The organism is [Clostridium] citroniae WAL-17108, from assembly GCF_000233455.1.
Taxonomy (GTDB): Bacteria; Bacillota; Clostridia; order Lachnospirales; family Lachnospiraceae; genus Enterocloster; species Enterocloster citroniae.
This window is the reverse complement of record NZ_JH376420.1, coordinates 1177549-1292891: the sequence shown is the minus strand read 5'-3', so window position 1 is coordinate 1292891 and position 115343 is coordinate 1177549. Positions and strand designations below refer to the sequence as shown.

Below are 115343 nucleotides of genomic sequence, written 5' to 3'. Positions count from 1 at the left end.
TGGCAAGGGCAATAAGCCATATCAGCTTTGATGTGGAAAAAGGGAATATATCGGGATTATGGGGGCTCCCGGAAGTGGAAAAACGACACTTTTAAATTGCATTTCCACCATCGACCGCGCTACGGCCGGACAGATTTGCATCAATGGAATCGAAGGGACAAAGATGCGGGAAAAAAGCCTGGCCCAATTCCGAGGGGAAATGTTTTTATCAATGCAGAAAATCGGTATGCATAGATTAAAACCGGATTGGCGAGGCGTTGCTTACTGGAAGCGGTATACAAACCCTATACGCCCTCGATGTACCCGCACTCGCCATCATGGGGACAGTCCGATTCCGCTGCGATACAGCCGGCTTCCTCGCTGCACATATTTCGCATTCCCCTGTTCGTACCGTAGCCTCCTTCTTTGCTCTGTTTCTGAAAGTTCATGTATCGCCGCCGTTCCTCCAGAATGATGTGGAGTGCAACGGGGCCAATGTCCCGTACCTGTATCAGCCCGGCCTCATCCATCGCACAGAGCTGTGCCATGTGCTCCACACCCGCGCGGCGCAGGGCATTGCCGATATGCTGATACTTGCTTCGCAGTTCGGGTCTGACCTGTTCCCGTCTCGCCCGGAAATAATCTTTTGTCTCCATATTCGCCTCCTTTGATCCGATAGATGGTTCCTTCTTTCATGGTACCAATACTGTGCTCTAATTGGGCTGTCTGATGGTTTTTTCTAATTGAGCGCTCTTTGGTTAAAGCAGTGGATATCCTCATCAAGAACCATTCCGGAATTATGCCGGCCGCGGCGGGACCGATGTCCAGCGCTTGTATCTGCCCGACCTCGTCCATGGTGCAGACCTGCGCCATGTTTTTTACACCTGAACCGTCCAGGTTATTGTCGGCTCGCGCTCTCGTTCTTGATTTTGTTAGTAGAGAAAACCGGCTTCAATGGATACCTGTTATACCTGATTTGATATCCGTCATAGCAGGAGATGTGTTGATTAAATTTATTCAGGATACGCTCTGCAATGGAATCCGTCTCTGTACCGCTTGCATCACATACCATAAGCAGGAACTGACAGCTGCTGTACCGGGTAAAGACGTCTCCTGAACGCAGGGAGGACTGAATTACTTCATGCAGGTCTTCCATCAACTGGCTGCTCTCCTGAAGAACGGGGAAATTGCCTTGTTTATCAGTCAAGGTAAAAAGCATGCTGTAGATATTGGACTGGATTCTTTTTAAACGACGCTCCATAAAACGGTAGATATTTACAAAACTCTCGTAGTCCTGGCAGAAGGCTCCTTGTATCTGTCCGGGCTCGGACAGCTCACGGCTGATCTGTTCCATATCAACCTTCAAGCTTTTACCATGGTCCGGGTACAGTGTCCTGTCGTATGCAGTCCGTTTTTCTTTTTTTCTGTTCCCCTTTTCGTTTAAAAGCAAGTGGTCTGCCCTGTTGAACAGGCGGCTGTAATTGTCACCTGGCTGGTAGCTGCTCCCGCAGACAGTGAGAGACAGCTTGCTAATTACAAACTGGGATCGGGGCAGATTGAAAAATCGCTGTTCTATCTGCTGGCAACGCGATTCAATAAAGGCTTCGTCCTGGCTTATGGGCATAAAGATAACAAATTCATCCCCGCCAACCCGCGCCAGAATATCTTTAGGAAATACCATTTTACTCAGAATACCGGCAACTCCCTGAAGGACTCTGTCACCTGCTATATGACCGTAACGGTCATTGATTTCTTTGAAATTGTCAATATCAATAGCAAACAGTACTCCGAGCTGTCTATTCTTCAGAACTTCATTGACTTTTTTTTCTATGGCCATCCGGTTATATAGTCCAGTCAGCCAATCTGTTTCAACCATCTCATTTAAGCGTTTGTTTTCTTCTTTGAGTGATAGTAGAGTATCGTTCATAGCTCCTCCTCTTTTCGCAGTTATGTCCGCCGGCTTCATCCATCGCACAGAACTGCGCCATGCTCTCAACACCTCCCCGATGCAAGGCATTGCCAATGTGCTGATACCCGCCGCAGTTCGGGTCTGTCCTGTTTCCTCTGCGCCCGTAAACAGTCTGTTGTCTCCATGTCCACCTCCTCCCATCCAGTGGATGGTTCCCGCTTTTATGAAATGAATCTTTCTATTGCAATTATATCGCGACCACCGCAGAGCCTCCAGTACGAAAAATGGCCGCATTGAAATCAAAATTCGTACTTGACAACTTGACCATTTTGTGTATGCGTGATATACTTTTCAAAATATAGGAGGGCATATGGGCAAATTACGCATAGGGCTTTGTGAGGACAACGCCTACGACATGGAACAGCTTGTTTTCATTCTGCAAGAGAGCGGCATTCCTGTCTCACTGGATTGTTTTGAGACTGGAGAAGATCTGCTGGAACAATTTCAGCCGGGAGCCTATGATTTGATTTTCATGGATATTTATATGGGCGGGATGCTGGGTGTGGAAACGGTGAAGAAAATCCGGGAACAAGATGATGAGGTGGAGGTGGCCTTTACCACCACCAGCACCGATCACACGCTGGAAAGCTACCGCCTGAATGTGCTGAAGTACATAGAAAAACCAGTGGATAAAGATGCGGTTGTGGACCTTCTGAAGCTGGTGCAGGCTAAGAAACAATCCGTTCCCCATGCCACGCTCCTAATCAATGGGGAGTGGGTCTGTGTGCCGTATCACCAGATTCTGTATCTGGAACAGAAGGGCCATATCGTTCAGGTGTTTTTACAGGGCGGGAACGTGCTGCGGACCCATGCTAAACTGGATCAAGTCCAGCTTCAATTTTCGGAGCGGTCGTTTTTCCGATGCCACAAGAGCTATCTGGTCAATCTGGCCTATGTAAAAAGCATAGATATTGATTACTCTGTTTTTAAAATGAAAGAGGGCGCGAATGTCTATATTCGCAGGGAAGGTATGAAAAAAGCGCGGGAAGCATGGGAAAACTGGCTTTTCCATAGGGCAAGGGGGGATTTTCAATCATGAGAGAAAAGAAAATAAGCAAAATCTATAGCATCCCCTACCTGTTTCCGGCCCTTTTCATGGTTCTGCTCCTTGCCGGTTCCCTGGCATTTTGGCAGACGGACAGGCCGCTCCAGCCGGTGCTTACGCTTTCTGACTGGACGCTTGGGTTAGGAGGGAAAGAAGAACCCATCACTCTGCCGGGAAGCCTGAAGGACCTCCCGCCCCGCACCGCGCTTACGCTGACCGCGGAAATCCTCCCGGAAGCTGGGGATTATCTTTATGTCAAATCGGTTTATACGCCTGTGCGCGTCTGCATCAACGATACCCTGATCTATGAATACGGGGAAGATGGGAGTTTTCCCGCCATATTTGCGGACCCTCCCACCAATGTGGAGCTGCTGCCCATCCCACGGACCGGTTCCCCCGCCGTTCTGCGCCTTGAATTGCAGTCACCGGCCAGCAGGAATACCGTGGCGCTCCACCCGGTGCTGATGGGTACGCCAAACGCAATTCTGCAGCAGCTCTTTTCCCATATGGGTTTTTCCCTGTCTTTCTCGATAATCCTTCTGGCATTGGGAGTGATTCTGCTTTTAATTGCCTTTGTGATTATCCGTCTGAACCGGGCCGGATTCTCCTTTTTCTGGCTGGGCCTTTTTTCCATCCTGGTAGGGACATGGGTCTTGGGGGAATGTAACCTGACCTCCATTTTCATCCATAATCCTCCTCTGCTGTACCTGATGGCCTTTATGGGACTATTTTCCTTTACCATTCCCTTTATGAAATTTGTAATGCTGGTGCTGGATTTTGAAAAGAAAGGGCCGCTCCAGACACTGTGCCGTATCCTGGTGGCCTGTAACTTAGCCGCCCTGCTGCTGCAGCTGACCGGGGCGGTTCCTCTTGCTAAGAGCATGTACCTGTTCCATGTATTACAGCCGTTGACGCTATGCGCTTTAGGCATCCGTATTTTTGTGAAGGCGGTAAGAGGCCGCGATGCGTTAGCGCGGCGCTTTGCCATGCCGATTCTGATTCTAGCTCTGTTTTCCGTGCTGGAAGTACTGAATTATTACGCGCTGCGTATGACAGACCAGATGTCGCTGTTCTTTCAAATCGGCGTACTTATTTTCATCATCATGGCAAGCCTGATCTGCGGTGATTTTGTAAAAAACGCATTCGAGACGCAGACGGAAAAGCGCAGGCTGCAATATGAGAACACCCTGATGGGCCATCAGATTGAAGTGCAGAAGGAGCGTTATGCCGCAATTACAGAGATGGACGCGCAGATCCGCGCCCAGCGCCACGACCTGCGCCACCAGCTTACCGTGCTCCACCGCTTTGCGGAGAACGGGGACATGCAAAAGCTGACGGACTATCTGGCTGCTCAGTTACGCTGTGTTCCCGTGCCGCTGGTCCGCTACTGTGAAAATGAAGCGGTCAATGCCGTGGCAACCTATTATGTATCCTTTGCCGGGAAAATGGGGATTACCGATTGTAAACTCTCCCTGAATATCCCCAATCAGACAGGGGATGTCACAGAGAGTGAACTATGTGTGATTATCGGAAACCTACTGGAAAATGCTTTGGAAGCCTGCCGGGGCGCGGCGGAGGGAAAGCCTTATATCCATATGAAAAGCCGGTTGCAGGACGGTATTCTGACCATTGTGATGGACAATTATTTCCAGTCTGTCACCCCGCTTCCCGATGGCGGGTTCCGTTCCTTAAAGCAAGGCGGCGGAACCGGCCTGCTTTCCATCCGCGCGGTGGCACAGAAGTATGGCGGCGGCGCGCGGTTTGAGACAAAGGGAGAGCAGTTTTGTTCTTCTGTTTACCTGCGGCTGGATGAACTGTGTAGGAAGCCCGGGGCAGAGTGAAAAGGGACTTTTCCTGCCACACCAGTGGTCGGTGCAGCGTTCAATTCGTTCCGGCTCAATCAGTCTCAGAAATACTTCCGGGCTTCCAGAGCGCGGCCTTGCGTTCAGGATGTAATCCTGGAATGCTTCTTCTGCTTCCTTCATCAATGGAGTATAGCTTGCATGCCCTGTTTTCCTTTGAACAAATCATATTTCAACCTTCTACCAGTCAATGTCTGTCAGCTTTGCCCGAATCATATCCCCGGGGCGCAGGCTTTTTGCTGCCGCAAGGAGAATGATTGCACGAGAGACCGGTATAAAATGGAAATCCCATCTGATATGTCCTGGAAAAGGAATGTTTATCATGGTATAATTTATTACAGTTAACCAATTGTATGCTATTTTGAGAAATTAAAGATAGTCTATCACTGTTTTATTAATAAGCTATAATGGGTGGGAGGTTTTATCATGGATTGGAGAACTTTGTTTAATGAGAATATATTATGTGGCGCAGAGGATTATATTCACAGTAATTCTGTCCATGATTTGCATACAGATGATAATCATATTGTAGCAATGGTGGCCGGGCCCGACAACTTTAAGGTGGAAATTGAATTGGATGGAGATGCCTCCCCTAAAATGCAATGCACTTGCCCTGATGCAAAAGCCGGAGCCAATTGTAAACATATGGCGGCTGTTTTACTGACTTGGGATCAGGATATGATTAAAAAGGCTAAGATGAGCCTAGAGCTTTCCTGTGAAATAGATGATGTACTTACTTATGCAGTTGTACATAATGGAGCGCATATCGTAAGGGATATCTGTGTAAAAAATGGTTCGGAAGCAGATATTGATCATCTTATGATTAAGATAGATTCCAACAATGAACTGGTTGAATTGTTCGAGATTGGAATCGAAAAGATTAAACCAGGAGAAGAACTGCATTTCAGAAACCTTAAAGTAAGTATTAATACCGAATATCTTGCATCACTTACTGAGAGAAGTGCATGCAAACTAAAGGTAAGGGTTTGTCTTGGAGAAGAAGAACTGGCTTCAGAAACAAAAGAGATGATAGCGCTTGCTTTTGACCAGTGGCCTGGACTGCAATATACACCGGAACTGCTGGCTGCATTTGCAATGCCAAACCACCCGGTTGTCAGCAGTATGCTGCAGCTTGCAGCAAAATATCTGGATAAGTGGACAAAGGATCCCTCTCTTGCAGGGTACCAGTTTAATGATCCAAACAGAGTGAAAACCATGGCAGCTGCCGCTTATGCTGCAATCCAGCAGAAGAATATTACATATGCTGAACCGCCTTCAAGCTTTGAAGCATTTGGGCAGCGTATTCGTTTGGCTGATGCGGTATTGGATCAGCATATGGGAACATGTATGGACATGACGCTTTTGTATGTGGCATGTCTGGAGGCTATGGGATTGAATCCGGTTATGGTTATGATGAAAGGCCACATCTTTGCTGGTGTATGGCTCATAGAGGAATCTTTTTCAGATATGATCATGGATGATCCATCCCAGCTTGAGAAGAGAATGTCTAAGGGCATTCATGAAATGATCGTGGTGGAATGCACCGCCATGTGTTCAGGAAGAACAAAAAGTTTCGATGAGGCAATTGCTCTGGCTGAAGGTAACGTCTCTGCGTATAGCAGATTTGCATTTGTTATAGATGTATGCCGGGCTAGAAGTATGGGTATCAGGCCGCTTCCGGTTCGTATAAAAACAGATGCCGGATTTGAGGTAAGGCATGAGGACCGCAAGGATCAGGATGTTACAAATGCACCAGCTGCTATAGGAGATACTTTCAACCTTTCCCGTTCTCCAGACAAGGAAAAGGTTACAAAGCAAGCTCAGTGGGAACGCAAGCTTCTTGATATGAGTATGAGAAATATGCTTATTAATATGAGAATGACGAAGGCGGTCGTACCCCTTCTTTCCGCGGATATCAATACTCTGGAGGATGCGTTATCTGAGGGGGAAGAATTTCTGGTGCTGCCAAGACCGGCAGACATGTCTGTTTCGGGAGAGGAGGGAGTGCCGGTTGAGGCATTGGGAGAACTGGGACCATTTGCGGATTTTATAGCATTGGAAGGCAAACATAGGAGGCTCCATTCTTTATATACAGAAAAAGAACTTTTCAGCTGCCTGACTAAAATGTATCGTTCCGCAAAGACATCAATGGAGGAGAATGGCGCCAGTACGCTGTATCTGGCACTTGGACTTCTCAGATGGTTTGAGGGAAAAAGAGACGCTGTGCCAAGATATGCCCCTATTATCCTGGTACCGATTGATATTAACCGAAAGTCGGCAAGTAAAGGTTATGCATTGTGCATGAGGGACGAGGATGCGCAGATTAATATTACTTTGCTGGAGTTTTTGAAACAGAGTTTTGATATACAGATCCAGGGGTTAAATCCGGCTCCCATGGATGAACACGGACTGAATCTGCCGAAGATATTTGCAATAATACGACACGCAGTGATGAATCTTCCTATGTGGAATGTGGTGGAAGCAGGCTTTATTGGTAATTTTTCATTTTCCCAGTTTGTAATGTGGAATGATATTCATAGTAGGACGGAATTCCTTAATCACAATAAAATAGTCCGCAGCTTAATGATGGGAGCTGTGGACTGGGATTGTACAATTCCTTCCAGTGTTAACACGGATGAGGCGTATTTGCCGGTAACGGTTGACTCTTCACAGTTGAAGGCCATCAATATGGCAGCTGGCGGTGTCAGTTTTGTGCTGCATGGGCCGCCGGGAACGGGGAAGTCACAGACCATCACTGCAATGGTGGCAAATGCTTTGACAAAGGGAAAGACAGTGCTTTTTGTTGCAGAGAAAATGGCAGCATTGGAGGTTGTACAAAAGCGTCTTGCAGGACTTGGAATACAGGATTTTTGTCTGGAGTTACATTCAAATAAGGCAACTAAAAAAGCTGTTCTTGATCAGTTAAGACGAGGTCTTGAAATTGGCGTCTGGGGAATGCAGACAGATTACGATAAAAAGATTCAGGATATCCGTAAGATGAGGGCAAGTCTGGATGCCTATGCAAAAGCACTCCATAAGCAGAGGGCATTCGGTAAAAGCCTTCGCCAGCTTATGGATATATATGAGATGATACCAGAATTTGGTAAGGATATACGTTTTGATCATACATATGCGGGTTCACTGACTGAAAATGACTTGGATCATCATATTCACAGCCTAGAGAGACTGGTCGCGGCAGGAAAAGCCATTACTCATCCTCATAATCATCCGTTGTCATCAATCCGCCAAAATGAATACAGTCAGAAACTGAAATTTGATTTGGAAGATATTGTACGTGCCTATAAGTCCGCGCTTGAAACATTGAAGGCAGATGTAAACCTGTTTGCAAAACAGATGGAACTTAATTTGCCGGTATCGGAGGCTGAGTGGAGGGGGATTTGCAGTGATGCCCGCGGTGTGATTGCAGCGGAGGAGATTCCTTCATTTATAAGAAATGCAGATTCTATAGACAGGGAATTTGCGGATCCTAAGGTGTATCTGGAACGGAGTAGTGCGTTTGCTTCTCAAAAGGAGAACTTCTTAAGCCAGTGGAACGAGAATTTCCTAAAAATGGATATGAATATATTCCGTGATAAGTATGATCAGGCAAATAAAAAGTTCTTTGGCAAGGGGAAGGCACTTGCTGCGCTTACTGCGGAGATGCAGGCATATGCCTCGTTCCCGGTGCTGGCAGATAAGATTCCCGTATATTTGACAGATATTTCATTCTATCAGCAGGAAGCGGAAGCGGTTGAAGGCTTAAAGTCGCAATTGTCTTGTGAATGGAAAGAAATATTACAAGAGTATACAACAAATGCAGAATTGGAAGCCTATCAGGCTTTTGTAAAATGTCAGGTTCAGACATTGACCCAGTTTGCCGAACAGATCAGGAGACTGGAGGCGTCAGGAGAATTAAAGAGTTGTATCGATATTGCTAAGGCGGTGATTGCTGATCTTGATACGGTGAAAGAAAAGCAGACAGCGACAACAGAATTACTGAAGCTTGAATTCAGCGGAAATGATAAAGATTGGATGGAGAGCCGTTTGGATCTTTGCACAGGTATTCTTGAAAATGCATCATCCATCAAAGATTGGATTGTTTATAGACAGATTGTAATGGAATGCAGAGAACATGGGCTGGCGCCTGTTTGCGAGGCATATGAAGCGGGTATGCCCCATGAGCAGATCCTGGATGTCTATTTAAGATCTATTTACAGGACCATCATACTATCAGTTGTGGAAAACGAACCGGTGCTGAATGGATTTACCGGTACTGAATTTAATGAACGGATTATACAGTTTAAAAAGTTGGATCAGGAGTTTATGGATCTGACAAAGGAAGAGATGTTCTATAAACTCACACATCAGCTCCCTACCTCACAGGATTCTGTTCAGGTGAGCAAGGAATTAAATATATTACGAAGGGCCATCAGCAGCAATGGCAGGGGCGTGTCCATTCGGTCTTTGTTTGAACAGATACCCACGGTGCTCACAAGATTATGTCCATGTATGCTGATGAGCCGAGCCCCATTTCAGTGGCGCAGTATCTGTCCGCAGAGAATGACCTGTTTGATATTGTTATATTTGATGAGGCCTCACAGTTACCTACCTGTAAAGCAGTTGGAGTGCTTGCCAGAGGCAAGGATGCAGTGATTGTCGGAGATCCCAATCAGATGCCGCCTACCAGTTTCTTTGCAGGAAATACTGTGGATGAAGATAACCTGGATATTGAAGATTTGGATAGTATTCTGGATGACTGTCTGGCTCTTGGTATGCCGCAGGCTCATCTGCATTGGCATTATCGAAGCAGACATGAAAGCTTGATTGCGTTCAGCAACCAGGAATTTTATGAGAGTTCCATGCTGACATTTCCATCAGTAAACGACAGGGTAAAACGAGTCAGACTGGTAAAAGCGGAGGGATTCTTTGACCGGGGAAAGGGGCGTGTCAATGAAGGTGAAGCAAGAACTATTGTGGAGGAAATTAAGCGAAGATATAAAGATCCCGAATTGACAAATCAGACAATAGGTGTTGTAACATTTAATATTAGTCAGCAGACATTGATTGAAGACCTGTTACAGGAAGAATATCAGAAAAATCCTGAATTTGATACTTGGGCAAATGTTGGCGAAGAAACAATGTTTGTTAAGAACCTTGAAAACGTTCAGGGTGATGAGAGAGATGTAATCTTATTTTCAGTTGCTTTTGGCCCGGATGCCAATGGAAAACTGTCATTAAACTTTGGTCCGCTGAATAAAGGCGGGGGATGGAAACGGCTAAATGTAGCTGTATCCCGTGCCAGAACTGAAATGGTTGTATTTACGACCATGACAGCGGATATGATCGACCTGAAACGTACGAAAGCTAAAGGTGTTGAGTCCCTCAGGAATTTCTTGGAGTTTGCCGAAAAGGGACGGCTGCAGGGGGAATACATTGAGACCAGAGTACAGAAGGACCAGGGAATCATGGAACATATTTGCCGGCAGATATCAGATGCCGGATTTAAGTATCAGAAGGCGGTGGGCCACTCTAAGTTTAAGGTAGATATTGCAGTGATTAATCCTTACAAGGAAGAAGAGTACCTGCTTGGGATTATGCTGGACGGTGACTCCTACAAACAGTCTGTGAATACAAAGGATCGGGAGGTTGCTCAAATAAGTGTCTTGCAGGGACTTGGCTGGAAGCTGCATCGTATCTGGACCATGGACTGGTGGGATAACCGGGAAAAAGAGATTGGCAAGCTGCTTCAGATTTTGGATCAGCAAAGGGCGGAAGCATATGAACAATATCAAGAATATCAAGAGTCTCATTTGGGCAAGGCGGATGAAAACATTAATGTAGAGATTAAAGAGACAGCAGAGCTATGTGACGTAAGAAATATAGCAGAGCAGGAAGTTTCTGACGAACAGCAGATGAATTCTGAAAACAGCATTGCTGAGTTCAAAGATGCAGAGGAGAATGAGACTGCAGGAGATAAGGCTGGAGAAGATAAGACTTTGGAAACTGAAGTAACAGAATCGGTAGAGATAGAAGCGGATCTTGTGGCAGAGCAAGCATCTGCCATACATATGGAAAATCGATTAAATCCAGAATATTCAGTTTTGATTGAACCGGGAATGAGGATTGCGGCAAAGCAGGAAGAACAGCCCGGAATACCTGCAGGCAATTCATCGGAAATTATCGCATATCAAGTAGAAGAATATATTTCGGCAGAGCTGGAGATCACCCCTATGTCCACGGCAGAGTTTGTCCTGAAGGACACGCTGGCTTCTATCACTGCAAAGCTTCAGCAGATCATTGACGCGGAGGCGCCCATAAACTATGACCGGCTGGTTAAAAAAATGCTCCGTTCCTTTGATATCGGACGCTCCAGTGCTCAGACGCTTGAAGCAGCCGAAAAGGCTCTTAAGAAAACTGTATCCAGAACGAATAAGCAGGCGGGTGTGAAGTTTATCTGGAAAAAGGATCAGGATCCTGATGTTTACAGAATGTATCGCCTGGAACAAAATTCTGATGATAAGAGATATCCGGATGAAATATGCCAACAGGAAATTAAAAACGCGGTTTGTGTCACTTTGGGAAATAAGGGTGCTTTGAATAAGGATATGCTTATTAAGGAGACTATTCGGACAATGGGATATGGGCGAAGCGGCGCCGCACTGGTCGCAGCTGTTGAAAAGGGATTGAAATATGGACGGAAGTCAGGAGAAATCATCCAGAATGCGGAGAAGTTGTGGGAACTTAATGCAGGTAAGGAATAGCCCATACGGGCGGCTCATAAAAATATGGGTATTGAAACGCTGTGGCAAAATATGTCCGGTGGTGAATCCCTCCGCATTGACATAATCCCAGCAACCATCTATAATTATTTTAGAATCCAGGAAAGGGTGAGTACAATGTTATTTGGAAAATTTTGTATTGAGTTTGGCTCCGAACAAGTATATACCACAAAACATTGTGCGGAGCCTGATAAGAAAAGGGAATCTATGAAACCATAGATTCTGTTTTATGATCTTTAGGGTCGCAGACAGTGTTTTGTCTGCGGCCTTTTGTTGTCTTTTTTTATATTGACACCACAGCAGAAGGCGCACGTTACCGTGCCGGCCTTCTGTTTTTTTGAGAAAGGAAATGAACCCAATGATTGATAAAGAGAATTTAACCACGGGAAGTGTACCTAAAAAACTGATCGCCTTTGCGCTTCCTTTGTTGTTGGCAAACCTGCTCCAATCGTTTTACAGTATTGTAGATATGCTGGTGGTGGGCAGGATTGTTGGAAAAACAGGGCTTGCGGCCATCAGCAATGCCTCTATGGTAAGTTTTATCATCAATTCCATCTGTATTGGTGTTACAATGGGAGGGACGGTTTTGATCGCCCAGTTCAAAGGCGCCGATGACGTGAAAGGGCAGAGCGAAACAGTGGGCACATTATTTTCCCTTACCCTGACCGCGTCAGGTGTTGTCACCGCCGCTGCGCTGCTAGGGTATAAGACGCTGTTCGGCCTGTTAAGCATCCCATCGGATGCAATGGGGGATGCCTGTGAATATATGGAGGTCATCTGCCGGGGAACGGTTTTTGTGTTTGGATATAATGGGGTATGCTCCATTATGAAAGGATTTGGGGATTCTAAAAGTCCCCTGTATTTTGTTGGGATTGCCGCCATTGTGAATATTGTGTTAGATCTGCTGTTAGTTGGCCCATTTGGAATGGGGGCCAAAGGAGCGGCATATGCAACGATCTTTTCCCAGGGTATTTCATTTGCAGCAGCGATGATCCATCTGAAACGCAGAAGCTTTATTTTTGATTTTAAGCCGGAACATTTTGTAGTTAAAAAGGATAAGCTGGCCATGATCCTAAAGGTGGGGCTGCCTACGGCTGTTCAGATGGTGGTAGTGAACATATCCTACCTTTTAATCACCGGGATTCTCAATCAGTTTGGGGTAGCGGTTGCCGCGGCCTCCGGTGTGGGCTTAAAGATCAATACGTTTGCAGGTATGCCCTGCTGGGCCGTGGGGCAGGCAGTCACAGCAATGGCAGGGCAGAACATGGGGGCGAATAACAGGGAACGGGTGAGGGAAACAACAAACACGGGACTTTGCCTTAACCTTGCAATCACCGCTGTGGCGGTATTGTTTGTCCAGATTTTTGCAGGACCGATCATCAGGCTTTTTGACCCGGTGAGCCCGGAGGTCACACGGGATGGTATCTTGTACCTTAGAATATGCTGTGGGCTTAACAGCCTGATCTATGGGGCTATGTATACCTTTGATTCCTTTGCCATTGGGGTCGGCTCCGCCAATGTCGCTATGGTAAACGCTCTTTTGGACGCGGTGGTGGTGCGGCTGCCTGTGAGCTGGCTGCTGGCATTTCCATTGTCCTTTGGATTTCCCGGTGTATATCTGGGACAGGCTCTTTCTCCCATTCTTCCGGCGGTTGCCGGGGGGCTGTATTTTAAGAGCAGAATATGGGAACGTGGGAATTTGATCAGGAGAAAAGGGACGGAAGAGGAGGAGAATACGTAGATGGATCGGAAAAAGCTGATTGACCAAAGCATCGATTACATTATGCCCCCACCATGTTTAAGCAGTCCATACCCACCCATGGCATGCCTATTCCTTGTAACCCGGAGCGGGCGGCACGGTTTAAAAGAGCAGAGGAATATGCGGCCCAAATTGAGTCGTCCATGGAAATGCTGCGCAGCGCAAACACGCTGACAGTGGACAGCCTGCGGGCATCATGTGCGGATGAAGTCGTTTTTTTACAATACAAAACAGGAGATTAATGATATAATAATATAATACGCAGCATGTTCATTCCGGTCAAAGGACACGCTGTATGGGAAAATAATAATTGAGGAGAAAATTGTATGAAGAAATGCATCTTATTTGTGATTTTAGAGCCATATGCCGACTGGGAGGCTGCTTATCTGTCCTCCGCCCTCCAAATGTTAGGGCAGGGTATGTATGAGGTTAAGACCGTGTCTTTGACAAAAGAGCCGGTATGCTCCATTGGAGGTTTTTGTGTATTGCCTGATTATGATATCAATTCGATTCCTGCCGATTATGAGGCGCTGATTTTGGTTGGAGGAATGGCGTGGAGGAATGAAGAAGCCCGCAGGATTCAGCCTCTTGTGGAGAAATGCCTGGAGAAAGGAAAAGTTTTGGGCGGTATATGCGATGCATCAGGGTTCCTTGGTACAGCGGGAGTTTTGAACAATGTGAATCATACAAGCAATGACCTTAATGATCTGAAACAGTGGGCAGGCAAGGCCTACACCGGGGAACAGAAATACGTTATGAGACAAGCGGTCAGGGATGGAAACATTGTCACGGCCAATGGAACGGCTCCTCTGGAGTTTGCAAAAGAAGTGCTGTTCGCCCTGAAAGCAGCCCCGGAAAAGGTTATTACAGAGTGGTATAATTTCCATAAACTAGGATGGTATAATGTGTCAATGCCGGAGGATGCAACCAGCTGGAATGAGTGACGAGCATGATTGCTCATGAGGAAAAATGTACGTTGACAATCAGCAGTTTCTTCGGGAGTATACTTAGGCTGATGGGAGGAATTTATGAAACGGTGGATACAAGTTGCATTTTTTAAAGCACTTTTTATTTCTGTTGTTTTTAACCTGATCTGTCTGATTTATGGGTCAGTGACCAGGAATCCATATAAGATATCATTATCACTGGAAGTGATCTTTTTCTTAGTGATATTCGTTGCCAATTTGTTGGAATATCTGTGGAGGAACCGAAAAAAATAATCCGGTTTTATTGCGTGTAAATATTGAGAACTGCTGACCCTGGAAAAAAGTCAGCGGTTCTTTTTGATAAAATGAGTGAATTGGGGAGAAGCCTATGAATTGGGAACCCTGGACAGGGTGTTATAAAGTAAGTGACGGATGTACGAATTGTTATTTCTATGGGCCCCATGGGAAACGCTATGGTCAAAATACCATACAAATGACTGATCAATTTGATTGGCCCATCAGGAAAAAAGCTAAGGGCGAATATAACATAAAGGGAAATAAAATCCTTGCCACCTGTTTTGCCACTGACTTTTTCCTGCCTGAAGCGGATGAATGGCGCAAAGAAGCATGGTCCATGATCAGGGAACGGACAGATATAGAATTTCTGATCCTGACAAAGCGGATCGACCGCTTCCTTGTATCCCTTCCATCTGATTGGGGCCGGGGATATGACAATGTGAATATTGGGTGTACGGTAGAGAACCAAAAAATAGCTGATTACAGACTTCCGCTGTTCTTATCCTATCCCATCAAGCGGAGGTTTATCGCATGTGCCCCGCTGTTGGAGGCAATAGACCTGTCTCCGTATCTTTATGGCGTGGAACATGTTACAGTTGGGGGTGAGACAGGGCGGGAGGCCCGGGAATGTGATTATGACTGGGTGCTTAATATCAGAGAGCAATGTGTGAAAGCCAATGTTACATTCTGGTTTAAAAATACAGGTTCATTTTTTAAACAAAAGGGCATTGTTGAAAAGGTGAATCCATACAAGCAAAACAGTTTGGCAAGAGAGCTTGGTATCGATATCTCAGATGGGAAACGGTTGTTTTAGATGAAGCTGGAGGTGTGCATATGAAGATCCTGGTGCTAAACGGCAGTCCCAAAGGGGAGCGCAGCAATATCATGGAGCTGACAAAAGCCTTTTGTGAAGGAATCGGGCAAAGGGTGGAGATACAGACGGAAATCGTGCCTGTTTACCAGAAAAAGATACAGGACTGTCTGGGATGTTTCCGATGCTGGAGTGTCACCCCGGGAACCTGCTGCCTCCAGGATGATGTGGCAGGGATCATTGAACAAATCCTTGAAGCTGATTTGATTATATGGAGTTTTCCTCTGTACTATTTCGGCCTGCCCTCCCGGCTTAAGGCTCTCATGGACCGGCAGCTGCCCATGAGTTTGCCATTTATGTCAAAAGGTAAGGAGAGCGGCGGACATCCCGGACGGTACGATCTATCCGGCAAACGTTATGCCGCTATCTCTACCTGCGGATTTTATACGCCCCAGGGTAATTATGATGGGGTAAATACCCAATTTGACCGGATATACGGCAAGGATGGCTATATATCCGTCTATTGTGGGGAAGGGGAGCTGTTCCGTGTTCCTGCCCTGAGAAAACGCGTTGATGAATACTTAAGCTGGGTACGCCGGGCGGGAAGGGAGTTTGCCGTGAGTTTCATTTCGCCGGCTTCTGATTCTGCCCCATCTGCGGCTGGTCCTATCTCGTCTGCCACATGGGAGCTGCTGACCCAGCCATTGGTGCCCCGTGATGCGTTTGAAGAGATGGCTGACGCTGACTGGGGGGTCCGCGGGGAGAGTACAGATTGGGCGGAGAGTACAGATTGGGCGGAGCGTGGGGAGCAGAATGGTGTGCAGCCGGATCCCTCCCTGAATTTCACCCGTCAGATGGCGGCGTTCTATAACAAAGGGGATTGGGGAGGCAGGGACCGTGCAGGCTGCCGCTGTCAGCTTATTATTCCATCAACAATTTTCGGGGCAGACAGGAGTGGGAAAATCCCCTGTTTCTGCGCACCAACCGCATCCTTACCGCATGCTGGGGAGCTCTGTACCTGGTGACCCCACTGTGGACGTATTTTCTGCTGCTGACACCCTTTGCCCCATGGACAGGGGCGGTCAACTCGGCGCTTCCGGTTCTGCTGGGGATTTTTACCGCATGGTTTCAGAGGTGGTATCCGGCTTATTATGCGGGCAGAGGGATGAATAATGCATGATGCGGTATTCCGGTTGAATCAGAAAATAATATGTTGCCGGAGGAATCGGCATGATTGTGAGCCGATGAACAAATTGCAGTAGTAGGAGGAAATAAATGGAAATCAAGGTGCCGGAGAAAGTACCGCAGTTTGTACAAAAACGTAGAAGTGTCTGTTGGGAAGCGACAAAGAAAGAGCACGTGACTGCAAAGAAAGTTTATGTTCCTGCTGGGGATGGGCGGATAAGATGCCTGGTTTACCGCCCCGAAAGGAATGAGGATAATCTGCCTGTATTTTTTGATATTCACGGAGGCGGCTTTAATCATGACGTTCCAGAAGCCGACAACATTTTCTGCCGGAAAATTATCGCTGCATTGGATGTATGCGTGATCAGTCCCGATTATCGGCTGGCACCGGAGTTTCCATATCCGCAGGGACAATTGGACGTGTATGATGTGATAAAATATGTATATGCCAATCCAGGGGAATTCGGAATCGACAGTAAGCGAATGGCGATCGGAGGCCATAGTGCGGGAGGAAACTTTGCGGCAGCTATCTGTCTGAGGGAAGCGAAGGAAAAAGAAATTAATTTTTGCTGTCAGATCCTGGATTATCCGGTTTTGGACATGTATACTCCAGCCGCTGATAAGTTTTACGTTAAGGGGGCAGTACCGCCTGATATTTCTGAATTGTTTAATCTATGCTACCGGCTTCCGGAACAAGCTAAAGAGATATATTGCTCGCCTATTTTTGCAGAGGATGATCTTCTTAGAGAACTGCCCCCGGCCTTGGTAATAACGGCTGAGTTGGATTCACTGCGGGACGAGGCGGAGCAATATGCCCTGAGAATGGCAAAAAACGGGGTGGAGGTGACAATGATGCGCTTCCAGAGTGTTGCCCATGGCTTTACGGTGAATGGGCGGGATGACACTGAGGCGGACAGGGCGCATCGGATGATGATCGGGATGCTGAGGCGATATCTTTTCTAGACTGGAGCATGAACCTATTGATATGGCAGAACGGTTTTCATATTTGACACCGGTAAAATTGGAAAACCCATTCAGACCCGCCCATCATCTGTGTGGTAGGCGCTGTATCTCCAATTCCCTCCCCCTCACTACGATCCGAGGCACAAAAAACAGCATCATAAAGATCCAGCAGACCCCTTCCGCATAGGGGATGGCCATATTGGCAAGAGGAGCGGCAAAGAGATAGGAAAGCATAATGCGGATGCAAAGGGCTGCAATGCCGGCCATGCTTGAATACACTACATCACCCATACCCTCCACCGCACCCCTGAATGCGGTTGCCATACCATAAAAAATGTAAAAAACAGCAATGCTCCTAAAAAAGGAATGGCCGATTCCAATGGCCTCTGTGTCCAGACCGAATATGGAGACCAGGCGTCCGCCAAACAGGATCATGACAGCGGACAAAAACAGGGAAATGACCGCCATCATAGCCATGCCTGTGCCCAGATACCCTTTGATTGAACCTTGTCTGCCTGCGCCTTTGCTTTGGGCCACCATGGTTGAGATGGCGGATCCCAGATTGACAATGGGCAGCAGCATGATTGAGTCAATGCGGTAGGCACAAGTGACTGCAGCTACCGTATGGGTGCCAAAGCCATTCATAAAGTTTTGTAAGATGATGTTCCCAAGGGATGTTACGCTGGATTGTATGGCGGGCGGGAAACCAAATTTACAGCCCTGCTTAATAATATCCCAATGGAGCATTTTTTCCTGAATAGAAAACCTTAACACAGGATGTTTCCTGATGCTGTAAAGGATTATGAAACAGGTCATTGCAATTTGGGAGATCACGGTTGCAATGGCAGCGCCGGCCACACCTTTGTGCAAAACCACCACAAACAGGATATCAAGGAAAACATTCATGGCGGAGGAGATGAAGACAGCGTAAAAGGGAGCTTTGCTGTCACCCATTGCCCTTAGCACGGAGGAGTATGTATTGTACACAGCCAGGAAAGGAATCCCCATGAGAATGATCCGCAGATAGTCCATTGAAAAATGAAACATATCCGCAGGAGTATTGGCCAGAGTCAATACAGGGCCGGCCAGGGCGGATCCAAACACTGCCAGTAGTACAAAGATACCTCCCAACAGGATGGCAAAGGATGATAATATTCTGCGGATTTCTTTGCTCTGATCCTTTCCATACATTTGTGCGGCAAGAATGGACAGTCCCAGTGTAAATCCTGTGATCGACAGGATAAAAAATTCTGTTATGGCGGCAGTTGCCCCAATGGACGCCAAAGGGGTCTCGCCCTCAACGCGGCCCACGATAAAGGCATCGGCCCAGCTGTAAAGTTGCTGAAGGATACCGCTGAATATAAGCGGCAGGCCGAACCTGACGAGTACAAATGCGGTATGTGTTTGGTTTTTCCCAGTTCCCATATCTTCCTCCAAACTATAAAGAGTACTTTCGGAGTCTCCCCGGCACCCATTTTTTGGCTGAGCACCAGGAGACTCCGAGAGTACATTAAAAAATACCGTATGCGAAATAGCCTCGCATACGGTAGGTGCTCACCCGTTCATGTATATCAACCAAGTTGAATTTTGTAACAGTTTATCATGTGGGATGACGGCTGTCAAGATGGGACCGGATTCACAGGGAAAATGGATTACCAATGGATTACATTACAATTTTTTGGAAAATAATATTGACACTGCAAAAAAAATCTATAAACTTAATTATAAGTCTATAGAGATCGGCTTAAAGTATTTGACTCCCGGTCCTTACATATGGGACAAAACATAATTGTGAATAGATTAGGAAATGTTGCGGGCAATAGAAGCTGGGAGTATATTCTCCGGGCTTTTTTTGCTATTTAGGGTTAATCACATATGGGGAAAGACGATGAAGAGAGAATATCTAAAGCAGAATGTTTACGAAGCATTATTAGACAGGTTACATTTTATCTTTGAGGAATTTGAAAACATCTATGTTTCTTTTTCAGGCGGAAAGGACAGCGGCCTGCTTTTAAATCTGGTCCTGGATTACAGAAATAAATATGCTCCGGACAGGCGGATCGGCGTGTTCCATCAGGATTTTGAGGCTCAGTACACAGTGACGACCGAATATATTGAACGGACGCTTGAGCGCATTAAAAATGAGGCAGAACTGTATTGGGTCTGTTTACCCATGGCCACCAGGACTGCTTTGAGCAGCTATGAAATGTACTGGTATCCCTGGGATGACACCAAACAGGAACTTTGGGTCAGGGACATGCCCGACAAGGAGTATGTGATCAATCTGTCCAATAATCCGATCACTACCTACCGCTATCGTATGCACCAGGAGGATCTGGCAAAGCAGTTTGGGCGGTGGTACCGGAAAAAACATGGAGATAAAAAGACAATCAGTTTGCTTGGGATCCGTGCGGATGAATCCCTTCAGCGCTACAGCGGCTTTTTGAACAGAAAATACGGATATAAGGGAGAATGCTGGATCAGCAAACAATTTAAGGACGTGTGGTGTGCCTCCCCCTTATATGATTGGAGTGTCAGGGATGTATGGCATGCCAATTATCTGTTCTCTTATGATTACAACGGCCTTTATGACCTCTACCATAAGGCAGGGCTTACCGTGTCCCAGATGCGGGTGGCTTCCCCGTTTAACGATTATTCAAAGGATGCCATTAATCTGTACCGGGTGATCGATCCGGAAATCTGGTGCAGGCTGGTGGGACGGGTCCAGGGAGCTAATTTTTCCGCCATTTACGGGAGGACAAAGGCCATGGGATACCGCAGCATCACTTTGCCGCCGGGCCACACCTGGAAATCATACACACAGTTCCTGCTGGACACACTTCCCAAGCGGCTTCGCAATAATTACATACGGAAGTTTAACACATCCATACGTTTCTGGCATGAAACAGGAGGCGGCCTGGATGAAGATGTCATACAGGAGCTGGAGCAGAACGGATACAGGATCAGGCGCAACGGTGTTTCTAATTATACCCTGAATAAAAAGTCCCGCATTGTTTTTCTGGGACCCATTCCTGACAACACGGATAATATCAGATCAACCAAGGACATACCAAGCTGGAAACGGATGTGTTACTGCATCCTTAAAAATGATCACACATGCCGGTTTATGGGATTTGGCATGACGCGCCAGCAGCAGGACCGCCTAAAGCTGATCAAGAAAAAATACGAAAGCATAGAGGATTTCAATTATGAGTTATCAAAGCCCTGTATATAACGTAATTGCCGTTCCAATTGAAAAAGTAAAGCCTAATACCTACAACCCCAATAAGGTAGCTCCTCCTGAGAGGCGTCTTCTGTATGAGAGCATCAAGGAAGACGGTTACACCATGCCGGTGGTCTGCTATTATGCCAAGGCTCAGGACCTCTATCTGATCGTGGATGGATTTCACCGCTACCAGGTCATGCTTGACCATCCGGACATATACGAAAGGGAGCAGGGGCTTTTGCCCGTCTCTGTGATTGATAAACCCATTGACAAACGGATGGCCAGCACGATCCGCCATAACAGGGCAAGGGGCACCCACAATGTGGATCTGATGAGCAATATAGTGAAGGAGCTGCATGAATTGGGGCGTTCAGATGCATGGATCTCCAAACATCTGGGAATGGACAGGGATGAGATCCTGCGCCTCAAACAGATCACAGGGCTGGCCACCCTGTTTCGGGATGTCAAATTTGGCCAGGCCTGGCGTCCGGTGGAGGACGATCAGGATTGGGATGATGGGCGGTAGGTTCTGTGGTTTGTGTATATTGTACGATTCGTAACGGATAAATAACAAGAAATATAATAATATGGCTAAAATTTCCTATATAAGTCCAGGCTCTGGTCTGTTAAAATTCTGGTATAACAACTGACAGAAGAGGAGGATGTATTATGAGGAAGTTTTGTAAACGCACATCGGCTCTGGCATTAGCGGCCTTGCTGGCAGCATCGGCGTCAGGCTGTTCATCCGGTACAGGGAGCCAGACCACGGCAACGCCGGATACAACTGCCCAGACAGAGATTTCCAATGAGGAATCAAAAACAGAGGAAAGCAAAGATACGGGAGAACCGGTTACGATCCGCCTGGTACACTATATGGGGGAGCAGGCCAAGAGAGACGCGCTGGACGCCATGCTGGCGGCCTTTAGTGAGGCTCATCCGGAAATCAAGGTGGATGTGGAGGTGGTTGCATCCTCCTCCTATATTGCCACTTATAAGAATTATATTGCTGCCGGGGAGGCTCCGGATATCATGTTTGGAAAGCCTCAGACCATGCAGGAATTTGTGGACGGCGGATATTTCATGGACCTTAAGGATGAGGCGTGCATGGCCAATGTACTGCCCATGCTGGTGGATGAGTGCACGGTAAACGGCGGTGTGTACGGTTTCCCCATTGATGCTCAGGTAAAAGCAACGTTCTATAACAAGAAAATGTTCCAGGAGGCCGGAGTGGAGGTCCCCGCTACCAAGGGCGAGCTTTTTAAGGTGTGCGATACATTCATGGATCAGGGAGTTTATCCCTTTGTCCATCCCTATAATTTCATACACGGCGTATTCCATGAGCTGGATTCCTTCTTCACCAGCATGGCGGCGGCTACAGGTAATGAAAATGTGTGGATGGATTCACAGAATGGCGTTAAGGATCTATCCGGCAATCCTGCCGTGGTAGAAGCAATGGAAATGTTCTCAAAGTTTGCATCCTATAAGGACGCAGGAGATACGGCTGTTGACCAGACCCAGGGCATCCAGAACTTTGCAGCAGGCCAAAGACCCATGTACATGAACGGCGGATGGCTGATGGGGGATGTGATTGCTGCAAGCCCGGATGGAGAATTCGGAATGTTCCCCACACCATGGTCCGATAATCCGGAGGAGAACAAACTCTGGATCGGAATTGATGATGTGTTTGTTGTTTCCCAGCAGACGGAACACAGGGATGAAGTTATGACACTGCTCAACTTCTTTGCCAATGAGGAAAGCTCTAAAACATGGATGAGCACTGCCAAGCTTATGACCAGCAATATAACGGTTCCCACCGATGATGCTGATGCGTTTATCAAAGAAATAAAGTCATATATTGACAATGACATGATCGTATCCAAGAGTCTGGTGCCTGATTATACATCCGAGTATTCCACTGCGTTCCGCACCAAACTCCAGGAATTTGTCACGCTGGATGACAGCCAGAGAGATGTCACAAAATTGCTGAAAGATATTGATGATGAGATAGCATCGATCCGGCAGTAGTTTCTCAAATACATATGATCTGGTTAAAGGTCAGGGAGGTCCGGTTTCCGGTCCTCCCTGATGTGCAGTCAGCCGGTACAGTGCGCTGTCAAAACCAGAGCGTGCAGACAAGAAAATGGAGGGAAAGATGAACCATAAGATGAAAAAAAGGCTTCAGGAATTTACATTCATATTACCGGCCCTGATCATGTTTACGATCTTTGTGGCCTATCCTTTTTTACAGGGTTTTCCCATATCCTTTACCAAATGGGACGGTATGAGTCCCGGAAAGACATTTGTGGGAATAAGTAATTATTTGAGGATTTTCAAAGATGTAAATGTTATTAATGCCACAAAGAATACCCTGGTATTCACGGCAGTGACCATGATATTTTCAAACCTTCTGGGCCTGCTGTTTGCCCTGATGATCTCCAAGGTATCAAAGCTGAACAATGTGCTCAGGACCTGTATCTTTGTACCCTATTGCCTCAGCCTTGTGTTGTCATCCTATATATGGAGATATGTGTACAGTGATGTGTTTTATGATATATTCGGCATACCAAGTCCTCTGGGAAGCACTACCTGGGTCATGCTGGGGTTGGCAGTGATATCCGTATGGAGGGATGCTGGTTACTGTATGGTAGTGTACATTGCAGCCATACAGGGAGTATCCATTGATTATTATGAAGCGGCTGAACTGGAAGGGGCTACGGTGTGGCAAAAATTTAAGGACATAACATTTCCCATGATCGCACCAGCTGTCACCACCAATTTCACACTGCTTCTGGCATGGGGCATGAAAGTGTTTGATTATCCCATGGCAGCTACTGCAGGCGGTCCCGGACGAGCTTCGGAGACAGTGGCCATGCTGATCTACAATAACCTGTTCACCTATTTCCGGGCCGGTTACGGCCAGGCGATCGCGGTGGTATTTACCATTGCCATATTTGCTATAAGCACCATTGTTTCCAGAAGTCTGAGAGCCAGGGAGGTGGAAGTATAATGAAGCATATGGTAAAAAACAGACTATTCCTGATTCTTAAGCTTGTGGTCACCCTGTTTGTTATCAGTCCTTTCTATATTGCCGTCATTTATTCAGTCAAGTCAAAGCCTGAAATGGTCAGTAACCGGCTGGCATTTCCAAAGGTGATCCACTGGGATAACTTTACAAGGGCCATCGAGACTTCCAATTTTGGTCTGGCCATGAAAAACAGCTTATTCACCACGGTTGCGGCCGTGTTGGTGATCACACTGATCTGTACCATGTCAGCCTACATCATAGCAAGAAAAAATAACCGGTTTTATAATGCTGTTTATTATATATTTGTGGGTGCCATGATCATTCCCTTTCAGTCGATCATGACGCCGTTGTACATTGATATGACAAAATGGAGGCTGTTAAATACGCTTTATGGATTTATTATGGCCAAAATCGGTTTTCAAATCGCTTTTACAGTACTGCTTGTCTCCGGGTTTGTGAAAGGTATCCCAAGGGAACTGGAGGAGGCTGCAGCCATTGACGGCGCCGGTATTTATTCCATATTTTTCCGCATTGTATTTCCACTGATGAAGCCGATTATTCTCACGTCCGTGGTGCTTAACACCCTGAATGTTTGGAATGATTTCCAGATGTCCCTTACTCTTCTTCAGAAAAAAACAGTGCGCAACGTGCCTTTGACCCAATACTTCTTTTTTGGGGAGAACAGCATCGAGTTGGGGCTGGCATTTGCTCTGTTTATCCTGTCCATGATACCTATATTAATACTTTATCTGACCCTTCAGAAATATATCATAGGTGGTATCACATCCGGAGCTGTAAAGGGCTGAGTATGGCCGGTCTGCCCCCCGCACGCATTGACAGAAACAGGGACGGTTGCTATATTTGGAAAATAATAGCGGAGGTGGGGAATGGAACAACAGGGGAACAGGATTCATTTCAGAAAAACATTATACTGTAAAATGATTGTGGTCACCCTTCTTTTGGGAGTCACGTTTTTTCTTGCACTATTGTGGATCTATAAAGCCAGCTGCAGCCGGTTTGAGGAGGAGCTGACATACCATTCCGACACGCTCACAGAACAAATTTGCCAGAATGTGGATATTACCCTGAAGGAACTGGTGGAGAAGACCGTGCCCTTAACAGCCACCAATGAGCGGTTTGGTCCATTGCTCAGCGCGGTGAGGGATGAGGATGTGGGAAAGGAGATCCCATTTCAGCGTCTCAGGATCCGGAATCATCTGGAAGAAATGTTGAGCATGAATGATGATATCAACTGGATGGCGGTCATTGACAGAAGAAATGAGATCTATCTGGCATACCGCGATTCCAGGCCCCGGAATACGGTGCCTGGAAGCATTGAACTTCTTTCCCTGTACCTGGATAATAAGGAAAACCTTTCAAACAGACCCGGCAATGTGGTCTGGCTGACAAGCAGCAATGAGGATGGGATTGTGCTGATGCGTTCCGTTTTTGACACTAATACCATGCAGTTTTGCGGATCTATTGCGGCAGAGGTGAAAAACACATCGCTGAAAGCCATCTTTGAACACATTGACAGCAGCAAGGTGGGAAATTTTACTCTGTATGACAGGAACGGGATGCCCATATATTCTACGGATATCCAAGTAACTGGGGGCAGTCAGGACAGAGGAGAGCGTGAAAGCGGCCGGGGAAGGGCCAGGGATTACCTTCATGCGGAATACCCTATTAACAGGGGAAAGCTGAAGATCGCCCATGTTATTGATATGACGGAGAAAAACCGAAGGTTCTCGGACCTTTTATATCTTATATCCGGAATCGGTTTCCTTGTATTTTTAGTGATCCTGGTTTCTCTTTGGCTCATGTTCGGAAATATGGCTAAGAACCTGAAGATACTTCTGGATAACATTCACCGTGTATCCGAGGGAGACTTCGACCTGGAACCCACCCTGTTCCGGAAAGGGGATGAGATGGATGTTCTTGCATTTAACATACAGGAAATGTCGGGCAGGATCAAGGCCCTGATGGACCAGGTGGTGAGGGATAAGGAGATACAGCAGCAGAACCAATACCAGCTACTGGAATTTCGGTATCATGAACTTCAGTCCCAGGTGAATCCCCATTTTCTTTTTAATATCCTTCAGTCCATTAATGGGATTGCACAGATCAACGGAGATAAGCAGGTCAGCCGGCTGATTTGTATGCTGTCCAAATTTTTCAGAGGGAATCTGGAGCGCAGGAATGTGTCCTGCCAACTCAGGGAAGAACTGGAATATTCTAAGAATTATCTGGAGCTTTATAAGGACATATATCCGGACAGGCTGAATATCAAATGGGATGTGGACCAGCGTTTCCTCCATGTCAGGATACCGACCTATATCCTGCAGCCGATCGTGGAAAATTCCCTGGTACACGGTATGGAGCCTATGATCGGAACCTGTACCATATGGATCAGGGTCAAGGAGGAAGATGGGTGTCTGGTCATACGTATCTGGGATGACGGGGAGGGCATAGAGCCGGAGAAGCTGATGCGGGTAATGGCCGGAAGGGATGAGTCAAGACATATCGGTATACGGAATGTGCAGGACAGGATCCAAATGCTTTACGGGAACGAATATGGACTTTCCATCCGGTCGGAGTATCATGAATATACAGAGGTCAAGCTTACACTGCCGCTGGGGTGATTGCGTGAAAAGGAGGGATGAAAATGTATTCGGTGGTAATTATTGATGACAACAAGATTGCAGTGGAAGCAATTTCCAAATCCACGGATTGGGAAAAATTCGGCTGCCGTGTTGCCGGAACTGCATATGACGGAGTTGCAGGTCTAAAACTGATCCACAATTCGGCTCCTGATATTGTGATCATTGATATTCAGATGCCGGGTTTTAACGGGCTGGATGTGATCAAGAAAATCCAGGGTACCAGGAAAGATATCCGGTTCATCATCATTTCAGGCTACAGCCAGTTTGAATACGCACAGCAGGCGATCCGATACGGTGTAAGTGATTATCTGTTAAAGCCTATATTGACAGAGGAAATGGAGCAGGCATTAAAGCATGTGACGGACACGCTGCACAAAAAGGAGGCGGGGACGGCTCCTGGCCATATGGACAGTCTGGAGAGGAGAATCTATGGAATCCGCTCCGGCAAGGACGGCTATTCATCCATGGTATCCCAGGCGATCAGCTACGTGGACCGGAATATCAACCGCAACATTTCCCTTCGGGATGTGTGCGATGAGCTTTTGGTTTCCATGTCTTATTTTAGCAAATGCTTTAAAAAGGAAACAGGGGCAGGCTTCTCTTCCTATGTCACCATGGTGAAAATGGAGAACGCCAGGATCCTGCTTAAAAATCCTAAAAACAGGGTCAACGAAGTGGCGCATATGCTGGGATACAGCGACTACGCGTATTTTTTCCAGGTTTTTAAAAAGCAGTTTGGCTATGCGCCCAGCGATATAAAACTCAATGTCAAAAAGGAGGACAAGAAAAATGATCCAAATGCCGGAAAATAAGAGAAATGTGCCGTCTGTACTCACATGCATGGACGGTACCGTTGTAAGAGACAGCAGGCGTTGGTTTGAAACACGCAGGCCGGAGATACTGGAACTGTTCAGGGATCAGGAATATGGGCGTTTGCCCGACATGAAGGATGTGGAAATAAAAATCCGGGCGGCGGATTCGAGGCAGGGGCCGAACGTGATGGAGGGCCGTGCTGTGCGCAGGACGGTGGAAGTGGAGGCTATCCGGGGAGAAAATCATTTCAGTTTTAATTTTGTGGTATTTATCCCTGTGGGGATGAGACAACCGGTGCCTGCCTTTATCACCATCTGCAACCGCGGAATCAGGGACAGCGATCCTGCCAGACATTTTCTCAGTCCTTTTTATCCGGCAGAGACTATCATCTCTAGGGGATATGCCTGCGCATCCTTCCGCACACAGGAAGTAGCTCCGGATTATGATGAGGGATTCAGTACCTGTTTTCACAAATTGTTTCCCGAGTACAGAGAGAACCGTCCATTAGACGCATGGGGAGCCATAACCGTGTGGGCCTGGGCGGCCAGCAGGATCATGGATTATTTTGAAACTGATCCTCTGATCGATGAAAAGAGAGTGGCTGTGGTGGGACATTCCCGTGGGGGAAAGACGGCTCTGTGGTGTACGGCACAGGATGAGCGCTTTGCCATGGCTGTGAGCAGCTGTGCGGGCAACAGCGGGGATGCCATAGCCCGGGGGTCCAAAGGGGAGCGGATCAAGGATATTGCCAACCGGTTTCCCTACTGGTTTTGCGCTAATTACCAGAAGTATAAGGACAGGGAGGAGGAACTTCCCTTTGACCAGCACATGCTGCTGGCCCTCATTGCCCCCAGACTGGTTTATACCACATCCAGGACATTTGACAGCTGGGCAGACCCCGAAGGGCAGTTTGAATCCTGTGTCCAGGCAGATCCGGTTTACCGGCTGTTAGGTGTGCCCGGGATTGCTGAGAGGGAAATGCCCCTCCCGGAACACCCGCTGCATGAGGGGAGGATCGGGCATCACCATAAGACAGGGAACCATGATATGGACGAATATGACTGGAACTGCTTTATGGATTTTGCGGACAGGCATATGAGGTGAGAAAACAAGCCTGAGCCGGTTCCCATCACGGTGTCTCTCCCGCGCCCGCCGCCTTCTACCTGGAGGAGATACCCGAAGAATACATGGTAAATCGGTTCTTTCCATGGTATTTAGAATAGTATAAAGCCTTATCCGCATATTTGATCACGGTCTGAAGTTCCGTGCTGTCCTCCGGATAGACAGCGCAGCCTATGCTGCATCCCACCTGGATTTCGTGAGTTTCGCAGGGAAACGGCCGGTTGACGGCCTCAATGATATGGCGGGCAATAGGTTCTATAACCGAAACAGCAGCGCCAACCGGGACAATGAGTGCAAGCAAAAATTCATCTCCGCCAATTCGGGAAAGGATTTCGTTGCTGCGGGCCGCTGTGGTAAGCCGGCTGGAAATCTCGATCAATAGCTTGTCCCCAATGTCATGGCCATACCGGTCATTTACGATTTTGAATCCGTCCAGATCCAGATAGAGGATTGCAAGGGAGTGAGATAGGGGATCAAGGGTCTTACTGCACTGATTGATAGAGTTTTCAAATCCCAGCCTGTTTTTTAGGCCTGTGAGAGGATCGGTGGTGGCGATGGTTTTCATTTCGCTCAATGCCGCGTCAGTTATGTTCAGATCGCTGAACAGGTTGGAGAGGGCTGATTCAAGGTTTTCAAGTTCGCAGATACCGTTGGAATCAGGCATGGGTACCTTGCGGCCGGATTTGAGAAGGGTAGCCACTTCAGATAGCCGGTTCAGGGGCTCTGTAAGCTTTTTTGAAATGATGGAACTGAGCATCATGAATAAAAGCAAAAGAACTCCTCCGCTTGCGATCAGCAGCAACACCAGCTGCACAATATTATTGTATGCAATCTCCACCGGCTGGCGGACAACAACGGTCCACCCAAGGCCGTCATAGTCGTCATAACCGGTTGAGGCGGTAAAACCAGTTAAATATGTTTGATCGTCAGGCCAGGTGATGGAGGCCCATTGGCGGTTGTTGTCCTGATCCGTTTTGGCCATTGTCTGAACCAGGGATGCGCCGATGAGTTTCTTTGGCCCAAGCAAAACATCATGATCCTTACTGAGCACCAGAACCTCCATCTTTTGGCTGTCACGGAATGATTCAGTGGTCATGGAAACACGTTCCTGCGCCCAGTCCCAATTCAGGTGGGCAGCCAAAACACCCTTAAAATCCCCGTTCTGGTCGAAAAGGGGGGAACTGATATCAACAAAACGGAGCGGCTCATTGGCTGGATTGGGCAGCAGGTCCGAAAGCAGCAGGGCTTCATGAACATCCCCGATAAAATCCCCCTTGGCCCCTTGGATAAATACAGGCCGTTCAGAAATATCCGAATCCAGCAGGATGTTGCCGCTGGACGCTTTGACTATGCCGTCCGCATCCGTAACCCCCACCCAGGAAAAGGATGGAAATGAATCATGAAGCTGGTTGATCAACGTGGAGGTAATCTGGTAACTGTCATCGGTGACAAGTACGTCTGCTGCCTTCAGCAGATCCAGCTGGTGATAGTGGTTCCACATAAACTGATCCAGCTGCATGGAAATCTGCCTGGCCGTGTCGGCCAGGTTTTCGCCGGTTTCAGCCTGCAGTTTATAGCTGGAGCACAGGCCGATGATCACCGAAAGGGTTGTAATGATGCATATTGTGAATATCGTAAAATACTTGTTTATCTTTGTCTGCAGTTTCTCTGATTTCATAAGGTCCCAATCCCCGTTACAGTGTATAGTATAATGACTATGAGCAAATGTATAGTCTTAGCAATAGTCTACCACTATGATGGAAGGTTGTCATTAACAATACTCGTTTCATATCGCAGATTCTTGCAAAACTATTTGTGTTTTGCTATACTAATATGTAAAAGAATTGTTAAGATTGGAGAAGTGTATGAAAGAGAAGAATGAGGAGTTCATTCCCAGCTATGTAAAAATCCAGAATTTTATTTTGGAAAATATACAGCAGGGAATCTATTCTCCGGGGGATAAGATACCATCTGAAAATGAAATAGCCCAAATGTTCTCCGTCAGCCGGATCACTGCTAATATGGCAATTAAGGAATTGTCGATTATGGGGGTGGTGACCAGGCAAAAAGGAAAGGGGAGTTTTGTCAGCGATTCTTCCGACTATTCCACGTCCTCCAAGATGCTGGCCCCCAATCTTTTTCTAAAGCCTTTGGTTCCCAAGAAGCATTGCCTGGAGCGGACCATGGTGATCGAAGCATATCCGGAGCTGTTAGAAAAGTTTCATCTAAAGGAGCATGCGCTGGTGTACGAGATCATCCGTTCCGTTCAGCATCGGGGTCAGCTGATGGCATTGGATTTCAGTTATCTTCCCATTGACCTGACGGGATATCTTCCCATACAGTCGGATGAGATCACCAAGACCTGTCTTCATGACTACCTGCAAAAACACAGTGAATGCAATCCAAAGTATCTAAGTATGTATATTAATACTCCCCTGTATTCTTTTATGCACTATGATAAACTGTCATTTACAGATCAGGAAAATCTGATCTGCTGGACCACAGATATCCTGAATAAAGAGAAAAAGACAATTGCAACCACCTTCACGATTTCACCGGAGAATAAAGGAGAGACGCCTTTTATGACATTTTCCATTGGGTGATAAAGAGGATCCGGGAGCACGGCAATTGAAGCAGCATCTCACAGAGAACGTTTATATGACCTGTGAGGTGCTTTTTTGTTGTTAAAAAGTTGTTAATACATATATACAACTTGAGGTGGGTATAACATGGATTGATATTGAGGGTGTGTCAACCTCTTTTTATGGATAAAAATGTTCTTAAATTTATATATTATGACTATAATGAATAAAAAAACGTAAAATTTAGTGCAATATTTACAAAAAATCCATAAAATATTTGTCGATATTGAAGACCAAACTTATATAGACAAGTTGACTATTTGATGATATCATATTGCCAAAAGATGTATATACATTAAGTCAATAATATAAAAAGGAGGACATAGATGACAAGAGAGGATAGAATAAGGGCGGCCCTTGCAGGCGGAGAGGTTGACCGGCTTCCCTGCAGTGTGTGGATGCACCTTTCCGAGGTGGATCAGGATCCCAGATCCCTGGCGGAGGAGATGGTTTCCCAAAATGAGAAATATGATTTTGATTTTATCAAAATGATGCCCTTTGGCGCCTACTCCACCCAGGACTGGGGAGCTAAGATTAAAATTTACTGTGACCGCTATAAGGAACCGGTGATCATTGAACCGGGTATCAGGGAGCTGGGCGACTACGGTATGATCCGGCCTTTGGCAGCCACTCATGGAACCTGGGGCAAGACCCTGCAGGTCACCCGGCATCTTTCCAAGATCGTACCAAAGCACACGCCGTATCTGCAGACTATTTTCAGCCCGGCCACAACGCTTAAAAAGCTTACCAGCAACCGTCTGATACAGGATATGGTGGAACATCCCGAAGAAGTACATAAGGCGCTGCGGGCCATTACGGATACGACCATCAGCTTTGTGCAGGCCAATATTGAGGCAGGGGTAAGCGGCTTCTTTTTTGCTATTCAGACCGCGACCTATGATTTTATGACAGATGTGCTGTACGCGGAATTCTGTAAGCCCTATGATCTGGAAGTGATCAACAGCTATAAAGATAAGACATGGTTTAACGTGGTTCATATCCATGGATCCAATATCATGTACGATACGGTGAGCAAATACCCCTGCAACTGCATCAACTGGCATGACAGGGATACCCGGCCGGATATGAAGACAGCAAGGGAAACTGTTAAAAAGACCTTCCTGGGAGGAATACAGGAGGTTCCGAATATTATTAACGGTGTGTTGGATTACGACAGTTTCTTAAGGCGGAGCACACCGCAGCAGGTGATCGGCCATGTAAAGCAGGCAATCGCCATGGTGGATGGAAAAGGTCTGATCATTGGACCGGGATGCGTGTGTGATCCCAGGACGCCTGAGGAAAATCTCCACGCAGTAAGGAAAGCTGCTGAATTTTAACAGAACTGACAATCATCATACATAGGGTAATGGAGGTAAGGTATGGATTTAAAAAAAGGACAGGAAATTGAGGCCAAGGCGGAAGCCAAGGAATTTCCCAGTGGTTTGGTAATTATATGCGGATTAATTTTATTAGCGGCGCTGTTGACGTACATCATACCGGGGGGAGAGTATGTCAGGACTACCGTTGACGGAAGAGAGATGGTAGATCCCAATTCCTTCTCATATGTGGCAAGCCATCCGGCATCCCTGCTGGAAATTTTTACATCAGTGCCAAAAGGATTTCAGGCAACCAGCTGGATCTGCTTCCTGATCCTGATCGTAGGCGGAGCATTCAGCGTGATCAGTGATACAGGCGCTATCCAGGCAGCCCTGAATTCACTGTTAAAGAAAAGCAAGGGAAAAGACATTTTCTTTATTCCTGTTATTGTCCTGCTGTTTTCTATTGTCCCCACTTTGATGGGCACATTGGAGGCATATCTGGCATTTGTTCCTCTGGGAGTTATGCTGGCACGTTCCATGGGATTGGACGCATTGGTGGGAATTGCCATAACCGTGTGCGCGGGAGGCGCCGGCCTGGCAAGCGGAATCACGAACCCCTTCAACATCGGCGTGGCCCAGGGGCTGGTGGGGCTTCCTGTGTTCTCCGGTATCTGGTTAAGGATCCTGGCCTTTATCGGCTTTAATGTATCTGTTTCATTCTGGACCATGAAATATGCCATCATGCTGAAGAAGGATAAGAAGAACAGCTGGATCTATGATGTGGAGCAGCGTGCGGAGGGTTCCGACATGGTTGTGGAAATGCCGGAGTTCGATGCAAAAAGAAAACTGGTGCTTTTATCTGTTCTGGTAGGAATGGGCTACATCATCTATCTGGCTCTCACCGGCGGTGACTTTAAGAACGGCATTCCGGCCGTATTCCTGATGATGCTGGTAGTGGTTGGGATCGTTATGAAGTATTCTCCCAACGAGGTATTCCGCCGCTTTGGAAAGGGCGCTCAGGGAGTTGTGGGCGGTGTCCTGGTAGTGGGATTTGCAAAGGCGATCGCTTTGATCCTGGACAATTCCGGAACAGTGGATACCATTATCCATGCAGCGGTACAGATGTTAAACAATGCATCCGGCGTTCTCACGGCAGAGATCATGTACCTCATTGGCCATATCGGCAATTTCTTCATCATCTCCGATGCAGGACTTGCAACCGTATTGGTTCCCATCCTGTCCCCCATTGGAGACATGGCGGGAATCACACAGCAGACCGTATGTGCGGCTGCGATCCTGGGCGGAGCGCTGGGAAACATGATCATGCCTACTTCACCTCTGACCTCAGGCGCCATTGCCATGGCGGAGATTGATTACCGTGTATATTTAAGGTTTGTAATACGCATTTTCCTTACGAATTCCGTGTGGGCGGCCATCCTTGTGGCAATTGCAGCCATTGTTCAGATCGGGCCGTTTTAATAAAGTGCGCTTTCGGAGAATCCGCGGGTACACTAAAGTGCATTGGAGGAAAAAATGGAAAGAAATTCTGCATTATATAATCAATATATTGAGATCATAAAAAGAGAACTTGTGCCGGCAATGGGATGCACGGAGCCGATCGCTATTTCCTTTGCCGCGGCTGTGGCCGGAAAGCATCTGGGAAATCTGCCGGACCGCGTGACGGTGGAGGCCAGCGGCAACCTGATCAAGAATGTAAAAAGTGTGATCGTGCCCAATACAGACGGCTTAAAGGGGATAGAAGCAGCGGCGGCAGCGGGTCTGATCGCCGGAAATGCGGACCTGTTCCTGGAGGTGATCAGCCAGGTGACAAGCCGGCAAAAGGCGGAGATCCGCGAGTATCTGGACAGAAAGGTCATCAGCGTGGAGATCGCCAAATCAGATATTGTCTTTGATCTGATCCTCACAGCCTGGGCCGGGGATGACAAGGTGGTGGTCCGCATTGTAAATGAGCACACCAATATTGTTTACCTGGAAAAGAATGGGGAAGTCTTACTGGAAAAACCGTTCAGCTGCGGAGGTTCTGAGTCAGACGAGGAGAATGTGCTGACAGTGGACGGAATCCTGGATTTTGCCAAAACATGTGATCTGGAGGACGTGAGGGAGATCATCCGGCGTCAGATCAGCTATAACATGAAGATTGCAGAGGAAGGCCTTGACAATAACTGGGGAGCAAATGTGGGCAAGGTTATTTTAAAAACCAATGACCCCAAGGATGTCAGGATCCGCGCAAAGGCCAAAGCTGCGGCAGGTTCCGATGCACGCATGAGCGGATGTGAACTTCCGGTGGTTATTAATTCAGGAAGCGGAAACCAGGGGATCACGGCATCCGTGCCTGTGATCGAATATGCCGGGGAGCTTCACAGCACCCAGGAGGAGCTGTACCGTGCCCTGGTGCTCTCCAACCTTCTGGGACTCCACCAGAAAGCAGGGATCGGACGTCTGTCCGCTTACTGTGGGGCGGTAAGTGCCGGCTGCGCCGCGGGCGCCGGGATCGCGTATCTTATGCATGAGGATGATAGGGTCATCAAGCATGCCATTGTAAACTGCCTGGCCATTACCTCCGGGATCATATGCGATGGAGCAAAACCATCCTGCGCGGCAAAGATCGCGTCCTCCATTGACGCGGCGTTTCTGGCCCTGGAAATGGCCAGGGACGGCCAGGAGTTTAAGGGCGGGGACGGAATCGTAAAGAAAGGCATTGAGAATACGATCGTAAGTGTCTCAAAGCTGGGCAAGGATGGAATGAGGGAGACCGACAAGGAGATATTGCGGATCATGGTTGGGGATTGATCCCATAAATAAATTATATATGTTGCTGTTTGATTGGGCATGATCGCGTTTAATGAAGTAGTAGTAAGAAAACGATAGATGACCGTAGTTTAAAGCTGATCTATACTAAAGGCCTTAATTAATGGGGCTGTGAAAAAATGAAGTTGATTTAATTCCATTTTTCCACAGCCCTTCTATTTTTATCAACATGCAGGAGAACAGCTATAAAGAGCGCATACTTACCCTTACCCCAACAAAAGTATGCTTTTTCTTCTTTAAGCTACCATATATATTACAAATCATAATATTGGGTACAACATATTTAATGATAGGTTTAATTAATGATTTCACATATAGTTTCTGCGCAGACAAAATAGCTGGTTTTTTAGGGAAGTATTCTAAACGATGGATTGGACGAATTGGCGGTGTGGCGATGATTTGTACAGCATTGACAATATTGGTAAAGAGTATTGGTGTATAGCATCCGGCGATATGGAAATGGTTCCGTTTATAATTATTATGGTGTGGTTAAAGAAAATCTGGGATATTACAGCTCTGTTGGCGGCGTTAATATCGGGATTTAAGAAGACCTTGAATTTACATACTGCTTGAATGATTTTTACAACCGTATTCTACGATATATGATTAATTCATGAATGATGATGGTACAGGCCCGCTCCACACGGCGTTATTTTGCCTGGTAGCGGGCCGCCTTTGTTATTGTTATCTTCTATAATGTATGGTGTCTGTGGGCGGAAGATATAACTTAGAATGTAGCCATTACAAAAATTGTACATGCCTAACTCAGTACAAATTGATAAATATATGTTATTATATTACTATAAGTAATAGATATATAACAAGCTTTTGTCACTGTTTTGTCACTGGAAGAAAGGAATAATTTAGAATATAATCATAGTTACAATTAAAAATATGGTGGTTCTTTTCAGACGTTGAATTTGCTATATAAAGGGAGATTATATGAATAGAGAATTTATGAGAAGAAAAATACTGATAGCTGGTGTTTGTGCAACTTACCTAATAGCAGGATGTTCGCAAAATAAAGTGAATAACGATTCAGATACAGCACAGCCTCCCATAATTTCGGATATGGACACACCATCAACCTTATCCGAAGAAAACAATTTAGCAGACATTGAAACCACGCTAACCTCTTCTCCTCAAGATTCAGTGGAACCAGGACATGCAGAAGAGAGTATTACCGAAGGCCAATCCTCCAATAATGGGCTTACAGAATTAATATTGCTCCCCGAACACCCTGTCTTAAGCAAAGTACCGTTCTTTGCTGTGAGCTTAGGTGATGTATTATCTGGAGATTCGTATACGGAATCATACTCGGCAAAATCAGAACATGGATATCTGCATTTTTTCGAGGACACAGGAATTACTTATATTACGGGGGAGCCAAGCGGCACCATGGATAACAGTGTAAAAAGAATTCGTGGTGTTATTATCACCGATGAAACATACAAATTTTCTTGTGGCTTAAAAGTTGGAATGACTGTTTCAGAACTAATGGATATGCCGGTTCTATTTAATGATAGTTCATTAGTAACTATGATGAATTATTCTTATCTTCCTTTAGTAAAGGATAAGATGGATTATGATAATATTTATATAACGTCCATCGTTATGGAAAGAGGAAAAGATTATACCTATCAGGGGCTTGTCTACTCATATATAAAGTGCCAACTTCTGGCATTTGTTAAAGATAACAGAGTGATTGCTGTTTCTGTTGATGATGCAGTAGGCAACCTACATGATTTTTCAATCACAGAACTTTTTGTCCCTGAACACCCTCTTTTTAATGACAAGTTCTTCCAATTTGTTTCAATGAAAGAACTTAAAGAGGAGTTTCCTGATTTTCAATATAGGGGGACGCACGAAGGGACAAATGCCACAACTACTTACTATTATACGCCTGGAATGGAGTATGCAACACTTGGGGGGATGGATGGGGGTGTGACTGCAATTTTAATTACGGATGGAACATACTCCCTGGGGTGCGGTTTGCAGGTGGGGAGTGATGAATCTGAAATACTGAAATTCTGTTATCCTGACGTTGAAGAGTGGTTTCCCGGTGGTGATTCCATGTCGGTCGTAGATATCTGGAATGTCGAGGAGGTAAACAGTATTTTCCATAGTATAGACTATGATAAAATATATGCCATATCCATGTTAAACTTTAATCCCTTTGAATTTAGAAAGCAATATAGAGATTTGGGCTATGAAAAACAGGCAGAATTATTTAGCGGTGGTCAAAGTTCGATGTTGATTTATGTGAAAGGTGGGAGAATAGTGGCGCTTGGTACCAGCTTTTAATTTAAAAAAATATTTTTGATTTTGTTTCTATTTTTGGATTATTGCCTTATTTCATATGATGTTGGCAATGGCATTGAAGTAAACGGAAGAACTTTTACTATATCCGGGATTTACGAAGAGTTTGGAGCCCCGTGGATTGGTTCAAACTCCTTTCGCCTTTTTTCAGAAGTAGACGGAATGTTCTGATTATGATGTCAGGAGGATTAGTATTAGTTGTACAGATTTTCGCTTTGCTTCCATGCTATATTTTTCTGAAGAGAAGCAGTATTATTCAATTGCTGAAGTAGTTAATAATATTTGGAGATATAGTGTAAACAAAATCCCTGACCCTACAGACGATAATGAACAGCCGTAGCTGCAGCAGAAACGCAGTTAGGGCTGTTTTTTCAAAAATCCTGTCGATATTCTTTCTTCTTAACTCCCGATTTCTTTCCTGGAAAACCCCCAGTATTTCTATAATGTTTTATTCGGCTTAATACACGGTACAGTTTTTCTATGTTTCAGTTTATCAGCATATATCAATTGGTTTCGCTTCTGCTGCAATTTCATTGATATTAGTAAAATCATGCTCTCTTATGTCTCAGGAGCTGAAGGAGGATAGACCTCTCAGAAATTGTTTTTGTATAAGTTATTCTTATTAAAAGGATTAGTAACCTGAATTGCTCCATTATGAAAAATAAAGTATAAAAGATATAGGAGGGATTCAAATTATGAAGACATTAATCGCATACTTTTCAAGAAAAGGAAATAACTACGTAAACGGCACGATTAGAAGCCTGTCTGTAGGCAACACAAAAGCTGCAGCAGAAATGATTGCAAAACTCACCTGTGGGGACCAGTTTGAGATTGAACCGGCTATACCGTATTCGGAAGATTATGATGAGTGCACCAGACAGGCGCTGAAAGATTTGAAAAGCGGCGCCCGTCCAAAACTCAGACGGAAGCTGGATAGTATTGCAGAGTATGATGTGATTTATCTGGGATATCCGAACTACTGGGGAACTATGCCGGTACATGTATTTCTCTTCTTGGAATCCTATGATTTTTCAGGAAAGATAATTATGCCGTTCTGTACACATGAGGGAAGCGGAATGGCGAACAGCGAAATTGATATCAGGAGAATCTGCCCGGGCGCGAAGGTTGAAAAAGGACTTGCAATCCACGGTGCTGATGTACAACGGGCAGGGAAAGCAATAGAGAAGTGGGTTTGGATGTTTCAAAATGGAGGACGATAAGGCATGAGTATCACAGAAAATGCTAAAAAATACCATGAGAAAATGTTTCCGGGATATCACTCCAGTTTTTTTGAGACGGATCCGGAGTTTATAGAACGGTTTGATAACTTTGCGTTCGATGAAGTGGTAAACAGTGATGACTTAGATGACCACACCAGAATGATAGCAATTTTAGCAGTGCTGATTGGCTGTCAGGGAATAGATGAGTACCGCGCCATGCTGCCGGCTGCCCTGAATTTTGGCGTAACCCCGGTGGAAGCAAAGGAAATGGTCTATCAGGCAGTTGCCTACTTAGGAATCGGCAGGGTATTTCCATTTCTCCATGTGGTGAATGAGACACTGACGGAGCATGGAGTGAATCTGCCGTTAGAGGGGCAGTCCACGACCACCACAGAAAACCGGCTGCATGGCGGCATTCGGGCACAGGTGGATATTTTCGGAGAGGAAATGAGGGATTTCTGGAAGTCCGGGCCGGAGGAGAGCCGGCATATAAATCTGTGGCTGACAGATAACTGCTTCGGTGATTACTATACCAGGACAGGTCTGGATTACCGCCAGCGGGAAATGATTACGTTTTGCTTTCTGGCGGCCCAGGGAGGCTGTGAACCACAGCTCACCAGCCATGCGTCCGCCAATATGAGAATTGGCAACGATAGGTCATTCCTTATTAAGATTATTTCCCAATGTATTCCGTTTATTGGGTATACGCGCAGCTTAAATGCGCTGCGGTGCGTCAACGAAGCGGAAATGGCAGGGTAATAAAAGCAGAATTGTAAAAGCAGAGATGGACCTCCGATGCTTCTTGACCCGCTTTTCCGGTCAAGAAGATGAGCCGTCCTGAACAGTTACAACTGCACACAATGAAAGTGAGGAGAAGAAATGGACAAATGTACATGGCTGATCACAGGCGTGAGCAGTGGATTTGGATACGAGATGACAAGGCTTTTGCTGGAAAACGGAGAAACCGTTGTAGGAACTGTGAGAAACAGGGAAAAGGTTAAAGAACTGACGGAGAAATACCCGGTTACCTTTGACTGCCGGCTCCTTGATGTGACGGATGTGGACGGAATCCATGAAATCGTAGACGCAGCCTTTACAGAGCACGGAAAGATTGATGTCGTTGTGAACAATGCGGGTTACGGCTTATTCGGGGCGGCAGAGGAGCTGACCGATGAACAGGTAAACCAGATAATCGCCACGAATCTGACCGGCTCGATTATGGTAATCCGTTCAGCCCTTCCCTATCTGAGGAAACAGCAGGGGGGCAGGATTATCCAGATTTCCTCCTACGGCGGACAGGTGGCGTATGCGTCCAATTCCATGTATCATGCCACAAAATTTGGAATTGAAGGCTTTTGTGAGTCCGTGGCCCAGGAGGTTGCGGAGTTTGGCGTAGGCGTGACAATTGTGGAGCCGGGCGGGGCGAGAACGGAGTTCCGTTATGGGAGCGCAAGGGTTGCAAACCTGATGCCCGAATATGAGCATTGCCATGGATTTTTGAATATGCTGGACCCGGAAAACGGACTGGCGCCCGGAGACCCGGTGGAAATGTCCAGACGCATCATTGAGAGTGCGGATTTGACGCTTGCGCCTATGAGAATGGTGCTTGGCTCACAGGCATTGAAAGCCACTATTGAACGTTTGGAGGAACGCGTTGCAGATTATAAAACACAGACGGAGCTGGCGGCTTCTACTGATATTGTAACTGTTCAGGACGGTCCATCTTCTTGACCGGAAAAGCCGGTCAAGAAGCATCGGATGTCCATCCGATGGGAAAATAGGTGCAAAAACGGTCTTATAAGCAAGCTTAACGCCCGCTTTTGCACCTATTTTCCCGCCGTCCTGAACTGTTACCTGATATTCAGGAATAGGAGGAATCCATGTTCAGAAAAAAAACAGCGGGTGTCTTTGCGGCGGCAATGGTACTTGTACTGGCGGTCAGCGGCTGTTCCCAACAGGCGGCAGCGGAAACCGCAGCATTGGAATTTGAAGGCACACAGGAAGAATTGAATGAGGAAGAAGCATTGCCGGCAGGGGAAAGGAATTCAGCTATCACGCCGGAGCCCCAGCCTACGGAAATAACAATTACTGCCGGGGAACAGGTCATTACGGCTTTGCTGGAGGACAGCAACACGACCCGGGATTTTCTTGCCACCCTGCCCCGAACCCTGACAATGAATCAATACGGAGGCCGTGAATATTATGGCAGGATCGAGTCAATGAGCGAAGAAGGGGAGGCAATTCCTGATTTTGAAAATGGGGATGTAACTTACTATCCCGCAGGACCCTCTTTGGCCGTATTCTTTGCAGGTGAGGAACAATCCAGTCAGGGCGGGCTGATACGAATGGGAAAAATCACTTCGGATTTATCTGTTTTGGCGGATCTAGGTGATACCGTTGAAATGCAGATTGCAATAAGCGGGTTATAGGAGGTGAAAATATACAGAATTTTAAACGGTAAAAACAAATCTGGCATAAGGAGAGAGATTTCATGAAAAAAACATTACTGTTAGCAATGATTTTCGCGGCGCAGCTATCTGTTACTGCGTGCAGCGGAGGAACCGGAACGGAAACCGCAGAGGCAGCTGCGGAAATAGAAGCAGGAACAGCCGCTTTAACAGCGGATTCAGAAACAGAAAATCCGGATATGTCAACTGGAGCAGCGGAGCCGGGAGTACAGAGGCAGGAGGAACCTGTTTTGGCAGAGATAGCTCCGAATCAGCAGCCGGCTGTTACTGTAAGTCAGGGAGCAGAGCAGACAGGAGAAGCGTCACACAGTTCCGTTCTGGTCGCTTATTTCTCCCGGGCAGAGAATATTGGCGGCACACCTTCCGTGGATGCGGTTTCCTCCGCAAGCATTAACATCCGTGACGGAGAAGTGGTCGGGAATATGCGCGCTATGGCAGAGGTAATTCAGGATCTGACCGGAGGAGATATATTTTCCATTCAGACTGAGCGCAGCTATTCCCAGAATTACCGTGAGTCCACCAATGAAGCAAGGGCGGAATTAAATTCTGATGCAAGACCGGCGCTGGATGCCCATGTGGAAGATATGAGCTTGTACGATGTGGTTTATGTGGGCTACCCTAAACTGGAGTATGGTTTTAATTGTGTATCGTGTGTATTAAGTGGCATTTTTAAGAGTGATAGAACTGTATACACAGACATCTGTGCTTTATGTGTATGTTGTTTACATAGATAATATAATGACAAGGAAGGAGGATAACGGATGAAAAAAAGAGTAATAGCAATGGTGCTGACAGGGATGATGGCAGTTGGTCTTTTGGCAGGATGCAGTACAGCTTCCTCAGATAGTTCGTCAGAAACAGATTCTCAGACGGAGCAGGAACAAGTCACCAAAAGTTCATCTACAGAGATGGAAAGCACAGAGTCAGAGGGCGATCTGGAAACCACAAGCAGCGAGAGCGAAACAGAAGCAGAAGCAGAAGGAAAGGCATTGGTGGTCTACTAATCGGCAACCAGAAATACGAAAGAGGCCGCCGGCATGATTGCGAATGCAACGGGTGGAGAGTTATTCGAGTTGGTACCGCTTGATCCATATACCAGTGAAGATTTAAATTATTCAGATGACAACAGCCGTGTATCCATGGAGTATAAAAATGAAGATCAACGGAATGTAGAACTGGTTTCAACCACGGTTGATGATTGGGATTCTATTTCCAAAGTCTATATTGGCTATCCAATATGGTGGGGGCAAGCCGCATGGCCGGTGAACAGCTTCATTACTTCCAATGATTTTACCGGAAAAACGGTTATTCCGTTCTGCACTTCTGCCTCCTCCAGCCTGGGAAGAAGCGGGGTGCTGCTGGCAGAGATGGCTGAAACAGGAGACTGGCTGGAGGGGATGCGCTTTAACTCCACGGTTTCTGAGGAGGAAATACAGGCATGGGTAGATGGTTTAGGTTCGTGAGATCTGGAACTTAAAGTTTTTGAAAGTACAGATAGATTTTCTCAGTGTCAGATGGTGTTTGAGTTGCCAGAAATAAGGACCAGAGGAATGAAAGGCTGATAGATGAGAGTGGTTAGTTTCTTCGTGATTTGCGAAAGACGAGCCTCTCTTTTTTGATATATTGAATATTTCGATTTTAAATACTTAAGATAATGAGAGTGTATTAAATATATATTCGGGCAAATTCCTGCATAGGGATAACAATAAGATACCGCATTTAAAAGATATAAAAACTTTCCACACACAGTCTCGTCACTCAATAAATCATCTTTATTTTTTCATGATTACCTCGACTTATTATTTATTTGTCGTATAATGAGAGTATAAAAATTATAAGGAGTAATGTTGTGGGTAGAGGTAATGACGCAATACCAACATGGAGTGGGTTCAATTATCAAGGGAAAATGATGTTATTGTATGTCCTAGAGTTAATAAATCAAATAGACAAAGATAAAGGCAAAGGTATAGATTCCTACTCCGTTGAACTAGAAAAAACAGAGGATTTTTGTATTATTTGTGATGCGGAATATAAATCATTTCATCAGGTTAAGGCTTATTTGTCTAAAAATAAATGGAATAGTTATAGTGAAGCGATGGACAAATTATTGAAACATAGGTCTGAATTCAGTAATCCGACAGCAAAATGCTATCTTACAGTTGCAAAGGAAATAAAAGATTGGAATGATGCATCTAATACATACAGTGCAAGTATTGAATTATATAAAAGATCATCAAAAGTGGTGAGTGTATGTGATGTCAAGAATGAAATAAATACAGAAATCTTATTATATTTGAGAAGTAGAGGATACTCTGACAAGGTGGCAGAAGTTGTATATGCGGAGTTATGTTTGTTTTTAGACGATAGTATCGCAAAAATGCATAAACAGGTTTTAAAAAAAAGAAAATATGTAATAGATTTTTCGGATATTATAGGAATTATGGAGTCTGCCGTCGATAAAGAAGATGTGCGAAAAGAGTATTATTTGAAAGAAAAAATTTACGAATATGTTATGCAAAATATTGAAAAGGCCTTGAATAATTTATGCCAAGATGAATGTGCAACTTCTTTAGAAAATTGTGATAGAATATGTGCTGCCAAATGTGGGTATGAAAAAATAGCTGGAATTGTTGATTATGGTCAGTTTTGCAAATTACTTAATCCGAGTAAAGTAGATGGGTGGGAGAACGAATTGACCTTGGTAGAAAATCTTTCAGTCGATAAAATTCAAAGTGAAATTTACGAATTGTTGTATCAAAGTAATACCCCAGAAAAAGTTACAGGGGATAATTGTGGGTTATATTTACAATCGAAGTATTCACAAGCACCAAACAGACAGGTCATACCTACGTTTTTAGATCTTACACGTGGTGCTAGGAAAGAACAAGCGCTACAAAGTATTTTTCAAAATATTGTTAATAATACAGATATTATTGATATATTGGCAGGAAATAGTATTACGATTATTCCGGGAAGTTATTCGGGAACTTTATCCCAAGCACAAATTACATCCGGCTGGAAAAATAGTTCTCCAGATAAAGTGGGTGGATATTATAGAGATATAGAATTAATTTCGGTTCAGGAATTGAAAGAAAAATTTGAACAAAATGGAGGTAATCATGATTAGTACTATATTGGATATAATCCGTTTATTAAATGGAGGAAATGTTATTCCAATGCAAAAAGATAAAGATACAAAGATTGACTTATATAATGATAAAGTGCAACTATTTGTGGATGTATCAGGAGAAGAAAGTAAGTATTACTATTTTTCAGAACTTGAAATAGATGATGAGAATCGGGATAATTTGGCAGAGATTGAAGATGCGGCACTGAATAGCGATGCATATGCAGTTATAGAAAAGCCGAAACCAAGCGATTCTTATATGATATTGTTCTGGAAGGTGGAGCATATAGAGGAAACATTGTATCCATATATCATAAAAATTGAAGAAAATGAATTTTTTTATAAAAAATATGTGTTCTATTATACGGAAAAAGAACAGCAGTGTTTCGAAAAATGGTGCGAGTCATTGAAAATCAATGGGAAACCAATGCTTGATACAGTATTAGAAGAGGTACAGTTCTTGAATGATGAATCGGAGCAGGTACAATTTTTAACTCGTTTATTAAGCAAAGTTCCATTTTTTAATCCAATCTTTCCAAAGGCAGTTATGAATGATTTTGGTGAAATGGTAAGACAAAAAATAGATGGAATACGGAAACAAAAAAAGAATGTTGAAATGATAAATGATATGTTTATAAAATCAATAGAAGAAGAATCTTTTGATGTAGAAGTATTGTCTGATATAATATATCAAAAAATATTGGAGGAGTAATTGGATGGGATATACATTTAAGAATCTATGTATTAGAAATTTTAAGTATATTACAAGTAATAAACCCTTAAAATTCGATTTTATGAGTAGTAATATTGTAATTTTAGATGGTCAAAATGGATATGGTAAAACTACATTATTTGATGCTATTGAAGTTTTGGTGACCGGGAAAATAAAGCATTTTAACCCTAGTTTACAAAATAGGAAGACAGAAACCTTAGGAACTCTGGCAAATGATATAAATAAGGATATAGTTATATCAGCAATTTTATCATCTGATGTTTCAGATGAAATATACGTAGAAAGAAAACTTTTATGTAAAAATGAGTTTCAGAGTATTATCACACTTAACAACCAAGAAATTAGCCAGGAAGAATTATACGATAAACTTCATTTGAGTTCAAATATGTTTGATATAGGTACATATATTTCTCAAAGTGAGTCTTTGGATTTTTTACAGAACAAGTATAAAAATAGAAAAGATTCTGTATCCTCTCTTTTAGATGACACAGAGATAACAGATAAAATCCAGGTGCTGAAATCTGTTCAGGAAAGTATTATGGGAAGAGTAGAAAAAGAAATTGGGGATAAAGAAAAACAAATAGATGAAATAGGTAAAAAAGTAAATGAGATAAAACGTCAGGCAGAGCATATTGTCTTGAATGCGGAACTGCCAGGAGAAAATATACGATTATTTGACGAAGCTGAATACAAATTTGATGTTATAAAATTGGAACAAGGAATTGCATATGAAACGGTTGTTCAGCAGCTTAAACAAATTGAAGGATTTATAGAAAACTATGATGAATACATTCGATATAAAAATAATGCTATTATAAGGGAATTGAAAGAATCACCGAAACAATTATATATGGCATTGTTTTATCAACAGGAGATTGAATTACTTAAAAAAAAAGAAAGTCTCATAAAAGCGTTAAATAAGAGTAAAGAATTATTGATGGATTATACCAACAATGTTTGGTCAGTAGATGAAACATTGTTCAATAAAATTAAAATAAAGCCAGAAATTGTAACACAAATAAAAACATCATTATTGAACCAGAAAAAAGAACAAAGTCAATTGGATGATGCAGATAAAGTTCTGGCACAGATGACAAAAGCAAGAAGGGGACTAATTAAGGAATTTTATAATGCTGCGGAGTCCGGAAAGTTTAATAAAAGCAAATGTCCATTGTGTGGAACAGAGTTTGCGGATATAGATGCAGCTATTACAGAAACGGAACAATTTATAAAAAATATTCATACAGATGGCATAAAAATAATAGAAGATCTTGAAACACAAATAACAAACTTATTTCAAAAAGAAATTATCCCTGTATTGAAAGCATTTCTTGAGGAAAATAGAGTACTAATAAAAATGGATGATACTTTATCAGGATGTAAAAATCTATCAGTGGAGAAATTACAACAGTTGTTGAATAAAGTAAAAATACCAGAGTTTAAATCTCAGGAGATTAAAAAGTTTGATATTGAAGAATTTTCTCAACAATATGAAAACTTGTTGAAAGAACTTCAAGAAAAGGAAGTACCAAATAAAATTATTTTTCAAGAAAAGCAAATTGAATTGTATAAATCGATTCATAATACCTATTATCATAATGAAAAACCTTATCACACGGTGAAAGAGTTGCAAAGCAAAGAACAATATGTTGCAAAGTTATTTAATGATAATCTTTCTATACGGCTTTCTACCGAAGAAACACGACTAAAAAAACTAAAAGATAATTATGAGGAATACAAAAAGAAAACAGATTCCATGACAGATGCAGTAAAAACATTGATTAGTAAATATGAAGATGCGAATAAAGAATATCAAACACAGCTTCTAAATGCAATTAAAATTCCATTAATGGTATATAGCGGAAGAATTATACAAAATTATCCATTGGGTTTGGGAATTAGAGCAATCATTAAAACTAATCAGTTAGTATTTGAGGCGGTTTCTAAGAGTGGAAGTGATGTTTATAATATTTTGAGCACAGGACAATTGAATGGTCTTTCAATTGCATTTTTGCTTTCAATAAAAAATGTGTATGGTGATACAAAAGGGCTCGATATTTTACTGATAGATGATCCACTTCAGACAATTGATGACATTAGTGCGATTTCACTTGCGGATTTGTTGACACAGCAGGGAATAGGGCAAATTGTATTGTCTACGCATGAAGAGGCGAAAGCAGCATTGCTTCGGTATAAATTTAAACGTGCAGGAATGAGGGTTTTAGAGCAGAATATGCGAGAACTCTATATGAAAACAGTGACAGAAGATTGATGGTGATTTGGCGGTTCTTCATACCATAGTATTAAAATTTGTAATATTTCTGTTGAGGACATTTTAGACAGAAACAAGATATACTTTACGTTAGGTCAATTTGGAGGAAAGTGAATGGCAGAAAATCAAAACACAGAATGGAAAGAATCCTGGCGTGATGAGTATTTGAAATGGATCTGCGGTTTTGCAAATGCTCAGGGCGGCAAGATATATATTGGAACCGATGACAACGGTAACGTCATTGGTGTGCCAGACAGCAAAAAGCTGTTGGAAGATATTCCAAATAAAGTGCGAGATATCCTTGGCATTATCGTAGATGTCAATCTGCTGACCCAGGATGGAAAAGATTACATCGAAATATATGTGAATCCAAGTAGCTATCCGGTTAATTATAAGGGAGAATATCATTATCGCAGCGGCAGTACAAAGCAACTACTCAAGGGAGCCGCCTTGACGGAATTTTTACTGTCTAAAACGGGATATAAATGGGACGCAGTTCCGGTGGATGGTGTTACAGTTGAAGATCTGGATAAAGAGAGCTTTGATATTTTCCGGCGGGAAGCTCTGCGCAGCGGTCGTATGATGGAAAATGATTTGAACATGAGCAACGAACAGCTTCTGGACAGCCTCGGCCTTCTTGAGCAGGGGAAGCTAAAACGAGCAGCGATTCTTTTATTTCATCGTAATCCGGAAAAATGGGTAACGGGTGCATATATTAAAATTGGATATTTTGGTAAAGGATCTGATCTGCGCTATCAGGATGAGATTCACGGCTCCTTGTTTATACAGGCGGACAGGGTCATAGAATTGATTTATCTGAAATATATGAAAGCCATCATATCTTATGACAATGTCACCAGAATTGAGACCTATCCTCTTCCGAAAGCGGCAGTTAGGGAAGCGGTATATAATGCAATTATCCATTCTAATTATGCGGCCTTAGTTCCAATACAGATTAGGATACATGAGGATGCGGTATACATCAGTAACGATTGTGTTTTTCCGGTAGGATGGACAGTAGAAACTTTGATGGAAAGACATCGTTCACAGCCCTATAACCCCAATATAGCTAATGGGTTTTTCCGGGCAGGATATGTGGAAACGTGGGGACGAGGAATCGAAAAAATCTGCGAGACGTGTAAAAAACATGGTGTTCCAATGCCGGAATATACACTTCATTTAGAAGATATTATGGTAAAATTTACACCTTACATGGGCGTTAAAGTGCCAAAAGGACAAAATGGCACTTTGGATGGCACTTTAAATGGCACTTTGGAAGAAAAAATAATATTTGTGATAAATAAAAATCCGTATATAACGCAGCTACAGATTGCCCGCACACTTGATTGCTCCGAACGTAAAATAAAACGTCTTATGAAAACGATGCAGGAAGATGGAATGATTGAGCGTCTTGGTGGACGTAGATCAGGACAATGGGTTGTTAAATAGCATTTTACTCAGAGAAAAAGATATGAAGAGAAAACTTCCGCTGAATCAGGAAATCTATCTGCCGGAATATTACAGTGATACTGTCGCCAGAACCTTTGAAAAAGAGTCCGAACAGGAAATCCTATACTGGGATTTTAGCAAAGCTCTTGACGAAAAGGTCAAGATGCAGATAGAAATACTTCTGAATGAGATTGTAAAATCAATAAAAAACAAAGCAGAGAGACGAAACGGGTACTTGCTTCCGCTCAAGTGCCTGTTTTGTTATACTGAAAAAAGCGGAATGAGAGATATTATGAAAATGGAGTTGGATCAAGAGCAGGAATACTTTTGTATGCTTAAAGAGGAATATGGCAATCCTTGTTTGAGTCCAAAAAAAATTATCTTTTTCTGCCGTAAGGTATTATTTCTGAAAGCGGAGGAAATATATTGGGATGCTAATGTCTGGTTTACGGAAAGACTGAATATTTCGTCAGAGAGATATAGCCGAAGCAATGCCATTGAAAGTTTTTCTTTTTTAGATATTCATTTCAACGATAATCGTCAGAGCCTGCAAAGATACCTGAAATATCTTTTGACGGTCACTTCTTTAAATTTAGGAACCATTCGTATTCACCATACTTATATCAAGGAGTTCTTGAGGTTTTTGGAAGAGCGTGAAAAGAACATAACAGGTATTGAGCATAATTCGGTAGAAGAATATTTAAAAAGATTATCTATGCAGCATATCTCTGCCGAAAGTTATAATAACAAGCTGAGGGTTATTTCGTCATTTTTGCACTATCTGCAGGTAACAGATTGTATCGACGAGTTTTCTAATCCGATTCCCCTGTATTATAAGAAGAGCTATCCGGCCGTAAATGAAATTGATAATCTGGATCGAAAACTGGATTTGTTAACAAGCCATCTCGGAGAATTTCCAGACAATCTTCGTATTATGAGTCTTATTCTTCTTACGACAGGTATCAAGAAGGGACAGCTATTTCTTTTGAAAAATGCGGATTTTTACTACGAAAATGAGAATAGCTGGCTGAAGGTACCGGATACCACCAGAAGCATACCGATTCCAGATGTTTTGCACTGGCTTGTCCTGAAATATTCGGATAGAAATCACATATCTGTGGAAAACCAGCTTTTCCTGAATAACGGGAAAAAGTTTACGGCAGAAAGATTTCAAAATGCAATTATGAAACAATGCAGAAGGTCTGGTATATTGACAGATGAGTATGTGTTTAAAGGGAATGGCTATCAAAAAGAAGTATGCAAAGCATTGTATAGAAACGGTACTTCTATTCAGGTAATCCGTGATTATATGGGTTATCAAACGGATGAAATGGTAAAGAAACATATCGGATTGCTGGATGAAGAACTGGTGAAAAAGTCGATGGAGTATTATGCAAAGATGGAAAGCAGCCTGGGAGGAAATTTGTTAATGGCAAAATACGATAAGATGAATGAGAAAAATCGCCAGGAAAGCAGAAGAAAAATAGAACGTGCTGTTGAAGAGATTCGCAGAGCTTCTACAGAAGGTAAAAATCTATCGGTATCTGAACTTTCACAAAATACAGGACTGTCCAAGGGTTTCTTTTACAAAAATGAAGAAGTAAAGTCTGTGTTGGACGAAGAAAGAGAAAAGACAGATCAAGGAAAATTGGCGCAGATTAAACGGGAAGTCCGCGAGAAAAGTATGGAGAAACAGGTGGAAATCTACCAGAATGAGATAAAAAAGTTATTGGAAGAAAATGAACGCCTGAAAAAAGAGAATATAATGCTGACAAGAAAAGTGGAAAAGCTGTCAATGAAGTAGATGATTAGATGTTCAGAAAGCGGAGACTAAATAGAAATAGCAAAAAGTGTGTATGCTGTTCAAATGCTGATAAATAAAGGGTTACACTACATAATACAAGTTTTATTATCCTAAACTGGTGGGGGACAACACCAATGGCAGTTTCCAGCTTTTTGGAGGAATACGACTTTTCCGGTAAAACCGTAATCCCGTTCTGCTCCCATGAGGGAAGCGGTCTGGGAAGCGGAGTGTCCGTGATCCGTGAGCTGTGCCCGGACGCAACCATCTTAGATGGCTATGAGGTTCGGGGCAGCAGAGCAGCCGATGAGGATACTGCGGCAGGCATAAAAGAGTGGATGCAGAAAATCGGGCAGACGGCAGAGGATTAAAGCGCAGGCAGCAGAATTGAAAAGAGAAAACCAAAGGCAGGTACGACATGAAGAACCGGACGAAACTGAAACGTATCACAGATATTCTGATGACCTTTATCCTGTTTGGTCTTATGGCGTTCCAATACACAGGGGAGCTGGCCCATGAATGCCTGGGAGCTGCCATGCTGTTCCTTTTTCTTACTCACAACTTTCTAAACCGCGGGTGGTACCGTTCCCTTGGAAAAGGGAAATACAATGCCTTCCGTATTCTGCAGGCGGCGGTAAACCTGCTTCTGCTGGCAGATATGCTAGGCATGATGATGTCCATGGGGAGAAAGCTGTCGGGAAGGGAACTGCCCCGGATAGTTGTCTCCGCCCTGCGGGCCGCTGCGTTTCTGATTGCATGTAACGGCGTAGTGTCCTTCTGGCAGCAGGGATTTTATGTATATCTGTTTCTGACCAACGAATTTTTAATCTGGGACAGCTGGCGGACTGCTTTCCAATTTCTGATTCAGGAGGCGTCCATTATGGGAACCTGCATATTCCTTACCTATTATGGAGGGAAGATGCTGCAGAAAAAGCAGAGAGTTACCAAGGTACAAAAACTATAAATCATCACAAAGGAAAAGGAGGAATTTTATGAAGAAAAAAGGATACTGGCAGCAGCCATGGGTGCTGCGCTGGCAGCTTCACTTGCGGGCTGTGCAGGCGGTTCATCTGCTGCAGCGACACCGCAGACGCAGGCAACAGCAGATACAGCGGCAACGGAAGAAACATCAGAAGAAGCGGCAGAACAGACAGGGGAAACAGCGGTATCGGCAGACACGGGAACACTTACGGTAAACGGCGGAGCGGAGATTCCCATATCCTCCCTCGAATACCGGACGGACTCCCAGGATGCGCCGGTGGTCTACTTTATCTCCGACATAACTCCGGAGGCCCTGGTGGGAATTTATGAAGCCCTGGGATGGGAGCCGACCGGGAACGTAGCGGTAAAGATGTCAACCGGTGAGCCGCCTGCCAGCAACTATCTGCGTCCGGAGTTGGTTGGAAATCTGGTTCAGTCCGTGGATGGGACCATTGTGGAGTGCAATACAGCCTACGGCGGCTCCCGGGCAGAAACCGCCATGCACTACCAGGTGGCGGAAGACCATGGGTTCACGGCAATCGCCGATGTGCAGATACAGGATGAAAACGGCTCCATGTCCATTCCGGTTGAAGGAGGAACCCGCCTGAGTGAAAACCTTGTGGGCGCCGCATTTGGAGATTACGATTCCTATTTGGTCCTGTCCCACTTCAAAGGCCATGGCATGGCAGGCTTTGGCGGGGCTATCAAGAATATATCCATCGGTCTGGGGTCCAGTGAAGGGAAAAACTGGATTCATACCGGCGGCACAAGCAGAACCAGCTTTATGGGGGGCGAGCAGGACGCATTTCTGGAGGCAATGGGGGATGCGGGGAAATCCGTGTCCGATTATCTGGGAAATGGTGAGCGTATTACCTATATCAACGTGATGAACCGGATATCCATTGATTGTGACTGCAGCGGCAACCCTGCGGAGCCGGATATCCATGATATAGGAATCCTGGCCTCCAATGACCCGGTGGCGCTGGATCAGGCATGTATCGATCTGGTATCCCATGCAGAGGGAAATGAAAGCCTGATGAACCGGATTTCTGACCGGAACGGCATCCACACACTGGAAAATGCGGAGGCAATCGGCCTGGGCAGCCGGTCATACCAGTTGGTAAATATGGATAATTAATTACTGTGGTCCGCTGCCGGGCGCATGAAGGTTTACTTCGTAATTGCTACCAGCCTGCATTTCTGGTAAACTGTCAATAGCACAGTATAATCCGGGAGGTGGTATATCCATGCTGTTAAGACAGATGAAATATTTTATTGCAGTTGTTGAATGTAACAGCTTCACGGAAGCGGCGGAGCAGATGTTTATCTCCCAGTCCGCCATTTCACAGCAGATACAGGCGTTGGAAAAAGAGCTGGGTGTGACGCTGATACGGAGGGAGAACCGGAAATTTTCCCTGACCCCGGCAGGAGAATATTTCTACCGGCACAGTAAGGGGCTGCTGGATGAGGCAGAGCATCTGCGCCATGAGACAATCCGGCTGGGGCAGGATCATGAGCTGAAACTGCGTATCGGATACCTGCGCTGTTACAGCGGGCAGGAGCTCCATCAGGCGGTTGCGGAGTTTTCGGAGACTTACCCGGAGGTGTCTATTGACATTGTAAACGGAACCCATGAGGAACTGTATGATCTGCTGCGGTTCGGAGGTGTTGACCTGGCTCTCAGCGACCAGAGGCGTGCATTTTCTGACGAGTATGTAAATTTCCAGGTGTTACAGTGCGACTGCTATGTGGAGGTGTCCAGCCGCAGCAAAATCAGCTCCCGGCCATACATAGAGCTGGGGGAACTCAGAAAGATACCCTGCATCCTGATTTCATCAAAGGAGCAGCAGAATACCGAGCAGGAATATTACCGGAGTACCCTTGGCTATGGCGGGAACTTCCTGTTTGCGGAGAATCTGGAGGAGGGACGTCTGATGGTGATAGGAAACCGGGGATTTCTGCCAATAGAAAGCGTGGGGACGCTGCCGCCGGGCGCCGGTATTATCCGTCTGCCGCTGCTGAAAGCCGGAACACCGGTAAAGCGGAATTTCTGCGTATTCTGGCGTAAGGAAAACTCCAATTATTATATTGAGGAATTTGCTGATATCCTCCGCAGGCTGATTCATTTGACAGTATCATGACCGAGAGGGTATGCCCCGAAGGACCGCATCTGTTTAGACAGGTGCGGTTTTGTGCGTCCATCAGTCATCATAAGTATTACTTATCATGTTCATTACCAATTAAAATTGCTGTTTTTTCCTGATTCGATAAAATAGAAGTAACAGTTCAGGACGGCGGGAAAATGGGTGCAGAAGCGGGCGTTAAGCTTGCTTATAAGACCGTTTTTGCACCCATTTTCCCATCGGATGGACATCCGATGCTTCTTGACCCGCTTTTCCGGTCAAGAAGATGAGCCGTCCTGAACAGTTACAAATAGAAGTATAAGAAAAGCATGGCTGGAACAGAGCATAAAAACCTGTAAGCGCAGATAGGAGAAATTAAGTATGAAAAAGCGGACACTTGGAAAATCTGGTCTTCTGGTATCGGAAGTGGGGCTGGGGTGCATGGGACTCAGCCAGAGCTATCCTCCCTTTCCTGATAAACAGGAGGCAGTCACCTTTTTAAGGCGGGCGGTGGAGTTGGGAGAAACCTTTTTTGACACCTCGGAACTGTACGGCATATACCGGAATGAGGAACTGGTGGGGGAGGCCCTGGAGCCTGTCCGGGAGCAGGTGGTGATTGCAACGAAGTTCGGCTGGAATATCCGGGACGGGAAGGTATTGGGCCTGGACAGCCGCCCGGAAACCATAAAGCGGTCCGTGGACGGTTCCCTGAAACGTCTGAAGACGGAATACATTGACCTTTATTATCAGCATCGTGTAGACCCGTCAGTTCCCATAGAGGAGGTTGCGGGAACCATGAGGGAACTGGTAAGCCAGGGTAAAGTCCGGCACTGGGGGCTTTCAGAGGCCGGCGTGAATACAATCCGCAGAGCCCACAGGGAATGTCCGGTTGCCGCCCTGCAAAGTGAATATTCCATGTGGTACCGAAGGCCGGAGACAGACGTGATGCCGGTGCTGGAGGAACTGGGGATTGGCTTTGTTCCATTTAGCCCGCTGGGGAAAGGGTTCCTGACAGGCACAATCGATGAGACGATATTATTTTCGGAACAGGACGTCAGGCGATCCATTCCACGGTTTCAGGACCGGCAGAACCTAAAGACAAACCTAAAGCTTGCCCGGGTAATCAGACGTTTTGCAGAAAGCAGGGAGCTGTCTTTGGCCCAGGTTGCCCTGGCATGGCTGTTATCCCGCAAGTCTTGGATTGTGCCGATACCCGGAACGAAGTCAGAGGCGAGACTGATGGAAAACATGAGCGCGGCTTATGTGGAATTAAACATGGAAGATTTGGAGGAGCTGGATGCAATCCTTGGTGCATATCCGGTAATGGGGGAACGGTATTCCACGGAAATGCTGGAGCTTGTTGACAACTAAAGAGGGCACAGTGGGATTTCCAGCCTTCCAGCCGACCGTGAGGCAGGGCATCAATCAAATGCCATCTTCTTGTCAAATGATACAATGCAAAAAAAGCAGATACAAAAATCGGGAGGATACGCAGACATATGATTTCTATTTTTAAGCGGGAATTTATTTATCTATGGTACTATTTCACATTACAGCTGCAACAGATTTTGTTTTACTGGATACTTGGAATGGTGCTGGGTTCCATCATTTCCGTATTTGCAAAAGACAGGATTCACCGTCTGTTTGCTTCCATGAAGGATAAGCCTATGGGCATTCTGGGAGTAATCCCGGCAAGCGCCCTGGGAATCCTTTCCCCCTTATGTATGTATGGAACCATACCGCTGGCCTCGTCATTTTCAGAAAACGGCATGGAGGACGACTGGCTGGCGGCATTTATGATGAGTTCTATTCTCCTGAATCCGCAGCTGATGCTTTACAGTACCGCTCTGGGACCAGCCGCTTTTTGGATTCGTCTGCTATCCAGTTTTGCCTGCGGAGCATTGGCCGGGGTTCTGGTACGGTTATGTTTCCGAAAAAAGGGCTTCTTTAATTTTCACAGGTTTGCCGCTCCGGTCAATCGCGACACAGACTCCAACCTGTTCCTGCGTTTCTTAAAGAATCTGTACCGAAACGTGAGGGCAACGGGAGGCTATTTCCTGCTGGGGATTGCTTTATCGGCCATCTTTCAGCGTTATGTTCCTGCGGAAGGATTTGCGCTGCTGTTTGGGAGAAATGAGGGCTTTGGACTGCTGATGGCCGCAACCATTGGCGTACCATTATATGTCTGCGGAGGCGGCACCATTCCCCTGCTTCTTCAGTGGATGGCCTCCGGCATGAGCCTTGGTGCCGCGTCCTCTTTTATGATAACGGGACCAGCCACGAAAATCACAAACCTGGGTGCGCTGAAAATAGTCCTGGGAGCAAGACATTTTTTTATGTACGTTCTATATGTGATGGGATTTTCGCTATTTACCGGCTGGGTAGTCAATCTATTGGTTTGATATGTTACTGGGCTGAACGAACCATGTAATCCAGAAACAGCTAAGGTAAAGACAATAGGGTAAAGAGAATTGCAGGCTTCCGGTACGTCATATCGGAAGTCTGTTTTAATATTACTCAAACATTACTCAATAATTTTGAAAACAAATAGGGTGTATGCTTGCAGAAAAATGAAAGGATCATAAATACATATGAAAAGGCTGAATTTGGTTCTGCGTGTGAAATTCCATTCTCTGCGGTGATAAAGAAAGAGCTGACGGAAGTGCCGCTGGTAAAACAAATATTTGAATGTATGGAATCCATACCCATTGACCGGAACGATACCCGGCAGTCGCTGGGGGGGGGGTGATATCGAAAGTGGCTGAACGCGTCAAAAAGAAAGAAAACTGTCTGATATTCCCGGAAGGAACCAGAAGCAGGCAGGGGAACCGGCTTCTGGATTTTAAGAGCGGATGCTTTAAAGCAGCGGTAAAAGCAAAGTGTCCCATTGTACCGGTGGCACTTTTAGATTCCTACAAACCGTTTGATGAAAGCAGTATAAAACCAGCCACTGTGCAGGTGCATATTCTGGACCCCATTCCGTACGAGGAATATTGTGGTTGGAAAACACCGGAAATTGCTGCCGTTGTAAAGAAAAGAATTGAAAAAACAATCATGGAGGCAGAACCTGTGGATAAACTTTTGGAGTAAAACGGCGGTATTGGTATTGCTTGTGTCAGGAGGAATTGCGTTAGCCTGTAAGAAAGCAAACCGCGTCAGGTATATTAGAGTGGTCGCAGACCAAAGAAAAACAGCAATTAATGATTCTCAAACAATACCCGAATCAAATTGAAATAAAGAAATGTTATTATTTCAACATGATCAGCAGAATGGAAGGGAACCGGGAGAATGACACTGCAGACCAGGAAAATAAAATGTAAGTACGAGAGGAGATTATTTATGAAGTTATTTGAAAGTATTGATTGGCTGTTAATAGGAACCAGATATATGTCGTGGGCGATTGCACTGCTTGGGATTGTAGGTTCCGTGATTTTGTTTTTTGCAAATATTCCGTTAGGAATAGGATCGGCAATGGTATTCGCCGCCTCGTTCTTTTTGGCAATTTCCGTGACTCTTTTGCTGCTCCCAAAGCAGCTTGCAAAAGGTGTACTGGAGGGAAATAAACGCTATCTTACAGGCGCGATTACGTTTGTAATTGCTCTGGTAATTATGTTTGTCGTTTGGAATGTCAGTGGTGGTTTCCCAAATTTGAATTTGATTTTTATGTAAATAGTAACGTTAGTAAACACAGATGGGATAAGCCGTTCTGGATGGATGGTTTTATAAAACGATCAGCCATAACGGCTTTTCTTACAGATTCATAAAAAAGTGAGGAATCAATATGAAAAAAATAATAGCGGGTATTTTATCAGGCGGCTTACTGATGTGTCTCTTGACAGGCTGCAGTCCTGTAAAAGTACAGGTCGGCGGTAACAATGATACGGCGGGAGGCAATGACACAAAGATAGAAACAGAAGCGGCCCCAATGGTGTATCATACCGTAACGCTTCCCAGTCAGTATTTTATTACCTATGAGGTTTCCGGTGAAGATGGGATCGTGAGAACCATCTCAAAGGCAGTTGATGCTGACGGCAACATCTATTACGAGGCGGATCAGGAATATTTATTTTTGCTTGAGGGAAAGAATTACATACTTTATCAGCCGGAAAACGGAACATTTACAAGGCAGGGGTCCGATAAATACCAGCCGGACTATGTAAAAAAGCTGACAAAGGATTTTGGGGATTATGTGGAAAAGGCCAGACTGACTTTCAATCAAACGCCAACCGGCCAGGTAACGGTTGTGGGGCGCGACTGCGATATTTACGCCATTTCCATTAAATTTGCCAACTATGAACAAAGATATCAGTACGCAATTGACAAGGAGACTTATGCGTGTCTGGAAGTAAAGAGTGAAAAGAATATATCCGGTTTTGAAAAGGAGGGCGATAATGGCTTTACCTGTGTCAGATTTGATACAGGACAGATAGATCTGCCAAAGGAATTTTTAGAGAGCAGAAGTTGATACAAACTGAGAAACAGAGGTGATTTTTTGGGAAATATAATTTCTTATCTGCGCTGGAGAGGGGATTTACTATGGTCGGAAGCACCTTTTAATGAGGTAGACAACCTAATCCTGGCCTGTCTGTCCTATTTCGACTTTGATGGTATTGTGTCGGAGACAGAAAAAAATCCGGTTTCCCTGATGTGCGCTGCGGAGAATTTCTTTTCTGAGCACCGGGAAAGCAAGTCCCCGGCTGATCCGGATTTATTAAAAAAAGCCGCGGCTTCTAAAAGATATGGAGACATTATGCTTTGGGGATACCGGGACGTCATGGATCGGGAACAGGAAATGACACAGTTTGCGGCCCTGCATTTTGTATTGGAGGACGGGATTGATTACATCTCCTTTCGTGGTACAGATAATACCATCGTTGGCTGGAGGGAATCCTTTCGGCTGGGTTTTGAGGTTGTACCGGCACAGAAAAGAGCTGCCGGGTATCTGGAGGAAACAATATGCAAAGACGGCACGGTACGTTATCGAATCGGTGGACATTCCAAGGGAGGAAATTTAGCCGTTTATGGGGCGATGATGTGCAGCGAAGAGGCAAAGGAACAAATTGATGCAATCTATATGAATGACAGTCCGGGGCTTTGCCCCGCTATGATAGATGAGGAAAAATACCAGGATATTCAAGGCAGGATAATAAAAATAGTGCCGGAGTTTAGTATTATAGGAATGCTGTTTGGGTGTAACAGTCCTGTAAATGGGACGGAGCAGACAGTGGCGATGAATTCTGGTCTTATTGTAAAGAGCAGCGCGGATGGAATTTTACAGCATGATGCCTTTTCCTGGCAGATAGAAGGGAACCATTTTGTGACAGCGCGGCAGCTGGCGGAGAAAGCCTGGATTTACGATGGGATTTTTGACCGCTGGATTGAAAGCGCGGATTTTGAGGAACGGGAACTTTTTGTACGAAATTTTTTGATGCTCTGGAAGCAGGAGGAGCAAGAACAACATCAGAACTTGCAAAAAGTGATGCCGGTGGATTTGAAGCCATATTATTTGCAATGGTAAGTTCTGAAAAAAGCTCCAAAAAAGTGGTTGGAAAGCTGTTTTATTCTTTTTGGGAAGAACGGAAGGCGATTAATTATCCCAAATTGGTAACTGTTCAGGACGGCTCATCTTCTTGACCGGAAAAGCGGGTCAAGAAGCATCGGATGTCCATCCGATGGGAAAATGGGTGCAAAAACGGTCTTATAAGCAAGCTTAACGCCCGCTTTTGCACCCATTTTCCCGCCGTCCTGAACTGTTACCCAAATTGTTTAAAGAAAAGAAAATGATCCGCGGTATGGCTGCATTCCTGATTGGTGCAGTCTTTACCATTCTTCCGGGTATTGCCTTAAATATATTAGGATCAGCTTTTTTTATGGATTTTTATTTTTTCATTGCTAAAGATTCAGACGTTAATAAAAAAGAGTGGGACACAGAGGATCGGTTGAAAATTGCTTTCTATGCGCTGGTAGCGGTATTGGAAATGCTCTGTATCCTGTTTAACAATATAGTCGTGTTGTCAACAAATTTTATATCAGCTTTTTTCTTCGGCTGGCGAGCCTGGATTCAGGCAAAGTTTGCTGCCAGCAGGAAAGGGTTGGGAGATAAATGGTGGATACTGCCCGCCATAGAATCGGTGTTTGCATGGGTTCTTGTGCTGGTGGTTTTGGGAAAATCAGGCCAGGGTATGGAGATCTATATTCTGGCGGCCGGCACTTATCTGACGGTTGGCGGGATGTTTACAATCGGACAAAGCATGGTCGAGGCGGCAAAAAACGACAATTAATAATAATCAAACAGAATCTTATTAAAACGCAAATAATGAGTTGATATCATTCACTTATTGAAACGGAAAGGAGGATATGACATATGTTAGGAAAAGTAGTCGTTGTAGCGGTAGTTGTTGTCGTAGTAGGAGTCATTTCGGCAATCGTTAAAAAAAGAAAATAAAGGAGATTACAGATGTATGGCAGAAAGCAGGCATAAGAAATTTTTCCTATGCCTGTCTGGGGACAGATTCATGCGTATTCTGAAAAGAAACGCATTAAGAAATAGAAAATCGGAGGACAAAAGATAGTGATTAAGGAAAGTATGGAGACATTGACCATAAAAACAGCATTGGGATATATGAACAGAGATCCGGAAAAAAATCTTCCCAAGCTTCTTAACTGGTTCGACTTATTTGACCGGAAAGGCACTCTGAAAGATGAGAGAAACGCTGTCCGGAGTGTGATAAATGATAAGGAAAATAACTGGTATCAGCTTATTATGAGTCTTTGCAAGGATATAGATCCCGGTGTGCGGGACCGGCTGTTTGAAAATTTTATCATCAACGGCTGCCTTCTTGGATATCAGCGACAGGAGGCAAACAAAGAAAAGTACCAGTGTAACATTCCCTGGGCGATTCTTTTAGACCCTACAAGTGCCTGTAATTTACATTGTACCGGCTGCTGGGCGGCAGAGTACGGAAATCAGATGAACCTGACGTATGAGGAGATGGACAATATCGTAAAGCAGGGGGTAGAACTGGGAACCTATGTTTATCTGTTTACAGGCGGGGAACCCCTGGTCAGAAAGCGTGATTTGATACAGCTGTGCGAGGATCACCCCGACTGCGTCTTTTCCGCCTATACCAATGGAACGCTGATTGATGAGGCCTTTGCGGAAGAAATGCTGCGGGTGAAAAATTTCATACCGGCCATCAGTATTGAAGGATTTGAAGATGCGACAGACTCCAGGCGAGGAGAAGGAACCTACAAAAAGATTATACGGGCCATGAATATCTTAAAGGAGAAAAAACTGCCATTCGGTATTTCCTGTTGCTATACCTCGGCCAATGCGGAGGTAATTGGAAGCGAGGAATATTTTGATAAGATGATTGAGATGGGAGCAAAGTTCGCCTGGTTCTTTACCTATATGCCGGTCGGGAAAGGGGCGGTGCCGGAACTGATGGCGACGGCGGAGCAGAGGGAAATGATGTATCACAAGATCCGCGCGTACCGAAGTACAAAACCGATCTTTACCATTGATTTCTGGAATGACGGTGAATATGTGGGCGGGTGCGTTGCAGGAGGCCGGAGCTATTTACATATCAATGCCAACGGGGATATTGAACCGTGTGCATTTGTACACTATTCGGATTCTAATATCCGGGAAAAGACGCTATTAGAGGCATACTGTTCCCCGCTGTTTATGGGCTACCATGATAACCAGCCGTGGAACGAGAACATGCTGCGCCCATGTCCGGTTCTGGACAATCCGGGGCGTTTGACTGAGATAGTGGAACGAAGCGGAGCTAAGAGTACAGATTATCAGAACCTGGAGAGTGCAAAAGAATTTTCAGATAAGTGTGTGGAAACTGCAAGAAAATGGGCGCCGGTGGCCGACCGCTTATGGAACGAGTCGGGAAAAGCCTGCCGTGCCTGTGGAAAGTGTGGCGCAGGGGATTATGATGCCGAACGTTAAGATAGGAAACCTGGTATTAGACAAACCGATTATCCAGGGTGGAATGGGTATTGGCGTCAGCCGCGGCAGACTGGCAGGAGCAGTAGCAAAGGAAGGGGGGATGGGAGTCATATCAACCGCCCAGATCGGATATGACTCCCCTTTATTTCGATCAAAACCGGAGGTGGCAAACTTACAGGAGCTTCCGTTTGAAATAAAGAAAGCCAAATATGCGGCAGATGGAAAGGGAGCAGTCGCGGTAAATATTATGTCCGTGACGCAGCTATATGGTATGTATGTAAAGACAGCCATAGACGCAGGGGCGGATGCCATCATATCCGGGGCGGGACTTCCGGTCGATCTTCCAAAGTTTGCATTGGGAACGGATGTTAAGATTGCGCCGGTGCTGTCATCAGAAAAAGCTGCTTCCCTGATTCTTAAAATGTGGAGCAAAAGGTATTCCTGTACGGCGGATTTCCTGGTGATGGAAAGCCCCTATTCGGGGGGACATCAGGGATATAGCAGGGAACAGCTTGAAAATCTGCAGCAGACTGCGGAGGCGTTTGACAGAGAGGTGCAAAAAACGGCTTTGTTAAAATCTGTGTATGAAGAAGTGTATCAGAGAAAAATTCCGTTATTCATTGGAGGCGGTATCTTTAACGCGCAGGATAAGGAGCATTTTTTAGGACTGGGAGCGGACGGTGTGCAGGTGGGGACGCGTTTTGTAGCCACAGAGGAATGCGATGCCAGCAATGCTTATAAACAGGCATTTGTACGGGCATCGGCAGAAGACGTGGTTATTATCGACAGTCCTGTCGGAATGCCGGGAAGGGCCATAAGGAATGCCTTTGTAGAAAAGATGATGAAGGGCCGTGAGGAGATTGATTTTTGCTATAACTGCCTGAAATCGTGTAATCCAACGACAGCAAAATATTGTATTTCTCAGGCCTTAATCAATGCAGTAAACGGTGATATTGAGCATGGATTATTATTCTGCAGTGCAAAGGTGGAACAGATTAAAGGGATACAGACCGTCAGACAGGTGTTGGAAGAATTGGGAGTATAGGAGGAGAGCCATTTATGCAAGAGGAGGAGTATCCGGAGTTGCTCTATCAGATCAGCAGCCACAAAGGCGGATTTGTCCTTTATTTTCTGCTTCGGCTATTGATTTCTGTTGTTCTGGCAATTCAGGTAAAAAACGGAGACTGGCAAAATGTGTTTCTTTGCTTTGCAACCATACTGCTTTTTATGGTGCCAAGCTTCATTGAATCAAAGTGGCATATCCGACTTCCGGATGCAGTACAGAACACCATACTGCTTTTTATTTTCTGTGCGGAAATCCTGGGAGAGATTGAGGCTTTCTATATATGGTTTCCCTGGTGGGATACCATGCTGCATACACTCAATGGGTTTATCGTGGCGGCCATTGGATTTTCGCTGGTTCAGCTTTTGAATGAAAATGAAACATTCTTATTTAAACTTTCACCGATTTTTGTAGTGATTGTGGCGTTTTGTTTCTCCATGACCGTAGGTATCATGTGGGAGTTTTTTGAGTGCGGCTGTGATCTTATGTTTGGCCTGGATATGCAGAAGGATACGGTAATACAGGGATTTGCCTCTGTTATGCTGGACCCGGCCGGAGGCAATCACCCGACAGCAATACATGAGATTACCAGCGTGATTGTGAATGGACAGGATTTAGGGCTCGGCGGTTATTTAGATATCGGACTTTTAGATACGATGAAGGATTTATTTGTGAATTTTATCGGTGCGCTTGTGTTTTCAGTGATGGGATACCACTATATGAAATCAGAGCAGAAAGGGAAATTTGTAGATCAATTTCTAGTGAAAAAGGAGAAGCAGAATGCGCGGGATATTAATTGTAATTCTTGTGGTTGCGGCAGCGGTGGCAGCACAGATCCAACGGAATAGGATTGTGGAGAAATGGAGGGATAAATAAATCCCAAACAAAAACAAGGTGTTATATTATCATAGAAACTTGTTGATGGTTAAAAGAAAGAGAGAGGAACTCATGAAAAAAATATTGAAAGCAACGGCGTGTGTCTCTATGATTGGTCTGATTATTTATTGTATAAAAGTGTGCTGGGACAGACATCAGGAAGATGAGTTAAAAGTGCTATAAGGGTGGTGGCGGCTCTGGAAATAAAAAGGAAAGAAATGTTTCTGGAATTATTGAAACGGATGGAGGAAAATCCAAACCTCCGGGAGATGAAAAAATATCCGCAGCATGGAAGGAACAACTGTTTTTGGCACAGCCATAATGTTGCGGTGTACAGTTTTTTTCTTGCAGAACGGTGGCAATGGAATATTGATTTGAAGATCCTGGTTATGGGGGCTATGCTGCATGACTATTATTTATATGATATAAAGAAAATGGGACTGGGGGATTATCAGCATGGCATCATACATCCGAAAATTGCCGTTAAAAACGCCAGGGAGCATTTCAGATTGGATAGAAAAACAGAAAATATTATAAAAAGCCATATGTGGCCTTTGCCATTTTCGGAGCTCCCGAAATCAAAGGAGGCCATTCTGGTGAATCTTGCAGATAAGTTTTGTACTTATCAGGAAATGAAGAGAGGGATGCGGTTGATCGAACCCGTATTGGGAAAGCATTTTTAATAATTCTCAAACAATTGGTGTGGTATACTATGAACACTTGGCGAGGTATTAACGAGCCTAGTGAGAATGCATGCCTGGACACTTAGCGAGGTCTTCCACGAGCTTAGTGACCATGGTATACTCTATGTGGAAGCGATACCGTGCTCATATGACGGAAGGAGAGACATTATGGTCCATATCTTAATTGTGGAGGATGATTCGGAATTAAATCAGTTCGTGTGTTCGTATTTGAATAACAGCGGTTTTTCGGCAAAGGGATGCTTAAATGCCAGGGATGCGTATGATGAGATGTATAATAATCTTTATGATTTGATTATTTCAGATATTATGATGCCGGAGATTGACGGGTTTGAGTTTGCCAAATCCATCCGGAAGGTCAATAAGACAATCCCCATTCTGTTCATGTCGGCAAAGGATGACTTACCTTCCAAGCAGAAGGGATTCCAGTTTGGGATTGATGATTACATGGTAAAACCCATTGAGGTTGAGGAGCTGCTGCTGCGTGTGCGGGCTCTCTTACGCCGGGCCAACATTGAAATGGAACGGAAACTGACCATTGGCAACCTGGTACTGGACGCAGACGCGGTGACGGCCGTTGTGGACGAGACAGAGATTGCGATGACTACGAGAGAGTTTAACATTCTCTATAAACTGCTTTCCTATCCTAACAAAACGTTTTCCAGGGGGCAGCTGATGGACGAATTCTGGGGGATGGACAGCGACATCGGATTGCGGGCGGTTGACGTCTATATCACGGGTATCCGGAAAAAGTTTTCCGGCTGCGATGGATTTGTTCTTAAAACGGTTCGCGGACTGGGGTATAAGGCGGTGCTGCTATGAATGAGAAGCGTGAGAAACTGAGATATAAAAGAAGTCTGTTTTCTATCAGGTCTTATATCTTTTATTTTATCTTGATTGCGTTTGCCATTACATGCTGCCTGATGCTTTTTTTGAGCCACCTGGAAGTGGATTACGGCAGTGTAGAAAAAAGCGGTAAACTGACCGCAATGAATGTCCTGTTGATCAGCCTGATTATCACGGTCCTGGACGGTATTTACCATAAGATAACGGTGGAGTATCCTATGAAACGGATTCTGGACGCTTCACAGACGTTGATCGAGGGGGACTTTTCCGTGAGAATCCCTCTTCCCCACGGGTATGACAGCGAAAATCAGCTGGATGTGCTGATTGAGAATTTCAACAGGATTGCGGAGGAGTTATCCAGTGTGGAAACACTGCGGACGGATTTTATCTCTAATGTTTCCCATGAGCTGAAGACGCCGCTGTCAATCATTCAGAACTATGCCTCTCTATTACAGACGGAAGCTCTTTCTGAGGAACAAAAGAAAGAATACGCGAGCGCGATTGTCGATGCCTGCCGCAGACTAACCGGACTTATCACGAATATTTTAAAGTTAAATAAGCTGGAGAACCAGCAGATATTTCCGGTTGCAGAGGAATTTGATTTGGACACCCAGCTGTCGGATTGTATCCTGAATCTGGATGAAGCGCTGGAACGGAAAAATCTGGAGGTGGAAGTGGATTTAGAGGAACGGGTAAGGGTAAAATCGGACGCCGAGCTGTTAAGCCTGGTCTGGAATAATCTCCTTTCCAATGCCATAAAATTCACACCGCCCGGCGGACAGATTACGGTCTGTTTAAAGACAGAGGGCGAAGCGGCGGTTATCCGGATCTCGGACACTGGTTGTGGAATCGGAAATGATGTGGGAAAACATATCTTTGAAAAATTTTATCAGGGAGACAGTTCCCATGCCACACAGGGAAATGGCCTGGGGCTTGCGCTTGTAAAACGGGTGGTGGATATTGTCGGAGGCGATATTGCCGTAGAGAGCGAATTAGAAAAGGGAAGTACCTTTACGGTGCGGCTTAAAAAAGTTCAGGAGGTTTGATCATTATGGAAGAAAAAGATAAGAAATTTACCTATACCTATTCTGCGGGAGAGCAGGAGGAAATTAAAAATATCCGTCAGAAATATCTTCCGCCTGAAGAAAATAAGATGGAGCAGCTGCGGAAACTGGATGAGAGCGCCACAAAAAAGGGGACGGTGGTTTCCTTGATTGTAGGAATTATCAGCGCACTTGTTTTTGGAATCGGTATGTGCTGCACCATGGTATGGGCGGATCGTTTGTTCATTCCAGGCATCGTAATCGGAGTATTAGGGCTTGCGGGAATTGGCATAACCTATCCCCTGTATGTGAACATTACAAAGAAAGAGCGGGAAAAATTAGCACCCAAGGTGATGGAACTTACCAATGAGCTGATGAAGTGACATACGCTTGTAAGACGGTGAGAATTGAGGGGGCGCAAACATGAAAGGAATGGATTTATCACAGGGTAACATCAGAAAACTGGTGGTGCGGACCGCAGTTCCCATGGTAGTCGCACAGCTTGTCAGTATGCTTTATAATATTGTTGACCGGATTTTCGTGGGAAGAATCCCGGAGATCGGGGCGGTGGCTCTGGGAGGAGTCGGAATCTATCTTCCCATCAATATTATATTTATGGCAGTAAGCCTGTTGTTTGGAGGGGGCGGAGCTCCCCAGGCGGCCATTGCCCTCGGTGCGGGGGACAGAAAAAAGGCGGAGCGGTATCTTGGCTGCTGTTTTCTTCCCCTGCTGGTCTCCGGGGTGTTGTTTAGCCTTTGCCTGTTTTTCTTTGGGGAACAGATCCTGCCTTTATTTGGCGCTACCGGAACGAATCTTCCCTATGCGCTTCCTTATGTGCGCATTATCTGTCTTGGAATTCCGTGTTCCATGCTGATAACCGGCATGAATATTTTTATCAATACCCAGGGGAAAACGATGGTCGGCATGATTTCCGTCATCATAGGCGCGGTAATCAATATTGTGCTGGACGCTGTTTTTATACTCGGCCTTAATATGGGAGTGGCGGGTGCTGCCTGGGCAACGGTGATCGGACAGGTGGTATCGGCAGTCTGGGTGATTGGGTATCTGTCCTCTTCCCATTCACTGATCCGGATCAGAAAATCCAATCTTATTCCGGATAGAAAGACGCTTGGAAGTATTGTGACGCTGGGTATTTCCAACTTTATCACAACGGGGGCGGAAAGTATCGTCAATATTCTACTGAATTTCTCCCTCAAAAAATATGGTGCAGCAGCGCTGGCCGGATATGCGGTGGACGGCGCGACCCTTGCCATTTCCGTGGGAACGATTGTCACGGCGACTTCATCCTTTATCCGGCAGCCAATCAACGGGTTCTGCCAGGGCCTGCAGCCGGTTATCAGCTATAATTACGGGGCGGGAAAGAAAGAGCGGGTCCATCAGGCGGTTGTGTGCTCTATCGTTATTACGACCGCTTATGCCGCGGTTTTGTGGCTGTTTATGATGGTGGCGCCGGGAACCTTTTCCCAGATGTTTACCGGGAGCAAAGATGTCATTGAGGTTTCTAAGAATCTGATCCGGGTCTATGTCTTAGGCATGATATTTGCCGGAGTGCAGTCTACACTGATCCAGTCTTTTATTGCCAGGGGAATGAAAAAACAGTCTCTTATTGTATCGGCATTCACTAAATGTCTGTATGTGCCGTTCCTTTTAATCCTTCCAGCAGTGGTAAAACCGGTTTACAGTGTTCTGGCAATCTATGGAGCCCAGGCAATTACGGATGTACTTGGTGTGTTGTTTATCGCGATGCTTTACAGGCGGGGACAAAAGGCGGAAGCGGCTGTGTAAAAGTAACGGTGCGATGAAAACAGTGCAGCCGCAAATATCTGTAGGGGGGGGGCGGAATTTGAAATCAAATTTGGCAAAAAACGGTAAGAAAAAGTTTAAACCGCCGAAACTTGCGGTAGGATTCCGATTGCTGCTGTACTGCGTTACGGTGCTTTGTAGTATCGTTTCGCTTATGGAGACAATGGAGAGCCGCCTGGGAGATGCAGTGGATATAGCGGTCTATGTGGCGGCCGCCTGTGGGTTATTATTTTCCAGCTATTATCTGTGTTATGATCTGACGGTTGGAATAAAAAAGACGGTCAGGGATTTGAGAGCAAGGTATGCTCTGGCGGATCGGATTCATCAGGATTATCAGTACCGTACCGTTCTGTTTACATCTTTTTCTTTTCTGGTTAATATTTTTTATGCGGTGAGCAATGGCATCTATGGCTGGTTCCGGCAGTCGGCATGGCTTGGAACCCTCGCCGCTTATTATCTGGTTTTGAGCGTGATGCGGTTTGGTCTGGTGCGGTACGGTTGGAAGGTATCTGACCGACAGATTGACAGAACCTTAAAATTGCGGGAGATTAGAATATACCGGAATATTGGAATGTTATTGCTCATGAATTCGGTTGTGTTAGACGGAGCAGTGGTTCTGCTGGTGCATAACGAGGGCGGAAAAAGCTATCCGGGAACCCTGGTCCTGGCAGTTGGGGCTTACACCTTTTATAAAATCATCATGTCGGTCATTCATATGGTAAAGGCCAAACGATTAAAATCGCCGCTTCTGGTGGCTGTCCGTAATATCGGCTATGTGGACGCGCTGGTGTCCATGTTATCCTTACAGACAGCGATGCTGGTGTCTTTTGGCGAGGGAGAGCTGGAGCCTAAGATGATGAACGGAATTTCAGGTACGGCGGTCTGCGCTATCGTATCCTTTGTTGGAATTTATATGATAGTTTCTGCAGGCAGGCAGACAAAGAGGCTGCAGCTGGAAGTTGAATGAGGAGCTTTGGTAGATTCAAGGCTCTTTTTTTATTAACTTTTTTCAAACAGTTCAGGACGGCGGGAAAATGGGTGCAAAAGTGGGCGTTAAGCTTGCTTATAAGACCGTTTTTGCATCCATTTTCCCATCGGATGGACATCCGATGCTTCTTGACCTGCTTTTCCGGTCAAGAAGATGGGCCGTCCTGAACAGTTAATTTTTTTCAAACAAAAACCAGACAAATCCCTAATACTGGTATGCTAAACTTTCCTTATCAGGTTTCAAAGGAGGTTTTGTATGGTGAAGCAGCAGGCGGATACTCAGACCAAAACAATTCGGGTTTTATTGACAAAATATTCTGATTGTATTTCTTCGTTTCTATATTATGTTGGAGGCAGAGGCTATACTCATGCTTCCATATCCTTAGAGGAGGAAGATGACAACTGTTATTATAGCTTCAATTACAAGGGATTTTGTGTGGAGACGATTGAAAAGCACAGACGGCGGGGCGTTTCAAAAAGTATGTGCTATGAGCTTACGGTTTCCCTGGCGGCCTATGAACGGATTCAGAAGCGGCTGCAGTTTTTTAAAGAGCATACCGAAAGCCTGGAATATACACGGCTGGGACTGTTCTTCTGCCTTCTGCATATTCCTTTATGTTGGAAAAACCATTACTTTTGTTCCCAGTTTGTGGCTGATTTGTTGAAGAGTTCGGATGAAATCGCGCTCAAAAAACCGGCTGCCCTGTATCTGCCCAATCATTTCCGGTTGGAACTGGAGAAAAGTCCGTATCTGGCTCAGGTCAGATATCACGTTGTGTAGGGGATTCTGCAATATATAAACGGCAGTTTGTACTTAGAAGGAGTTTACATGGAGAAAAAGAAACAGTTTCTTATCAATGCGGCAGGTGGCGGTGTACTGGACGGTACACACCACGGCGGTCTGTGATACAGGTAATACTTGGATTCCGAGGGGGGTGCACGGGCCTTGGGTGCCTATCTACGGAGCCATCTGCGTCCTGATCTGTTTCTTGATACATTGTATCGGAAAGCGGTCGATTTTCTTTTTCTTTATCAGTTCTGACGTATGCGGCGCGCTGTCAGTATATTTTTTAATATTTTTCAAACATAATTCAAGTAAAACACAAACAAACCAAAGGTACAATATAAACATCAAATAAAGCATTTTTATATCGCATTAGGAAAGAAGGAGAAAACGTATGGCAAAGAGTAAATTGGTAAAAGCAAATCAAAAGATTGCAGAGGAGGTTGTCGGCGGCTACAAGAAAATTGAAGAAACAGTTGTCGGCGGTTATAAGAAGATTGAGTCCGGGTTCGTGGACCAGTTTTTGACCAAAGAGGGAGAATCCGTGGAAGATGCCAAAAAGCGGCTGGCAGCGGAGCAGACAGAAAGGAAATCCCAGAGGTAAGAGGAGCATACGGAAAAAGGCTCTGAAATTCGGATTTGAAGTATTTTTTACAGGAGTAACTCTTAATCAGATACATAATTGGAGGGAAAGAAGGATGAAAAAAGTGATTTTGTTGCATTGATTCTCGGAACCATTGGCGCAGTGTTTTTTGCACTGGGAATGTGTATGTGCCTGCTCCCTGAATGGGGAATGGCTAGTAAGGGTGTGATATCCGGAGTAATTGGACTCGTTGTTCTGCTCATTACCGTTGGCGTATGGCGTAAAAATGTATGCGGTTGATTTCAGAAAGCCCATCTGTATCGTAACGGAGTCAAAGGAATTCCACCAGGCGATCAGGGATATTGGAGAGACACTGCAGGAATGAGACAGGGGAAAGGAGAGAAAGGACTATGAGATATAAACATATAAAAAATGCGGGGATCGATCTGTCGGCACTGGCAGTGGGAACCTGGGCGATCGGAGGGCAAAAGTGGGGGGGATGTGAATAAGAAGGATTCCATCAAAGCCATACGGGCTATGATCGATGAAGGTGTGAATCTGGTGGATACGGCCCCTGTTTACGGCAACGGACACTCCGAGGAGGTGGTGGGAAAAGCCCTGGAGGACGGCTACCGTGACAAGGTGTTTCTTGCAACAAAATTCAGCATCAGCAATGATGAGAACGGGGCGATCATCAACAACGGCTCCTATGAAAATGCCATCAGGGAGTGTGATGATTCCTTAAGGCGTCTCAAGACAGATCATATAGATATCTATATAGAAGCGGCCCCAAAGGTGGTCTGGATCGATTTTCTCCAGCCCCCGTACAGCATGGTGGAGGAGAGCCAGAAGAATCTGCTCATGTGGTGTGAGGAACAGGGGATCGGCACCATGACCTATGGTTCCCTGGGAGCCGGGATTCTTACAGGAGCTGTCCGTGAGCTGCCTGACTGGGAGGAAAATGACTTTAGATATACATTTTACGACTATTTCAGGGATCCAAAGTTTTCCAGGATCATGGAACTCTTAACGGTTCTGGACCAGATTGCCCTGGCCCGGCAGAAACCGCTGGCGCAGATCGCCATTAACTGGAGCACCCAAAAGAGCTATGTGTCCACGGCAATCTGCGGAGTCAGGGACCCGCAGCAGGCATGGGAGAACTGCTCTACCTTTGATTGGGAGCTCACTGCGGATGAGATGGGGATCATTGACGAGGCGGTTAAAAGACTGATATCCTGTGATCAGAAGATTGTATAAAAGCTTGAATCATGCGGTGTTCCGGGCTTTAGCGTAAGAGAAAGCCCGGAAGATCGTTTTGTGTGCTGTGCATGAATATGGATCTGAAAATCTTCAAAGTTAAACATGCTGTTTCCCTTCTTTAATTTTCCTCGATCATAAAATCCTTTGGAAATTACCCGACAACCAGCCTGCTTCTGTCTCTGAACTAAGATTTGTTTAAAATACTGTGCCCGCCTATATGATCCCAATGAACACGGGTGAAACAAAACACATAGCATAAAAAGGGACACGTGTTTTATTTATGTAAAAAATAGAATCAAAATAAAACGTAAAAATGCTGATATACATAAAGTTATATATGAAATATATACAAAAATAATTGTGTAATAGTTATAATTGACAGCAGATAAAACAGGATGTATGATAAAAATACAAATGAGACACATGTCCCACAAAGGTTCAATGAAAAAGAGGAGGATATAATGAGCGAGGTAAAGAAGGCAGTGGAGAAAAAAAGCGATTATACAGAGATCAAGGAGGCATTTTCAAAATTTATCAAGGCATGGGAAACCAACAATGTGGATGGAATGGATGATGTGGTTGCGGTTGATACATATGCTAATTTCAGTATGTTTGGTGAGTCCTGCAGCCGGGATCTTCTGAAAAATAATCTGAAGGTTAGGACGAGAAAGACAACCTACTCCAGATTTTTGATCAACAACTACGTTTGCCTCATTGAGGGGAACAGGGCGCAGCAGTCAGCGGGTATGGCCGCCTTGATGTCCGACAGCTCCGGTGCTGAGTATGCACACTATTGTTTTAACGGCTTGTTTGCCAACAGCTGGATCAAGACGGAGAAGGGCTGGCAGATGCAGAGCATCCGCTTTGATCTTCTCACAGATGACGCAAACATTCTTACAAGGGATGAGAGCGGATCCTTTATCACGGTAAAGGGGACGGGGGATCTGTCCTTTGTGGAAAACTGGGCTCCGATCATTGATAAGAACGGATTTTATTTTGGGACAAGATTAAATGCGATCTGTGCAGAGTACGATGCCCCGTGGAATGTGATCCGGAACAGGGATAACGTGGGTACGGATGAAGAACAGATCGAGGAGCTTTTCTTTAAGTATTGCTTTGCCATTGACACGGACAGCTTTGGTTTCTTTCAGGATGTATGGACTGATGATGTTGTCGCTTATCTTCCGCCTCTTGGCATTCATGATAAACGGGGGATCACAAATGTACTAAAGATCAACAAATCCGGTTCCAGGCGCTGCCTGCATATGGGGAGAGTAAAATCCATTGATGTCCATGGGGATACAGCTGACATTGTCATGTATCATATGGATAATACCATGATCAATCCTCCCTATACTATTTCAAAGGAAACAGAAAAACTGGACATTGTGGGATCACGCTGGCGCATTCAGGCCCGCAGGGAAAACGGAGCATGGAGATTCAATAAATTCTTCTATGAATACGGTCCGTTCATAGAGGGGGAATTCAAGTAAATAATATGAAAAAAGTGGTTATGATCACGGGCGGCACCAGAGGGATCGGGCTGGCGTCTGCAAAGAGATTCCTTCAGGAACAGGCAATAGTAATTGCGGCAAGCCTGGATTCACGGGAGATTGTCCAGCGGGCCATGTCGGAATTAAAGACAATAGGAGAGGCGGAGTACCATTATCTGGATGTGGCAGATGAAAAGAGTTGCATCCATCTGGTAAATAATGTTATAAATAGATATAAAAGAGTGGATGTTCTTGTCAACGCAGCCGGTGTGAGGGGGAAACCAAGCCTTCCGCTGGATACGGATTTCAGAGATTTTAAGAGGACCATGGAGATCAATTTAATGGGAACAGTCCGTATGGCCACTATTGTGGCCGGCCATATGAAGGAACAGGGATCAGGAACGATCATCAATATCAGCTCCATTAGCGGAACCATGGTCACGGCGGATGATTACGGATACCACTGCTCAAAAAGCGCGGTGGATATGGCGACCAAGGTATTGGCTAGAGCGGTATCGCCCTTTGGCGTCAGGTGTATCGCCATTGCGCCGGGAGGCGTTAAGGCAGGGATGAATTCCCCGGAATGGGAGAGGAAAGGATGCAGACTGCATATGAAACAGCGCCTGCTCCGGGACCAAGAGGCGGCGGATGCCATTTACCTTATGACTACTGAGGAGGCGTCTGCGGTGAATGGATCGGTTTTGATGATGGATGACGGATACACTGCTTTTAAAGGAATCTACTAAATTTGGAATGAAGAGTGATGATATGAAAAATGGAAGCGTAACAGATAAATTTAAAGAGACAGATGAAAAAATACTGACCATTGCCAGAAGGCTGTTTGGACAAAGCGGGATCGTGAATATTGAGATGAATGATATCTGCAAGGAACTGGGGTGCAGCCGGAGTACTTTATATCGGCATTTTTCTTCAAAGGAAGCAATTTTATTCAGTCTGACAAGCGAGTCTGTTATGAGGATCATGGAAGCAGCGATCATTCCCCCGAGAATGACCTTCAGGAATGGATATGAGGCGCTTGTGTGGCAGCTGAAGGCACAGGTGGCATTTATGATGAATAATGTGGATGAAATCATTTTCATGCGTGATTTCGATTACTTTTTCCCACGATTCATTCCGGTTACAAAAGAGGCTGTACAATTTGAAAAGGAAATCATGTCCACCAGGGGAAGGGAAGAGATGTTAAACAGCATCCGGATTGGGATCGAAGATGGAAGCATCCGCCCGTTAAAGGATTCGGAACTGACACTATATACATTGATCAACGCATGTATTGCCATGGCTCAGCGGATCCTTCCCAGAGAAAGCGTTTACAGGAATGAACTGGGCTATGGACGGGAAATGCTGGACCTGCAGACGGAACTTCTGCTGGCAGCATTAAAGCCGGAGCGGGAATAGACTTAAGAGATGAAAACATTCTTAAGCAAGGGATTTTTTTTGCCTTAAACGGGACATGTGTATCATAAAAGCAGTAAAATTGGGACATATATAGATAAAGAAAGGTGAAACATATGGATCATATAAAACCTGTAAAAACAGCCGTGATCGGCTGTGGAATGATCAGCAATATTTATATCCGGAATCTGAAGAACCTGTTCCACATCATTGACCTGACTGCTGTTTGTGATGTCAGATCAGAAAGCGCAGCGGAAAAGGCAGAGATTTACGCTGTTCCCAAGGTGATGACCATGGAGGAACTGGCGGCTTCCGATGAAATTGAACTGGTTGTAAACCTGACGGGACCCAGTGCACATTACAGTGTGATCAAAGAGATGTTAAAAGCGGGCAAGCATGTTTTTACGGAAAAGACCATTGCGGTTACTTTGGATGAAGGAAGAGAACTTGTGGATCTGGCTGATAAAAAGGGGCTTTATCTGGGAGCTGCGCCGGATACGGTTTTAGGGGCAGGACTTCAAACAGCGAGAAAGGCCATAGATGCAGGTCTTATTGGAACGGTGACCTCCTGTTTGGCAAGCATTAACAGAAACCAGCCTCTGCTTTCAGAGACATTCCGGTTTATTCAGAATGGGCCAGGAGGAGCATTTCCCATGGATGTGGGCGTATATTATGTGGCGGCCCTGCTGAGCCTGCTGGGCCCGGTTGAGAGTGTTGCCGGATTTTCAGCTCCGGCACCCCTGCATGAAAAGGAGCTTCTTTTTATGGATAACAGGGAGAGCTGGCAATTGGAAGGCAGCAATCTTATGACAGGAGCACTGAAGTTCAGAAATGGGGTTCTGGGGATGCTGCATCTGAATGGATTGAGCATTAATAAGGAAATGCCTATGATCCGCATTTACGGGACAGAGGGAATCTTGCAGCTGGGAGATCCCAATACGTTTTCCGGGGAGGTAAAGCTGATCCGGGAGATAGGGGAACCGTGTGAACTGCCGTTTACACATGGATATGATGGAAGCCCGGTTTTGGATGATCCCACTGACTTTGAGCGCACATATGGACATCGCGGCGTAGGAGCGGCGGAAATGGCCTGGGCCATACGTATGGGAAGGGGGAACAGGTGCAGTAAGGAATTTGCACTTCACACCCTGGAAATACTTTTGGGGATGGATCAGTCATCCAGGGACGGCAAGGTTTATGGGATGACCACGGAATTTGTATTTGAACCGTTAAAGGCCGGTTATTACTCCAAAACCTTTGGCGGTGGGATGCGGGCAGATGCAGAGCGTTCCCTGGTGGAATAAGAAGATATGCAAAGACATTTCCTGGTGGAATAAGAAGATATGTAAGGACGTTTCCTGGCTGATCAGGAGGACATTAAAGGAGGATAAAGATGGCAAAGGTAAGAACAAAACAGGTGAGGCAGATTGGAATTCTTGTAAGGGATCTGGAAAAAAGCGCAGCTGCATTTGAACGGTTTTTGGGAGTGAAAGCGGATTATATAGGCGTCACGGAATCTTATGAAGTTACAAGGCAGGAACTTTGGGGAAAACCCTGTTACGGGCGCTGCTATCAGGCACTGTTTAACTTGGATAATATCCAGATCGAACTGGTATCACCCTATGGAGAAGGGGATTCGGTTTGGAAAGAATGTTTGGAGAGGGACGGTGAGGGGCTTCACCACCTTGCCTTTAAGACAAATGATATCAAAGAGGCGATAAAAGACATGGAAGGGAGAAGCAATGCAGGATTGATACAATATGGCACCTGGCCTGATTCACCAAAAGACGGACAGTATGCGTATATGGATGTCCGCTCTGAGATTAAGACCATTGTAGAACTGCTGGAAGCAGATGAAGGCGAGGATTGGGACAAGATCAGAGAAGCAGAGTAAGGTAAGGGGCAGATGGAGAAGGCGGAATGAAAGAAGACAGATGTGTATTGATCACAGGCGGTACAAGCGGAATCGGGCTGGAAACCGCGAAAATATTCCTGAAACATGGAAATAAAGTTGTTGTCGCCAGTATTGATGAGGAAGAGACCGTGGGGCGCGCCATGGATGAACTGAAACCGCTGGGAGAAGTTACTTATTTTAGATTGGATGTAGCGGATGAGAAAAGCTGTAAGGATGTGGTTGACCAGACGGTAGGGACCTATGGGGCAGTGGATGTTCTTTGCAATATTGCCGGCATTGTAGGAGAATTGAAAACACCGTTGGAGGCGGACCTGCAAAAGGTCAATCATGTCATTCAGGTGGATCTGATGGGAACAATCTATATGTCGGTCTATGCGGGAAGATATATGAAGGAAAGGGGGAAGGGAGTGATTTTAAACACCAGTTCCATCTGTGGTTTTCTGGCATCCAATGTCAGTGTGGGATATCATGGGGCAAAGGCAGGCGTGAATCTTATTACAAAAGTCTTTGCAAAAGAACTGGCACCCGATGGGATCCGATGCGTGGCAGTGGCACCGGCAACGGTCAGGACAAGGCTTATGGACCCTTCTATAGAGGAAGAGGCAAGTACCCTTCATATGAAGCACAGAGTGGAGGAGCCGGACGAAATCGCAGGGGTATTCCATTTGCTTTCACTTGACGAAGCGTCTGCGATCAACGGGACCACAGTTATGGCAGAGGACGGTTTTTGTTCATTCAAAGGAGTATGGTGATCCATGAAAGATAATAATCCAGAAATATTAGTAAAAGTTGAAGGTATCAGTAAAACCTTCGGTTCCACAAAGGCCCTGGTAAATGTTGATCTTGAAGTGAAAAGAGGGGAAGTTCGGGGCCTTATAGGGGAAAACGGATCCGGTAAATCCACCTTGGTTTCTATGATAACCGGAGTTAATAAGCCGGACTCCGGTCAGATGTGGTACAAGGATGAAATACATAAACCGTCATCGCTGTTGGATTCCAGAAATAAGGGGATCAGCATCCTGGTGCAGGAATCCGGTACCATAAACGGATTGACTGTTGCTGAAAATATGTTTTTGGGAAAAGAGGCTTCCTTTGGCAAGGCGGGCATGGTCAACGTGAAAGCCATGACTGCCCAGGCCCAGAGAACTCTTGGGGATATGGGGATCACGGATATCAAAGCAGGAGATCTGGTGGAGGCATATTCCTTTGAGGAACGGAAACTGATCGAAGTGGCTACTGCTTTAGGCACGAATCCCGATCTTCTGATCGTGGATGAGACCACCACCGCGCTGTCCCAGAAGGGAAGGGATCAGATTTATGAGATCATACGCAACAGCAGCAAAGAGGGAAGAGGGGTTATCTTTATCTCCCATGATCTGGACGAACTGGTGCTTTTGTGTGACAGTGTGACGATTCTGCGGGACGGACAGTATGTGGATACACTGAGGGGAGAAGACATCCATGTTGACAAGATGAGAACACTGATGATAGGGCGGGACCTGACGGATCATTATTACCGTGAGGCCCGGGAGGAAAGCCATGGAGACCGGGTGGTCCTGGAGGCAAAACATATATCCTACGGCGAAAAATTCAGGGACATCAGCTTTCAGCTTTACGAAGGTGAGATCCTTGGCATCTGCGGGCTGACGGACTGCGGAATGCATGATCTGGCCAAAGGTCTGTTTGGAGGTATGAAACTGGACCGGGGGGAAGTGGTACTTCCTGATAAAAGGGTTGTCGTTGACAATACTGCTAAAGCCATTGAGAACGGTATCGGTTATATGCCCAAAGACAGGGACAGGGAGTCCATGTTCCTGGGGGCCAGTATTGAAGATAATATTGTCCTTCCATCCCTGGACAATCTGAAGGTACATGGACTGATCAGAAAAAAGAAGGCAAGGCGGCTGGCAGAGGAAATGGCGCAAAAGCTTTCCGTGAAAATGAGCGGAGTGACACAGCTGACCAAAGAACTCTCAGGAGGAAACAAGCAGAAGGTGGTGGTTGCAAAGTGGATCGCCAATAATTCCAACATCTTTATCATGGACTGCCCTACCCGGGGAATTGATATTGGGGTCAAGGCTGCAATTTATGATCTGATGACAGAATTAAAAGACAGCGGAAAATCCATGATCATGATCTCCGAGGAGATGCCGGAGGTCTTGGGAATGGCTGACCGGGTCCTGATCATGAAAGACGGGCGGGTATCCGGTGAGTACAGCCGCTCGGAGGGGCTTACAGAGAATAAGATTATCAAGGTGATGATATGAATAAAAAAAGAGAGATAAAGAAATTTGATATAAGATCAGCAGTCCCTTTTATGGGGTTCATCATTATATTTTTGCTGTTCAGCCTGACCACGGGAGGAAGGTTCCTGACACTTTCCAACATTGAGACATTGGTCATACAGGCTGCACTTGTGATCGTGGCAAGTGTTGGGGCTGCCTTTGTAATGGCCCATGGCAACCTTGACTTTTCTCTGGGAGGCGCAACAGCTATCAGCTGCATGGCAGCAGCTTTGGCAGGAAGGATTTCGCCGTTTTTAGTTCTTCCGGTTGGGATGGTCACGGGCGTTGCTTTAAGTCTTGTCAGCGCATTTGTACATACACAGATGCATGTGCCGGCTTTTGTGGTGGGGATGTGCGTTATGATTCTCGGCAAGGGTCTGACCCAGACACTTTCGGCAGTCATTATCATGAATGCCCCGGCATCTTTTTTTAAATTGAATACGGCATGGTTCTATGCGCTGGTGGTCATGCTTGTGTTTACTGCCGGGTATATTCTGATGGAACACACAAAAATCGGGCAATACAACAAGGCCATTGGTTCCAATGGAGAGGCCGCATTGCTCAGCGGTGTACCGGTGGAAAGATACAAGACATATGCATTTGTTATGAGCGGGCTGTGCATTGGAGTATGTGCGTTCCTTACCTTGATCCGTTCCGGCGGTGTATCTTCTACCTGCGGGCAGAACCTGGAGACCAATACCCTGATCGCAGTGGTGCTTGGAGGAATCCCCTTGTCAGGGGGCACCAGACTGAGACTTTACAGTGTTTTACTTGGGGCATTTTCCTTCTATATGCTGAGTAACGGACTGTCCATCTGGGGAGTAAATCCGGATCTGGTAAATATTGTAAAGGGAGCGGTGTTTATTCTGTTTGTATATTTTACTTATGACAGAAACAGCAGTGCGATCGCTATCTGATGGCAGATAAAGGGATTGTGAAAAAAACGTAAAGCCATCTGACAATCAAATTAAAAGGAGAACAGGGATGAAGAAAGCATTATTGATCATACTTGCACTTTCCATGGCGGCAGTTCTTATGCTTGGAGGGTGTTCCGGCGCAGCCGGCACAACCGGGCAGCCGGTGGATGCAGATACGCAAAAGGCAGAAGATACAGAGGACATGAACAATGGGGGAGATAAGACCATAGGCGTTGTATTTTACAGCAAGACAGATGCCTTGGGTTCCGTGGTTTATGCGTTGGTAAATGAAGCTGCCAAAACATGGGGATTAAATGTGAAATGGGAGATTGGCGGCCTTGACAATGATACACAGCTCAACTCGGTGCAGAATCTGATTTCGGGAGGCGTGGATGGGATCGTGATCATTCCGCTGGCTGATACTGTTACGCAAAAGACTTCTGAGATGTGTGAAAAGGCGGGCGTGTACTTTTCGCTCTGCTTTAGGGATATTATTGATGAGAGTATCCGCCGGCAGGTCACATCAAATCCCTATTTTGTGGGAATGACATTTGAAGCTGACTATGATGCGGCAAAGGAAATGGTAAAGATTGCAGCAGATGCAGGGTGCACAAATGCAGGGGTCGGGTACAACTCTCCCACGGTTCCCTATGAGAAACAGGTCACTGCGGGCTTTAATGACGGTATGGAAGCATATGGCATAAATAAACTGGCTGAATACACGATCTCCGATACAGGTGATGCCAATGTGACGATTTCCAATATTGAGAATTTTCTGGATGCCTATCCAAACATGGATATGATCCTTTCAGGTTCCGGTTCACAGGGAATGGCGGAGGCTACCGTACAGCTTCTTACAAGTACAAATGTTAAACTGGTGACAAGAGACTTTTTTACAGGGATGGAAGAAGCCTTTAACAATGGCACGCTGGCTGTGGCCTGCGGAGGCATGGCTCCGGACGCGCTCTACAGTCTGGCAATGTGTTACAATGCAGTTGCAGGAACACCGCTGTCCGATTCCTATATTTCTTGCAGGCAGAAATACATTTTCCTCACAAGCGCAGAGGAGTGTAAGACATTTGAGACGTATTTCGGCTCAGACTTATCCCGTGTAGGCGACATTTATACGGCTGATTATCTGAATACCTTAGTGAGATCCAATAACCAAAGTTTAGATGCCCAGTCCCTTCAGGAAATGATGGATGCTTATTCCATGGAGTGGATTCAGAAACAGGCGGCTTATGCGCAGTAAGCGCTCCAATGATCAGCAACCGGAGCAGCAGGCGAACCGCTGCTTCGGATATAAAAAGGAGTTTGGTATGAATAAGGTTGCAAAAAATATAATTGCAGCACTAAAAACTATGTCCCTGCCGGTGATTTTGATGGTTGTGATGAAACTGGTATTCCCGGAGAATATAGGCATGCGCACGCTGCAGAATATGATCTACCAGTCCGTGCCTGCGGCAATCCTGGCATGGGGAGTCAGTTTTAATATGAAAATAGGAAATTGGGATTTTTCAGTGGGTGCGGCTGCGATGATCTCGGCGATCGTAGGAGGAAACATTGCATCCATGCTGGGGCTGGGTCCGGTGGGGATGCTTGTGCTCTGTACAGGGGTGGGCCTTCTCTGCGGGTGCATCACAGGGACATTGTATTACCTGCTTAAAATCCCTACTCTGATCATCTCCCTTGGCATGGTTTATCTCATGGAAAGTCTTTCGGCAATTATTTTTAACGGAGCTGGTGTGTTTATTACGGGGGAGTATGTTGCACTGACAGAGGCTCTTCCTATGCTTGGCTTTGGGGCAGCGGCGCTTGCTTTTTCCATATTTTTATTCTATGCAAGACCGTTTGGTTACCATGTCCGTGCAGTGGGCAACGGTGCTGCGATCGCAGCCCAGGAAGGGATCGACATATATAAGGTGAAATTCAGGGTTCTTGTGATTGCAAGCACATTTGCCGGGCTCTATGCATTTGCGACACTTGCAAGAACCGGGGTGTGGAAGGCATCATCCTCTCCCATGAGTACAATGGGCACTTGCTTTGATGCAATGATGTGTGTATTTATCGGCCAGGCCCTTGGAGCGGCCACCAATCAGTTTATTGGCATCTATTTCGGAAGTGTAACCCTTCAGATGGTGAAGCTGCTGATCATTCTCCTGGGCATCAAGAGTACCTTTACGCAGGTCATCATTTCCATGATCGTACTGGTGTTTATGTGCATATCCACACGGGCGGATCATAACAATAAGCTTCAGCTGCAAAAGGGCAGGGTAACAGCCTGACAGGAGGCAATGGTAAAACTTAATGCTTAGGAGATTGATATGAAAATTTGGAAAATTGGTGTTGTGGGCTGCGGGAATATTGCGGAAACCGTCTATATTCCCCAGATGGAAAAAATTAAAAATGCCAGGATCGTTGCAGTGTGTGACAGCAATGGAATGCGTGCAAAGCAGATTGCAGAAAAATTCGGAATTGAGGAATATTATGACGATATTGACGAATTTCTGGCAAGATCAGAGGCAGAGATCTGCATGAGTATTTCATCGATCATCGGACGCCATGAAGTGAACATGAAGATTCTGGATGCCGGGAAACACCTGTATTCACAAAAGCCCTTTGCGCCGGATGTTGAAGCTGCGACCCGGCAGATTGAACTGGCAAAAAGGCGTCATGTGGTGCTTTCCACCGCGCCTGTGCATCGAAACCGTCCGGAAATACGACTGGCTAAAAAGCTGATCGGAGAGGGAATGATCGGACATCCCTCCCTGATCAAAATGGATGTGACCCATGGCGGCCCTGAATATTATCAATACAGGGACACGGATCCTTCCTGGTTTTATAAAAAAGGGGCGGGTGCCCTTACGGATCTGGGCGTTCACGGGATCGACCAGGTGGTCGCCCTGATCGGACCGGTTAAGAGCCTGTCCTGCATGGCGACTGTCTCTGAGCCCAAACGTACCATCCGCTCAGGGGCTTTGGACGGGCGGCAGTTTGACAGCAATGAGCTTCCTGACAATTATCTGATCTCACTTGATTTTGGGAACGGAACCCTTGGGATGGTAAATACCGGGTTTATAGAAAAGGCAAATGTACATCCATGTGCCGGGATTGAGGTGTATGGTGACAGGGGAACCATTGCGGTGGACGGAGGCATTGGCTATGCAGGGACTGCCCCTGTGCATGTATATGTGGACAAACCGGAAATAGGGCTGCGGGGATGGATCGATCCGCAACCTATTACAGAGCAGCCGCAGGAGGAGTATTTTCAGGCGCAGGTGATCACTGATTTGATCGAGGCCATTGAACATAATCATGGCCCAAGGCTTTCGCCGGAACATTCACGCCATGTAATTGAAGTGTTGGAAGCAATAGAAAAAGCGGCGGTAACAGGGAACAGGATCACCCTGTCCACCACCATCTGACAGAGGGGAACGGCATGGGACAAATATTTAGAGGACTAGCCCATATAGGGCTGTTTACAGATGATTATAAGAACACAATGCACTTTTATACAGAGCAGCTGCCCTTTCAGATCATAAAGGAAACAGTGGAAGAACATGAGGGTGATACAAGCGGATACTACCCGATGCAGTGGGCCCTCATAGAACTGAATGGCCTATATCTGGAAATCATGCAATGCGCCAATCAAGCATGTGTGGAGAATGGGGTGGCAGGAGCCTTCAACCACCTGGGAATCAGTGTCAGCGACCTGGACCGGGCAATAGACGAACTAAAACATAAGGGTATAGAAGATGACAGGTTTGAGGCAGTTGCAGTGAACGGCCAGCTGTTTCCGGGGCATGTTTACCGTTCCTGCCGGATCAAAGGGGCTAACGGAGAGTTGATTGGTCTCTATGAGATGGATAATCAGAACTTCTTTGATTTTTAATACCGGGAATCTGTTAGGGATGGAGAGAATAAATGGGAATTTTATGCATTGATGTGGGAGGCTCTTTCCTGAAGCATACCGTGTTGGATGACGAATTGGACATCAAAAAGGTAAGCAGTGCTGTCACTCCGCGGAACGATCTGAACAGTTTCCTCAGGGAGATCAGGAAAATTTATGACAGATACCAGGGGATATCCGGCATTGCGGTGAGCATCCCGGGAATCATAGACACGGAAAGAGGGTTCATGTATACAGGCGGATCCCTGGACTATATACGGGATATTCCAATGGCGGAAACGATCAGTGAACTCTGTGATGGTTTACCGGTTTCCATTGAAAATGATGCCAAGGCTGCTGCGACCGCGGAGCTGTATGCAGGTGTTTTAAAACACGCAAAAAACGGTATTATCTTAACCCTTGGCACTGCTGTGGGAGGAACGGTCATTGTAGATAAAAAGATCCTGCGGGGAAAAAATCTTTTTGCAGGGGAAATGTCATACGCGATCTACCATGATGACGGGGTGAGGGATGACAGTTGGGATGTCCAGAGCAATATGTGGGGGTGCAGAAGCATTCCGGCCCAGATCGTCCGCACATACGGCGATGAGGCACTGCGGTGTGAGGATATATTTGACAGGCTTGTAAAGGGGGACCCAAGGGCGGATCAGGCGGTACGGGCAGCGGCAAGGGATGCGGCTCTTCTGGCCCATAACTTACAGTGCATCTTTGACCCGGAAGTGATCGCCTTTGGCGGCGGCATCAGCGCGGAACAGGATTACATTCAGCTGATCAGGGAAGAGGCAAAAAAGATAAATGGGCTTTTCCATGGAGTCGTTCCTTTGCCCCGGATCGAAGCATGCAGGTTTTATAATAATGCGAATTTGTTAGGTGCATATTTCGCATTCCAGAACATGGACAGATCTGCTGCAGGGGAATGGTCCGTTAGGGGAAAGGGGGTACTGCAGGCTTGAAAAAAACATATAATTGGGGAATTATGGGGCCTGGCTTTATTGCAGACAAAGTGTTGCCTAGTTTTGCCAAGGCAGAAGGGGCCAGGGTTCTTGCAGTTGGGTCAAACACTCCGGGCAAAGCCGGCGCATTTGCTGGAAAGTGGAAAATTCCAAGAGCCTATGAGAATTATGAAGCATTGGTAAATGATCCGGACGTAGACATAATTTATATAACAACCCCCAATGCGTTTCATTTGGATCATGCCAGACTGGCAATGGAACATGGGAAAAATGTGTTGTGTGAAAAGCCCTTTGCACTGAACGCAAAGGCAGCTGAAGAGATGAAGGTATGTGCCGAAAAGCAGGGCGTTTTTCTGATGGAAGCCATGTGGACGCGTTTTATGCCGGCCGTCATAAAGATAAAAGAGTGGGTTGACCAGGGAGTGATAGGGGAGGTCCATCAGGTTGTTTCAGATTTTTCCTATGATCATCCCTATGACCCGGGATACCACCTGTATGATCCGAAAGCAGGGGGAGGAACCCTGTTAGACGGAGGAATCTATCCCCTTTCTTTTGCAGGATATATATACGGGGAGTGTCCAAGGGAGTATTTCGGATATGCAAACCTGAAAAACGGGGTGGATGTGCGGGACAGTGTAGTTCTTAGATTTTCCCAGGGGCAGATGGCATCTTTTATCTGCGGGGCGGATACCGCATCCCCGTGGTGCAGTATGATCTACGGGTCAAAAGGGTGCATCCGGGTACCGTCCTTTTTTGCGGCCTCCGGATTTGAGATGGAACATTATGAGAGCGGAAAAAAGCAATGCGTCAGTATGCCTTTTGAAGGCCTGGGATATCAGTTTGAACTCTGTGAAGTGATGAACTGCATTGACCAAGGGAAAAAGGAGAGCAGCCGTATGCCGCTGGCGGAATCCGTAACTTATATGAAGGTGATGGACGCTCTCCGGCAAAGCTGGGGAGTGGTTTATCCCGGTGAATCAAGAAGGGCGGGAGTAGAAAATGGATATTTTAAAACAGCCGATTAAAATAGGACCGATTAATTTGTCATCGCGCCTTGTCATGGCGCCCATGGAAACGGGAAAAGCGGACAATAACAGGGTATCCCAGGCATTATGTGACTATTATGATGAAAAGTCCAGAGGAGGATATCTGGGAATGGTTATTACAGAACATTGTTATGTGAGCCCGGAAGGGCGGGAAGGGAAAGCCCAGCTTTGCGCAGCATGGGATGACTGCATCCAAGGCCTCAGCAAAATAGCGGATGTCATACATAAAAACTCCGTACCGGTGATCCTGCAGATCAGCCATGGGGGAAGCAAAGCCAGACGCTCCATTACCGGAATGGATCCCATCAGCGCAAGCGCAGTCAAGATACCGGGAAGGCAGGGGCAGGAGGAACTGCCGAAAGAAATGGACCAGGCAGAGATAGACAGGGTTGTTGCCTGTTTTACGGATGCAGCGGTACGGGCAAAAAAGGCAGGGTATGACGGAGTTGAACTACATTCTGCCCATGGATATCTTCTGGACCAGTTCTATTCCCCGTGTACCAATAAGAGAGTGGGAGATTATGCGGGAACCAATCTGGCTGGAAGGACCCGCATTCATGTCAGGATCATTGAGGGGATCAGAAAAGCGGTGGGAGATGATTTTCTGATCTCTGTCAGGCTGGGAGCCTGCGATTATATGGAGGGCGGGGCAATTAAAGAAGAGGCGGCAACCGCCGGTAAGATTTTACAGATTGCCGGAGCGGATCTGATCAGCGTATCAGGCGGAATGTGTGATTATATGCGGCCGGGCCACAAAGAACCCGGATGGTTTGCGGAACTTTCGGAATGCATAAAAAAGGAAAGTTCCATACCGGTACTTTTGACCGGAGGGATTACTGAAAAGGCCTGGGCAGAACAGCTGCTCTTGGCAGAGAAAGCAGATCTCATCGGAATTGGAAGGGCTATTTTAAATGATTCCAGTCTTCCAGAACGATTTTTAACTTCAACCCAATAACTTCAATCAAAACAACGCTAACCGAATAACTTCAATCAACTCCAATAGAAAAGGTGTAAAATGATGAGTCGAATTCAATTTCCGGAACATTTTATGTGGGGAGGAGCAGTGGCTGCCAACCAGTGTGAAGGCGCGTACCGGGCAGATGGAAAAGGCCTGTCGATCCAGGATATTATGCCAAGAGGAATCAAAGGGGAGCCAACCCGGGAACCCACCGTGGATAACATGAAACTTGTGGCAATCGATTTTTATCATCGGTACAAAGAGGATATTGCCATGTTTGCAGAAATGGGCTTTCAGGTATTCCGTTTGTCCATTGCCTGGACCAGGATCTTCCCCAATGGGGATGATGAGAAGCCCAATGAAAAGGGACTGCAGTTTTATGATGATGTGTTTGATGAATGCCGCAAGTATGGGATCGAGCCCATGGTCACAATCTCCCATTATGAGACACCGCTGCATCTGGCAAAAAAGTATGACGGATGGCGGAGCAGAAAAATGATCGAGTATTATATGAAATTTTGCAACGTGATTTTTGAGCGGTATAAAGACAAAGTAAAATACTGGCTGACCTTTAATGAGATCAATTCCATTCTGCATCAGCCCCTGATCAGCGGCGGCATCTTGACACCCAAAGAGAAATTGACCAGGCAGGATCTATATCAGGCGATCCATCATGAACTGGTGGCATCGGCAAAAGCAGTAAAAATGGCCCATGAGATGATGCCGCAAGCAAAGGTGGGCTGTATGATCCTGGCAATGCCCACCTATCCCTTGACGTCCAGGCCGGATGATGTATTAGCGGCAATGAAGGCTGAGCAGAAAAACTACTTTTTTGCGGACGTGCAGGTACGGGGCAGGTATCCCAAATATCTGGACACCTATCTTAAGAAGGAAGGCGTAAGCATTCAAATGGAGCCGGGGGATGAGGAAGCGCTGAAACATACAGTGGACTTTATTTCCTTCAGTTATTACGTCAGTGTGTGCGAAAGCGCTGACCCCATGGAAAAGGGGGAGGGAAATCTCATAGGAGGATTAAAGAATCCTTACCTAAAGTCCAGTGAATGGGGCTGGCAGATCGATCCGGTGGGCCTTCGGATCGTCCTGAACCAGTATTATGACCGGTATCAGAAACCATTGTTTATTGTGGAAAACGGCCTGGGAGCCGTGGACCGGCTGGTCAAGGACGAACAGGGGCAATGGACGGTCAATGATAATGAACGGATCGAATATATGCGGCGCCATCTTGTGGAAGTGGGCAGAGCTCTGGAAGATGGGGTGGATATCATGGGATACACTGCGTGGGGATGTATCGATCTGGTGAGTGCTTCCACGGCAGAAATGCGCAAACGTTACGGACTGATCTACGTTGACCGTGATGATAATGGAAAAGGGAGTCTGAAACGGTATCGGAAGAAATCCTTTTATTGGTACCAAAGAGTGATCCATACAAATGGATTAAGTCTTATGGAGAAAACAGGAGGAGCGGAAGATGTATGAATTACTATTTAAACCTGGAAAAATAGGGAATCTGGAGATTGGCAATAGATTTGTAATGCCGGCCATGGACAGTCACTACACCACGACAGAGCATCAGTTTACCCACCAGGCGCTGAATTATTACGGAGAACGGGCCAAAGGAGGATTTGGACTGATCATCACGGAGTATCTCTGTGTGAGTGAGGAAGGGCTGGCCGGTAAGACCCAGGCCGGGATCTATGATGACCGTTTTGTGCCCATGCTGGCAGCCCTGACTGACAGGATCCACAGCGAAGGCGGTCTGGTTTTCGCACAGCTTCACCATGCGGGCCGTCTTCAGGGAGCAGGTGCCACTCTTTTGCCGGCAGTGGGAGCCGGCCATATTACGGTTCCGGGAAAGGCGGAGAGGGTACATGAGCTGACTGGGGAAGAGATTGGGGAAATGATCCGAAAATTTGTCCGGGCCGCAGAGCGCGCAAAGAAAGCGGGATTTGACGGAGTGGAGATACACGGAGCTCACGGATATCTGCTGGCCCAGTTTTTATCCAAGGGCGTAAATAAAAGAGTGGATGAATATGGAGGAAGTATTACGAACCGTGCCCGGATCGTATGCCAGCTGATCTGTGCGGTAAAGGCAGCATGTGGAACTGACTTCCCGGTCTGCGTCAGGACCAGCGGAGATGAGGGATATCACGGGGGGAACAGCATTGAAGACGCTGCTGCCCAGGCAATGCTGTTTGAAGCAGCGGGCGCAGATGCGGTCCACATATCCTGCGGGGATCCAATCCGGCCATACTATACCAAAACCGCCTTTAATATGGAAAATGTTAAAAAGGTCAAGTCAGTATTAGGAATCCCGGTGATCGGAGTTGGAAGGATCAATGACCCCTCTCAGGCCGTCTGCGCCCTTGCGGCAGGGTGTACGGATTTTGTGGCGTTGGGCCGGCAGTCCATCTGTGATCCCCATTTCCCTGAAAAAGTAAAGGAGGGGAGACTGGGAGAAATCTATACCTGCACGGGATGCCTGCAGCGCTGCTTTTACAGTGATTCCTTTGAGGAGGGCGAAGGAACCTCCTGCATGATGAATCCATTCAGCGGAAAAGAAGGTCTGTGGATTGTTGGGCCGGCTGATCAGAAAAAACGGATCGGTATCGTAGGAGCCGGACCGGCCGGGCTTCAGGCGGCCTGGATACTTGCAGAACGGGGGCATCAGGTGAAAGTCTTTGAAAAGGATAAGACGGCAGGCGGACAATATCGTTTGGCCAGTGTTCCTTCCATGAAGCAGGATCTGGCAAAAACCATCAGCACTTATCTGGAGTTCTGCAAAAAGTATGGGGCAGAAGTGGTCTATGGAATAAAGGCTGACCCAGAGCAGCTAAAGCGGGAAGGATTTGATTCAGTGATCCTGGCAACGGGCGCAGTGCCCGTGATTCCCAATATTGAAGGCATTGAGGGCGGCCAGGTGTGTCTGGCCCAGGAAGTCTTAAAATGTGAAAAACAGTTTACAGGCAAAAATCTGCTGATTCTGGGAGCAGGGCTGGTTGGAGCCGAGACAGCGGAATTCCTCAGCGAATATGGAAACCATGTGACGTTGGTGGATATGTTAAGCCAGGCCGCTCCTCTTGCGCCCAGAAAGGTGAGGGACAGGCTGGTCAGGAATCTGGAGGGATCTGGCGCTCGCTTTGTTTTTGACAGCCGGGTCTTGAAGATAAAACAGGATGGAATCGATTATGAGAAGAACGGTACGATAAAGCAGCTGTCCGGATATGACGGGATCATACTTGCATTTGGGGCCAGGCCAAACAGGGAACTCCATGAGCTGCTGACCGATTTTGGAGGCCAGGTCTATTGCATTGGGGATGCACTGGAAGCCGGGGATGCAAAAAAAGCGATTTACGAGGCCACACAGCTGGCAATGCAGCTGTAATTCACCATATTTGGCCATGTCCTTCCCATCCGCTTTACAGTCCGGCCAACAGCCGTTATAATCAGTTTAGGCACTTATGAATGCCGGACTAAGCAGAGGGCAGGCGGGGAAAAGAGATGGACTTCACAGGGTTATTTGAGATTCAGGGAATGCTGTTCAGTATCATGATATTAGGTCTTTTACTCAAAAAGAAGGGTGTTATAAAGGAACAGAGCCAGGAACTGCTGACGGATCTGGTGGTCTATGTGACCCTGCCGTGCAGCATCGTTCGTTCCTTTGAGATCGAGTTTGATCATGAGATCCTGGTCAATTGCCTGATCATTCTTATCGTTGCCCTGGGGATCCAGGTCGGCTCCTATATCCTGAGTTTTATTCTCTATCCCCACATGGGCGAAAGGCGCAAAAAGGTTCTTCAGTACGCCACCATATGTTCCAATGCGGGAATCCTGGGCAATCCCATAGCGGAGAGCATTTTCGGCCCCCTGGGCCTTCTCTATGCGTCCATATACCTGATCCCCCAAAGGACATTCATGTGGTCGGCCGGACTTACCTACTTTACCGAGGCGCCGGATAAAAAGACACTTGTAAAAAAGGTGATGACACATCCCTGCATTCTGGCAGTGGGCCTGGGGCTGGTCCTGATGATCTCAGGCATCAGGCTCCCGTCCGTGGCAGAGCAGACCGTAAAAACACTGGCCTCGGCCAACACTGCCCTGTCCATGCTGTTTATCGGAAGCATTCTGGCAGGGGTGAGCTTTAAGTCCCTGTGGAACCGCGTCACCCTATATTATTCCCTGATCCGCCTGGCATTCATCCCCTGCCTGATCTATCTGTTCTGTCTGGCATTCCATGTGGAGCCGGTGGTGACAGGTGTATCCGTGGTATTGGCCGGAATGCCGGCTGCCAGTGTCACGGCTATCCTGGCAGCCAAGTATAAGTGTGATGCGGTGTTTGCGGCAAAATGTGTGGTTTCGTCCACATTGTTGTCCATGGTGACCATACCGGCTTTGTGTTTGATGGTTCGATAATTGATATAAATCTCTTTACTCAAGCAGCTTCCTCACCATCTCAGCGCTAAAGGTAACCTGAGAGACATGGTTCACCTCGATCTGGTAAAGGGCGTTGGCGGCTATATGCTCCGCGGCCTGCTCCAGATCACGGATCCCGGTGGTGTTGCTGTATTTCTCAATGACAGCGCAAAGGGCTTCCTCTGTCACAATGCATTCGTTCGCGCCCATGCTCATCCGCTTTAGGACTTTTGGCAGGGCATACTGTGAGAATATGATCTTCTTTTCCTCCGGTGTATAGTCCGGAATGTCAATGACTGCAAAACGTGACATCAAAGGCGCGCTGATCTGATCCTTGTTATTGGCAGTGGCGATGGGATAAACGCCCACGGTGGGGATCATACACTCTATGTAATTATCCGTAAAGCCCAGGTTATCAAGAAGGGTTAAAAGCACATCCGCGGGGTTGCCGTTGCCCTTTCCTGCGGCTGCCTTATCCAGTTCATTGATGATAAAGACCAGGCTGGATTCCCCGGCCATGGAGAAGGCTTCCATGATGATCCCGGGCTTTGCGTTTGCGTAGATCCGGGAACTGCCGGTCAGCTGCTCAGGATCGTTGATGGAACTCATGTCCAGGGTGGTCCACGGAAGCTTCAGGATACGGGCCACCGCATAGGCGATCTGGGATTTCCCGGTTCCGGCCGGTCCCACCAGCAAAAGGCCGTATGCGGGAAGGGTATGGGTGCGGTTGATCTGTATGATGGTTTCAATGATCCTTTGTTTTACACGCTCCATTCCATAAAGCTCTTCGTCCAGGATCCGGCGCGCTTCCTGCGGGTCGATGGCCTCAAAGTAATTGTTCTTCCACTGTATATTCATCATAATGGAAAGGGCGCGCTGGGCATGACGCCGTTCTTCGGGGGAGACTTCATGGGAGCGGGCGACCGCAAGATTCCTTCTGGCCCACAGCCGGATATTGTCAGGCATGGTCCTGCCCGCGCAGGTCATAAAGTCCGTGATGCTCTGCAGGCTGGTAAGCCTCATATCATCCCCTGTCTCATCCAGGTCATCCTCCTCGTGCTCATCTGCAGGCGCGCTGCTTGCCAGCAGCCGGTCGATCATAAACTGGAGAAAACCATCTTCAGCCGATAGCTTGGTTCCGCCTCCGGAGGCAGTTTCACGTATTTTGTAAACCGCATACCCCTCATCCCGGTTCTCGCCGGACAGGCGCACATTGATGTGGTTTTCCCCCAGCCATTGAAGGAGGCTGACAAAGCGGGCGTCAATCTGAAGGATATCGGCGCTGTGGGTCCCGTCCTCTTCCTTAAATTCAAAGGTGGTCTGTTTATTGGGATTGGCAAAAACCCCACAGGAATGGTGGCGCCACTTTCTTCTGTGGTTGTCCAGTATCACAATGGGCCGGTCAGGCGAGACCAGGGACTCGTTGGACTGGAATATGGTATAGGTGCATCCGGAACGTTCTGTCTGGTCCGGAGCGCTGGTGAAATCAAATACAGGCATGGTTTGCTCTCCTTTAAATGCAATTAAAATCATTTGTCCACTGAGGATAGACATAATAGTAATATATCATGGGTTTCCACAGGTTTCAACATTCAGAAGCATCAAATGCTGAACACCTTCCGTATCACCTCCGGCACATCCCGTTTCCCCTTATCCGGTTTTGTATAGTTGGGATAGGCCAGGATAAAATTAAACGTTTTCGGCGGTTTAAGGGGAAGGATGAAAAAGTGCCGCTCTGCGTGATCAGGAATCATGGAGGATGGCAGGAAGGTGGCGCCCCTGCCTTCCTCCAGGAAATTCCTGGCCATGATATGATCGTCCACCTCATAGATCCGGTTCAGGGAAATGTGGTGCTTGGCAAGGATCTCATTCTCAATCCCGCGGGTATAGGTCCCGCTTTTTAAAAGGATAAAGGGCAGCGGGTTGCAGTCCTCAATGGTGGGTTCCCTGGTCAGCTGGCCGCGCAGATATGCCCTGGGCACCACTAAAAGCAGCTGGTCCTCGCCAAGCACATCCTCTGTAAGCAGGGTGTGGTTCAGGGGCGGGGAACAGATCAGCGCAAAATCAGCCAGGTCGTTGAGCAGATAAGCTACACTGACCCTGGAATCCGCCCGGAGCAGCTGAAAATCAGTACCAGGCAGCCGGGTGTTTAGTTCCGGGATGATCACAGAAGCCGCTTTCTCATAGAGCATTGGAGCAGCGGCGATCCGGACGGAGTGGTGCTTTTGAGGAATGACATTCAGCTTATCCATGGTGTCTTTCTGGATCTTGAGGATCCTGCGGGCCCCTTTCAGATAGATCCGTCCGGCCTCGGTTGGGACCATCCTGTGGTTTTCGCTTTTAAACAAGGTATGGCCCAGCTGGGCTTCTTCATTTTTCAGGCACTGGCTGACCGCGGAGGGTGAGATAAAATAAGCGTTTGCCACTCCGGTCATGGTCCCTATTCGTTCCAATGCCAGCATATATTCAAATCTTGTTATATTCATAAGCATCTATCCTCAATTTCCTTTGTTCAAGATAATAATCAGCATACTGATGCATGTAATAGGGCGATCCCCAGTTATTCATCACAAGATGGATCAGATATTCTTCCGCGTCCGAAAGGGGATGTCCGCTTCGCAGGCCGATTCCCTGGTACACAATGATGCGGGGGGAGAGGGAGTACACGGAAATGCCGTCCTCCGGATTGTAGTAAGAGTCCGGGATCATGGCGGCGCCCACTCCGTTCAGCACCATTTCATAGAGAAGGGGGATCACGTTGGAACGGAAAATGATATTGGATTCCAGTCCGGCGTTCCGGTACAGGGTAAGGACCATGTCGCCGTAGGAGGTCTCGGAAGCAGTGGTCAGGATCGGGGTGCCGGCCAGGTTTGCCAGATCCATTGCCGGATAGGGCTGGTTTGGAGGCAGGGTTTTGTAATCGTAGGAGAGAGGGTGGCCTTTGGGCAGCATGACCAGCAGCTCCTCATCCATGAATTTCAGGTATTCCAGATTGGGCAGGCTGGTCTCCATGGCGCCTAAAAGGGACATGGTGATCTCGCCTTCGGAAAGCATTTTCTTAAGGACGGGGTTTTTGTCGCTTACAAACTGGAGATCGATATCAGGGTATTTACGGCGGAACTCGGAATAGATCTTTGCAAACGCCTGGGCGCCCCTGATCGGGCTTCCTCCCAGAATGATACTCTGTTTTGATTTCTGGGATAATGCGTCCAGCTCCCTACGGATCTCAAGTGCGGCCTCCAGGCATTCCCTGCATCCCTCCAGATAGATCTGCCCTGCTTCCGTGAAGACAAGGCCGTTCCTGGAACGGATCACCAGGGGCATGCCGATCTCCTGTTCCAGGTCCAGGAGCCATTTGGAAAGGGCGGGCTGGGACAGGTTAAGGCGCCGGGCCGCTCTTGTGAGGGAGCCCTCGCCGGCCAGTGCGGCCATATATTTCTGATCTTTCAGATACATGGAAAACCTCCATAACTTTTACTTAAAATTAACATAATTTTTATATTGTTGTCAATAAGAAAAATTTAAACTATACTAAAAACACAGAATCAACAAGGATATTGAGTGATTCCTAATTGCCGGCAAATTAGGGGATATGTCCATTCAAAATCCGTAGAAGAGACAATTGAATAAATTTTACTTAAAATATAAAAAGTATGAGGGGGTTCATTTATGCAGATGTATATTGTGTTAGGATTGCTGGTCTTTATGATCGCCATGTTCTTTACCCATAAGGTCCCTTATGGCGTGACCACCATGACCTGCTGCGTAATGCTTGCTTTAACAGGTGTGTTTGATATTTCAACTGCATTTTCAGGTCTGGCCAACAAGACCACGATTCTCATTGCCTGTATGTTTACGGTTGCCTATGCCTTTGGAAAGACCAGTCTCATTAACAAGGTGCGCAACAGCATGGAGCGGATCAAGGGAAAGAGCGGACTGGCATTTATTATCTTTTTATTCCTGGTGACCATTGTCCTTGCACAGCTGATGGGCAGGACAGCCATTATTTCCATTGTGGCACTGTTCCTGGTTTCACTGGATGATAAGGATGAGATCTGCGCTTCACGTATGATCTTTGCGGCATTTGCCGTTATGGCTGCGTGGAGCCTTAAATTCCCGGTAGGGCTGGGTGCAACCATGTCGCCCACAGCAAACGCTTATTATGAAGGGATCATCAATAATCCCGACCTGATGCTTCTGCCCGGGGATTTTATCAAGGTATCCTTTATCCCCGCCACTGCGCTTACGGTTTATGCGCTGTTTGCATGGAAATTCATTCCCAGGCATGGGGTCAATACTTCGGATGTAAAAGAGGTAAAGGAAGCTGCCGCCATCTCAAAGCGGGATGAGACCATTATCAATATTGTGTTTATTGGTGTTCTCCTTGGATTCATTTTCGGTGCAAGGATCGGTAACCTGATGTATGTGATCCCGGCCGCCGGCGTTCTTGTGCTGCTTTACACAAAAACCCTGACAACCAAAGAGACGGTCAACTCCCTCACCGGTGACATGGTGTGGATGATCGCCGGTGTTCTGGTCATGTCGGACGCCATTGGTAAGTCCGGTGTGGGCGATATGATTGGCAACTGGCTTCTTATCCTTCTTGGGGAAAAGCCTTCCGGCATGTTCGTACTGTTTGTTTTTGCAGTGACTACCATTGTGATGACCACATTCATGTCCAACACGGGGACAGCCGCTGTTCTGACACCCATTGCCGCATCCCTTTCCATGGTGGCGGGCATGGATCCCAGGGGGATTGTACTGATCATTAATATTGCTTCCATCATGGCCATTGCATTTCCAAGCGGGTCCGCTGAGTGTGCCCTTGCCTTTGCCATCGGCCAGCACGAGCCGGGTAAACTTCTTAAGTTTACAATGCCTTACCTGTTGATCGCGGTTGTGACCCTCGTTGTATCAGCCAGCATTTTCTTTCCGGTATATCCGGCTTGATCAGATTAAAAAGAGAGGTGTTTTGTATGAGATCATATTTACAGGAACCGGTGGCCCAGGCACTGCCTGACGCGTCCCTGGTTACCATTGACAAGCAGCATTATTACAGACAGTTCCTGCACGGATATTACCAGTTTGACTGTGGGGTGGGAGAGGGCGTGACCCGTTCCTCAAAATTTTACATACCGGAAGGATCTGTGTACAATCAACCCACTGTGTTTATCGGTGTGCCGGGCGGATCTAACCCATGGGAGTTTATGGTGGACAGCGGCTGGAAGGAATTATCGGATCAATACGGGCTTTATCTTGTGCTCATGGAAGCAAAAGATGAGAAGGGATGGAATAATGACAAAGAGGATCTGGATTATCTGAACGCCCTGAATAATGACCTTGCGGTCCGGCCCATGTTCTGCTCCTTCCAGGCCAATTTCTATGCCGTGGCTTATGGGGATTGCGCTGATGCGGTGGGCGCCCAGAGCAGGATGATGCCAAGGGCGTATGCGGCCTTAGCCCTGCTGGGGACAAAGGGAATGACGGAAGAAGAGGTAAGGACCCTGCAGGCATCGCCATCCCGGGTGGAAGGCATTTCACTCAGTGAAGTGCAGTGGCCGGTATGGCTTGGCTTTGCCGGAAAGGATGAAGCTGCCCGGAGGATGATCGGCTATTACAGGCATTCAAACCACAGTATGGAATCTCCTGTGGAGGATGGGAGCAGGATGATCTGGCATCCGCAAAAGGGCGGCACTGTGGATGAGCATTGGTGCGCAAAGGTGGTGGCTGATTTCGGGCCATGGAAGGCGTGGGTGGGCCGGGAGTACAGCGAAGCGATCCTGACAGAGCTTTTTGACGGGATCTACCGCTACCCGGGTACTAACAACGGCGCCCTGAGACAGGCGGGCAATATCTACCAACGGGGATTTGAAAAGTTTTCGGCCGATGTGTGGGGCGGATACTATGCGGACCGCCGCGATACGTACCGCAGGGAGTGGTATGTATATGTCCCCGAGTCCGCGCCAACAGACAGGGAACTGCCCGCCCTGTTTGTGTTCCATGGGGCAGGAGGCAGCGGGGATGAGATCGCTGACCGCATTGGGTGGAGTTATGTGGCGGATCAGTATGGGTTTATGATCATCATGCCCACCGCGTCTGAGCCGAATGAGGTGCGCTCCATCAGCGGACTTAAGACCAATAACATTTTCCGGGCCATGTGGAATACCGGATATCCCCAGCCGGAGCGGCCCGAGGATATGAGGTTCCTGGACTTTTTGTACCAGTGGCTGACCGGCCATTATCCGGTTGACAAAAGCCGTGTCTACGGAAGCGGCCAGTCCTCAGGCGGGATGATGAGCTGGGCCTGCGCTGCCTACCGCCCTGATTATTTTGCGGCAGTGGCTCCATTTTCCGCAAGGCACACCGACATAGAGGCAGTGGAGCGGGGAGAAAAGGAGCGGCCGGCCGTGCAGGGCTCCCTGATACCCATCATAGCCAATCTGGGCTGCTGCGATTCCGCGTTTAAGGGCGGATTTACACAGGCGGAGAAACTGGTGGACCACTGGTGTAACCGATACGGGCTCACAAAGAAATGGGCGGATTACAGCTACATGGACGGCGGGAAAAACTGCAGCTTTAAGGAAGGGCTGGTGACCCATTATATATTTGAGACAGAGGACCATGTGCCCATGCTGCATTTGACGGAGACCGATACAAAGGCCCATGCCACCTGGCCCAGCGAGTGTGAGTATGTGTGGAATGAATTTATGGCAAAATTTACAAAGGACCCGGAAACAAAAGAACTGTATTATGAAGGGAAAAAGATTGGAATAATCTGATGATGACTGTTATAATAAAGGTAGAAGCCGGCTGACGAAAGGAAAATGGAAACATTGGAAAATGGAGGGGCTATGTGGCATTATACCAAATGTACATCAGAGGACAGGAAAGAAAAATTAAGACAACTGGCAGATGCTTTTAAAAAGGAAAACGATTGTCTGAGATACTTATCCGGCGTACAAAGCTATATCAGCAGCGCGCAGACCACAATGGTGCTGCTCCAGGATCTGGACGCCAACCTGATGATTGAAATGGATTATGTTCCCATTAACAACTATATGTTCCATGTGGTCTGCATTAAGGATAACGGGATCAAGGAACAGGGACGGCCCTGCAGGACCGTTATGCAGGCAGTGGATGAGTTTTGGGGTTGGATGGAAGGCGGATCCAGGAGGTAGGCGGGCAGAGCCCGGTGAAGTTTTGGGGGTGCGGTTCAATTGGAACCGCACCTTTTTTGCAGGCAGGATTGTTTTATGGTTTGGATTGTTTATGATCATTGCGAAAAGGGTTTTTATGAATTATCTGAATGCACTTGTACCATATACATTATATGAAAAGAACTGCGGGGGAATATTGGAATCCCTTGGGGAGTTTATTTAAACTTTACCTTTATCCTGTATAATTGAAAAAGCTCAGAGGTGCTGCCTGAGAGGGAAAAGATACTTATATCCAAAAGGAAGCAGGAAAGCTTAAGCGGGCTTATACCAAGCTGCAAAGCAGATGAAGGAAAGGAGCAATTATGAAAAAAGTAATTATGAAAAAAGGTGTGTGCGGTTCTATTTTAATGGTTCTTATATTGTCGTTTCTATCTTCCGCATGCAGCAAACATGCAGATAACGGCAGTGGTAAAAATGCTGCGACACTGCTGATTGATGCCAGAACAACGCAGTATTTTACACAGGAGCGTGTTCCTGAGGCGGATATGGAGCATATCCTTCAGGCAGGAATAAATGCCCCCAGTGCAATGAACCAACAGCCATGGCATTTTACGGCTGTAACAAACAGGGAGATTCTGCAGCAGATATCGGATGAAATGTCTGCAAACCGCCCGGCACAGGCAGATAGGGGTGAATCAACGGTTAAAAAAGCAGGAATTGCGGATGCACCTTTAGCCATCATCATATCCTGTCAGGAGGGTTCTGAATTTGATGCTGGCCTTGCCTGCCAGAATATGCTTGCGGAGGCAAAACTGCTGGGGTATGGTAGAAAGATCCTCTCATCCCCAACCATTGTCTTAAACGGCGATAAAAAGGCGGAATACAGATCCCTGCTGGGAATACCGGAGGATCAAAGCGCAGCCGCAGTATTACTGGTGGGGAGTGAGGACCGCTCGGCAGATGAAACAATGGATGGAGTGACAGGGCCATCGGTCCGCAGCAATGCGGCTGATATGGTGACGTATGTGACTTCGGAGTAGGAAAAAAAATCAGTTTATTTGGTACGCAGATTCTTCACAGCGTTTTCAGCTTAATTTAATGTTCTCATGCTATATTAAAAAAGAGGTAAAAAAAGTGCGGAGGAGAGCAGCTTTGAAGAATACTATAATTCGGGCAACGGCCATTTGCGTAACGGCGGCCATGTTATGTTCTGCGGCCGGGTGCAGCCGGATAGCTGGTGAAACGGCCGGAAGTACGGAACAAATAAGTGATAATGCAGCAAAAACAGGCAGTGTGATATTTTCACGGGAAAGTGGCTTTTATGAGCAGGAGTTTGTGTTGGAACTTTCCACAGACACGGAGAATGGGATCATCCGATATACGCTGGACGGCAGCGACCCAACGGATGGATCACCGGAGTACGCAGCGGGAATCACAATTACGGACAGAACCGGCGAGGAGAACCTGCTCTCGAATCAGGCTGCCGGCACGCTTGGACAGGGCGGAGGCTTTGGCAGCGGAGGGGGAATGCCTGGAAACCGGCCAGGCGGTTTTCAGGTTCCCCGGCCGGAGGGCTCCAACCTTTCCATGGAGCAAGGCAATGATCCAAAAGGAGCAGATACGGACAGCAATGAACCGAAACCTGCAAATACAGACAGAGAACAGCGCGGGCCTGGCAATGGCGGCGGCAGAGGTCCTCGTGGAGGTTCTTTATCGGCGGAACCGGCGGAAAATGTGTTTAAGGGAACCGTGGTGAAGGCAGCGGTATTTTCGGCAGACGGGGCTATATTATCCCGTATCTCGGTCAAGTCATATTTTGTCAGCCAGAATATTATGTCGCGGTATGGCAGCCTGCCGGTGGTATCCGTTGTCACCGACTCGTCCAATCTCTTTGACGAGGCGACCGGTATTTACGCCAATTACAGCCAGTCCGGTTCCGACTGGGAAAGGCCGGTGTATTTTGAACTGTTTGAACCGGCCGGTACGTTGGTGGTTTCCCAGAACATGGGGGTGCGGATCAACGGAGGCACGACCCGGTCACTGGCACAAAAGGCTTTGCGTTTTTACGCCAAGGATAGCTATGACAAGGAGAACCCCACCATAGAGTATGAGATTTTTGATGGTCTGACAAAGTCCTGTAATGACGATATCCTTGCCACATTCAAGCGGATTATTTTGCGCTCCAGCGGCAATGACAATTCCGGCACTCTGTTCAGGGATGCATTGATGCAGGAACTTGTCAGTGATCTGAATGTGGACACCCAGGCAGCACGGCCCTGCGTTGCTTTTGTAAACGGGGAATTTTGGGGTATATACAATATCCGTGAGCGATACGATGACCATTATTTTGCAAACCATTATGATATTGATGGGGACCGTGTGACGGTCCTGGAGATTGCAAGCGGAAACAGCACGCCCGAGGTCAGCGAGGGGGAAGAAAGCGATCTGGAATATTATGAGGAGATGTGGAATTTTTTCAATGACCATTCCATGGCAGATGAAAGCAGCTACCAGAAAGCGTTGGAGTATGTGGACATAGATAATCTCATGGATTACCATATTGCCAATATTTATTCCGCCAATACGGACTGGCCGGCCAATAATAACGTTTTCTGGCGGTACAGGACAGAGAACGGCGGATATGACGGCGGAGCGGAGTGGTACAAGGACGGGCGCTACCGTTGGATCATCAAGGATATGGACTGGGGTTTTGGGCTGATGAGCGATCAGACCAACGATACCTTGTCCCATGCCCTGAATGAAAGTTCATCCGGAAGACGGGGCAGTGGTTTCACTTCCTCCCAATCAACACTGATATTCAGACGCTTGCTGGAAAACCAAGGGTTCCAGGCCGGATTTATCAACCGGTTCTGCGATGTGATGAATACAAATTATAACGCCGGCACGGTGGCGGAAGCGATCAGCAACTGGAAATCAGAGATTGAGCCTGCCATCGATGAACAGGCGAACCGTTATCCCGGCTCCGTACCAGGCAGGGAAAGCTGGGAAGCTGCCGTGGACAAGATGGTCCGGTTCGCGCAGGAACGCGCCGGATACATGGAGGGCTATTTGCAGGAACGTTTCTCCTTGTCAAATGTTGTGGACGTGACGCTTTTTACGGACAGTGAGGCCGGTTTTATCCGTATCAATGATACTGATATTACAGAAGAAACAAAGGGCGTGTCCGATGCCTCATCCTGGAGCGGACGGTATTTTGCGGGGACCGCGCAGCGCCTTAGGGCAGAGGCAAAGGATGGCCATGGGTTTGTCAAATTCGTGGTAACGGATCTGGCGGAAGGTACCACAGTGGAATATAGAGATCCTGCCATTGAGGTGACGCTGGGGAGTGCCGGTACTAAAGCTGAGGCCGTGTTTGAGTAGGGCGTCTGGAAATGTCCGATGGAAGGTTTAAAACCAGGGACTGTTTGTGATCAGCTTTTAATATGGGGGTGCATAGGATCCCTTCGCTTTCCACCGGATAGGGCAGGATTCCAATATCGCAGGTATGAGCGATCACATGGTTTACGATATCGTCAGGATTCTGGATACTGGATGAAATGGACATGTCAGGATAATGGGAGGATAGCTCCGGGAGTACGGTCCACAAGGGTGCAGGGGCACAGGATTCAACAGTAACGGAATGGAGGCTTTTGACAGTGTGCCGTAATAAGCAAATGCTACAAACTGTTCTAATTCTATCAGATTCAGCATGGCAGCTCCTTGTTTTAGTATTCATTTTATGAAATATTAGGAAGCCTACCGGGCCATGGAGGAGGCATATGGGTCCGGGAAGATCCGGTCCATGGGCGTCAGTGTATTTGATTTTGCCCTGAACGATGAGGAGATGGAGGCACTTGCCGGGCTGGACCAGGGGCGTAAGCGCATTTTGAGGGATTCCCGCGGAATTTAATGTGGCCTCCAATGAGGTTCCGGTGCTGATCGAAGGTTTCCTGACAGATATTTCAGTAACTAAGACAGCCGGTTCCGGCTCTGTAAAGCAGGGAGCACAACTGACCTACACCATCACAGCGTCAAATGCAGATCCGTCCTCAGCGGAAAATGTAACATTGACCGACAGTATACCAGCTGCACTCACCGGAGTGGAATTTTCCACGGATGGCGGAGTGACATTTAATCCATGGCCGGGGATCCTGGGCTTTGGCACCATGGTAAGCGGGAAAACACAGACGATCCTGATCAGGGGGACGGCTCGTCCGGACGCTCAGGGAAGCATTTCCAATACCGCGGACGTAACTTCCACACCACCGGATCCCATTCGGATAACAACACGTCAACTGCCGCAACGGCCATTATTACGCCTAGATGCCAGGCCCTTGCAGATGTGATGGATTCGGAACTGTTTCCATGTTGGAAAACACACTTCAGGCAAAGCTGCAAAGCGCAGCCTCGCAGCTGGATGATTGTTTTCAGATAAGAATATAAAGATAGTCTGAAGACATAAAACCTCTATGGATCGGCCTGCTGACAGGAGCAGGGGATTTCCATAGAGGTTTTTTTAAAATATCTTACTCAGTTTCTCCGCCACATCGGCCATCTTCTGCATATGGAAACTCATTTCCCGGACAGCAGCTTCATCATCATGGCTGCATATGGCATCGGTTATGGCTTTATGCTCGCGGATGGAGCGGTTTAGCCTTTCCTGGGTGTAGGAGGACTGCTTGGAACGGGTATAGAGCACGGCCTCATTCAACAGGTTTTCCATGATGGCGATAATGGCTCCGTTTTTGGAGGCGCGGATGATCGCCATGTGAAAACGGATATTTTCCTCATGCCATGGGCTGTAGGCACTGGCTTCCCGTTCGTAGGCCAGACAGGCGTCCCTGATGGCTTGAATGTCGTCCTGTGCGGCACGCTTGGCAGCCAGTCCTGCCGCAGTCACTTCCAGGGAAATTCGGACTTCGATCAGGGACTGCAGATCCACTGTGTCCAGATTCAGTACTTTTTTAAATATGGTGGCTCCGGGCTGCCGGCTTTTCAGCATGGTACCTACCTGGGGGATGACATCAAACATGTCTTCATGGGCCAGCTTCTGGATCGCATTGCGCAGCTGGCCTCGGGAAATATTCAGTTTTGCGGCCAGCTGCCGTTCGGACGGGAGGAGGGAACCCACCTGTAGATCATTGTCCTGTATAAACTGGATCAGTTTTGTTTCGGCAGACGCTGTCTTATCTTTATCTTCATTCATTGTGATTCCCCTTTTCTAAATGTATTAAAAAACCCTGATAGGGGTGGTCCTTTTATTATACTAAATATTACAGGTATTTCAAGTTCCGCCAAAAATTCATAAAAGAATTGACATTGAGCAGCAACCTTGTTATAATATTAACAACACTGGTTAACCAATGGATAACCAGAATAACAAATGAAAAGAGGAGGTTTTTTATGTTACAGGGGATTTTGATCATTGCTATTTTTTTGGTGTTTGCATTCTTGATCTTTAAGAATAAAATACCTACGTTTCTCGCTCTGATGGCTATGGCCATTCTGATCGGTATTGTGGGCGGCGTGCCTCTTAATGGAAAGGAAGGGATCCTGTCAAGTATATTGGAAAAGGGTTCAACGGGAATGGCATCTTCCATTATGGCCCTGATTTTCGGCGCATGGCTGGGCGAGATCATGACCGCCACAGGAGTGACAAAGGATATTATCAGGCGTGCCACGGAACTGGGAGGGAACCGGCCGCTGCTTTTATCATTTATCCTGAATATTGCGGTCATCCTGCTGTTTACCGCAGTTACCGGCCTGGGGGCAACCATCATGATCGGTACTCTGGTGCTGCCTATTCTGCTGGCTGTAGGGATCACACCGGTTGTGGCAGGGGCAATGTTTATCTTTGCCAGGGCAGTCGGGCTGATTCTCAATGTAGCTCAGTGGCAGCTTTACATGAGTGCAGCCGGTCTGGAAATTAATGATATCAAGCCATATGCCCTGATCGTTATGGGAGTGGGGATCCTGGGACTGCTGGTATTCATGCTGATGGAAGTGAAGATGAAGGGGAGAAAGGCCTGGGCTGTCACGGTTACACCTGAGGCCGGGGATGATATCAAGGTTAATCCATGGGCGCTTCTGATGCCTGTTATACCGTTTCCGCTGATCCTTGGATTAGGCTGGCCTATTGTTCCGGCTCTGATGGCGGCCTGCACATATGGAGCAGCAGTTACCACTGGAAGGGCGATGCTGAAAACCCTTGCCAAGACAGGCCCCACTGCTGTAAAGACCGCGGCCCCTTCCATTATGATCATGGTTGCCATCGGTATGGTGATCGCATCGGTGGGCAGTCCTGAAGTATCTGCAAGCATGGCCGGACTTATGAGCCGCATACTGCCTCATGGCCGGATGACATACATCCTTTTCTTTGCACTGCTTGCTCCCCTTTGCCTGTACCGCGGCCCCTTCAATATGTGGGGATTGGGAAGCGGTGTCCTGGGGCTTATGATTGCTTCGCAGATTTTGCCGGTACATGCCATTGTGGCGGCGTTCCTGGCCTGCCATCTGTTCCTGCTGGCTTGCGACCCGACCAACTCACACCATGTATGGGCGGCTGACTATCTAAAGATTGAAGTGTTTGATCTGACAAAGAAGTCTTTCCTGTATCTGTGGGTGACGGCAGCGGTTTGTATTGGAATCTTTGGCTTTATTGCGTTTTAACATAGGGAGATAACAGTGGAAATATAAAAGTGAGGAGATCGGTATTATGTTGAATTATAAAGTGGGTTTTATTGGAAGCGGGAATATGGCACATGCCATCATGAAAGGGATCGTGGACAGCCGGACCGTGGCGCCGGAGCATATTTATGTGTTTGATATTGACCGGCAAAAGCTGGAGTCCATGAAACAGGAATATGGAGTAAATCCTGTGAACAACAATGTTGAACTGACCCAGTGCTGTGATCTCCTGATACTGGCGGTGAAACCATACATATGCCAGCTTGTGCTGGATGAGATTAATCCTTATCTCAGGCAGGAACATATGCTGGTATCCATTGCAGCGGGATGGAGTACGGAAAAACTCAGGACAGCTGTGGCAAAAAGAGCCAAGGTGCTAAAGGTCATGCCTAATACTCCAGCCATGGTAGGAGCCGGTGTCATGATTTTTAGTAGGGATAATGATCTCAGTCCTGAGGAACTGGAGAATGTGAAAGTGCTTTTTTCAGCCAACGGTCTGGTAGAATTGCTGGATGAGGATAAGATGTTTGCCACAACCGGCATCAGCGGTACCATACCTGCCTGCGTCTCCATGTATATAGAGGCGCTGGCGGACGGCGGAGTAGCCAATGGCCTTCCAAGGGACTTTGCGCTGCGGGTAGCTGCCCAGGCAGTGATGGGTTCTGCAAAAATGGTTCTGGAGTCGGGTAAGCACCCGGGCATCCTGAAAGACCAGGTGTGTACACCTGGAGGAACTACCATAGAGGCGGTGTGTTCACTGGAGGAGGATGGGTTCAGGGGAACCGTAATACGTGCCTGCAACAGGTGCACTAAGAAAAGTTTCGATATGCTGAAAAAATAAATGCAGGAGGGTGGTGGAATCATGTACCGGATTGGTATAGATGTAGGGGGAACCTTTACAGATGCAGTGGCCATAGATGACAGAACAGGAGATCTGGTTGGGATCGTAAAGGTTCCCACCACCCATCACCATGAAAAAGGGGTATCGGAAGGAATCAGAAATGCCCTGTGCCGTTTGATGGAGACATGTAAGATCGCCCCGGAACAGGTGGCGTTTATCGCTCACGGCACCACTCAGGCAACCAATGCTCTTTTAGAGGGGGATGTAGATCCGGTTGCAGTCATAGGATGCGGGGAGGGCCTGGGAGCGGCCAGAATCAGGCAGGAGACCACGTTTAAGGAACTCTCCCTTGGTGCCGGAAACAGGATTAAGGTCATCAGTTTTTTCCTCAAGGGATTTGATGAGAATACCTGCCGCAGCATAATGGGGGAAATTGTGGGACTGGGGATTAAAACCGTGGTGGCTGCCTCGGCATACAGCGTGGACGATCCGCAGGTTGAAAACAGCATCCGGAGTTTGGCTGAGGAGGCGGGGCTTTTCTGCACCAGGACCTGCGACATGTCGGGCCTGTACGGGCTGCGGACAAGAACGCAGACCGCAGTTATCAATGCCTGCATACTGCCCAAGATGATGGAAACCGTCAGCTATATGGCAGACAGCGTGGCGCAGACAGGAATCAGTAAACCTTTGATGATTATGCGTTCCGATGGCGGCGTGATGAGTGCGGATGAAGTGCAAAGAAGACCAATCCAGACCATATTGTCGGGGCCGGCGGCTGGTGTGGCAGGAATACTGATGCATGAAAATACATCCGAGGGCATTTTCCTGGAAACAGGAGGAACCAGCACGGACATATCGGTCATCCATAATGGGCAGGTCATCAACAGGTGGGCCTGTATCGGGGAACATAATACTTATATACGTTCCCTGGATATCCACACCATTGGGGTAGCGGGCGGGAGTATGGTGCGCCTGGAAGACGGCCGCCTGGCCTGCGGTCCCAGAAGCGCCCATATTGCCGGGCTGGAATATCTCTGCTTTGCAAAGGGGATACATGTGCATGAGCTGGAACCGTATACATTTTCCCGCGGTAGTGACTGCGCCCAATACTTTGCGGTAAGGGACAGAATTACCGGAACAGAATATGCATTGACCCTGACATGTCTGGCTAATTATGGGGGATATATAGGCCCGAATGACTTTTCCCATGGATCTGCGGACCAGGCAAAAGCAGGAGTGAAGCTGCTGGCGGAGTATGTGCATAAATCCACGGATGAGGTACTGGGGGAAGTGTTTGGATATGCAGCCGACTGTGTCCGCAGTGTGATCGGAACAATGGAGGAAAACAATTCCCTGGGCGGGGTTACCCTGCCCCTGATCGGCGGAGGGGGAGGAAGTCCATCCCTTCTTCCGGCAGTGGCTGGGATCCTGGGGAGGGAATACCGTTACTGCAGGGACCCCATTGCCATTTCACCAATTGGGGTGGGTTTGGCAATGATACGGGAAGTATGTGAACGGACCATCCAGTCCCCAACCATGGAGGAACTGGAGAAATTAAAGGCCGAGGCGGTCCAGGGGGCGATCCGGGCAGGGGCTGTGCGGGATACGGTGCAGGTCATCATGGAATCAGAACCCCAGAGAGGTATTGTCAGGGCGGTTGCCACTGGTTTGGCGGATCACAGAAATAGGAAATCACATACCTTCCCCCTGGAAGAATCCCAGATAGAGGATATCATAAAAAAACAGGAAAAAGACTTCCGGCATGGGGAATCAATGATGGATTCCAACGGGAGCTTTTGGCTGTGCAGGGTGGAACACAGGCAGAAGAATCCGTTTATGGAATTCTTTTGCAGGAAAAAACCATCCGTATATGTACTCGCCTATGATGGAACACTCCGCTTATACAGACAAAGCGGGGTTTATGGAAAAACCACTGCTGGAAGAGCTGTTAAATCCATGGAAAAGCTGCTGGAGGAATACAGCGAGTATGGTGATATGGGAGAAAAGCTGCCTCAGGTGTGGGTGGCGGCAGGTGAACGGCTGATAGATTATTCCATGATACGCCGGCGTGAGGAACTATTGGAACTGCTGGCATTTGAGATGAAGGAATATGGGGATCAGGATACGGTATTTATTGTGCTGGGGATATAGTAAAGTAGTTAGATTTAGGTGCTGCCATGCAAACGGTTGGAAAACCGCAAGCAGGGCAGCACTTTTTTCCTTCACAGAGAGGATTTGTTAATAGACATCAACTCTAAAAAATGTCGATTAAATCCTGGATTTCCAGATGTATTTTTGGGGGATTATGGTACCCTCAGTGGATAAGGGCACACACGCCCCAACCGCCGCCAAAAAAGGAATTTGAAAATAACCGCATAATGCGCAGAATTATCATACTCTTAATTGCAGGATGCCTGCTGGTGGGGATTTCCTGTGCCCGTTTTTATGAACAGGTGCGCAACGACCAGTTCGGCAGGGAGGCCCGGGCAGTTCCTTTTATCCCTACAGGGGAAGGTTATTCTTCAGGATCAGGGAGGTGTTGATCTCGTGCTTTGACGGCACCTCATTCCCCAGCACAATGCTGTCAAAGGCAATGGAAACGCCCTTGTATCCCTGTTCATATCCGTTCTGGTCAATGATGGCATTGAGAATCCCATGCTTTAGGGCATCCTTGGACTCCTCAAAAAGTTCGCTTCCGATGATGGTCACTTTGTTCTGGTATCCGATCTCGTTTACCATGGTGCACACCCGTGCCGTGGTTCTTGCGTTATTGGCGTAAATTCCCATGATATTGTCAATGGTGTGGAGAAACTCGCTGAGTGTTTCAAAAAGCTTTTCAGGGTAATAAACATTTTCATATAATTCAATGATCTCGATCAGCGGGTTGCTCTCCGTCATCTGGTCAAAGAATCCGCGTACCACCTGGGCATGGTTGTTGGTGTCGCGTTTGGTCCCGATGATGACCACGCGGCATGGCTGCCTGAGGACAGAGCCCAGATACTCGGCTGCCAGACGGCCGGAGCGGTAAGGGTTGGCCATGATGCAGGCGGTGCGCTGGCTGAAGGGGGCGTCTGCGGAAATGGTAAAAACCTGGATGCCCTCGTCTGTAAACCGGTTCAGGACCTCCAGGGAATCAGTCTCATTCCAGACCACGGTGAGGAGGCCGGACAGCTCCTGGTGCCGCGTCTCCCAAATATGGTTCAGGACCTGGAGCTGCTGTTCCTGGCCTCCGTCAAAGGTGATGTCCAGGATCTCCACATGGCAGGGAGACAATTCCTTTGCCCTGTCATGGATCCCCTTCCATATATACTGGTAAAAATACCGGTTGTCATTGGTAGGTCCGGGGAATACGGCGGCGATCTTATAGGTCTTATGGACCGAAGGTTCGCTGTAGTAATTCATGGAACGGGCCAGAGCCAGTATCTCTTCCCGCTTTTCAGGGCTGACGCCCTTTTTGTTATGAAGAGCCTTGTGGACCGTAGCGACCGTCACATTTGCAGTTTTGGCAATATCCTGTAAGGTAATTTTTTTCTCCATCACTGTTTCTCCCATTGATTTTCCTGTATTATACCACTTTTTTACAGGAAATACAAGTAACAAGAGAAAAAAAGAAAAAAATAAGAGAAAAATTTTCTCGATTATACGAAAAAAATATAATAAAAGAGAAAAAATTTCTTGATTTTAAGAAAAGAGTGTGCTATTATGACAATATCAAACATAGTAAGGGAGAAAAAAGGAGGCGGGGTTTTGATAAAAGAGAAAAAATTTCTTAAAACCAATTTCTTATCCGGTGTCCTGGCCTGTTGTTTTGGCCTTTGTATGGCCGGGGTGACCGGACTGTCCAGAGGAATCTATCCCATGACGGTATTTGTGCTTTTGATCCTTATCGGGATGGTTCTGCTGGGAAGTGCGGCCAGGGGAGCGCCGGATCAGCCGCTGTCCAGGATATGGTGGAAGGAGATCGTGATGATCCTGTTCCTGTTTATCAATCCGCTTATGGCAGGGACCTTGGGATTTTACTTTTCGGCATTTTTTGTAATTGCCGGCATTTCATGGCTGATCACACCGGTGAAAACAGGGAAGGCGCTGGCAGGGGTTCTGGCGTATTCGCTGTTGGTAACAGTGGCGGCGTTTGCGGTATTTACAGTGGGGTTAAAAATTGTTACACCATCGGGAATTCTGCGTTAGGCAGAGGAAAGGAAGGAAAGTTATGAGGAGAAGTACGGGAAAGAGATTATGGGCAGGAGTCTGCGGGGCATTGCTGGCGGCAGCGGTTTTATCCGGATGTGCAAAGAGTGATTCCGCGCCAAAGGATACAACGGCCCAGGCAGTGACAGGGGAAGCCACACAGGCCGCGGCCAAGACGGAAGATAAGGCCGGGGAACAAGCTGCTGCATCGGCAGCCTATCCTGAAAAAGAGATCCAATGTATTGTAACGGCGGCGGCCGGAGGCGGTACGGATGCCATGGCAAGGGCTGTGTGCACACCCCTTGAGAAGACCCTGGGAAAAGCCATTGTGATCATTAACAATGGAAGCGCCAGCGGTCTGGTGGGCATGGGAGATATCTCACAGGCAGCGGCAGACGGATATACGCTGGGAGTATTTTCCAATACGGATGTGGCCAATTTTGTATATGTGGCCAGTGAATGTGATTTTACCACGGATGATTTTACTTATATTGCAGGACTGAACACAACGGGGGACATCCTTGTTTTGAAAAAGGGTTCCGACATGAAGAACCTGGATGACTTCGTCAGCAAGGCCAAAGAAAAACCCGGAGAGCTGACCATTGCCCTTCCATCCGCGATCCAGAACCTTTCACTGGATCTGATGAATGAGAAAATGGGGATCGTTACCACCGGCGTTGTCTATGAGGGCGGCAACAAGGTCCTGGCAGACCTGTTGGGCGGGCATATTGAAGCGGGGATCCTCAGCGCAAAGTTCATTTCACAGGCACAGGAGCAGGATCTCACCGTACTGGGAATCATGCTGGGTGACCGCCTGGGAACATTTCCTGACATCTCCACCTTCTCAGAGCAGGGATATGACATTGTGAATCCGGCCGTCAGGATGCTGGTGGGGCCAAAGGGCCTTCCGGAGTCTGTTGTAAATGTTCTGGTGGAAAATTTAAAGCAGGGATATGAAGGCGAGATCAAGGAAAGCGTTTCCAATATTGATGAGGAGCCGGCGCTGCTGACCGGAGCGGACCTGGACGCGTTCTTAAAAGAAGATTTTGCCATGAGAGAAGCCATGTTAAAGAAATAAAACAGGAGAGGAGTGTATCATATGGAGCTGATAACACAGGTCCTGGTCAATTTGTTCAGTGTGCAGACACTGGTGGTGTGCTTTCTGGGCACTGCGGCAGGAGTGATCCTGGGTGCGATTCCCGGCATGAATGGGGGGATAGGGATAGCGGTCATGCTGCCGTTCACCTATGCCATGAGGCCGGAACAGGGACTGCTGTTCCTGGGAGGAATCTATCTGGGATCCTCCTACGGCGGCTCCATATCCGGAATCCTGATCAACTGTCCGGGAACGGCGGAGGCATCCTGCACGGCGCTGGAGGGATACCAGATGACCAGGAAGGGTGAAGGAAAGAGGGCGCTGTATTTTTCCGTTATTGCCAGCGGCATCGGCAGCTTTATCGGATTGATCGTACTGTTATTTTTTGCACCTGTATTGTCCAGCATCTCTGTCAGGTTCGGCCCGCCGGAAATGATGCTGCTGGCCATCTGCGGCCTGACCATTGTGGGCAGCCTGACNGGGAAAAATGTTCCAAAGGGGCTGCTGGCAGCGCTTGCCGGGCTGTTCCTGGCCATGATCGGGATCGATGGAAGCACAGGCGCCATGCGGTTCACCTTTGGCTCCAAGGCGCTCAGGGGAGGCATCAACCTGATCCCGGCCATCATCGGCCTGTTTGCCATTGCGGAGATGATCAAACAGGGGATCGGGCTGAACGGAAACGGGGATGATAAGGAGATCCTGCAGCTTCAGAAAGCCAGGTTCATCGATATCTGGAAGGAGACCTGGAGAAACTATACCGGCGTGCTGCTAAAGTCATCGGCTATCGGAACCTTTATCGGGATCCTGCCGGGAACAGGCGGAGCGATCGCTTCCTTCCTGGCCTACGGGGAAGCCAAGGGAAGGGATAAGAAAGGAACCTTCGGGCAGGGGAACCCGGCGGGGATCGTGGCGCCGGAGAGCGCCAACAATGCGGCAGTGGGCGGATCCCTGGTTCCCATGCTCTCCCTGGGAATACCCGGCTCCTCCACCTCGGCCATCATGTTCGGCGCCCTGACCATCCACGGTCTGGTGCCTGGGCAGAGATTGTTTGTGGAGCATGGGGATATTGTATACACGTTTATCCTGGGAATGTTTTTGGCAGCCGTTATTATGATGGTGATCGGGATATTCGGAATCCCTGTGTTTGCATCCATCCTGAAACTGAATATACGGCATATCATCCCCGTGGTTCTGATGTGTTCCCTGATCGGCGCATATAGCGTGAATAATTCCGTGTATGACGTATATGTGGCCATTGGCATGGGAATTTTCGGGGTGGTGCTGGCCAAGCTGGGAATCCCCAATACACCCGTGGTTCTGGGGCTGATCCTGGGAAGTATCATTGAGAGCAACTTTGTGAGGACTTACACCATAGTTTCAGCCCAGGGCAGGAACATTTTCTTGTATGTGCTGGCCAGGCCGCTGTGCATCGGTATCCTGCTGCTGACAGCTTATCTGATCTATGCCAATATAAAAGCCCTTAGAAAAGGAAAAGAAGTGCAGCAGGACTCTAATATTGAACAGGACCTGCAGGAGGAATAGAGCATGAAACCCAATATAATTTATCTGTTGTCAGACCAGCATAACCAGAGCGTTATGGGAGCCGCCGGGGACCCCTGGGCACGCACCCCTAACCTGGACCGTCTTTACGCCAGAGGAACGGCGCTGGATTCCTGCTATTGCGCGGCCCCGCTGTGCGTGCCCAGCAGATCCTCCATCCTCACCGGCCTTTTGCCCACCGGGAACGGGGTCTATAATAATATGCAGTGCCTGCCGTCCGACAAGGCCACCTTTGTAAACTCCATGACCGTGGGGGGATATGAGACGGTTTTGTGCGGAAGAATGCATTTTGTGGGAAATGATCAGCGCCACGGATATGAAAAACGTCTGGTGGGCGATATCACCCCCTGCTTTATCGGAGGGGACAATGAAGCTGAGATTTATGGGGAGTTTAAACGCTCCTCCGGACAGAACCTGACCTCCATTAAAAAGTCAGGGGCAGGCCGCTCGGCAGTACTGGACTATGATGAGGATGTTGCGTCAGAGGCCTGCCGCTTTCTGAAGGAGAGGACCGATGAGCGTCCATTGTTTATGACCGTGGGCTTTTATGGCCCCCACTGTCCCTACATAGCGCCGGAAGAATTATACCAACACTATTATGAATGTCTCCCTGAGATCCATTTTCCTGATCAGGAGGAAAAGGACGCCATGCATCCGGCCATCCGGAAATGGTATGCCAACAGGAATATGGAAAAAGTGACCCCTGAGGATGTGCGCAGGATACGGGCGGCTTACTACGGTATGGTGGAGTATGTGGACGGCCTTATAGGCAGGATCCTGGAAACCGTTGAAAAAACAGCGGGATGGGAGAACACCATTGTAGTATACGGCTCCGACCATGGAGATAATATCGGGGAACACGGTTTGTTCTGGAAAACCAATTTTTATGAAGGCTCATCCCATGTACCCATGGTGTATGTCTGGCCGGGCGTATTTCCGGAAGGAGGCCATGTGGGCGGTTTCACCAGCCTGCTGGATATTGCGCCCACGTTTTTGGAACTGTCGGGATGCCAGCGTCTGCCGGACCAGGACGGCATAAGCCTGGTGTCCAACCTGAAAAAAGGGACGCCTGTGCCTTCTGACAGGGAGGTGGTATCAATGTGCAGCGACATCAAGGGGGATGATCCCAGCGCCATGCTGCTCCTTGGGTCCTATAAGCTGGTAAAGCATGCCGGATACCAGGTAAGCCAGCTGTTTGACCTGGAGAGGGATCCCGGGGAACTGGAGGATCTGGGTGCCAGGCCGGAGTATGGAGAGACCGTAAGGGACCTGGAAAACCGTCTTGGGCATTACTGGAACGGGGAACAGGCATTGGAACGCCTGAAAAAGGACCTGTTTCATTTCCGCATGATGAAACAGTGGTACGACATTGTGAAACCGGATGTAATCGAAGAGTGGAGAGGGGATCCTGAACAGAACTATCTGGTATAGAGCTTGCCTGTGTTTGATTGAACAGTTACGATCTGGTATTAAATGCCCGGGGGAATGATACAGGAAAACATTGGATAAACCTTAAGTAAATCTTACTTATACCTTAAATCGTTAAATTTTACTCAATATCAAAAAATTCTACCATGGAAAAAAGTGGCTGAAACTTTTATACTTATTGCAATATAAATGGTTGGCATAGATTTCCATACCCTTGTCCAATGAGGGCAAAAACCATTATATACAAAGGAGTGTAATAGAATGACAAGTATGTTGGTAAAATTTGAAAAACCTAATCAGGTGGTGGATTTTGTAAATACGATCAGCCGCTATGATTATGACGCAGATATAAAGTACGGCAGCCACATGGTAGACGCCAAGTCCATACTGGGCGTCCTTTATCTGGCAGTGTCCCGCACCGTGGAGCTGGTTCTGCACACGGAGGAGTCAAACTGCAGGGATCTAAAGCAGAGACTTGCCAAATTCGCGGTGTAGGATCAAGCGGATGGGTCCGCAAGCCGGGAACAGGCGGATATAGGCACGGATATAGGCATAAAGGTATAAGGCATTAGGGATATAAGGCAGGATACAGGAACAGCACAAGGTATGGATTTCCCATCAGCGGAAGCCATACCTTTTTGATTCCTGGAAAAAAGTAAAAAAGATTTTATATTATTTAAATAGCATAAGAATGAATGGGGTGGTATAATAACAAGCGATAGTCTGTTTTAAGTACGCTGTGCGGCCCGGTTTTCATATCCTGCCCGGCTGTGCTTGGAAGGAAAGAAGAGGAGAAGAACTACATGAATGATAACAAATCCACAGGAAATCAGGAAGTAATCCAGCGCTTAAAGAGTGCTGAGGCACTCTATGTTTTAATATCCGGCTGCACCAAGGAGCCATATATTGTCTGCGATCCGGAATCGTTTGATGATGAGACCTATATGTTTTTTACGCCAGAGGATGCCCAGGCAAAGGCTGGCGAACTGGCAGGCGGCAACATTGATGTTAAGGTGGCAAAGCTGGAAGACAGGCAGATGCTTATGTTTTACACCAGCCTTTATACCATGGGAGTGAATGCCTTGGCTGTCACGGAGGGTGCAGAGGAAAGGCATATCCAGCTGGCTGATTTTGTAAGACGGGACAGACCGGCCCAGGATCCGGAAGGCAAGATGTGGGTGGAGAACCCGGAACTGCATCTCACCGCCCTCTACTACATGCAGGAACTGAGAAAACAGCCTGCACAGGAGAACAGCCCCCAGTTAAGGGAGTGGCAGGAAGAGATATCCAATTACTTTGCTAAAGGCAGCTTCATTGTTCCCGTACAGAAAGAGGGGAACGGCATACCTGTCATCAAGTTAAACGACCAGGAGGTGTATCAGGCGATCTTTACTGATATTATGGAGTTCCAGAAGTTTAACAGGGAAAACC

The 115343-nt window shown here is 46.8% G+C and carries 102 protein-coding genes and 3 pseudogenes (2 of these 105 only partly in view); 96 read left to right on the top strand and 9 right to left on the bottom strand.

Annotated features, from left to right (window positions below; genetic code table 11):
- Both HMPREF9469_RS32600 and HMPREF9469_RS33325 read left to right on the top strand, forming a co-directional pair.
- Window positions 1–15: the 3' end of a hypothetical protein gene (locus tag HMPREF9469_RS32600; protein ID WP_007860080.1), read on the top strand. 201 nt of this gene lie to the left of the window's left edge; 15 of the gene's 216 nt are visible here — the last part of the coding sequence; its start codon lies beyond the left edge, outside the window; the stop codon is at window positions 13–15.
- Between the two features lie 43 nt (window positions 16–58).
- A pseudogene (locus HMPREF9469_RS33325) lies at window positions 59–160 on the top strand (ATP-binding cassette domain-containing protein); the annotation flags it as partial.
- A 124-nt stretch (window positions 161–284) separates the two neighbouring features.
- Here HMPREF9469_RS33325 and HMPREF9469_RS32800 read toward each other — a convergent pair.
- Window positions 285–635 (bottom strand): hypothetical protein, encoded by a 351-nt coding sequence (locus tag HMPREF9469_RS32800; RefSeq protein WP_007860079.1) that lies wholly within the window; start codon window positions 633–635, stop codon window positions 285–287.
- A gap of 242 nt (window positions 636–877) precedes the next feature.
- Window positions 878–1906 (bottom strand): GGDEF domain-containing protein, encoded by a 1029-nt coding sequence (locus HMPREF9469_RS05805; RefSeq protein WP_007860078.1) that lies wholly within the window; start codon window positions 1904–1906, stop codon window positions 878–880.
- A gap of 352 nt (window positions 1907–2258) precedes the next feature.
- On the opposite strand from HMPREF9469_RS05805, the gene HMPREF9469_RS05800 reads away from it, so the two are divergent.
- The 10 genes from HMPREF9469_RS05800 (at window position 2259) to HMPREF9469_RS05750 (ending at window position 17575) form a co-directional block, all read left to right on the top strand.
- The gene (locus tag HMPREF9469_RS05800) at window positions 2259–2987 is read left to right on the top strand and encodes a LytR/AlgR family response regulator transcription factor (protein ID WP_007860077.1); all 729 of its coding nucleotides are present in this window, start codon (window positions 2259–2261) and stop codon (window positions 2985–2987) included.
- Window positions 2984–4834, top strand: a complete 1851-nt coding sequence (locus tag HMPREF9469_RS05795; protein ID WP_007860075.1) for a GHKL domain-containing protein — start codon at window positions 2984–2986, stop codon at window positions 4832–4834. Before HMPREF9469_RS05800 ends, HMPREF9469_RS05795 begins: the two co-directional genes overlap by 4 nt.
- A 447-nt stretch (window positions 4835–5281) precedes the next feature.
- The gene (locus tag HMPREF9469_RS05790; protein ID WP_007860069.1) at window positions 5282–9508 is read left to right on the top strand and encodes a DUF4011 domain-containing protein; all 4227 of its coding nucleotides are present in this window, start codon (window positions 5282–5284) and stop codon (window positions 9506–9508) included.
- 20 nt (window positions 9509–9528) lie between these two features.
- Complete coding sequence (locus HMPREF9469_RS32355) at window positions 9529–11616, top strand: AAA domain-containing protein (RefSeq protein ID WP_227884096.1); 2088 nt, start codon at window positions 9529–9531, stop codon at window positions 11614–11616.
- A gap of 376 nt (window positions 11617–11992) precedes the next feature.
- Window positions 11993–13375: an MATE family efflux transporter gene (locus tag HMPREF9469_RS05780; RefSeq protein WP_007860065.1), complete on the top strand. Its 1383-nt coding sequence runs from the start codon at window positions 11993–11995 to the stop codon at window positions 13373–13375.
- Window positions 13376–13719: 344 nt separating this feature from the next.
- The gene (locus HMPREF9469_RS05770) at window positions 13720–14337 is read left to right on the top strand and encodes a type 1 glutamine amidotransferase family protein (RefSeq protein ID WP_007860063.1); all 618 of its coding nucleotides are present in this window, start codon (window positions 13720–13722) and stop codon (window positions 14335–14337) included.
- A gap of 370 nt (window positions 14338–14707) precedes the next feature.
- A complete protein-coding gene (locus HMPREF9469_RS05760; protein WP_007860059.1) occupies window positions 14708–15430 on the top strand; it encodes a DUF5131 family protein in 723 nt (240 codons plus the stop codon).
- A gap of 20 nt (window positions 15431–15450) precedes the next feature.
- On the top strand, window positions 15451–16452 hold the full coding sequence (locus HMPREF9469_RS05755) for a flavodoxin family protein (protein ID WP_007860057.1): 1002 nt from the start codon (window positions 15451–15453) through the stop codon (window positions 16450–16452).
- Between the two features lie 7 nt (window positions 16453–16459).
- Window positions 16460–16600, top strand: coding sequence for a hypothetical protein (locus HMPREF9469_RS33445; protein WP_322746750.1), 141 nt, complete (start codon window positions 16460–16462; stop codon window positions 16598–16600).
- A gap of 102 nt (window positions 16601–16702) precedes the next feature.
- A complete protein-coding gene (locus HMPREF9469_RS05750; RefSeq protein WP_007860056.1) occupies window positions 16703–17575 on the top strand; it encodes an alpha/beta hydrolase in 873 nt (290 codons plus the stop codon).
- Between the two features lie 84 nt (window positions 17576–17659).
- Here the strand turns inward: HMPREF9469_RS05750 and HMPREF9469_RS05745 are convergent, their stop codons facing one another.
- Window positions 17660–19000 (bottom strand): MATE family efflux transporter, encoded by a 1341-nt coding sequence (locus HMPREF9469_RS05745; RefSeq protein ID WP_007860055.1) that lies wholly within the window; start codon window positions 18998–19000, stop codon window positions 17660–17662.
- Between the two features lie 463 nt (window positions 19001–19463).
- Between HMPREF9469_RS05745 and HMPREF9469_RS05735 the strand changes: the two genes are divergently transcribed.
- The 8 genes from HMPREF9469_RS05735 to HMPREF9469_RS05700 all read left to right on the top strand — a co-directional run bounded on the left by HMPREF9469_RS05735 (window position 19464) and on the right by HMPREF9469_RS05700 (window position 28406).
- Window positions 19464–20810, top strand: a complete 1347-nt coding sequence (locus HMPREF9469_RS05735) for a phosphoadenosine phosphosulfate reductase (protein WP_007860054.1) — start codon at window positions 19464–19466, stop codon at window positions 20808–20810.
- Window positions 20785–21327, top strand: a complete 543-nt coding sequence (locus HMPREF9469_RS05730) for an IbrB-like domain-containing protein (RefSeq protein WP_007860053.1) — start codon at window positions 20785–20787, stop codon at window positions 21325–21327. The genes HMPREF9469_RS05735 and HMPREF9469_RS05730 overlap by 26 nt, the downstream gene beginning before the upstream one ends.
- 143 nt (window positions 21328–21470) lie before the next feature.
- Entirely contained in the window at window positions 21471–22826 is a 1356-nt protein-coding gene (locus HMPREF9469_RS05725) for an ABC transporter substrate-binding protein (RefSeq protein ID WP_007860052.1), read from the top strand.
- A gap of 127 nt (window positions 22827–22953) precedes the next feature.
- The gene (locus tag HMPREF9469_RS05720; protein WP_007860051.1) at window positions 22954–23808 is read left to right on the top strand and encodes a carbohydrate ABC transporter permease; all 855 of its coding nucleotides are present in this window, start codon (window positions 22954–22956) and stop codon (window positions 23806–23808) included.
- The gene (locus HMPREF9469_RS05715; RefSeq protein ID WP_007860050.1) at window positions 23808–24632 is read left to right on the top strand and encodes a carbohydrate ABC transporter permease; all 825 of its coding nucleotides are present in this window, start codon (window positions 23808–23810) and stop codon (window positions 24630–24632) included. Before HMPREF9469_RS05720 ends, HMPREF9469_RS05715 begins: the two co-directional genes overlap by 1 nt.
- Window positions 24633–24713: 81 nt before the next feature.
- A complete protein-coding gene (locus tag HMPREF9469_RS05710) occupies window positions 24714–26468 on the top strand; it encodes a histidine kinase (protein ID WP_007860048.1) in 1755 nt (584 codons plus the stop codon).
- 23 nt (window positions 26469–26491) lie between these two features.
- Window positions 26492–27301 carry a response regulator transcription factor gene (locus tag HMPREF9469_RS05705; RefSeq protein ID WP_007860046.1) on the top strand — a complete coding sequence of 270 codons (810 nt, stop codon included), beginning with the start codon at window positions 26492–26494 and terminating at the stop codon, window positions 27299–27301.
- The gene (locus tag HMPREF9469_RS05700; protein ID WP_007860043.1) at window positions 27279–28406 is read left to right on the top strand and encodes a glucuronyl esterase domain-containing protein; all 1128 of its coding nucleotides are present in this window, start codon (window positions 27279–27281) and stop codon (window positions 28404–28406) included. Before HMPREF9469_RS05705 ends, HMPREF9469_RS05700 begins: the two co-directional genes overlap by 23 nt.
- A gap of 55 nt (window positions 28407–28461) precedes the next feature.
- On the opposite strand, the gene HMPREF9469_RS05695 is transcribed toward HMPREF9469_RS05700, so the two are convergent.
- On the bottom strand, window positions 28462–30102 hold the full coding sequence (locus HMPREF9469_RS05695) for a diguanylate cyclase domain-containing protein (RefSeq protein WP_007860041.1): 1641 nt from the start codon (window positions 30100–30102) through the stop codon (window positions 28462–28464).
- Window positions 30103–30289: 187 nt separating this feature from the next.
- Between HMPREF9469_RS05695 and HMPREF9469_RS05690 the strand changes: the two genes are divergently transcribed.
- The 60 genes and pseudogenes from HMPREF9469_RS05690 to HMPREF9469_RS05400 all read left to right on the top strand — a co-directional run bounded on the left by HMPREF9469_RS05690 (window position 30290) and on the right by HMPREF9469_RS05400 (window position 90955).
- Window positions 30290–31027, top strand: coding sequence for a GntR family transcriptional regulator (locus HMPREF9469_RS05690; protein ID WP_007860040.1), 738 nt, complete (start codon window positions 30290–30292; stop codon window positions 31025–31027).
- 365 nt (window positions 31028–31392) lie between these two features.
- Window positions 31393–32403: a uroporphyrinogen decarboxylase family protein gene (locus HMPREF9469_RS05685; protein WP_007860039.1), complete on the top strand. Its 1011-nt coding sequence runs from the start codon at window positions 31393–31395 to the stop codon at window positions 32401–32403.
- A gap of 42 nt (window positions 32404–32445) precedes the next feature.
- A complete protein-coding gene (locus HMPREF9469_RS05680; protein WP_007860038.1) occupies window positions 32446–33864 on the top strand; it encodes a YfcC family protein in 1419 nt (472 codons plus the stop codon).
- Window positions 33865–33918: 54 nt separating this feature from the next.
- The gene (locus HMPREF9469_RS05675) at window positions 33919–35196 is read left to right on the top strand and encodes an L-cysteine desulfidase family protein (protein WP_007860037.1); all 1278 of its coding nucleotides are present in this window, start codon (window positions 33919–33921) and stop codon (window positions 35194–35196) included.
- Between the two features lie 384 nt (window positions 35197–35580).
- Window positions 35581–35787: a hypothetical protein gene (locus HMPREF9469_RS05670; protein ID WP_038292822.1), complete on the top strand. Its 207-nt coding sequence runs from the start codon at window positions 35581–35583 to the stop codon at window positions 35785–35787.
- A gap of 369 nt (window positions 35788–36156) precedes the next feature.
- Window positions 36157–37518 carry a hypothetical protein gene (locus HMPREF9469_RS05665; RefSeq protein ID WP_007860036.1) on the top strand — a complete coding sequence of 454 codons (1362 nt, stop codon included), beginning with the start codon at window positions 36157–36159 and terminating at the stop codon, window positions 37516–37518.
- Between the two features lie 710 nt (window positions 37519–38228).
- Window positions 38229–38753 carry a flavodoxin gene (locus tag HMPREF9469_RS05660; protein WP_007860035.1) on the top strand — a complete coding sequence of 175 codons (525 nt, stop codon included), beginning with the start codon at window positions 38229–38231 and terminating at the stop codon, window positions 38751–38753.
- A 3-nt stretch (window positions 38754–38756) separates the two neighbouring features.
- Entirely contained in the window at window positions 38757–39512 is a 756-nt protein-coding gene (locus HMPREF9469_RS05655) for a carboxymuconolactone decarboxylase family protein (RefSeq protein WP_007860034.1), read from the top strand.
- A gap of 120 nt (window positions 39513–39632) precedes the next feature.
- The gene (locus tag HMPREF9469_RS05650) at window positions 39633–40484 is read left to right on the top strand and encodes an SDR family oxidoreductase (RefSeq protein ID WP_007860033.1); all 852 of its coding nucleotides are present in this window, start codon (window positions 39633–39635) and stop codon (window positions 40482–40484) included.
- A 149-nt stretch (window positions 40485–40633) separates the two neighbouring features.
- Window positions 40634–41182: a cyclophilin-like fold protein gene (locus HMPREF9469_RS30560; protein WP_007860032.1), complete on the top strand. Its 549-nt coding sequence runs from the start codon at window positions 40634–40636 to the stop codon at window positions 41180–41182.
- A gap of 62 nt (window positions 41183–41244) precedes the next feature.
- Window positions 41245–41955 (top strand): flavodoxin, encoded by a 711-nt coding sequence (locus tag HMPREF9469_RS30555; RefSeq protein WP_007860031.1) that lies wholly within the window; start codon window positions 41245–41247, stop codon window positions 41953–41955.
- A 27-nt stretch (window positions 41956–41982) separates the two neighbouring features.
- Complete coding sequence (locus tag HMPREF9469_RS32795; protein ID WP_007860030.1) at window positions 41983–42225, top strand: hypothetical protein; 243 nt, start codon at window positions 41983–41985, stop codon at window positions 42223–42225.
- Between the two features lie 12 nt (window positions 42226–42237).
- Window positions 42238–42684 (top strand): annotated as a pseudogene (locus tag HMPREF9469_RS32790) (flavodoxin); the annotation flags it as partial.
- A 386-nt stretch (window positions 42685–43070) separates the two neighbouring features.
- Complete coding sequence (locus HMPREF9469_RS05630) at window positions 43071–44348, top strand: ABC-three component system protein (protein WP_007860023.1); 1278 nt, start codon at window positions 43071–43073, stop codon at window positions 44346–44348.
- Entirely contained in the window at window positions 44341–45060 is a 720-nt protein-coding gene (locus HMPREF9469_RS05625) for an ABC-three component system middle component 1 (protein WP_007860022.1), read from the top strand. Before HMPREF9469_RS05630 ends, HMPREF9469_RS05625 begins: the two co-directional genes overlap by 8 nt.
- Window positions 45061–45064: 4 nt before the next feature.
- Window positions 45065–47353: an AAA family ATPase gene (locus tag HMPREF9469_RS05620; RefSeq protein ID WP_007860021.1), complete on the top strand. Its 2289-nt coding sequence runs from the start codon at window positions 45065–45067 to the stop codon at window positions 47351–47353.
- 114 nt (window positions 47354–47467) lie between these two features.
- A complete protein-coding gene (locus tag HMPREF9469_RS05615; RefSeq protein ID WP_007860020.1) occupies window positions 47468–48802 on the top strand; it encodes an RNA-binding domain-containing protein in 1335 nt (444 codons plus the stop codon).
- Complete coding sequence (locus tag HMPREF9469_RS05610; protein ID WP_007860019.1) at window positions 48756–50606, top strand: DUF6262 family protein; 1851 nt, start codon at window positions 48756–48758, stop codon at window positions 50604–50606. The genes HMPREF9469_RS05615 and HMPREF9469_RS05610 overlap by 47 nt, the downstream gene beginning before the upstream one ends.
- Before the next feature lie 104 nt (window positions 50607–50710).
- Window positions 50711–50974: a flavodoxin gene (locus HMPREF9469_RS05605; RefSeq protein ID WP_322746749.1), complete on the top strand. Its 264-nt coding sequence runs from the start codon at window positions 50711–50713 to the stop codon at window positions 50972–50974.
- Between the two features lie 47 nt (window positions 50975–51021).
- Entirely contained in the window at window positions 51022–51567 is a 546-nt protein-coding gene (locus HMPREF9469_RS05600) for a hypothetical protein (RefSeq protein WP_007860015.1), read from the top strand.
- A 57-nt stretch (window positions 51568–51624) separates the two neighbouring features.
- A complete protein-coding gene (locus HMPREF9469_RS05595) occupies window positions 51625–52722 on the top strand; it encodes a DUF362 domain-containing protein (RefSeq protein ID WP_007860014.1) in 1098 nt (365 codons plus the stop codon).
- A 109-nt stretch (window positions 52723–52831) separates the two neighbouring features.
- Window positions 52832–53725 (top strand): LysR family transcriptional regulator, encoded by an 894-nt coding sequence (locus HMPREF9469_RS05590; protein ID WP_007860013.1) that lies wholly within the window; start codon window positions 52832–52834, stop codon window positions 53723–53725.
- A 363-nt stretch (window positions 53726–54088) separates the two neighbouring features.
- On the top strand, window positions 54089–55078 hold the full coding sequence (locus HMPREF9469_RS05585) for an aldo/keto reductase (RefSeq protein ID WP_007860011.1): 990 nt from the start codon (window positions 54089–54091) through the stop codon (window positions 55076–55078).
- 128 nt (window positions 55079–55206) lie between these two features.
- Window positions 55207–56109 carry a permease gene (locus tag HMPREF9469_RS05580; protein ID WP_007860010.1) on the top strand — a complete coding sequence of 301 codons (903 nt, stop codon included), beginning with the start codon at window positions 55207–55209 and terminating at the stop codon, window positions 56107–56109.
- Between the two features lie 355 nt (window positions 56110–56464).
- Entirely contained in the window at window positions 56465–56797 is a 333-nt protein-coding gene (locus tag HMPREF9469_RS05575; protein WP_050814436.1) for a lysophospholipid acyltransferase family protein, read from the top strand.
- A gap of 249 nt (window positions 56798–57046) precedes the next feature.
- A complete protein-coding gene (locus HMPREF9469_RS05570; protein ID WP_007860006.1) occupies window positions 57047–57376 on the top strand; it encodes a hypothetical protein in 330 nt (109 codons plus the stop codon).
- Window positions 57377–57488: 112 nt separating this feature from the next.
- A complete protein-coding gene (locus HMPREF9469_RS05565) occupies window positions 57489–58172 on the top strand; it encodes a hypothetical protein (RefSeq protein ID WP_007860004.1) in 684 nt (227 codons plus the stop codon).
- Between the two features lie 27 nt (window positions 58173–58199).
- Complete coding sequence (locus HMPREF9469_RS05560) at window positions 58200–59225, top strand: Mbeg1-like protein (protein ID WP_007860002.1); 1026 nt, start codon at window positions 58200–58202, stop codon at window positions 59223–59225.
- Between the two features lie 262 nt (window positions 59226–59487).
- On the top strand, window positions 59488–59988 hold the full coding sequence (locus HMPREF9469_RS05555; protein ID WP_040415028.1) for a hypothetical protein: 501 nt from the start codon (window positions 59488–59490) through the stop codon (window positions 59986–59988).
- A 287-nt stretch (window positions 59989–60275) separates the two neighbouring features.
- A complete protein-coding gene (locus tag HMPREF9469_RS05550) occupies window positions 60276–61667 on the top strand; it encodes a radical SAM/SPASM domain-containing protein (RefSeq protein ID WP_227884071.1) in 1392 nt (463 codons plus the stop codon).
- Complete coding sequence (locus tag HMPREF9469_RS05545; RefSeq protein WP_007859999.1) at window positions 61651–62712, top strand: NAD(P)H-dependent flavin oxidoreductase; 1062 nt, start codon at window positions 61651–61653, stop codon at window positions 62710–62712. The genes HMPREF9469_RS05550 and HMPREF9469_RS05545 overlap by 17 nt, the downstream gene beginning before the upstream one ends.
- Window positions 62713–62726: 14 nt before the next feature.
- Window positions 62727–63578 (top strand): DUF2238 domain-containing protein, encoded by an 852-nt coding sequence (locus HMPREF9469_RS05540; protein ID WP_007859997.1) that lies wholly within the window; start codon window positions 62727–62729, stop codon window positions 63576–63578.
- A 246-nt stretch (window positions 63579–63824) separates the two neighbouring features.
- Window positions 63825–64289, top strand: a complete 465-nt coding sequence (locus tag HMPREF9469_RS34030) for an HD domain-containing protein (protein ID WP_007859996.1) — start codon at window positions 63825–63827, stop codon at window positions 64287–64289.
- 168 nt (window positions 64290–64457) lie between these two features.
- Entirely contained in the window at window positions 64458–65129 is a 672-nt protein-coding gene (locus HMPREF9469_RS05530) for a response regulator transcription factor (protein WP_007859994.1), read from the top strand.
- Window positions 65126–66199 (top strand): HAMP domain-containing sensor histidine kinase, encoded by a 1074-nt coding sequence (locus HMPREF9469_RS05525; RefSeq protein WP_007859992.1) that lies wholly within the window; start codon window positions 65126–65128, stop codon window positions 66197–66199. The genes HMPREF9469_RS05530 and HMPREF9469_RS05525 overlap by 4 nt, the downstream gene beginning before the upstream one ends.
- A 5-nt stretch (window positions 66200–66204) precedes the next feature.
- Window positions 66205–66579: a hypothetical protein gene (locus HMPREF9469_RS05520; protein WP_007859990.1), complete on the top strand. Its 375-nt coding sequence runs from the start codon at window positions 66205–66207 to the stop codon at window positions 66577–66579.
- Between the two features lie 40 nt (window positions 66580–66619).
- Window positions 66620–68002, top strand: a complete 1383-nt coding sequence (locus HMPREF9469_RS05515) for an MATE family efflux transporter (RefSeq protein ID WP_007859989.1) — start codon at window positions 66620–66622, stop codon at window positions 68000–68002.
- Between the two features lie 58 nt (window positions 68003–68060).
- Window positions 68061–68987 carry a hypothetical protein gene (locus HMPREF9469_RS05510; RefSeq protein WP_007859988.1) on the top strand — a complete coding sequence of 309 codons (927 nt, stop codon included), beginning with the start codon at window positions 68061–68063 and terminating at the stop codon, window positions 68985–68987.
- A gap of 67 nt (window positions 68988–69054) precedes the next feature.
- The gene (locus HMPREF9469_RS33320; protein WP_264470452.1) at window positions 69055–69183 is read left to right on the top strand and encodes a hypothetical protein; all 129 of its coding nucleotides are present in this window, start codon (window positions 69055–69057) and stop codon (window positions 69181–69183) included.
- 80 nt (window positions 69184–69263) lie between these two features.
- Window positions 69264–69788 (top strand): hypothetical protein, encoded by a 525-nt coding sequence (locus tag HMPREF9469_RS05505; protein ID WP_007859987.1) that lies wholly within the window; start codon window positions 69264–69266, stop codon window positions 69786–69788.
- 397 nt (window positions 69789–70185) lie between these two features.
- Entirely contained in the window at window positions 70186–70395 is a 210-nt protein-coding gene (locus HMPREF9469_RS05500; RefSeq protein ID WP_007859986.1) for a hypothetical protein, read from the top strand.
- Between the two features lie 389 nt (window positions 70396–70784).
- Window positions 70785–71631 (top strand): annotated as a pseudogene (locus HMPREF9469_RS05490) (aldo/keto reductase).
- Window positions 71632–72095: 464 nt separating this feature from the next.
- Window positions 72096–73127 carry a nuclear transport factor 2 family protein gene (locus tag HMPREF9469_RS05485; RefSeq protein WP_007859983.1) on the top strand — a complete coding sequence of 344 codons (1032 nt, stop codon included), beginning with the start codon at window positions 72096–72098 and terminating at the stop codon, window positions 73125–73127.
- Window positions 73128–73132: 5 nt separating this feature from the next.
- Window positions 73133–73873: an SDR family NAD(P)-dependent oxidoreductase gene (locus HMPREF9469_RS05480; RefSeq protein WP_007859981.1), complete on the top strand. Its 741-nt coding sequence runs from the start codon at window positions 73133–73135 to the stop codon at window positions 73871–73873.
- Between the two features lie 22 nt (window positions 73874–73895).
- Entirely contained in the window at window positions 73896–74543 is a 648-nt protein-coding gene (locus tag HMPREF9469_RS05475) for a TetR/AcrR family transcriptional regulator (RefSeq protein ID WP_007859979.1), read from the top strand.
- A gap of 113 nt (window positions 74544–74656) precedes the next feature.
- Window positions 74657–75844 (top strand): Gfo/Idh/MocA family protein, encoded by a 1188-nt coding sequence (locus tag HMPREF9469_RS05470; RefSeq protein WP_007859977.1) that lies wholly within the window; start codon window positions 74657–74659, stop codon window positions 75842–75844.
- Window positions 75845–75933: 89 nt separating this feature from the next.
- On the top strand, window positions 75934–76434 hold the full coding sequence (locus HMPREF9469_RS05465) for a VOC family protein (protein WP_007859975.1): 501 nt from the start codon (window positions 75934–75936) through the stop codon (window positions 76432–76434).
- A gap of 26 nt (window positions 76435–76460) precedes the next feature.
- Window positions 76461–77207: an SDR family NAD(P)-dependent oxidoreductase gene (locus HMPREF9469_RS05460; protein WP_007859973.1), complete on the top strand. Its 747-nt coding sequence runs from the start codon at window positions 76461–76463 to the stop codon at window positions 77205–77207.
- 3 nt (window positions 77208–77210) lie between these two features.
- Window positions 77211–78722: a sugar ABC transporter ATP-binding protein gene (locus tag HMPREF9469_RS05455; protein ID WP_007859971.1), complete on the top strand. Its 1512-nt coding sequence runs from the start codon at window positions 77211–77213 to the stop codon at window positions 78720–78722.
- Window positions 78719–79657 (top strand): ABC transporter permease, encoded by a 939-nt coding sequence (locus HMPREF9469_RS05450; RefSeq protein WP_007859969.1) that lies wholly within the window; start codon window positions 78719–78721, stop codon window positions 79655–79657. The genes HMPREF9469_RS05455 and HMPREF9469_RS05450 overlap by 4 nt, the downstream gene beginning before the upstream one ends.
- Window positions 79658–79724: 67 nt before the next feature.
- Complete coding sequence (locus tag HMPREF9469_RS05445; protein WP_007859967.1) at window positions 79725–80909, top strand: sugar ABC transporter substrate-binding protein; 1185 nt, start codon at window positions 79725–79727, stop codon at window positions 80907–80909.
- A 67-nt stretch (window positions 80910–80976) separates the two neighbouring features.
- Window positions 80977–81942 (top strand): ABC transporter permease, encoded by a 966-nt coding sequence (locus tag HMPREF9469_RS05440; protein WP_007859966.1) that lies wholly within the window; start codon window positions 80977–80979, stop codon window positions 81940–81942.
- Between the two features lie 39 nt (window positions 81943–81981).
- Window positions 81982–83082 carry a Gfo/Idh/MocA family protein gene (locus HMPREF9469_RS05435; protein ID WP_007859965.1) on the top strand — a complete coding sequence of 367 codons (1101 nt, stop codon included), beginning with the start codon at window positions 81982–81984 and terminating at the stop codon, window positions 83080–83082.
- Window positions 83083–83096: 14 nt separating this feature from the next.
- A complete protein-coding gene (locus HMPREF9469_RS05430; RefSeq protein WP_007859964.1) occupies window positions 83097–83549 on the top strand; it encodes a VOC family protein in 453 nt (150 codons plus the stop codon).
- Between the two features lie 32 nt (window positions 83550–83581).
- The gene (locus tag HMPREF9469_RS05425) at window positions 83582–84520 is read left to right on the top strand and encodes an ROK family protein (RefSeq protein WP_007859962.1); all 939 of its coding nucleotides are present in this window, start codon (window positions 83582–83584) and stop codon (window positions 84518–84520) included.
- Entirely contained in the window at window positions 84517–85545 is a 1029-nt protein-coding gene (locus HMPREF9469_RS05420; RefSeq protein WP_007859961.1) for a Gfo/Idh/MocA family protein, read from the top strand. The genes HMPREF9469_RS05425 and HMPREF9469_RS05420 overlap by 4 nt, the downstream gene beginning before the upstream one ends.
- Window positions 85520–86521, top strand: coding sequence for an NADH:flavin oxidoreductase (locus HMPREF9469_RS05415; RefSeq protein WP_007859959.1), 1002 nt, complete (start codon window positions 85520–85522; stop codon window positions 86519–86521). The genes HMPREF9469_RS05420 and HMPREF9469_RS05415 overlap by 26 nt, the downstream gene beginning before the upstream one ends.
- Window positions 86522–86581: 60 nt before the next feature.
- The gene (locus tag HMPREF9469_RS05410) at window positions 86582–88021 is read left to right on the top strand and encodes a glycoside hydrolase family 1 protein (RefSeq protein ID WP_330363642.1); all 1440 of its coding nucleotides are present in this window, start codon (window positions 86582–86584) and stop codon (window positions 88019–88021) included.
- The gene (locus tag HMPREF9469_RS05405) at window positions 88014–89927 is read left to right on the top strand and encodes an NAD(P)/FAD-dependent oxidoreductase (RefSeq protein ID WP_007859957.1); all 1914 of its coding nucleotides are present in this window, start codon (window positions 88014–88016) and stop codon (window positions 89925–89927) included. Before HMPREF9469_RS05410 ends, HMPREF9469_RS05405 begins: the two co-directional genes overlap by 8 nt.
- A gap of 116 nt (window positions 89928–90043) precedes the next feature.
- Window positions 90044–90955, top strand: coding sequence for an AEC family transporter (locus HMPREF9469_RS05400; protein WP_007859956.1), 912 nt, complete (start codon window positions 90044–90046; stop codon window positions 90953–90955).
- A 15-nt stretch (window positions 90956–90970) separates the two neighbouring features.
- On the opposite strand, the gene HMPREF9469_RS05395 is transcribed toward HMPREF9469_RS05400, so the two are convergent.
- From HMPREF9469_RS05395 to HMPREF9469_RS05385, 3 genes are all read right to left on the bottom strand, one after another.
- Window positions 90971–92455 (bottom strand): AAA family ATPase, encoded by a 1485-nt coding sequence (locus HMPREF9469_RS05395; protein WP_007859955.1) that lies wholly within the window; start codon window positions 92453–92455, stop codon window positions 90971–90973.
- Between the two features lie 101 nt (window positions 92456–92556).
- Complete coding sequence (locus HMPREF9469_RS05390; protein ID WP_007859954.1) at window positions 92557–93441, bottom strand: LysR family transcriptional regulator; 885 nt, start codon at window positions 93439–93441, stop codon at window positions 92557–92559.
- Window positions 93422–94411 (bottom strand): LysR family transcriptional regulator, encoded by a 990-nt coding sequence (locus tag HMPREF9469_RS05385; protein WP_007859952.1) that lies wholly within the window; start codon window positions 94409–94411, stop codon window positions 93422–93424. Before HMPREF9469_RS05385 ends, HMPREF9469_RS05390 begins: the two co-directional genes overlap by 20 nt.
- Before the next feature lie 213 nt (window positions 94412–94624).
- Here HMPREF9469_RS05385 and HMPREF9469_RS05380 point away from each other — a divergent pair, with 213 nt between their 5' ends.
- From HMPREF9469_RS05380 to HMPREF9469_RS05350, 7 genes are all read left to right on the top strand, one after another.
- A complete protein-coding gene (locus HMPREF9469_RS05380; protein ID WP_007859950.1) occupies window positions 94625–95905 on the top strand; it encodes an SLC13 family permease in 1281 nt (426 codons plus the stop codon).
- A 26-nt stretch (window positions 95906–95931) separates the two neighbouring features.
- A complete protein-coding gene (locus tag HMPREF9469_RS05375; RefSeq protein WP_007859948.1) occupies window positions 95932–97734 on the top strand; it encodes a CE1 family esterase in 1803 nt (600 codons plus the stop codon).
- Between the two features lie 72 nt (window positions 97735–97806).
- Window positions 97807–98133 (top strand): hypothetical protein, encoded by a 327-nt coding sequence (locus tag HMPREF9469_RS05370; protein ID WP_007859947.1) that lies wholly within the window; start codon window positions 97807–97809, stop codon window positions 98131–98133.
- 341 nt (window positions 98134–98474) lie between these two features.
- Window positions 98475–99152, top strand: coding sequence for a nitroreductase family protein (locus HMPREF9469_RS30545; RefSeq protein ID WP_007859945.1), 678 nt, complete (start codon window positions 98475–98477; stop codon window positions 99150–99152).
- Between the two features lie 112 nt (window positions 99153–99264).
- Window positions 99265–101493 carry a CotH kinase family protein gene (locus tag HMPREF9469_RS05355; protein WP_007859944.1) on the top strand — a complete coding sequence of 743 codons (2229 nt, stop codon included), beginning with the start codon at window positions 99265–99267 and terminating at the stop codon, window positions 101491–101493.
- Window positions 101494–101878: 385 nt separating this feature from the next.
- A complete protein-coding gene (locus HMPREF9469_RS31930; protein ID WP_007859941.1) occupies window positions 101879–102022 on the top strand; it encodes a hypothetical protein in 144 nt (47 codons plus the stop codon).
- Window positions 102023–102044: 22 nt separating this feature from the next.
- Window positions 102045–102458 (top strand): DUF11 domain-containing protein, encoded by a 414-nt coding sequence (locus tag HMPREF9469_RS05350; protein WP_157140259.1) that lies wholly within the window; start codon window positions 102045–102047, stop codon window positions 102456–102458.
- A 170-nt stretch (window positions 102459–102628) separates the two neighbouring features.
- Here the strand turns inward: HMPREF9469_RS05350 and HMPREF9469_RS05345 are convergent, their stop codons facing one another.
- On the bottom strand, window positions 102629–103318 hold the full coding sequence (locus HMPREF9469_RS05345) for a FadR/GntR family transcriptional regulator (RefSeq protein WP_007859939.1): 690 nt from the start codon (window positions 103316–103318) through the stop codon (window positions 102629–102631).
- A 197-nt stretch (window positions 103319–103515) separates the two neighbouring features.
- Between HMPREF9469_RS05345 and HMPREF9469_RS05340 the strand changes: the two genes are divergently transcribed.
- The 3 genes from HMPREF9469_RS05340 to HMPREF9469_RS05330 are packed head-to-tail and all read left to right on the top strand — an operon-like array spanning window position 103516 to window position 107791.
- The gene (locus tag HMPREF9469_RS05340; RefSeq protein ID WP_007859936.1) at window positions 103516–104781 is read left to right on the top strand and encodes a hypothetical protein; all 1266 of its coding nucleotides are present in this window, start codon (window positions 103516–103518) and stop codon (window positions 104779–104781) included.
- Window positions 104782–104827: 46 nt separating this feature from the next.
- Entirely contained in the window at window positions 104828–105640 is an 813-nt protein-coding gene (proC, locus tag HMPREF9469_RS05335; RefSeq protein WP_007859935.1) for a pyrroline-5-carboxylate reductase, read from the top strand.
- 21 nt (window positions 105641–105661) lie between these two features.
- Window positions 105662–107791 carry a hydantoinase/oxoprolinase family protein gene (locus tag HMPREF9469_RS05330; RefSeq protein ID WP_007859934.1) on the top strand — a complete coding sequence of 710 codons (2130 nt, stop codon included), beginning with the start codon at window positions 105662–105664 and terminating at the stop codon, window positions 107789–107791.
- A 351-nt stretch (window positions 107792–108142) separates the two neighbouring features.
- On the opposite strand, the gene HMPREF9469_RS05325 is transcribed toward HMPREF9469_RS05330, so the two are convergent.
- Window positions 108143–109177, bottom strand: coding sequence for a substrate-binding domain-containing protein (locus HMPREF9469_RS05325; protein ID WP_007859933.1), 1035 nt, complete (start codon window positions 109175–109177; stop codon window positions 108143–108145).
- A gap of 210 nt (window positions 109178–109387) precedes the next feature.
- Here HMPREF9469_RS05325 and HMPREF9469_RS05320 point away from each other — a divergent pair, with 210 nt between their 5' ends.
- The 6 genes from HMPREF9469_RS05320 to HMPREF9469_RS05295 form a co-directional block, all read left to right on the top strand.
- Window positions 109388–109828, top strand: coding sequence for a tripartite tricarboxylate transporter TctB family protein (locus tag HMPREF9469_RS05320; RefSeq protein WP_007859932.1), 441 nt, complete (start codon window positions 109388–109390; stop codon window positions 109826–109828).
- Window positions 109829–109850: 22 nt separating this feature from the next.
- On the top strand, window positions 109851–110906 hold the full coding sequence (locus tag HMPREF9469_RS05315) for a tripartite tricarboxylate transporter substrate binding protein (RefSeq protein WP_007859931.1): 1056 nt from the start codon (window positions 109851–109853) through the stop codon (window positions 110904–110906).
- Window positions 110907–110927: 21 nt separating this feature from the next.
- A complete protein-coding gene (locus HMPREF9469_RS05310) occupies window positions 110928–112466 on the top strand; it encodes a tripartite tricarboxylate transporter permease (RefSeq protein ID WP_007859930.1) in 1539 nt (512 codons plus the stop codon).
- A gap of 3 nt (window positions 112467–112469) precedes the next feature.
- Entirely contained in the window at window positions 112470–113915 is a 1446-nt protein-coding gene (locus tag HMPREF9469_RS05305) for a sulfatase-like hydrolase/transferase (RefSeq protein WP_007859929.1), read from the top strand.
- Between the two features lie 258 nt (window positions 113916–114173).
- Window positions 114174–114407: an HPr family phosphocarrier protein gene (locus HMPREF9469_RS05300; protein ID WP_007859928.1), complete on the top strand. Its 234-nt coding sequence runs from the start codon at window positions 114174–114176 to the stop codon at window positions 114405–114407.
- 308 nt (window positions 114408–114715) lie between these two features.
- Window positions 114716–115343 carry the 5' portion of an SseB family protein gene (locus HMPREF9469_RS05295; RefSeq protein ID WP_007859927.1) on the top strand. Its footprint extends 125 nt past the window's final position, so the window shows 628 of its 753 coding nt (coding positions 1–628); its start codon is at window positions 114716–114718; the stop codon falls past the right edge of the window.

What these genes read in the sequence shown, in the direction of transcription:
- HMPREF9469_RS05410 (WP_330363642.1), top strand. Translation starts at nt 86,582, where the DNA reads ATGATGAGTCGAATTCAATTTCCGGAACATTTTATGTGGGGAGGAGCA.
- HMPREF9469_RS05515 (WP_007859989.1), top strand. Translation starts at nt 66,620, where the DNA reads ATGAAAGGAATGGATTTATCACAGGGTAACATCAGAAAACTGGTGGTG.
- HMPREF9469_RS30560 (WP_007860032.1), top strand. Translation starts at nt 40,634, where the DNA reads ATGTTCAGAAAAAAAACAGCGGGTGTCTTTGCGGCGGCAATGGTACTT.
- HMPREF9469_RS05700 (WP_007860043.1), top strand. Translation starts at nt 27,279, where the DNA reads ATGATCCAAATGCCGGAAAATAAGAGAAATGTGCCGTCTGTACTCACA.
- HMPREF9469_RS31930 (WP_007859941.1), top strand. Translation starts at nt 101,879, where the DNA reads ATGGAGGAGGCATATGGGTCCGGGAAGATCCGGTCCATGGGCGTCAGT.
- HMPREF9469_RS05650 (WP_007860033.1), top strand. Translation starts at nt 39,633, where the DNA reads ATGGACAAATGTACATGGCTGATCACAGGCGTGAGCAGTGGATTTGGA.
- HMPREF9469_RS05680 (WP_007860038.1), top strand. Translation starts at nt 32,446, where the DNA reads ATGGATTTAAAAAAAGGACAGGAAATTGAGGCCAAGGCGGAAGCCAAG.
- HMPREF9469_RS05760 (WP_007860059.1), top strand. Translation starts at nt 14,708, where the DNA reads ATGAATTGGGAACCCTGGACAGGGTGTTATAAAGTAAGTGACGGATGT.
- HMPREF9469_RS05705 (WP_007860046.1), top strand. Translation starts at nt 26,492, where the DNA reads ATGTATTCGGTGGTAATTATTGATGACAACAAGATTGCAGTGGAAGCA.
- HMPREF9469_RS05315 (WP_007859931.1), top strand. Translation starts at nt 109,851, where the DNA reads ATGAGGAGAAGTACGGGAAAGAGATTATGGGCAGGAGTCTGCGGGGCA.
- HMPREF9469_RS05505 (WP_007859987.1), top strand. Translation starts at nt 69,264, where the DNA reads ATGGTGAAGCAGCAGGCGGATACTCAGACCAAAACAATTCGGGTTTTA.
- HMPREF9469_RS05565 (WP_007860004.1), top strand. Translation starts at nt 57,489, where the DNA reads ATGAAAAAAATAATAGCGGGTATTTTATCAGGCGGCTTACTGATGTGT.
- HMPREF9469_RS05455 (WP_007859971.1), top strand. Translation starts at nt 77,211, where the DNA reads ATGAAAGATAATAATCCAGAAATATTAGTAAAAGTTGAAGGTATCAGT.
- HMPREF9469_RS05580 (WP_007860010.1), top strand. Translation starts at nt 55,207, where the DNA reads ATGATTTCTATTTTTAAGCGGGAATTTATTTATCTATGGTACTATTTC.
- HMPREF9469_RS05540 (WP_007859997.1), top strand. Translation starts at nt 62,727, where the DNA reads ATGCAAGAGGAGGAGTATCCGGAGTTGCTCTATCAGATCAGCAGCCAC.
- HMPREF9469_RS05555 (WP_040415028.1), top strand. Translation starts at nt 59,488, where the DNA reads ATGATCCGCGGTATGGCTGCATTCCTGATTGGTGCAGTCTTTACCATT.
- HMPREF9469_RS05425 (WP_007859962.1), top strand. Translation starts at nt 83,582, where the DNA reads ATGGGAATTTTATGCATTGATGTGGGAGGCTCTTTCCTGAAGCATACC.
- HMPREF9469_RS05545 (WP_007859999.1), top strand. Translation starts at nt 61,651, where the DNA reads ATGATGCCGAACGTTAAGATAGGAAACCTGGTATTAGACAAACCGATT.
- HMPREF9469_RS05460 (WP_007859973.1), top strand. Translation starts at nt 76,461, where the DNA reads ATGAAAGAAGACAGATGTGTATTGATCACAGGCGGTACAAGCGGAATC.
- HMPREF9469_RS05660 (WP_007860035.1), top strand. Translation starts at nt 38,229, where the DNA reads ATGAAGACATTAATCGCATACTTTTCAAGAAAAGGAAATAACTACGTA.
- HMPREF9469_RS05500 (WP_007859986.1), top strand. Translation starts at nt 70,186, where the DNA reads ATGGCAAAGAGTAAATTGGTAAAAGCAAATCAAAAGATTGCAGAGGAG.
- HMPREF9469_RS05405 (WP_007859957.1), top strand. Translation starts at nt 88,014, where the DNA reads ATGTATGAATTACTATTTAAACCTGGAAAAATAGGGAATCTGGAGATT.
- HMPREF9469_RS05395 (WP_007859955.1), bottom strand. Translation starts at nt 92,455, where the DNA reads ATGCCTGTATTTGATTTCACCAGCGCTCCGGACCAGACAGAACGTTCC.
- HMPREF9469_RS05325 (WP_007859933.1), bottom strand. Translation starts at nt 109,177, where the DNA reads ATGGAGAAAAAAATTACCTTACAGGATATTGCCAAAACTGCAAATGTG.
- HMPREF9469_RS05795 (WP_007860075.1), top strand. Translation starts at nt 2,984, where the DNA reads ATGAGAGAAAAGAAAATAAGCAAAATCTATAGCATCCCCTACCTGTTT.
- HMPREF9469_RS05520 (WP_007859990.1), top strand. Translation starts at nt 66,205, where the DNA reads ATGGAAGAAAAAGATAAGAAATTTACCTATACCTATTCTGCGGGAGAG.
- HMPREF9469_RS05445 (WP_007859967.1), top strand. Translation starts at nt 79,725, where the DNA reads ATGAAGAAAGCATTATTGATCATACTTGCACTTTCCATGGCGGCAGTT.
- HMPREF9469_RS05735 (WP_007860054.1), top strand. Translation starts at nt 19,464, where the DNA reads ATGAAGAGAGAATATCTAAAGCAGAATGTTTACGAAGCATTATTAGAC.
- HMPREF9469_RS05745 (WP_007860055.1), bottom strand. Translation starts at nt 19,000, where the DNA reads ATGGGAACTGGGAAAAACCAAACACATACCGCATTTGTACTCGTCAGG.
- HMPREF9469_RS05345 (WP_007859939.1), bottom strand. Translation starts at nt 103,318, where the DNA reads ATGAATGAAGATAAAGATAAGACAGCGTCTGCCGAAACAAAACTGATC.
- HMPREF9469_RS30555 (WP_007860031.1), top strand. Translation starts at nt 41,245, where the DNA reads ATGAAAAAAACATTACTGTTAGCAATGATTTTCGCGGCGCAGCTATCT.
- HMPREF9469_RS05670 (WP_038292822.1), top strand. Translation starts at nt 35,581, where the DNA reads ATGGATTGGACGAATTGGCGGTGTGGCGATGATTTGTACAGCATTGAC.
- HMPREF9469_RS05790 (WP_007860069.1), top strand. Translation starts at nt 5,282, where the DNA reads ATGGATTGGAGAACTTTGTTTAATGAGAATATATTATGTGGCGCAGAG.
- HMPREF9469_RS05655 (WP_007860034.1), top strand. Translation starts at nt 38,757, where the DNA reads ATGAGTATCACAGAAAATGCTAAAAAATACCATGAGAAAATGTTTCCG.
- HMPREF9469_RS05710 (WP_007860048.1), top strand. Translation starts at nt 24,714, where the DNA reads ATGGAACAACAGGGGAACAGGATTCATTTCAGAAAAACATTATACTGT.
- HMPREF9469_RS05585 (WP_007860011.1), top strand. Translation starts at nt 54,089, where the DNA reads ATGAAAAAGCGGACACTTGGAAAATCTGGTCTTCTGGTATCGGAAGTG.
- HMPREF9469_RS05435 (WP_007859965.1), top strand. Translation starts at nt 81,982, where the DNA reads ATGAAAATTTGGAAAATTGGTGTTGTGGGCTGCGGGAATATTGCGGAA.
- HMPREF9469_RS05805 (WP_007860078.1), bottom strand. Translation starts at nt 1,906, where the DNA reads ATGAACGATACTCTACTATCACTCAAAGAAGAAAACAAACGCTTAAAT.
- HMPREF9469_RS05465 (WP_007859975.1), top strand. Translation starts at nt 75,934, where the DNA reads ATGGCAAAGGTAAGAACAAAACAGGTGAGGCAGATTGGAATTCTTGTA.
- HMPREF9469_RS05720 (WP_007860051.1), top strand. Translation starts at nt 22,954, where the DNA reads ATGAACCATAAGATGAAAAAAAGGCTTCAGGAATTTACATTCATATTA.
- HMPREF9469_RS05690 (WP_007860040.1), top strand. Translation starts at nt 30,290, where the DNA reads ATGAAAGAGAAGAATGAGGAGTTCATTCCCAGCTATGTAAAAATCCAG.
- HMPREF9469_RS05730 (WP_007860053.1), top strand. Translation starts at nt 20,785, where the DNA reads ATGAGTTATCAAAGCCCTGTATATAACGTAATTGCCGTTCCAATTGAA.
- HMPREF9469_RS05715 (WP_007860050.1), top strand. Translation starts at nt 23,808, where the DNA reads ATGAAGCATATGGTAAAAAACAGACTATTCCTGATTCTTAAGCTTGTG.
- HMPREF9469_RS05695 (WP_007860041.1), bottom strand. Translation starts at nt 30,102, where the DNA reads ATGAAATCAGAGAAACTGCAGACAAAGATAAACAAGTATTTTACGATA.
- HMPREF9469_RS05340 (WP_007859936.1), top strand. Translation starts at nt 103,516, where the DNA reads ATGTTACAGGGGATTTTGATCATTGCTATTTTTTTGGTGTTTGCATTC.
- HMPREF9469_RS05480 (WP_007859981.1), top strand. Translation starts at nt 73,133, where the DNA reads ATGAAAAAAGTGGTTATGATCACGGGCGGCACCAGAGGGATCGGGCTG.
- HMPREF9469_RS05525 (WP_007859992.1), top strand. Translation starts at nt 65,126, where the DNA reads ATGAATGAGAAGCGTGAGAAACTGAGATATAAAAGAAGTCTGTTTTCT.
- HMPREF9469_RS34030 (WP_007859996.1), top strand. Translation starts at nt 63,825, where the DNA reads ATGTTTCTGGAATTATTGAAACGGATGGAGGAAAATCCAAACCTCCGG.
- HMPREF9469_RS05665 (WP_007860036.1), top strand. Translation starts at nt 36,157, where the DNA reads ATGAATAGAGAATTTATGAGAAGAAAAATACTGATAGCTGGTGTTTGT.
- HMPREF9469_RS05370 (WP_007859947.1), top strand. Translation starts at nt 97,807, where the DNA reads ATGTGGCATTATACCAAATGTACATCAGAGGACAGGAAAGAAAAATTA.
- HMPREF9469_RS05450 (WP_007859969.1), top strand. Translation starts at nt 78,719, where the DNA reads ATGAATAAAAAAAGAGAGATAAAGAAATTTGATATAAGATCAGCAGTC.
- HMPREF9469_RS05625 (WP_007860022.1), top strand. Translation starts at nt 44,341, where the DNA reads ATGATTAGTACTATATTGGATATAATCCGTTTATTAAATGGAGGAAAT.
- HMPREF9469_RS32795 (WP_007860030.1), top strand. Translation starts at nt 41,983, where the DNA reads ATGAAAAAAAGAGTAATAGCAATGGTGCTGACAGGGATGATGGCAGTT.
- HMPREF9469_RS05595 (WP_007860014.1), top strand. Translation starts at nt 51,625, where the DNA reads ATGGGTGCTGCGCTGGCAGCTTCACTTGCGGGCTGTGCAGGCGGTTCA.
- HMPREF9469_RS05430 (WP_007859964.1), top strand. Translation starts at nt 83,097, where the DNA reads ATGGGACAAATATTTAGAGGACTAGCCCATATAGGGCTGTTTACAGAT.
- HMPREF9469_RS05590 (WP_007860013.1), top strand. Translation starts at nt 52,832, where the DNA reads ATGCTGTTAAGACAGATGAAATATTTTATTGCAGTTGTTGAATGTAAC.
- HMPREF9469_RS05685 (WP_007860039.1), top strand. Translation starts at nt 31,393, where the DNA reads ATGACAAGAGAGGATAGAATAAGGGCGGCCCTTGCAGGCGGAGAGGTT.
- HMPREF9469_RS05620 (WP_007860021.1), top strand. Translation starts at nt 45,065, where the DNA reads ATGGGATATACATTTAAGAATCTATGTATTAGAAATTTTAAGTATATT.
- HMPREF9469_RS05570 (WP_007860006.1), top strand. Translation starts at nt 57,047, where the DNA reads ATGAAGTTATTTGAAAGTATTGATTGGCTGTTAATAGGAACCAGATAT.
- HMPREF9469_RS30545 (WP_007859945.1), top strand. Translation starts at nt 98,475, where the DNA reads ATGAAAAAAGTAATTATGAAAAAAGGTGTGTGCGGTTCTATTTTAATG.
- HMPREF9469_RS33320 (WP_264470452.1), top strand. Translation starts at nt 69,055, where the DNA reads ATGGGTGCAAAAGTGGGCGTTAAGCTTGCTTATAAGACCGTTTTTGCA.
- proC (WP_007859935.1), top strand. Translation starts at nt 104,828, where the DNA reads ATGTTGAATTATAAAGTGGGTTTTATTGGAAGCGGGAATATGGCACAT.
- HMPREF9469_RS05615 (WP_007860020.1), top strand. Translation starts at nt 47,468, where the DNA reads ATGGCAGAAAATCAAAACACAGAATGGAAAGAATCCTGGCGTGATGAG.
- HMPREF9469_RS05675 (WP_007860037.1), top strand. Translation starts at nt 33,919, where the DNA reads ATGGAAAGAAATTCTGCATTATATAATCAATATATTGAGATCATAAAA.
- HMPREF9469_RS05380 (WP_007859950.1), top strand. Translation starts at nt 94,625, where the DNA reads ATGCAGATGTATATTGTGTTAGGATTGCTGGTCTTTATGATCGCCATG.
- HMPREF9469_RS05330 (WP_007859934.1), top strand. Translation starts at nt 105,662, where the DNA reads ATGTACCGGATTGGTATAGATGTAGGGGGAACCTTTACAGATGCAGTG.
- HMPREF9469_RS05400 (WP_007859956.1), top strand. Translation starts at nt 90,044, where the DNA reads ATGGACTTCACAGGGTTATTTGAGATTCAGGGAATGCTGTTCAGTATC.
- HMPREF9469_RS05440 (WP_007859966.1), top strand. Translation starts at nt 80,977, where the DNA reads ATGAATAAGGTTGCAAAAAATATAATTGCAGCACTAAAAACTATGTCC.
- HMPREF9469_RS05475 (WP_007859979.1), top strand. Translation starts at nt 73,896, where the DNA reads ATGAAAAATGGAAGCGTAACAGATAAATTTAAAGAGACAGATGAAAAA.
- HMPREF9469_RS05725 (WP_007860052.1), top strand. Translation starts at nt 21,471, where the DNA reads ATGAGGAAGTTTTGTAAACGCACATCGGCTCTGGCATTAGCGGCCTTG.
- HMPREF9469_RS05390 (WP_007859954.1), bottom strand. Translation starts at nt 93,441, where the DNA reads ATGAATATAACAAGATTTGAATATATGCTGGCATTGGAACGAATAGGG.
- HMPREF9469_RS32800 (WP_007860079.1), bottom strand. Translation starts at nt 635, where the DNA reads ATGGAGACAAAAGATTATTTCCGGGCGAGACGGGAACAGGTCAGACCC.
- HMPREF9469_RS05485 (WP_007859983.1), top strand. Translation starts at nt 72,096, where the DNA reads ATGAGCGAGGTAAAGAAGGCAGTGGAGAAAAAAAGCGATTATACAGAG.
- HMPREF9469_RS05385 (WP_007859952.1), bottom strand. Translation starts at nt 94,411, where the DNA reads ATGTATCTGAAAGATCAGAAATATATGGCCGCACTGGCCGGCGAGGGC.
- HMPREF9469_RS05300 (WP_007859928.1), top strand. Translation starts at nt 114,174, where the DNA reads ATGACAAGTATGTTGGTAAAATTTGAAAAACCTAATCAGGTGGTGGAT.
- HMPREF9469_RS05530 (WP_007859994.1), top strand. Translation starts at nt 64,458, where the DNA reads ATGGTCCATATCTTAATTGTGGAGGATGATTCGGAATTAAATCAGTTC.
- HMPREF9469_RS05600 (WP_007860015.1), top strand. Translation starts at nt 51,022, where the DNA reads ATGAAGAACCGGACGAAACTGAAACGTATCACAGATATTCTGATGACC.
- HMPREF9469_RS05755 (WP_007860057.1), top strand. Translation starts at nt 15,451, where the DNA reads ATGAAGATCCTGGTGCTAAACGGCAGTCCCAAAGGGGAGCGCAGCAAT.
- HMPREF9469_RS05305 (WP_007859929.1), top strand. Translation starts at nt 112,470, where the DNA reads ATGAAACCCAATATAATTTATCTGTTGTCAGACCAGCATAACCAGAGC.
- HMPREF9469_RS05750 (WP_007860056.1), top strand. Translation starts at nt 16,703, where the DNA reads ATGGAAATCAAGGTGCCGGAGAAAGTACCGCAGTTTGTACAAAAACGT.
- HMPREF9469_RS05470 (WP_007859977.1), top strand. Translation starts at nt 74,657, where the DNA reads ATGGATCATATAAAACCTGTAAAAACAGCCGTGATCGGCTGTGGAATG.
- HMPREF9469_RS05800 (WP_007860077.1), top strand. Translation starts at nt 2,259, where the DNA reads ATGGGCAAATTACGCATAGGGCTTTGTGAGGACAACGCCTACGACATG.
- HMPREF9469_RS05780 (WP_007860065.1), top strand. Translation starts at nt 11,993, where the DNA reads ATGATTGATAAAGAGAATTTAACCACGGGAAGTGTACCTAAAAAACTG.
- HMPREF9469_RS05375 (WP_007859948.1), top strand. Translation starts at nt 95,932, where the DNA reads ATGAGATCATATTTACAGGAACCGGTGGCCCAGGCACTGCCTGACGCG.
- HMPREF9469_RS05770 (WP_007860063.1), top strand. Translation starts at nt 13,720, where the DNA reads ATGAAGAAATGCATCTTATTTGTGATTTTAGAGCCATATGCCGACTGG.
- HMPREF9469_RS05415 (WP_007859959.1), top strand. Translation starts at nt 85,520, where the DNA reads ATGGATATTTTAAAACAGCCGATTAAAATAGGACCGATTAATTTGTCA.
- HMPREF9469_RS32355 (WP_227884096.1), top strand. Translation starts at nt 9,529, where the DNA reads ATGCCGCCTACCAGTTTCTTTGCAGGAAATACTGTGGATGAAGATAAC.